The 110413-nt window shown below is 72.7% G+C and carries 117 protein-coding genes, 2 pseudogenes and 1 riboswitch (2 of these 120 only partly in view); of the genes and pseudogenes, 36 read left to right on the top strand and 83 right to left on the bottom strand.

Annotated elements, in window-relative coordinates; all coding sequences use genetic code 11:
• The 21 genes from B4N89_RS02440 to B4N89_RS02535 form a co-directional block, all read right to left on the bottom strand.
• On the bottom strand, positions 1-188 hold the 5' portion of the coding sequence (locus B4N89_RS02440) for a hypothetical protein (RefSeq protein WP_078974220.1). It extends 25 nt beyond the left edge of the window; only the first 188 of its 213 coding nucleotides appear in the window; its start codon is at positions 186-188; its stop codon lies beyond the left edge, outside the window.
• Entirely contained in the window at positions 185-1039 is an 855-nt protein-coding gene (locus B4N89_RS02445) for a hypothetical protein (protein WP_078974221.1), read from the bottom strand. Before B4N89_RS02445 ends, B4N89_RS02440 begins: the two co-directional genes overlap by 4 nt.
• A 90-nt stretch (positions 1040-1129) precedes the next feature.
• Positions 1130-1546: a hypothetical protein gene (locus tag B4N89_RS48845; protein ID WP_078974222.1), complete on the bottom strand. Its 417-nt coding sequence runs from the start codon at positions 1544-1546 to the stop codon at positions 1130-1132.
• Between the two features lie 373 nt (positions 1547-1919).
• The gene (locus B4N89_RS02455; protein ID WP_235618436.1) at positions 1920-3425 is read right to left on the bottom strand and encodes a DnaB-like helicase N-terminal domain-containing protein; all 1506 of its coding nucleotides are present in this window, start codon (positions 3423-3425) and stop codon (positions 1920-1922) included.
• Between the two features lie 14 nt (positions 3426-3439).
• Positions 3440-3679 (bottom strand): hypothetical protein, encoded by a 240-nt coding sequence (locus tag B4N89_RS51155; protein WP_235618437.1) that lies wholly within the window; start codon positions 3677-3679, stop codon positions 3440-3442.
• A 2-nt stretch (positions 3680-3681) separates the two neighbouring features.
• Complete coding sequence (locus B4N89_RS02460) at positions 3682-4119, bottom strand: hypothetical protein (RefSeq protein ID WP_078974224.1); 438 nt, start codon at positions 4117-4119, stop codon at positions 3682-3684.
• Positions 4116-4430 (bottom strand): hypothetical protein, encoded by a 315-nt coding sequence (locus tag B4N89_RS02465; RefSeq protein ID WP_078974225.1) that lies wholly within the window; start codon positions 4428-4430, stop codon positions 4116-4118. Before B4N89_RS02465 ends, B4N89_RS02460 begins: the two co-directional genes overlap by 4 nt.
• The gene (locus B4N89_RS02470) at positions 4427-4849 is read right to left on the bottom strand and encodes a hypothetical protein (RefSeq protein ID WP_078974226.1); all 423 of its coding nucleotides are present in this window, start codon (positions 4847-4849) and stop codon (positions 4427-4429) included. The genes B4N89_RS02465 and B4N89_RS02470 overlap by 4 nt, the downstream gene beginning before the upstream one ends.
• Positions 4846-5418 (bottom strand): hypothetical protein, encoded by a 573-nt coding sequence (locus B4N89_RS02475; protein ID WP_078974227.1) that lies wholly within the window; start codon positions 5416-5418, stop codon positions 4846-4848. Before B4N89_RS02475 ends, B4N89_RS02470 begins: the two co-directional genes overlap by 4 nt.
• Positions 5415-5594, bottom strand: a complete 180-nt coding sequence (locus B4N89_RS02480) for a hypothetical protein (protein ID WP_078974228.1) — start codon at positions 5592-5594, stop codon at positions 5415-5417. Before B4N89_RS02480 ends, B4N89_RS02475 begins: the two co-directional genes overlap by 4 nt.
• The gene (locus B4N89_RS02485) at positions 5591-5818 is read right to left on the bottom strand and encodes a hypothetical protein (protein ID WP_078974229.1); all 228 of its coding nucleotides are present in this window, start codon (positions 5816-5818) and stop codon (positions 5591-5593) included. Before B4N89_RS02485 ends, B4N89_RS02480 begins: the two co-directional genes overlap by 4 nt.
• Positions 5815-6045 (bottom strand): hypothetical protein, encoded by a 231-nt coding sequence (locus B4N89_RS02490; protein ID WP_078974230.1) that lies wholly within the window; start codon positions 6043-6045, stop codon positions 5815-5817. The genes B4N89_RS02485 and B4N89_RS02490 overlap by 4 nt, the downstream gene beginning before the upstream one ends.
• Positions 6042-6824, bottom strand: coding sequence for an ERF family protein (locus B4N89_RS02495; RefSeq protein ID WP_235618438.1), 783 nt, complete (start codon positions 6822-6824; stop codon positions 6042-6044). Before B4N89_RS02495 ends, B4N89_RS02490 begins: the two co-directional genes overlap by 4 nt.
• Positions 6821-7837, bottom strand: coding sequence for a YqaJ viral recombinase family protein (locus B4N89_RS02500; protein WP_078974231.1), 1017 nt, complete (start codon positions 7835-7837; stop codon positions 6821-6823). Before B4N89_RS02500 ends, B4N89_RS02495 begins: the two co-directional genes overlap by 4 nt.
• Positions 7834-8013: a hypothetical protein gene (locus B4N89_RS02505; RefSeq protein ID WP_143657806.1), complete on the bottom strand. Its 180-nt coding sequence runs from the start codon at positions 8011-8013 to the stop codon at positions 7834-7836. Before B4N89_RS02505 ends, B4N89_RS02500 begins: the two co-directional genes overlap by 4 nt.
• Positions 8013-8390, bottom strand: a complete 378-nt coding sequence (locus tag B4N89_RS02510; protein WP_078974233.1) for a hypothetical protein — start codon at positions 8388-8390, stop codon at positions 8013-8015. Before B4N89_RS02510 ends, B4N89_RS02505 begins: the two co-directional genes overlap by 1 nt.
• Complete coding sequence (locus B4N89_RS02515; RefSeq protein WP_143657807.1) at positions 8387-8623, bottom strand: hypothetical protein; 237 nt, start codon at positions 8621-8623, stop codon at positions 8387-8389. Before B4N89_RS02515 ends, B4N89_RS02510 begins: the two co-directional genes overlap by 4 nt.
• A gap of 11 nt (positions 8624-8634) precedes the next feature.
• Complete coding sequence (locus tag B4N89_RS02520) at positions 8635-9324, bottom strand: hypothetical protein (protein WP_078974235.1); 690 nt, start codon at positions 9322-9324, stop codon at positions 8635-8637.
• Positions 9321-9878, bottom strand: coding sequence for a hypothetical protein (locus tag B4N89_RS02525; protein ID WP_078974236.1), 558 nt, complete (start codon positions 9876-9878; stop codon positions 9321-9323). The genes B4N89_RS02520 and B4N89_RS02525 overlap by 4 nt, the downstream gene beginning before the upstream one ends.
• Positions 9879-9976: 98 nt before the next feature.
• Positions 9977-10168: a hypothetical protein gene (locus B4N89_RS02530; RefSeq protein ID WP_078974237.1), complete on the bottom strand. Its 192-nt coding sequence runs from the start codon at positions 10166-10168 to the stop codon at positions 9977-9979.
• Entirely contained in the window at positions 10168-10461 is a 294-nt protein-coding gene (locus B4N89_RS02535) for a helix-turn-helix domain-containing protein (RefSeq protein ID WP_078974238.1), read from the bottom strand. The genes B4N89_RS02530 and B4N89_RS02535 overlap by 1 nt, the downstream gene beginning before the upstream one ends.
• A 156-nt stretch (positions 10462-10617) precedes the next feature.
• On the opposite strand from B4N89_RS02535, the gene B4N89_RS02540 reads away from it, so the two are divergent.
• A complete protein-coding gene (locus B4N89_RS02540; RefSeq protein WP_078974239.1) occupies positions 10618-11100 on the top strand; it encodes a helix-turn-helix domain-containing protein in 483 nt (160 codons plus the stop codon).
• 393 nt (positions 11101-11493) lie between these two features.
• Here the strand turns inward: B4N89_RS02540 and B4N89_RS02545 are convergent, their stop codons facing one another.
• Genes B4N89_RS02545 through B4N89_RS02555 form a run of 3 tightly spaced genes read right to left on the bottom strand, consistent with a single transcriptional unit; the run spans position 11494 to position 13797 of the window.
• A complete protein-coding gene (locus B4N89_RS02545) occupies positions 11494-13014 on the bottom strand; it encodes a recombinase family protein (RefSeq protein WP_078974240.1) in 1521 nt (506 codons plus the stop codon).
• Positions 13015-13066: 52 nt separating this feature from the next.
• Positions 13067-13333: a hypothetical protein gene (locus B4N89_RS49555; protein WP_161500598.1), complete on the bottom strand. Its 267-nt coding sequence runs from the start codon at positions 13331-13333 to the stop codon at positions 13067-13069.
• Positions 13334-13362: 29 nt separating this feature from the next.
• Entirely contained in the window at positions 13363-13797 is a 435-nt protein-coding gene (locus B4N89_RS02555; protein ID WP_078974241.1) for a winged helix-turn-helix transcriptional regulator, read from the bottom strand.
• Between the two features lie 103 nt (positions 13798-13900).
• Between B4N89_RS02555 and B4N89_RS02560 the strand changes: the two genes are divergently transcribed.
• On the top strand, positions 13901-14752 hold the full coding sequence (locus tag B4N89_RS02560; protein WP_078974242.1) for an alpha/beta fold hydrolase: 852 nt from the start codon (positions 13901-13903) through the stop codon (positions 14750-14752).
• Between the two features lie 301 nt (positions 14753-15053).
• Here the strand turns inward: B4N89_RS02560 and B4N89_RS02565 are convergent, their stop codons facing one another.
• Positions 15054-16541, bottom strand: a complete 1488-nt coding sequence (locus B4N89_RS02565; protein ID WP_078974243.1) for a PLP-dependent aminotransferase family protein — start codon at positions 16539-16541, stop codon at positions 15054-15056.
• Positions 16542-16710: 169 nt separating this feature from the next.
• On the opposite strand from B4N89_RS02565, the gene B4N89_RS02570 reads away from it, so the two are divergent.
• On the top strand, positions 16711-17334 hold the full coding sequence (locus B4N89_RS02570; RefSeq protein ID WP_235618877.1) for a YczE/YyaS/YitT family protein: 624 nt from the start codon (positions 16711-16713) through the stop codon (positions 17332-17334).
• Between the two features lie 22 nt (positions 17335-17356).
• Here B4N89_RS02570 and B4N89_RS02575 read toward each other — a convergent pair whose 3' ends face one another.
• Together B4N89_RS02575 and B4N89_RS02580 are read right to left on the bottom strand one after the other, a co-directional pair.
• Positions 17357-18973: an amidohydrolase gene (locus B4N89_RS02575; protein ID WP_078974245.1), complete on the bottom strand. Its 1617-nt coding sequence runs from the start codon at positions 18971-18973 to the stop codon at positions 17357-17359.
• A 112-nt stretch (positions 18974-19085) separates the two neighbouring features.
• Complete coding sequence (locus B4N89_RS02580; protein WP_020549917.1) at positions 19086-19526, bottom strand: Lrp/AsnC family transcriptional regulator; 441 nt, start codon at positions 19524-19526, stop codon at positions 19086-19088.
• Positions 19527-19699: 173 nt separating this feature from the next.
• On the opposite strand from B4N89_RS02580, the gene B4N89_RS02585 reads away from it, so the two are divergent.
• The 3 genes from B4N89_RS02585 (at position 19700) to B4N89_RS02595 (ending at position 22334) form a co-directional block, all read left to right on the top strand.
• Entirely contained in the window at positions 19700-20653 is a 954-nt protein-coding gene (locus B4N89_RS02585; protein ID WP_078974246.1) for a site-specific integrase, read from the top strand.
• Positions 20654-20844: 191 nt separating this feature from the next.
• Positions 20845-21216: a hypothetical protein gene (locus B4N89_RS49560; protein WP_078974247.1), complete on the top strand. Its 372-nt coding sequence runs from the start codon at positions 20845-20847 to the stop codon at positions 21214-21216.
• 197 nt (positions 21217-21413) lie between these two features.
• A complete protein-coding gene (locus B4N89_RS02595) occupies positions 21414-22334 on the top strand; it encodes a nitroreductase/quinone reductase family protein (protein ID WP_078974248.1) in 921 nt (306 codons plus the stop codon).
• Between the two features lie 4 nt (positions 22335-22338).
• Here B4N89_RS02595 and B4N89_RS02600 read toward each other — a convergent pair whose 3' ends face one another.
• The 7 genes from B4N89_RS02600 to B4N89_RS02630 all read right to left on the bottom strand — a co-directional run bounded on the left by B4N89_RS02600 (position 22339) and on the right by B4N89_RS02630 (position 31987).
• A complete protein-coding gene (locus B4N89_RS02600; protein WP_078974249.1) occupies positions 22339-22848 on the bottom strand; it encodes a MarR family winged helix-turn-helix transcriptional regulator in 510 nt (169 codons plus the stop codon).
• Between the two features lie 125 nt (positions 22849-22973).
• Entirely contained in the window at positions 22974-24122 is a 1149-nt protein-coding gene (locus B4N89_RS02605) for an acyl-CoA dehydrogenase family protein (protein WP_078974250.1), read from the bottom strand.
• Between the two features lie 710 nt (positions 24123-24832).
• Positions 24833-25966 (bottom strand): M24 family metallopeptidase, encoded by a 1134-nt coding sequence (locus tag B4N89_RS02610; RefSeq protein ID WP_078974251.1) that lies wholly within the window; start codon positions 25964-25966, stop codon positions 24833-24835.
• 32 nt (positions 25967-25998) lie between these two features.
• The gene (locus tag B4N89_RS02615; RefSeq protein WP_078974252.1) at positions 25999-26847 is read right to left on the bottom strand and encodes a DUF3050 domain-containing protein; all 849 of its coding nucleotides are present in this window, start codon (positions 26845-26847) and stop codon (positions 25999-26001) included.
• A 202-nt stretch (positions 26848-27049) separates the two neighbouring features.
• Positions 27050-28159: a CaiB/BaiF CoA transferase family protein gene (locus tag B4N89_RS02620; protein ID WP_078974253.1), complete on the bottom strand. Its 1110-nt coding sequence runs from the start codon at positions 28157-28159 to the stop codon at positions 27050-27052.
• A 172-nt stretch (positions 28160-28331) separates the two neighbouring features.
• A complete protein-coding gene (locus tag B4N89_RS02625; RefSeq protein ID WP_078974254.1) occupies positions 28332-30074 on the bottom strand; it encodes a pyruvate dehydrogenase in 1743 nt (580 codons plus the stop codon).
• 116 nt (positions 30075-30190) lie between these two features.
• Positions 30191-31987: an AAA family ATPase gene (locus B4N89_RS02630; protein ID WP_235618878.1), complete on the bottom strand. Its 1797-nt coding sequence runs from the start codon at positions 31985-31987 to the stop codon at positions 30191-30193.
• 678 nt (positions 31988-32665) lie between these two features.
• On the opposite strand from B4N89_RS02630, the gene B4N89_RS02635 reads away from it, so the two are divergent.
• Positions 32666-33814 (top strand): PucR family transcriptional regulator, encoded by a 1149-nt coding sequence (locus B4N89_RS02635; protein ID WP_078974256.1) that lies wholly within the window; start codon positions 32666-32668, stop codon positions 33812-33814.
• Between the two features lie 508 nt (positions 33815-34322).
• Here B4N89_RS02635 and B4N89_RS02640 read toward each other — a convergent pair.
• From B4N89_RS02640 to ribD, 8 genes are all read right to left on the bottom strand, one after another.
• Entirely contained in the window at positions 34323-34790 is a 468-nt protein-coding gene (locus tag B4N89_RS02640) for a PH domain-containing protein (RefSeq protein WP_078974257.1), read from the bottom strand.
• Between the two features lie 65 nt (positions 34791-34855).
• Positions 34856-35719 carry an ATP phosphoribosyltransferase gene (gene hisG / locus B4N89_RS02645; protein ID WP_078974258.1) on the bottom strand — a complete coding sequence of 288 codons (864 nt, stop codon included), beginning with the start codon at positions 35717-35719 and terminating at the stop codon, positions 34856-34858.
• A gap of 107 nt (positions 35720-35826) precedes the next feature.
• Positions 35827-36090 carry a phosphoribosyl-ATP diphosphatase gene (locus B4N89_RS02650; RefSeq protein ID WP_414646352.1) on the bottom strand — a complete coding sequence of 88 codons (264 nt, stop codon included), beginning with the start codon at positions 36088-36090 and terminating at the stop codon, positions 35827-35829.
• Positions 36091-36145: 55 nt separating this feature from the next.
• Entirely contained in the window at positions 36146-36637 is a 492-nt protein-coding gene (gene ribH / locus B4N89_RS02655) for a 6,7-dimethyl-8-ribityllumazine synthase (RefSeq protein ID WP_078974260.1), read from the bottom strand.
• 218 nt (positions 36638-36855) lie between these two features.
• A complete protein-coding gene (locus B4N89_RS02660; protein ID WP_078979062.1) occupies positions 36856-38166 on the bottom strand; it encodes a bifunctional 3,4-dihydroxy-2-butanone-4-phosphate synthase/GTP cyclohydrolase II in 1311 nt (436 codons plus the stop codon).
• Positions 38167-38219: 53 nt separating this feature from the next.
• A complete protein-coding gene (gene pnuC / locus B4N89_RS02665; protein WP_078974261.1) occupies positions 38220-38882 on the bottom strand; it encodes a nicotinamide riboside transporter PnuC in 663 nt (220 codons plus the stop codon).
• Positions 38879-39505 (bottom strand): riboflavin synthase, encoded by a 627-nt coding sequence (locus B4N89_RS02670; protein ID WP_078974262.1) that lies wholly within the window; start codon positions 39503-39505, stop codon positions 38879-38881. The genes pnuC and B4N89_RS02670 overlap by 4 nt, the downstream gene beginning before the upstream one ends.
• 3 nt (positions 39506-39508) lie before the next feature.
• A complete protein-coding gene (ribD, locus tag B4N89_RS02675; RefSeq protein WP_078979063.1) occupies positions 39509-40585 on the bottom strand; it encodes a bifunctional diaminohydroxyphosphoribosylaminopyrimidine deaminase/5-amino-6-(5-phosphoribosylamino)uracil reductase RibD in 1077 nt (358 codons plus the stop codon).
• A gap of 165 nt (positions 40586-40750) precedes the next feature.
• A riboswitch (FMN riboswitch) is annotated at positions 40751-40895 on the bottom strand.
• A gap of 187 nt (positions 40896-41082) precedes the next feature.
• On the opposite strand from ribD, the gene rpe reads away from it, so the two are divergent.
• Entirely contained in the window at positions 41083-41757 is a 675-nt protein-coding gene (gene rpe, locus B4N89_RS02680; protein ID WP_078974263.1) for a ribulose-phosphate 3-epimerase, read from the top strand.
• A gap of 161 nt (positions 41758-41918) precedes the next feature.
• On the opposite strand, the gene B4N89_RS02685 is transcribed toward rpe, so the two are convergent.
• The 8 genes and pseudogenes from B4N89_RS02685 to B4N89_RS02715 form a co-directional block, all read right to left on the bottom strand.
• Positions 41919-42698, bottom strand: coding sequence for a class I SAM-dependent methyltransferase (locus B4N89_RS02685; RefSeq protein ID WP_078974264.1), 780 nt, complete (start codon positions 42696-42698; stop codon positions 41919-41921).
• A gap of 41 nt (positions 42699-42739) precedes the next feature.
• Positions 42740-43465, bottom strand: coding sequence for a hypothetical protein (locus B4N89_RS49565; RefSeq protein WP_161500599.1), 726 nt, complete (start codon positions 43463-43465; stop codon positions 42740-42742).
• Positions 43466-43638: 173 nt separating this feature from the next.
• Positions 43639-45033 carry an RsmB/NOP family class I SAM-dependent RNA methyltransferase gene (locus B4N89_RS02695; protein ID WP_078974265.1) on the bottom strand — a complete coding sequence of 465 codons (1395 nt, stop codon included), beginning with the start codon at positions 45031-45033 and terminating at the stop codon, positions 43639-43641.
• A 5-nt stretch (positions 45034-45038) separates the two neighbouring features.
• Positions 45039-45971, bottom strand: a complete 933-nt coding sequence (gene fmt, locus B4N89_RS02700; RefSeq protein ID WP_078974266.1) for a methionyl-tRNA formyltransferase — start codon at positions 45969-45971, stop codon at positions 45039-45041.
• A gap of 6 nt (positions 45972-45977) precedes the next feature.
• Positions 45978-46214, bottom strand: a complete 237-nt coding sequence (locus B4N89_RS53290) for a peptide deformylase (RefSeq protein WP_414646353.1) — start codon at positions 46212-46214, stop codon at positions 45978-45980.
• A 125-nt stretch (positions 46215-46339) separates the two neighbouring features.
• Positions 46340-46603 (bottom strand): annotated as a pseudogene (locus tag B4N89_RS53295) (peptide deformylase); the annotation flags it as partial.
• Positions 46604-47055: 452 nt separating this feature from the next.
• Positions 47056-49283 (bottom strand): annotated as a pseudogene (locus B4N89_RS02710) (primosomal protein N').
• Positions 49284-49389: 106 nt separating this feature from the next.
• Positions 49390-51459, bottom strand: coding sequence for a restriction endonuclease (locus B4N89_RS02715; RefSeq protein WP_078974267.1), 2070 nt, complete (start codon positions 51457-51459; stop codon positions 49390-49392).
• 257 nt (positions 51460-51716) lie between these two features.
• Between B4N89_RS02715 and B4N89_RS02720 the strand changes: the two genes are divergently transcribed.
• Complete coding sequence (locus B4N89_RS02720) at positions 51717-52127, top strand: hypothetical protein (protein WP_143657808.1); 411 nt, start codon at positions 51717-51719, stop codon at positions 52125-52127.
• A gap of 55 nt (positions 52128-52182) precedes the next feature.
• Here the strand turns inward: B4N89_RS02720 and B4N89_RS02725 are convergent, their stop codons facing one another.
• A complete protein-coding gene (locus B4N89_RS02725) occupies positions 52183-52683 on the bottom strand; it encodes an excalibur calcium-binding domain-containing protein (protein ID WP_078974269.1) in 501 nt (166 codons plus the stop codon).
• A gap of 181 nt (positions 52684-52864) precedes the next feature.
• Between B4N89_RS02725 and B4N89_RS02730 the strand changes: the two genes are divergently transcribed.
• Together B4N89_RS02730 and B4N89_RS02735 are read left to right on the top strand one after the other, a co-directional pair.
• The gene (locus B4N89_RS02730; protein ID WP_078974270.1) at positions 52865-54271 is read left to right on the top strand and encodes a WS/DGAT/MGAT family O-acyltransferase; all 1407 of its coding nucleotides are present in this window, start codon (positions 52865-52867) and stop codon (positions 54269-54271) included.
• Positions 54272-54322: 51 nt separating this feature from the next.
• Entirely contained in the window at positions 54323-55099 is a 777-nt protein-coding gene (locus B4N89_RS02735) for an alpha/beta hydrolase (RefSeq protein WP_078974271.1), read from the top strand.
• 33 nt (positions 55100-55132) lie between these two features.
• Here the strand turns inward: B4N89_RS02735 and B4N89_RS02740 are convergent, their stop codons facing one another.
• Positions 55133-55945 carry a DMT family transporter gene (locus B4N89_RS02740; protein WP_101896976.1) on the bottom strand — a complete coding sequence of 271 codons (813 nt, stop codon included), beginning with the start codon at positions 55943-55945 and terminating at the stop codon, positions 55133-55135.
• Between the two features lie 292 nt (positions 55946-56237).
• Between B4N89_RS02740 and B4N89_RS51160 the strand changes: the two genes are divergently transcribed.
• Positions 56238-56798, top strand: a complete 561-nt coding sequence (locus B4N89_RS51160; RefSeq protein ID WP_235618439.1) for a CGNR zinc finger domain-containing protein — start codon at positions 56238-56240, stop codon at positions 56796-56798.
• A 218-nt stretch (positions 56799-57016) separates the two neighbouring features.
• On the top strand, positions 57017-57745 hold the full coding sequence (locus tag B4N89_RS02750) for a ZIP family metal transporter (RefSeq protein ID WP_078979065.1): 729 nt from the start codon (positions 57017-57019) through the stop codon (positions 57743-57745).
• 49 nt (positions 57746-57794) lie between these two features.
• On the opposite strand, the gene B4N89_RS02755 is transcribed toward B4N89_RS02750, so the two are convergent.
• Entirely contained in the window at positions 57795-58199 is a 405-nt protein-coding gene (locus tag B4N89_RS02755; RefSeq protein ID WP_078974273.1) for a VOC family protein, read from the bottom strand.
• 204 nt (positions 58200-58403) lie between these two features.
• Between B4N89_RS02755 and B4N89_RS02760 the strand changes: the two genes are divergently transcribed.
• Entirely contained in the window at positions 58404-58931 is a 528-nt protein-coding gene (locus tag B4N89_RS02760; protein WP_078974274.1) for a hypothetical protein, read from the top strand.
• Between the two features lie 214 nt (positions 58932-59145).
• Positions 59146-59496, top strand: coding sequence for a YrdB family protein (locus B4N89_RS02765; RefSeq protein WP_161500600.1), 351 nt, complete (start codon positions 59146-59148; stop codon positions 59494-59496).
• A 27-nt stretch (positions 59497-59523) separates the two neighbouring features.
• On the opposite strand, the gene B4N89_RS02770 is transcribed toward B4N89_RS02765, so the two are convergent.
• A complete protein-coding gene (locus tag B4N89_RS02770; RefSeq protein ID WP_235618440.1) occupies positions 59524-60522 on the bottom strand; it encodes an aminoglycoside phosphotransferase family protein in 999 nt (332 codons plus the stop codon).
• Positions 60523-60803: 281 nt separating this feature from the next.
• On the opposite strand from B4N89_RS02770, the gene B4N89_RS02775 reads away from it, so the two are divergent.
• Positions 60804-61640, top strand: coding sequence for an undecaprenyl-diphosphate phosphatase (locus B4N89_RS02775; RefSeq protein ID WP_201260954.1), 837 nt, complete (start codon positions 60804-60806; stop codon positions 61638-61640).
• Between the two features lie 130 nt (positions 61641-61770).
• Here B4N89_RS02775 and B4N89_RS02780 read toward each other — a convergent pair whose 3' ends face one another.
• The 5 genes from B4N89_RS02780 to B4N89_RS02800 form a co-directional block, all read right to left on the bottom strand.
• The gene (locus tag B4N89_RS02780) at positions 61771-62580 is read right to left on the bottom strand and encodes a hypothetical protein (protein WP_078974277.1); all 810 of its coding nucleotides are present in this window, start codon (positions 62578-62580) and stop codon (positions 61771-61773) included.
• Between the two features lie 72 nt (positions 62581-62652).
• Positions 62653-63078, bottom strand: coding sequence for an ATP-binding protein (locus B4N89_RS02785; RefSeq protein ID WP_078974278.1), 426 nt, complete (start codon positions 63076-63078; stop codon positions 62653-62655).
• A 452-nt stretch (positions 63079-63530) separates the two neighbouring features.
• The gene (locus B4N89_RS02790; protein WP_078974279.1) at positions 63531-64172 is read right to left on the bottom strand and encodes a hypothetical protein; all 642 of its coding nucleotides are present in this window, start codon (positions 64170-64172) and stop codon (positions 63531-63533) included.
• Positions 64169-64984: a hypothetical protein gene (locus B4N89_RS49570; protein ID WP_078974280.1), complete on the bottom strand. Its 816-nt coding sequence runs from the start codon at positions 64982-64984 to the stop codon at positions 64169-64171. The genes B4N89_RS02790 and B4N89_RS49570 overlap by 4 nt, the downstream gene beginning before the upstream one ends.
• 140 nt (positions 64985-65124) lie before the next feature.
• Positions 65125-66579 (bottom strand): benzaldehyde dehydrogenase, encoded by a 1455-nt coding sequence (locus B4N89_RS02800; protein WP_078974281.1) that lies wholly within the window; start codon positions 66577-66579, stop codon positions 65125-65127.
• A 160-nt stretch (positions 66580-66739) separates the two neighbouring features.
• Between B4N89_RS02800 and B4N89_RS02805 the strand changes: the two genes are divergently transcribed.
• Complete coding sequence (locus B4N89_RS02805; RefSeq protein ID WP_078974282.1) at positions 66740-67546, top strand: GNAT family N-acetyltransferase; 807 nt, start codon at positions 66740-66742, stop codon at positions 67544-67546.
• A gap of 229 nt (positions 67547-67775) precedes the next feature.
• Here B4N89_RS02805 and B4N89_RS02810 read toward each other — a convergent pair whose 3' ends face one another.
• The gene (locus tag B4N89_RS02810; protein ID WP_078974283.1) at positions 67776-68510 is read right to left on the bottom strand and encodes an SDR family oxidoreductase; all 735 of its coding nucleotides are present in this window, start codon (positions 68508-68510) and stop codon (positions 67776-67778) included.
• A gap of 71 nt (positions 68511-68581) precedes the next feature.
• Here B4N89_RS02810 and B4N89_RS02815 point away from each other — a divergent pair, with 71 nt between their 5' ends.
• On the top strand, positions 68582-69529 hold the full coding sequence (locus tag B4N89_RS02815) for a LysR family transcriptional regulator (protein WP_078974284.1): 948 nt from the start codon (positions 68582-68584) through the stop codon (positions 69527-69529).
• A gap of 22 nt (positions 69530-69551) precedes the next feature.
• Here B4N89_RS02815 and B4N89_RS02820 read toward each other — a convergent pair whose 3' ends face one another.
• The 7 genes from B4N89_RS02820 to B4N89_RS02850 form a co-directional block, all read right to left on the bottom strand.
• Positions 69552-70700, bottom strand: a complete 1149-nt coding sequence (locus B4N89_RS02820; protein WP_078974285.1) for a zinc-binding dehydrogenase — start codon at positions 70698-70700, stop codon at positions 69552-69554.
• Positions 70697-70996 (bottom strand): antibiotic biosynthesis monooxygenase family protein, encoded by a 300-nt coding sequence (locus B4N89_RS02825; protein WP_078974286.1) that lies wholly within the window; start codon positions 70994-70996, stop codon positions 70697-70699. Before B4N89_RS02825 ends, B4N89_RS02820 begins: the two co-directional genes overlap by 4 nt.
• An 18-nt stretch (positions 70997-71014) precedes the next feature.
• The gene (locus B4N89_RS02830; protein WP_078974287.1) at positions 71015-71671 is read right to left on the bottom strand and encodes a glycerol-3-phosphate responsive antiterminator; all 657 of its coding nucleotides are present in this window, start codon (positions 71669-71671) and stop codon (positions 71015-71017) included.
• A 28-nt stretch (positions 71672-71699) separates the two neighbouring features.
• Positions 71700-73241: an FAD-binding oxidoreductase gene (locus B4N89_RS02835; protein WP_078974288.1), complete on the bottom strand. Its 1542-nt coding sequence runs from the start codon at positions 73239-73241 to the stop codon at positions 71700-71702.
• Complete coding sequence (locus B4N89_RS02840; protein ID WP_078974289.1) at positions 73238-74953, bottom strand: glycerol-3-phosphate dehydrogenase/oxidase; 1716 nt, start codon at positions 74951-74953, stop codon at positions 73238-73240. Before B4N89_RS02840 ends, B4N89_RS02835 begins: the two co-directional genes overlap by 4 nt.
• Positions 74954-75019: 66 nt before the next feature.
• Positions 75020-76543: an FGGY family carbohydrate kinase gene (locus B4N89_RS02845; RefSeq protein WP_078974290.1), complete on the bottom strand. Its 1524-nt coding sequence runs from the start codon at positions 76541-76543 to the stop codon at positions 75020-75022.
• A gap of 82 nt (positions 76544-76625) precedes the next feature.
• Positions 76626-78089: an MFS transporter gene (locus tag B4N89_RS02850; protein WP_078974291.1), complete on the bottom strand. Its 1464-nt coding sequence runs from the start codon at positions 78087-78089 to the stop codon at positions 76626-76628.
• Between the two features lie 174 nt (positions 78090-78263).
• Here B4N89_RS02850 and B4N89_RS02855 point away from each other — a divergent pair, with 174 nt between their 5' ends.
• Positions 78264-79256, top strand: a complete 993-nt coding sequence (locus tag B4N89_RS02855) for an aldo/keto reductase (RefSeq protein WP_078974292.1) — start codon at positions 78264-78266, stop codon at positions 79254-79256.
• A 94-nt stretch (positions 79257-79350) separates the two neighbouring features.
• Here B4N89_RS02855 and B4N89_RS02860 read toward each other — a convergent pair whose 3' ends face one another.
• A complete protein-coding gene (locus tag B4N89_RS02860; RefSeq protein ID WP_078974293.1) occupies positions 79351-79719 on the bottom strand; it encodes a VOC family protein in 369 nt (122 codons plus the stop codon).
• Positions 79720-79782: 63 nt separating this feature from the next.
• On the opposite strand from B4N89_RS02860, the gene B4N89_RS02865 reads away from it, so the two are divergent.
• Positions 79783-80241 carry a MarR family winged helix-turn-helix transcriptional regulator gene (locus B4N89_RS02865; protein WP_078974294.1) on the top strand — a complete coding sequence of 153 codons (459 nt, stop codon included), beginning with the start codon at positions 79783-79785 and terminating at the stop codon, positions 80239-80241.
• Positions 80242-80976: 735 nt separating this feature from the next.
• Here B4N89_RS02865 and B4N89_RS02870 read toward each other — a convergent pair.
• From B4N89_RS02870 to B4N89_RS02890, 5 genes are all read right to left on the bottom strand, one after another.
• Positions 80977-81642, bottom strand: a complete 666-nt coding sequence (locus B4N89_RS02870) for an HAD family hydrolase (RefSeq protein ID WP_078974295.1) — start codon at positions 81640-81642, stop codon at positions 80977-80979.
• Positions 81643-81790: 148 nt separating this feature from the next.
• Positions 81791-82876, bottom strand: coding sequence for a WD40/YVTN/BNR-like repeat-containing protein (locus B4N89_RS02875; RefSeq protein WP_078974296.1), 1086 nt, complete (start codon positions 82874-82876; stop codon positions 81791-81793).
• A 107-nt stretch (positions 82877-82983) separates the two neighbouring features.
• Positions 82984-83346: a DUF2203 domain-containing protein gene (locus B4N89_RS02880; protein ID WP_078974297.1), complete on the bottom strand. Its 363-nt coding sequence runs from the start codon at positions 83344-83346 to the stop codon at positions 82984-82986.
• Positions 83347-83446: 100 nt separating this feature from the next.
• On the bottom strand, positions 83447-83692 hold the full coding sequence (locus B4N89_RS02885) for a hypothetical protein (RefSeq protein WP_078974298.1): 246 nt from the start codon (positions 83690-83692) through the stop codon (positions 83447-83449).
• 3 nt (positions 83693-83695) lie between these two features.
• Entirely contained in the window at positions 83696-84898 is a 1203-nt protein-coding gene (locus B4N89_RS02890; RefSeq protein ID WP_078974299.1) for a helix-turn-helix domain-containing protein, read from the bottom strand.
• A 213-nt stretch (positions 84899-85111) separates the two neighbouring features.
• Here B4N89_RS02890 and B4N89_RS02895 point away from each other — a divergent pair, with 213 nt between their 5' ends.
• The 4 genes from B4N89_RS02895 to B4N89_RS02910 are packed head-to-tail and all read left to right on the top strand — an operon-like array spanning position 85112 to position 89250.
• Positions 85112-87766, top strand: coding sequence for a nitrate- and nitrite sensing domain-containing protein (locus B4N89_RS02895; RefSeq protein WP_078974300.1), 2655 nt, complete (start codon positions 85112-85114; stop codon positions 87764-87766).
• A complete protein-coding gene (locus tag B4N89_RS02900) occupies positions 87763-88221 on the top strand; it encodes a roadblock/LC7 domain-containing protein (RefSeq protein ID WP_078974301.1) in 459 nt (152 codons plus the stop codon). Before B4N89_RS02895 ends, B4N89_RS02900 begins: the two co-directional genes overlap by 4 nt.
• Positions 88218-88652, top strand: coding sequence for a DUF742 domain-containing protein (locus B4N89_RS02905; protein ID WP_078974302.1), 435 nt, complete (start codon positions 88218-88220; stop codon positions 88650-88652). Before B4N89_RS02900 ends, B4N89_RS02905 begins: the two co-directional genes overlap by 4 nt.
• Positions 88633-89250 carry a GTP-binding protein gene (locus B4N89_RS02910; RefSeq protein ID WP_078974303.1) on the top strand — a complete coding sequence of 206 codons (618 nt, stop codon included), beginning with the start codon at positions 88633-88635 and terminating at the stop codon, positions 89248-89250. The genes B4N89_RS02905 and B4N89_RS02910 overlap by 20 nt, the downstream gene beginning before the upstream one ends.
• A gap of 22 nt (positions 89251-89272) precedes the next feature.
• On the opposite strand, the gene B4N89_RS02915 is transcribed toward B4N89_RS02910, so the two are convergent.
• Positions 89273-91597 carry a terpene synthase family protein gene (locus tag B4N89_RS02915; protein ID WP_235618441.1) on the bottom strand — a complete coding sequence of 775 codons (2325 nt, stop codon included), beginning with the start codon at positions 91595-91597 and terminating at the stop codon, positions 89273-89275.
• A gap of 198 nt (positions 91598-91795) precedes the next feature.
• Between B4N89_RS02915 and B4N89_RS02920 the strand changes: the two genes are divergently transcribed.
• Together B4N89_RS02920 and B4N89_RS02925 are read left to right on the top strand one after the other, a co-directional pair.
• A complete protein-coding gene (locus tag B4N89_RS02920; protein WP_078974304.1) occupies positions 91796-92221 on the top strand; it encodes a RidA family protein in 426 nt (141 codons plus the stop codon).
• Between the two features lie 109 nt (positions 92222-92330).
• Complete coding sequence (locus tag B4N89_RS02925; protein WP_078974305.1) at positions 92331-92702, top strand: effector-associated constant component EACC1; 372 nt, start codon at positions 92331-92333, stop codon at positions 92700-92702.
• Between the two features lie 101 nt (positions 92703-92803).
• On the opposite strand, the gene B4N89_RS02930 is transcribed toward B4N89_RS02925, so the two are convergent.
• The 3 genes from B4N89_RS02930 to B4N89_RS02940 form a co-directional block, all read right to left on the bottom strand.
• On the bottom strand, positions 92804-94099 hold the full coding sequence (locus B4N89_RS02930; RefSeq protein WP_078974306.1) for a VWA domain-containing protein: 1296 nt from the start codon (positions 94097-94099) through the stop codon (positions 92804-92806).
• A 49-nt stretch (positions 94100-94148) separates the two neighbouring features.
• A complete protein-coding gene (locus B4N89_RS02935; protein ID WP_235618442.1) occupies positions 94149-94763 on the bottom strand; it encodes an aminotransferase class III-fold pyridoxal phosphate-dependent enzyme in 615 nt (204 codons plus the stop codon).
• A 520-nt stretch (positions 94764-95283) separates the two neighbouring features.
• Positions 95284-95706 carry a YjbQ family protein gene (locus tag B4N89_RS02940; RefSeq protein ID WP_078974308.1) on the bottom strand — a complete coding sequence of 141 codons (423 nt, stop codon included), beginning with the start codon at positions 95704-95706 and terminating at the stop codon, positions 95284-95286.
• Positions 95707-95851: 145 nt separating this feature from the next.
• Here B4N89_RS02940 and B4N89_RS02945 point away from each other — a divergent pair, with 145 nt between their 5' ends.
• The 3 genes from B4N89_RS02945 to B4N89_RS02955 all read left to right on the top strand — a co-directional run bounded on the left by B4N89_RS02945 (position 95852) and on the right by B4N89_RS02955 (position 98496).
• Complete coding sequence (locus tag B4N89_RS02945) at positions 95852-96220, top strand: winged helix-turn-helix transcriptional regulator (protein WP_078974309.1); 369 nt, start codon at positions 95852-95854, stop codon at positions 96218-96220.
• 190 nt (positions 96221-96410) lie between these two features.
• Complete coding sequence (gene aroB / locus B4N89_RS02950; RefSeq protein ID WP_078974310.1) at positions 96411-97601, top strand: 3-dehydroquinate synthase; 1191 nt, start codon at positions 96411-96413, stop codon at positions 97599-97601.
• Entirely contained in the window at positions 97594-98496 is a 903-nt protein-coding gene (locus B4N89_RS02955; protein ID WP_078974311.1) for a carbohydrate kinase family protein, read from the top strand. Before aroB ends, B4N89_RS02955 begins: the two co-directional genes overlap by 8 nt.
• Here the strand turns inward: B4N89_RS02955 and B4N89_RS02960 are convergent.
• The 4 genes from B4N89_RS02960 to B4N89_RS49580 are packed head-to-tail and all read right to left on the bottom strand — an operon-like array spanning position 98462 to position 101614.
• Positions 98462-99634, bottom strand: a complete 1173-nt coding sequence (locus B4N89_RS02960; protein WP_078974312.1) for a sugar phosphate nucleotidyltransferase — start codon at positions 99632-99634, stop codon at positions 98462-98464. The genes B4N89_RS02955 and B4N89_RS02960 overlap by 35 nt on opposite strands.
• Positions 99631-100665 (bottom strand): sugar phosphate isomerase/epimerase family protein, encoded by a 1035-nt coding sequence (locus B4N89_RS02965; RefSeq protein WP_078974313.1) that lies wholly within the window; start codon positions 100663-100665, stop codon positions 99631-99633. The genes B4N89_RS02960 and B4N89_RS02965 overlap by 4 nt, the downstream gene beginning before the upstream one ends.
• A gap of 35 nt (positions 100666-100700) precedes the next feature.
• Positions 100701-101279 (bottom strand): BadF/BadG/BcrA/BcrD ATPase family protein, encoded by a 579-nt coding sequence (locus B4N89_RS49575; protein ID WP_161500601.1) that lies wholly within the window; start codon positions 101277-101279, stop codon positions 100701-100703.
• The gene (locus B4N89_RS49580) at positions 101216-101614 is read right to left on the bottom strand and encodes a hypothetical protein (RefSeq protein WP_161500602.1); all 399 of its coding nucleotides are present in this window, start codon (positions 101612-101614) and stop codon (positions 101216-101218) included. The genes B4N89_RS49575 and B4N89_RS49580 overlap by 64 nt, the downstream gene beginning before the upstream one ends.
• Before the next feature lie 133 nt (positions 101615-101747).
• Here B4N89_RS49580 and B4N89_RS02975 point away from each other — a divergent pair, with 133 nt between their 5' ends.
• The 7 genes from B4N89_RS02975 (at position 101748) to B4N89_RS03005 (ending at position 109426) form a co-directional block, all read left to right on the top strand.
• Positions 101748-103070 (top strand): MFS transporter, encoded by a 1323-nt coding sequence (locus B4N89_RS02975; protein WP_161500603.1) that lies wholly within the window; start codon positions 101748-101750, stop codon positions 103068-103070.
• On the top strand, positions 103067-104134 hold the full coding sequence (locus B4N89_RS02980) for an SDR family oxidoreductase (RefSeq protein ID WP_078974315.1): 1068 nt from the start codon (positions 103067-103069) through the stop codon (positions 104132-104134). Before B4N89_RS02975 ends, B4N89_RS02980 begins: the two co-directional genes overlap by 4 nt.
• Entirely contained in the window at positions 104134-105570 is a 1437-nt protein-coding gene (locus tag B4N89_RS02985; protein ID WP_078974316.1) for a trehalose-6-phosphate synthase, read from the top strand. The genes B4N89_RS02980 and B4N89_RS02985 overlap by 1 nt, the downstream gene beginning before the upstream one ends.
• Positions 105563-106909: an aspartate aminotransferase family protein gene (locus B4N89_RS02990; RefSeq protein ID WP_078974317.1), complete on the top strand. Its 1347-nt coding sequence runs from the start codon at positions 105563-105565 to the stop codon at positions 106907-106909. The genes B4N89_RS02985 and B4N89_RS02990 overlap by 8 nt, the downstream gene beginning before the upstream one ends.
• Entirely contained in the window at positions 106906-107916 is a 1011-nt protein-coding gene (locus B4N89_RS02995; protein ID WP_078974318.1) for an alcohol dehydrogenase catalytic domain-containing protein, read from the top strand. Before B4N89_RS02990 ends, B4N89_RS02995 begins: the two co-directional genes overlap by 4 nt.
• Positions 107917-107926: 10 nt before the next feature.
• Positions 107927-108337, top strand: coding sequence for a PPOX class F420-dependent oxidoreductase (locus B4N89_RS03000; RefSeq protein WP_078974319.1), 411 nt, complete (start codon positions 107927-107929; stop codon positions 108335-108337).
• A 594-nt stretch (positions 108338-108931) separates the two neighbouring features.
• Positions 108932-109426, top strand: a complete 495-nt coding sequence (locus B4N89_RS03005) for a hypothetical protein (protein WP_078974320.1) — start codon at positions 108932-108934, stop codon at positions 109424-109426.
• 19 nt (positions 109427-109445) lie between these two features.
• Here B4N89_RS03005 and B4N89_RS03010 read toward each other — a convergent pair whose 3' ends face one another.
• Positions 109446-109979 carry an Lrp/AsnC family transcriptional regulator gene (locus tag B4N89_RS03010; RefSeq protein ID WP_078979069.1) on the bottom strand — a complete coding sequence of 178 codons (534 nt, stop codon included), beginning with the start codon at positions 109977-109979 and terminating at the stop codon, positions 109446-109448.
• Between the two features lie 113 nt (positions 109980-110092).
• Positions 110093-110413, bottom strand: partial view of an NAD(P)/FAD-dependent oxidoreductase gene (locus B4N89_RS03015; RefSeq protein WP_078974321.1) — the final stretch only. 1077 nt of this gene lie beyond the right edge of the window; 321 of the gene's 1398 nt are visible here — the last part of the coding sequence; its start codon lies off the right edge, out of view; its stop codon occupies positions 110093-110095.

Raw genomic sequence — 110413 nt, forward strand, 5'->3', positions numbered from 1 at the left:
GCTCCGTCGTGTCCGGTGTCGTGGGTGCACGGCCACCCGGTGGCGGTGTCGGGTTCGGCCCGGCAGATGTGGGTGCCGCGGGCCTCGGCGGCGCGGGCCGCCCGGAGGTACGCCCGGAACTGGTCGACGACGGCGCGGTCTTCGGGCGTGGTGGGCGCACAGATCGGGCGGCGGCGCGGCGCGGTCACGGCTGTTCGCCGAGGATGCGATGGGCGAACGCGAGGACCAGGGCGTCGCCGCCAGCGGCCTGCGCGTCGAGGACATCGGCGAGGGTGAGGCCGGCGGCGGGGTCCAGGGTGGCGATGTAGCGGCCGTGGCGGGTGTCGATGCATGGGCCGGCTGTGCGGTGGATCGGCCCGTGCAGGAGGTTGCCGCCGCCGACCGTGGCCAGTGTGCCGGTGGTGCCGAGACGGGCGGGGTCGTCTTCGTCGAAGAGGTCGGCGAGGTCGGCGTCGTCCTGGTGGAACTCCCATTCCCCGCCGCCTTGGGCGGCGGCGTTGGCGAGGGCGCGGAGGTGGGTGGCTGCGCGGCGGATGGTGTCGGCCGGCTGCTCGGGCTCGGCCGGGCTGCGGCCGTGTGTGGTGGGCGTGGCGGCGGCGCGGACCATGCGGGCGGCGTCGTGGTAGGCGTCGCGGATCTCGCGGCTGGACAGTTCGCCGCCGGACTCGCGGAGTTCGTCGCCCCGGGCCTGGATCGCGGCGGCAATGTGCTCCCAGGTGGTGCGGCTCTCGCGGACCGGGCTGGCGGCGTCGATCGCCTCGTCGACGGGGACCCACTGCATGGCGGTGACGGGCCGCTGCTCGACCTCGACGGCGACGACGGGGTCGGTGAGCCACAGGTCGCATTCCTGGCGCTCGGTGGCGGGCATCTGCCAGCGGATGCGGTAGTGGCGGCCGTCGGCGGGGTGGCGGAAGACGCCTTCGTGGGTGGTGTGCCAGCGGTGGCTGGTGTCGGTGACGTGCTCCTCGACCATGTGCTCGAAGGGCACGTCGAGTTCGTCGAGTTCGTCGTGGGTGAACGTGCGGGTGATCTCGGTCATGGGTCCTCTGTCCTGGGGTGTGGTGTCCGGGTGTCGGCGGGGCTGTGTGGCCGCGTGTGGGGCTGGTGTGGCGTGGGTGGTGCCGGTGGGTCAGGCCGGGCGTGCGCGGCGCCTGGGGGTGCCGAGGACGGCGCGGGTGAGGTCACGGTCGCGGCGGTCGGTGAGGTGTTCGGGTGCGACGCAGCCGGGGTGGTCGCAGTCGGCGCGGACGTTGCCGTCGGGTGGGCGGGTGCGGGTGGTGGCCCAGGCGAGGCGCATGCCGGTCCAGGCGGTGCCGGCGACTTGGTAGCGGGGGCGGCCGTCGCGGTCGCGGAAGCCGGTCCAGTCGAGGTGGCCGTTGCCGGCGTCCTGGGTGCGTTGGGCGAATGCTTCGGCGAGGGTGCGGGCGTGGGGCCGTGTGATGCGGGTGAGTTCCCATCCGGCGTTGGTGAGTCGGGTGAGGATGTCGGCGGCGTGGGTGGGGGTGGTGTCGAGGGCGGCGGCGACGGCGTCGGCGAGGTCGTCCATGGGGGTGCTCCCTGGGGGTCCGGAACCCTGCCCCCCTCCCTCTCTCTAAAGAGAGAGGGGGGCGTGGTTTTAGGTGCGTGGTTTTTTGACCTGCGGTTTTGTGTCGAGCGTGGTTTCGCGTGGTTTTCCGCGTGGTTTTCGGCGTGGTTTTGTCATTTGGGCGCTGACCTGCGGCGATGTTTCCAAAAACCACGTTGGCTCGGTGAGCGTGGTTTTCCGCGTGGTTTTCCACGAACTAGGGCGAGGCAGGCATCCCGGGCGTGTTGGCGGCTGATCGCGCGGAACAGGCCTCCGTCGGGCCCGTGGTTTCCCGCGTGGTTTTCTGACCAGCGCAAACGCGCGTCGCGTGGTTTCCGTGGTTTCCGCGTGGTTTTCACAGGTGGATCTCGCCGTTCTCGTCGACCAGCGACCGGAATCGGGCCTCGTTCCCCCGCCCCTTGCCGCCGCCGAACCGCTCCGCGAGACCCGCGTCAACGAGGCTGTCGAGCTTGCGGCGGGCCTTCTGCATCTCCGCGTCGGTCGGCTTGCCTTGGGACGCCGGGAACATCGCGACGGCGAGCTGAGCCGCCGTCAGGCCCTGATGGCCGGTCTGCCGCATGAGGATGACCGCGTCGACCTGGTGCCAGATCTCGGTCTCGCCGTGCACGTGGTCGTGCCGCAGCCGGTACGGGCCGACTTCGGCGGCGGGCTGCTTGAGGTGCTTGAGGCTGACGATGAGGTCGCCCGCGGCTCCCCACAGGCTGAGGACCGACCCGGCGCCGGCGGTGATCCAGGTGGACCCGAACAGCTCGTCCAGCGACGAGGGTTCCTTGCCCTTGGACTCGTTGCCCTGCTTGCGGTGGTGGTGGAGCGCGAACACCTCGACCCCGTCGACCAGGGTCCGCTGGATCGCCGAGTTGATGCCCGATCCGATCTCCGGGTCCGCGAGGTTGCCGGCCATGTCCTTGAGCGAGTCGAGGACGACCATGTCCGCCCCGGCCCGGCGGCAGAGCTGGACCAGGGTGTCGGGGAACCGCGCGAGGTCCGCCGGCGGCGGGCCCTTCCAGATGACCAGACGCTCGGCCAGTTGCTCGCGGTGCTCGGGTCCGACCATGCGCCGGAGGGACCGGGCGGCCTGCGGTGGGCGGTCGCTGGCCAGGTACAGCACACGCTTCGCCTCACGGACGGGCATGCCCAGCGCGTGCGGGCGGATACCGATCGCCGCGAGGACGACCTGCTGGCACAGCGTCGTCTTGCCGACGCCGGATGGGCCGGCCAGGATCAGCGCCTCCCCTTCGGCCCACAGGACTTCGTCGCCGTGGCCCCAGACGACGGGGGCCTGGTCGGGGATGTCGAGGATGAACGAGGCGCCGTCGATGAGCCGGTCGTGGATGGCGCCGGTGGTCGTGCGCGCCGTGCGATCGGCAGTGAACGCCTCGATCAGGCGCGGCGCGGTCTCCGGGTCGTGGTCCGGTGCGTAGCCGTCCTGCAGCAGCCGCATGCCGAGCATGATCTGGTCGCGGGCCCGCGAGTGCCGGGTGATGATCTCGGCGTAGTACTCGACTTGCCCCCGGACGGCGGCGGCGGCCTGGACCGTGTGGAGGTAGGGCGCTCCGCCGACCCGCTGGAGGTCACCGGAGCGGGTCAGTTCGTCGGCGAGGGCGATGCCGTCGGTCGGCTTGCCCTGGGCATGGAGGGCGCACAGGGTGCGCCAGATGGTGGTGTGGCCCGGGCGATAGAAGTCGCCGCCGCCGAGCAGGCCGGCGGCGGTGGCGTGTTCGGCGGGCTCGTACATGCAGAGTCCGAGCAGCGCGAGTTCGGCGCCGATGTCGTGCGGCGGCTCGCGCGTGTAGGCCCCGTCGTCGCCGCTCGGGGGCGGCAGGTGCCTGACGTTGTCCACGGGACTCCTACGGGTCAGATCAGGGTGAGCTGTTCGGCAGTGCGGGGCGGGCACTGGTGCGCGCGGTGGCCTGCGGCTGTCCCTGCGGCGAGGGCTTCGAGGGCCTGCCGTGGGGTGAGGGTTCCGCCGCCCGGGAGGTACGGGCCGTACTGGTGTGGGGTGGCGTCGAGGTCGCCGTCTGTGGGGCTGGTGACGATGTCGGCGCCGCACCGGGGGCAGGTGTGGACCCGGCCCCCGGTGCTGTCCTGGCGCACCGTCAGCTACGCGCCGGGGTCGCCGGCTTGCGGATGTACGCCCGGTACTCCTCTTCCGTCGGGTGGCCCGCGAACGCTTCCTCGAGGAGGACGGCCGGATCGTCGGGGCCGTCGCCCAGCTCGTCGATGGTTCCGGCCATCCACCGACGCCGGTACATCGCGGCCATGACCTTGCGGAGGGTCTCCTGTTCGGCCCGGTCGAAGGCGGCCTCGGCCTGGACGATCCGCAAAGTCACGCTGGCGGGCTTCTTGTCGTTCTCGACGTCCTCGTCACGGCGGTAGGCGCGAACCTCGGCGACGATGAGCGTGCTGGTGGTCAGGTAGGTGAACAGTCCTCGTGCCTGTGCGTCGGTGAGTCCTTCGGCGATGGCGGCGGCGCTCGCGGTGTCGAGCTTGATGGCGGGCACCATGCCCTTGGGGAGGACGTGCGGCTTGCTCATGGGGCGTGGACTCCTTCGAGGGTGGCTCGGGCGCCCGCGTAGACGTGCGGGCTGGACCGGCGCTTGCCGGACGCGATGTGTCGGAGGTCGATCACGGACAGAGGGACATGGGTGTCGGTGGGCGGCGGCGTCCACCACGGGCAGGCGCCGCAGTAGCAGCGGCGGGCCGGGCAGTACCGGCCGTCGCCGGGCTCGGCCTGGTCGGCGACGGCGGCGGGGGTGTGGTCGGGGCAGCGGTAGCCGTCGGCGTAGGGGCGGGTGTCGGCCGCGCCGCAGCGGCCGCAGGGGCGTGTGCGGCGCGGGGCGGTCACGACGGCAGCTCGATCAGCGTGATGACGAGCTGGCCGCCCCTGACCACCTCGGGTGCGAGGCGCATGTCCGGGCCGATGACCCGGGTGTGGTCGTCGTCGTCGAGGACGCCCGCGTCGACCAGGCCGTCCACACACGCCTTTGCCGACGGGTACCAGTTGCCGGGGTCGCGGCGGGCGCGGTTGGTGGCGCGCAGGTGGCAGTAGATGTGTGCGCGGTTCAGGTGCGGCAGGTCGGCGAGCATCGCCATCTCGCGGGCCGCCTCCCGCAGGGCCTTGGTGCGGAGCGCCCGCACGCGCGGATGCGGTCGCTCGTTGCTGTTCATCAGCCGCAATCCAGTCGGCATGACGATGACGTGGGCGGTGGTCCGGAGCGCGCGGTCGAGCTGAGCATGGGCCCGGGCGATGTCGTCGATCGTCACGCGTCGTACCCCCCAGCCGCGCCACACGCCGTGCTGTCGGTGCAGATCCACGCGCCGGGGGTCTCGCGGATCTGCTGGCCGGCCCGGCCGCAGATGTCGCACGTGCCGATGCACGCGAGGTCGGCGGGCGGCGTGCCGCGCTGGGCTCGGTCGAGGCGAATGGTCAGCGCGACGTGCCGCGCGGTCCACTCCGGCGGCACGGGCTGGATCGACCGCAGCCGCCTCAACACGTCCTCGCCGGCCGCGAGTTCGGCGGAGGTGAGGGACGAGACGATCGCCTCGGCCCGGCGGTCGCGGTTCGCGATGCTGTCCTGCTGGACGATCGGGTCGACCACCGGGTCGTACGTCTCGGCGCCGGTCTCGGCGACCAGAGCGGCGATTCGCTCCCACTCGGCAACGGAGCACCGGGCGCCGACGGCGCTGTAGCTGGTCGTGTCCTTGGGGTTGACGCCGTTCCGGTTCCAGGCGCGGACGCCCCGGAGCCGGTGGGTGATCTGCTCGGGTGTGAGGCCGACGGCCTGGCGGCGGACGTGCCGCTGCCACTTGGCCCGGGTACTCGGGTCGGTCACTTGGTCCTCCAGGCGATGGGGATGGCGCGCAGGGCGCGGTAGCGGTCGGCCATCTGCGCGGCGGTGGGCTGGGCCCACGTGTGCCAGCCGGCGGCGGTGGTCCACCGCTGGGCGTGGTCGCGCCGGTTGATGCCGCAGTGGCCGCAGGCGGACGGCTCGGGCAGGGGGCGGGTCATCGGACGCTCCGGGCGGTGGCGCCGGGCCGGTCGTGGGCCTGGTCGAGGTGGATGGTGGGCGGGTACGCCGGGCGGGCCGGCGGTCGCGGCGCGGCCGAGGCGAACGGCTGGGCGTCCGCCGCGCGTTCGGCCCGGCCGCGGCGCTTGGCGGACCGCATGATCACGACCATGGACACGAGGAACAGCACGTAGCCGGCGGGGATCAGCCAGGGCAGGACGATCACGTGGCCTCCCTGCGGTGTCGCCCGGTCGGCGCCGGCTGCTCGACCGAGGGATCCTCGGCGGGCGTCCACGGGACGAGCAGGTCGTCGGCGGGCGGCCCGGGCCGGCGGTGCCTCGGGCGCGGGATGCGGGTGATGACGTGGGTGTCGTCGTCGACCGGCGCGGGGACGGCGGGACCCTGCCCGGCCGGGGCGACCCGGCCGAGCAGGAGCGTGCGCAACGACTTCACTGGGCACCGCCGGTGCGGTCCGTGTACATCCGGCCGCCGATCGAGTCCAAAGTCTCCTGGTCGCCGGTTTCGTTCATGACCCGCGCGTTGAGCATGCCGAGGCTGCGCAACTCCATCCGGATCTGATCCAGCCGCTCGGGCGAGGTCTTCGGATCGAGCTGCTCGTCCCGGTAGGACTCGGCCGACCGGGCCGCCGCCTCGCCGCGCTCGATGTAGGAGCTGTCCGGGTCCGCATCGTGCGTCGGCACCAGCCCGCCTTTGGTCAGCAGCTCGCGCATCGCGACGGACTGGGCCTTGGCTGTGGCTTTGTCAGCGGCATCCAACGCCTCGCCGCAGGTCTGGAGCGGAGGCAGGCAGTCGCCCATCGGGCCCATCACGCACCAGGTGACCGTGACGGTGCACTCGTGCATGCGGGTGTTGCGGCTGCTGGTGGTGTCGCGGTATTCGGCGGCGACGTGCACCGGGAAGATGCTCACGCCGTGCTTGAGGGTGACAGGCCCGTACACGTTCACGACGGTGTCGAAGCCTCGGAAGTTGAAGCGCGTGCCGCCGCCGCTGTACAGCTCGCCCTTGCCGATGGCTCCCACGTCGCGGCGCACGCGCAGCCACGCGAGGTGAACGGGGACCATCTCCGGGTCCTGGTCCCCGACTTCGTACGTGCTCATGTCGACGTCGGCAGCCGGGCTGTCGAACTGCGGGGCCTCCTGGGGGGTTTCGGCCGGGGTGTCGCCGGCACCGGCAGCAGCCGCCGCCGCGCGTTCGGTCAGGCTCATGCTCATGCCACGTGCTCCCTGCGCACCGATTGCGGGATGTTGATCCGGTCCTGCGGTCGGTCCGTCACGCACGCCGCCCAGGCGTCGGGGAACTCGCGCAGCACGTCCATGTCGACGTGCTCCTTGGAGCTGGACTCGACGGAGTAATAGAGGTTGTCGTTTACAACCGCCGCCTGCGCGCCGCCGAGGGTGGCCAGCATCCGCGCCAGCGCGCGCTTGCGGTTCCTCTCGGCGGCGGCCTTGGCGGCGACCGCGTCGAGGTAGTCGCCCACCACGTCCTGGGCGTCGAGGTCGCGGTCCAGCCGCACCACGCCGGACCGGTCCGGGTGGAGCCGCTGGTACAGCTCGACCAGGCCGTCCGGGTCGTCGTCCTCCGACGCGGCCGGCGGGTGGCCAGCCTGGATGTGGTCGTGCCACAGCGCCGCGGCCTCACGCTGGATGTACTCGACGAGCTGCGCGTGATCCGCCCGACGGACGGTGTACAAGCGCGGGTCGTTGCCGCCGATCAGGCACATCACGTGGACGTGGTCCAGGCCGGTGACAAGGATCTGCCACAGGGTTTGCGCGAGGACGTCGTCCGGCGGCCCCTTGCGCCACAGCTTCGCGACGAACGCGTTGCGGCACTTCACTTCGAGTGCGCACAGCGAGCGTTGCTCGCGGTTGTCGGGGCATTCGCGGCACAGCCGGTCCAGGGTCGCGAGCATCCACGGTTCGGACGTGTTCGCGATCAGGCCGACGCGCTCGACGACGGTGCGCTTGCGGCGGGCCCAGTCCAGCGCGAGGGGCTGTTCGAAGATCGTGCCGAAGTGGGCGGGCTCGCTGAACTCGGTGTCGTGGGGCAGGAGTCCGCGCTTGTCGTAGTAGAGCCTCAGCGGGGATTTCTTCTTGTATCCGACGCGGAGGACGGCCGGGATGTCGCTGGACCCCAGCCCGGCCCGGCGGGCGTCGAGCCACGTTTCGCGGTCGGCGTCGGCGTCGAGGACCAGGCGCCCGGTCGGGGTGACCAGCGTGGCGGTCATGACTTTCTCCGGCGCGCGGACGGCGCGGACTCGACCAGGCCGAGCATCCGCAGCAGTTCGGCGGCGTCGGTCGCGTCGGTGGCCATGGACGCGACGACCCGGCGGGCCTGGTCGCGGTCGCTGGTGGTCACCGCCACGGCGCGCACTTTGGCGAGGCCGGCTTCGTATCCGGGCATCAGTCGCACACCTCCTCGTCGTCGAGGTCGGGATCGATCCAGCCGTCGACGCAGGTGCACGCCGTCGGCCGGAGGGAGCGGTACGGGTCGCCGGGGCGGGGGGCGATCCAGCCGTCGCGGCAGCCGGGCCGGTCGCACCGGACCAGGCGCCGCTGGGCGATCTCCCAGCGGGCGGCGATGCGGGCGACGCGCTGGGCGCGGGTCGGCCGCTCGTATCCGCGCGGGTATCGGGGCGCCGCCGGGCAGGTGGGGCCGTGGGTGGCGGCGACGCGTCCGCACCAGCGGCACCCGTCGGCGGGCGGCGGGTTGTCAGCGGTCCAGAGGATGGGGGCCGCCGCCCCTGTGGTGGGGGCGGCGGCCTTCAGCGGCGCGGTCACTCGACGGCCCGCCGAGCCTCAACGAGGACCGCGTCGTACATGTCCACGTGTCCGCACGGGTTCTTCCAGCGGTCGCAGGACAGCCATTCGCCGTCCGCGTTGAAGCGGTGGTGTTGGGCCTCGCCGCGCGGGCCGCCGCACTGCGGGCACACCGCCGCGATGGTCACGGTCCGGATCGCCGGGTACGGCGCGGACGTACCCCACCGAGAGTGGTCGATTACGCGCACGGTCATGGTCGGTGTCGTCACAGCGCACCGCCCGTCTCGACGTCGTCGAGCGGCAGACGCGGACCCGGCACCCGTTCGGCGGCGGCCTCGGCCGCGTAGTGCTCACGGATCACCCGCGACGCGGTGTCCGCCGCCGGCGCGATGACCTCACCCATCCACACACCGAGCGCGTACGGCTCGGGCCCGTACAGGTACCAGCCCGGGCGGTCGTCGGCCGGGCCGATCTCGACGTCGTCGCAGTGGTCGAGCCCCCACATGACGTCACCCACGACCAGCTCGTACCGGTCGTCTCTGATCCGTGTCCACGACGGGATCCCGCACGCGCAGTCGTCCGGCTCGGCCGCCGGCTCGTCCTCGACCGGGTCGCACGGGTCCGGCTGCCGAACCTGCAGTGCCTCGACCAGTTCACGCGCCATGCCCAGCCCGTCGTGCGCACCGCGCAGCGTCCACGCCAGCGCCGGCAGCAGACTCGACAGCGCGCTCCGGTCGATCGTCGCCATCCGCGCGGTGATCGCGTGCTCCACCTCCGCCAGCGCCTCGGCCCGCGCAGCCGCCGTGATCTCCGCGAGCACCACGGGCGTCAGCAACTGCCCGCGATCGGCAAGCGCCACCGCCGCTGCCCGGCACGAGTCGCCGGTGACGTTCGCCAGTTGCGCGCCGGCGATGACGTGGGCTGCGGCCTCGATCGCCGCACGCGTCGCCGTCATGCCGACACCGCCACACCGGCCAGCAACGCCAGCACGCGAGACGCGACCTGCTCGGCCAACGCGAACCGGTCCTCCGGCTCGACCATCTCGACGGCCTGGTCCAGCGCCTCGCTCACCAGCGTCAGCACCTGGTCGGCCCCGGTCAGCCACGGCGCCGCCGCCCGCGGCGCGTCGCCCGCCCGGTACAGCGCCTCCATCGCCTGCCGCGCCCGCCACTCCGCGCTGTACTGCACCAGGCCCGCGAGCCGCAGGTCGCACGGCGCCGGCACGTCCGCGATGTCGCTGCCGGGGAACCCGAACCTCCTGCAGGTGACGATCGACGAGGCGAGGACACCCCGCCGGCCGTGCGGGTGCCGCAGGACCGCGACCTGGCCGGTGACGCCGATCGGCATGCGCGCGACGACGGTGACCGGGCCCAGCTCCGGGGCGGCGGTCTCGACGGCGATGCGGATGGTCCGCTCGGCGGCGTCGCGGCGGTCGCGGATCGCCGCCTGGATCTCCTCGTCGGACTGGTGGTGTCGGGCGCTACGGGCCCGGGGCTTAAGCTGCTTCACGTCTGTGCCACCTCTATCTGTGATGGGTGTGGTGGTGCGGGCACTGGGGCTGGTCCGGGCGCTATCCGGGTCGGCCCCGCTCGCGTCTGGGGTAGAAATCAAGCCGCGGTGGCGGCGCGTTCGGCGCGTGCGCGGCGCTGGATCGGCCGCTGGAACAGCCGCCGGAGCATCGCCACTTCGTCGGGATGCGGGTCCGGGGACGCGGCGGCGAGCTGGTCCAAGTGGGCCATGACCTCGACGCCGAGCTGTGCGGTCAGCGCCGCCCGGGAGTAGTCGCGGGGCGCGGCCATCAGGCGGACACTTCCGCAATGACGGCGGCGCAGACGACGCACATCGGACCGGCCTTGCTGGCCTTCAGGGTGTCGACGTCGACGGACGCGATGGCCGCGATGCGCTCGAGGACCGCAGGTTGCGCGGATCGGTGACCGTTCTCGATGTCGTTCATGAGCTGACGGCTGATACCGAGCTGTGCGGCCATCTCACGCTGGTTGAGGCCGGTCGCCTCTCGCGCCAACCGGACCGCGTGGGGTGCCTGGTGAAGGGGCGCACCGCTCTTTCGCGGGACCCTGTGTGCGCTGGTCATGAGAATGACACTAGTGCGTACCTACGCGTCTTGCAAGGGATACACGCGTACCTACGCACAGAGGTACGCGCGAGATGCGTCAACGCTTCGCAGCACTGCGCGACTAGGCCAGAACTTGACTGGACGCCGCGTACCTACGCGTCCCATGCTGTCGATATGACGACGCCGCCGCCGCAACTCCCGGAGGGTGCCCTCATCGAGCGCGCCCAGGGCAGACACACCCCGCGCCTGTCCAACCGGAAGGCGGCCGAATTGGCCGGCATTTCTGAGGGACGCTGGCGCCACATCGTGAAGGGCTACCAGACGGTTCAGGCCGGCATGCATGCCAGAGTCGTCGCGCCAGCCGAGACCCTCGCGCGCATGGCACACGCCGCAGGCGCTACGCCAGCGGAGCTGCGTGCAGCCAACCGGAGCGATGCAGCCGAGGCGTACGAACGGCTGCTCGGTCTCGGGGAACATTCACCACCGATCGAGATCCATCCATTGGCAGACGATCCGGCCTGGCGGGAGTTCGAGCTACTCGTTCAAGGCACCCCGCCGACCATGCGCGCTGCGGCGTTGCGGATCGCCACCGCCGCCGTTGAGGCAGCGAAGGCCGAACTCACTCACTCGAATGGCCCAACCGACGAGCCGCAATAACGGCAAACGGAAACCGGGCCTCCCCTTTTGGAGTGATCTATGCCACCCTCGATGATTCGGCGGGGTGGCGCCGCGAATGGGGGAGGTTGCATGGCCACAATCCCGATCCCGCTAGTTCTCCCACTGGGAGTCCCCGGGAGGGCGATTCGGGATGACGTTACTGGAGACACCTACTGCGTGGCGGATCCGTGCCAGCTCGGTACGGTCGCCCGGCGTGAGCAGGCACGACGCCTGATCATCGGCACCGGCGGAGACTGCGCCGCGTGTTTGTTGAACTGCCCGTTCGGCCTGAGCGGACCACCCGCATAACGGCCGAGGCCGGCGTTCAACCCTGGGTAATCAACCCCAGGATTGAACGCCGGCCTCGAATTCTGCAACGACTCGTGAATTCATTCACGCGCCCAGACGCCACCGAATTTCCACGCGTTTCGGCAACGAACGTACGCCACCGTACCCCGGGCCGATCGGTAGAACCCTGATATCCATAACCGCCCGGTAGATCGCCCGCCGCTCCACCACATCGTCGATCTCCGCCCACCGTGCCCGTGCATCCGGACCCAGCACCCGAGCCAGCCCCGGATGCGGAACGCAGGCACTCAGCCGTGCGCGGGCCTGACCCAGCGCAGGCAGGATGCCCGCCTCGGCCGCCGCCAGGGAGACCACCGACAGAGTCCGCGCCGTGGCCATCGCTCGGGCCTGCGCCAACTCGGCCTCCAGCCTGGCAATCTCCGCGAGGATCCCTACTGACGCATCCTCCGACGTCACCTTCAGTACCTGCTCGGCTCGACCCGGAACCTCCAGCCACGCCAACAACGCCGCTGTTGCGTACGTGTCCAAGAGGTCCATATTGATCGCCACCCTGTGGCACGTCCGGCAGCCGTATTGGTGGGCGCGTCCCGGCCGCGTCGCCGGGATTCGGTACAGGTACCCCCCACAGACCCTGTCCTCAGAGTCATCGGCGCTCGCACTGACCCGCGCTCCGCACGTCGGGATACCCGTGAACTCGTACACCGCCGCCGTCCCCCGCTGGGTCCGCCTGGACGGGTCCGCCAGGACAGCCACAGCCGCCCAGAACGTAGCCTCGAATGTGGGATCGTCGGTGATCGGCGGCCACTGCGCCGGACCCACGACCTGCCCTCGATGCACCCGCCGACCGATGTAGGCCACGTTCCGCGCGATATTGCGGATGGTGGCCAGGTTCCACCGTTCGGACACACCCGGCGTCTCCAGGCGGCGGGCATCCAGATCCATCCCGATCGAGCGCACCGACTCCCGCGCGGCCACACGAGTGATGATCTCGACGACGATGTCTGCCTTCGACGCCTCGGTCCCCTGGGGCTCCGTGTCCGGTACCTGCCCCAGCAGATCGCCCGTATCCGGGTCGTATTCGCGGCGGTACCCGTACAGGATCCGACCGTGCACAGCTCCGACGGCGGCGCCTTGCCTGGCAGTTCGCGCGTTCCTGGCCTGGGTTTTATCCGCCTCGGTCTCAGAGTCCAGGATCTCGCGGGTGAGCCGCTGCCGCTGCGTGGCGATGCGCATGTCGTACATCTCGCCGTCGAGGCAGACGAGGGTCCCGGTGTTCTGGAGGGCGCGCCGCAGTACGAACCAACTCTCCGTATCGCGGCTGAGCCTGGACGGTTCCCACGCAACGATGACGCTGGCCTCGCCCGCCGCGACTCGGCCAACCATCTCGTCATAGTTGTCGCGCGCACGTTTGGCGTACGGACTCGCAGAACGATCGTCGTCACGGAACTCCGCAACGATGGCCCAGTTCTGCTCGTTGCAGATCGAACGGTTGTCCAGCATCTGCGCGTTGACCGATCGACCCTTGCGGCGCGGGTCGACGGATGCTCGGCCATAGAGGAAGGCAATCCACTGACCATCGGCGGCAGTGGTCCCTGGGTTCGTCATCAATCGAGAGTACTGTCTAACGGCAATTCAGGGACACTGTCTACTACGTCTGTCAGCACGAGACGACGCGCCGTCCGTACGGCCTGTACGTCCACGGCGGCAGCGACACCACGGGCGCGGTGCGCTCGGTGGAGGCGGCGGCGACCGGCCTGCGATGGCGCCGGATCCGCCCGCCGGTGGAGGTGGCGGGCCCGCCCACGCGGGAGTCCCTGGCGGCGTGTACGGAGATGGGCGCGGTCGTGGCGGCCGAGTTGATGTCGCAGGGATAGCGCGTCCCGGCCCGGGAGGCGCCCGGCCGATCGTGGACCGTCCCGGACACCTGTCGTGGCCCTCGACGACCGGGCGTGATCAGCGCATTCGATCCACGCGCTGATCGGGGGATGACTCGTCGGCGAGCCGGTTGCTGTGATCGATCTCCGCCATGTGCGTCTCGGCCCAGACCCGTAGGGCGCGGAGCGGTCCTTCGAGGGACAGGCCGAGCTCGGTGAGCCGGTAGTGGACGGCGGGCGGCACGACCGGTTCCACGCGGCGCGCGACCAGACCGTCGCGGACCAGGCTGCGCAGGGTCACCGACAGCATCTTCTGTGAGATGCCCGGGATGCGGCGCCGCAGTTCCGCGAACCGCAGCTCACCCGGAGCCTCCTCGGCCAGCACCTTGACCGCCATCGACGTCCACTTGGTGCCGATGCGGTCGAGCAACCGGCGGGTCGGGCAGCGCGGATCCAGCAGGTCCCCGCGCTCACCGGGTCGCCGGTCACGTCCGCCGGGGCTCGACGTGGTCACCCGGGGCTCACCACCTGAAGGGAAAGTGCGGTCTTGGGCAGACCAGCGTAGTTCCCTACCGTGACCTGGTCACCATCACTCACCACATACCCGGAGCCCCGCCATGCCCGAACTGCGACGCGTCCTCGCCAACGGTGTCGAACTGAACGTCGCCCTCTCCGGATCGGGCCCGGCCGTGCTGCTGCTGCACGGCTTCCCGCACACCTGGGAGCTGTGGACGGACGTCATGGCCGATCTGTCCGACCGTTACCGCGTCATCGCACCGGACCTGCGCGGGTTCGGCGCGAGCGGCCCGGCCGCCTCCGGGTACGACGCGGGCACCCTGGCCGAGGACGCCGCGGCGCTTCTCACCGTGCTCGGCGTGTCCTCGGCCGCGGTGGTGGGCATCGACGCGGGCACCCCGCCGGCCTTCCTCCTCGCCATGCGCCGCCCCGACCTCGTCCGGCGCCTGGTCGTCATGGAGTCCCTTCTGGGCAGGCTGCCCGGCGCCGAGGACTTCCTCGCCGGCGGGCCGCCGTGGTGGTTCGGCTTCCACTCCGCCGCGCCCGGCCTCGCCGAAACCGTCTTGGCGGGCCGCGAAGCCGCCTACGTCGACTGGTTCTTGAACGCCGGCACGCTCGGCGACGGTGTGCGCCCCGCCCTGCGGGACGCGTTCGTCCGCGCGTACACCGGCCGCGAGGCGTTGAGCCGCGCGTTCTCGTACTACCGGGCCCTGCCCGAGAGCGCGGTACAGATCGAGCAGGCGGTCGCCGCCGCCCGCCTGACGGTGCCGACGATGGCGCTGGGCGCCCGGCCCGTCGGTCCTGCGCTGGAGCGCCAACTCCGCCCGATCGCCGACGATCTCACCGGACATGTCATCGAGGACTGCGGCCACATCATCCCGCTGCACCGGCCGCACGCCCTGCTCACCCTGCTGCGTCCGTTCCTGGCCGGCGAGGACACGCAGGCAGCGTGACCGGGGCGGGGCCGACGTGCCGCCCTGACAGGCGTCCCAGCGCCAGGTGCCGGCCTCCCGGGACCACGGCTGTGCGGTGCGCTCCAGCGCCGGCACGCCGACTCCGTAGCCGACGCGGGCGAGGTCGCCGGAGAGCTGGTCGACCGTCGGATTCTTGATGGTGCGCGCGCCGTACGTCGGTCGTGGTCGAGGTGCCTGTCGATATCCGGCCGCCGGGGTCGGCGATGACCGGTGCCGTCGGCGCCTCCCGCATGACCCCTCCCGAGGCGCGGAACCGGGTGTTCCGCCGGTGTGGGCCTGCTCAGGCCATGATGGCCGCGCCCGAGAAGCCCGCGTAGGTGGCGGGGCGGGTGCGTTCGGTTTCGGCCACCGCGGCGGACAGGCGGCGGATGGCTTCGGTCAGCGTGGCCGGATCGTGGGCGTAGGGCAGGCGGACGTGGTGTTCGAAGGCACCGTCGGTGCCGAAGTGGGTTCCCGCCGCTACCCGTACACCGTGTCGGGCGGCGGTTTCGGCCAGGGTCAGGCTGGAGGTGCCGTCGGTGCGCACCCACAACGACAGGCCGCCCAGGGGCATCGAGAACGTCCAGTCGGGCAGGTGCTCGGTCAGCGCGTCGGCCAGCGCCGCCCGGGCGGCGCGCAGCGCGGGCAGTCGCGTCTCCAGGATGGCGTCCTCGTGGTCGGTGATCAGGTGGTGGGTGACCAGCTGGTCCAGCACCGGGGCACCCACGTCGAAGGACGCACGGGTGGCCGCGATGCGCCGGACCAGGTCCGGGGTGGCCCGGATCCAGCCGATCCGCAGGCCGCCCCAGAAGGTCTTCGACGTGGACCCGATGGTGACCACGTTGTTGGTCCGGTCGAACGCGGCCATCGGCAGCGGCCGGTCCACCGGGTCCAGGTCCAGGGCGAGGTCGTGGCAGGTCTCGTCGACGATCAGCGTGGTGCCGGTGTTGCGGGCCAGGTCCGCCAGCGTGCGCCGGATCCCGGGGTCGGCGAGGTGGCCGGTGGGGTTCTGGTAGTCCGGGATCAGGTAGGCCAGTCGCGGCGCCGCGGTGCGCAGCGTGTCGCGCCAGGTCTCCACGTCCCAGCCGGTGTCCGTCATCGGCACCGGGACCGGGCGGTTCCCGGCCTGCCGGATCGCGTCCAACACATTGGCGTAGGTGGGTGATTCGACCGCGACCCGGTCGCCGGGGCCGGCCAGCGTACGCAGCACCAGGGTCACCGCGGCGAGGGCGCCGGGGGTGACCAGGATCTGTTCGGATGTGGTGGGCACGCCGCGGCGGGTGTAGCGCTGGGCGAGCGTTTCGCGCAGCACCGGCAGGCCGCCGGGCAGGTAGCCGTGGCCGGTGGTGTAGGTGGGCAGCGAGTCGGTGGCGTCGGCGACCGCCTGGTGCAGCGCGCGGCCGGGACCGGGCAGCGCCGCCACGCCGAGGTCGATCACGCCGGTGGTCGTGCTGGGGCTGAGCCCGCGGGTGGGGATCTCGGTGTGCGTCCCGGGCAGGGTGGTCCAGCTGCCGGAGCCGCGACGGCTGGTCAGGTAGCCGTCGGTGCGCAGCAGCTCGTACGCGGCGGCGACGGTGGTCCGGCTGATCCCGAGCCGGTCGGCGAGGCCGCGTTCCGCGGGCAGGCGCGCGGTCAGCGGGATCCGACCGTCCAGGAGCAGGGCGCGGATGCGGTCGGCGAGCGTGCGGTACGCCGGGCCGGTGCGCGCGGCGGACTGGGTTGCGGTGGTCCAAGGGTGCAGGAGGTCGGCGAGGCGGGTGCTGCTGACGGTCAGGTGAGGCGCACTCATCAGTCCACTCCTGTCGAATTGGCTATGGATACGGAATCCGGTGTCCGCGATTCTTTCACCGTTGGCTCTTTTTTGGCAGTCAGGCGCGAAACAGGGGTGCACGGTGGCTTGGTCGTGGGTCCGACGTTTGGTCCAGTTGTACGCGGGGCTCACGCTGTACGGGTTCAGCATGGCGTTGATGATTCGGGCCGAGTTGGGCCTGGATCCGTGGGACGTGTTCCATCAGGGCCTCGCCGAGCGCACCGGGTGGAGCTTCGGCGTGGTGACGATCGTGGTGGGCGCCGCGGTCCTGCTGCTGTGGTTGCCGATGCGGCAGCGTCCGGGGCTCGGCACGGTGAGCAACGTGGTGGTGATCGGCCTCGCGGTGGACGCCTCGCTGCGGTGGTTGCCCGCCCCCGACGCGTGGGCTTGGCGCGCGGCCTTCCTGGTCTCGGGTGTGGTGCTGAACGCGGTGGCCGGCGGCGCGTACATCGGTGCCCGGCTCGGGCCGGGGCCGCGCGACGGCCTGATGACGGGGATGGTGCGGCGGACCGGGCGTTCGGTGCGGTTGATCCGGACGAGCATCGAGGTCGCGGTCCTGGCGGTGGGCTTCGTGCTCGGCGGCTCGGTCGGGTTGGGCACGGTCTTGTACGCGCTCACGATCGGCCCGTTGGTGCAGGTCTTCCTGCCGCTGCTGACCGTGCCGGAGCGCGCGACGGGTCGCACGGTCGCGGCGGGCGGATCCGATTCGGGCGAACCGGCCGAGCGGGCGCCGGGGTCGTCGGGGACCCCGGCGCCGACGCCGGCCGGCTGACCTCGGTGGCGCCGGTGCTCGCTCACGCCGGGTCGAGCGCTCCCTCGGCCGCGTACACCGTGGTGCCTCGTACGGCGGTGCGCAGGCAGCGCGGCAGCGGCAGCCCGGGATCCAGGTCGGGCAGGCCCGGGGTGCCCGAGCGCGGGTCGGTGGACCAGCCGGAGAGTCGGGTGTCGGGGGCTTGGACGACCAGTTCGGTGGTGTCCCACACCGCGTAGGTGGCGGGCGCGCCGGGCACGAGCACGCCCGCGTCGTCGCGACCGGCGGCCCGGTGGCCGCCGCGGGTGTGGGCGGCGAACGCGGCGCGCACGCTGATCCGTTGCCCGGGCGTGCGGTGGAAGGCGGCGGCGCGGATCGTGCCCCACGGGTCGAGCGGGGTCACCGGCGCGTCGGAGCCGAACGCGAGCGGGACGCCGGCGGCGCTGAGCGCGGCCAGCGGGTTCATCAGCGCGGCGCGTTCGGCGCCGAGGCGGCGCACGTACATGCCGTCCGGGCCGCCCCACGCGGCGTCGAAGGCGGGCTGTACGGACGCGGTCAGGCCGAGTTCGGCAAAGGCCTGCACCGCGTCGGCGTCGAGGAGTTCGGCGTGTTCGACCCGGTGTCGCAGGGCCCGGAACGCGGCCGCGTGCGGTCCGGCGATCAGATCGCGCGCGGCGGCCAGGATCGCGCCGATCGCGGCGTCGCCGATGGCGTGGAAGCCGGCCTGGATCCCGGCCCGGGTGCACGCGGCGAGGTGCGTGGCCACCTGCTCGGCGTCCAGATGGGTCAACCCGGTGCCGGGGTCGTCGGCATAGGGCGCGTGCAGGCACGCGGTGTGCGAGCCGAGCGAGCCGTCGATGAACAGGTCGCCGCCGAGGCCGTGCGCGCCCAGATCGGCCCGCAGCGCGCGGGCGTGCTCGGCGTCGTGCGCGAGCGCGCCCCAATAGCCCAAAACGTCCGGACCGGCCTCCTCGGCGGCGAGCACGGCCAGCGCGCGAAAGTCGGCCTCGCCGGCGATCTCCGGCCCACCGCACTCGTGCAGCGTCCCGATGCCCAGCGCGGCGGCCCGCTCCCGCGTGACGCGCTGCGCGGCGAGCCGGTCGGCCGGAGTCAGCGCGGCGTAGGCGGCGGCCCGCGCGACGTGGTGCGCGGCACCGGCGAGCGGCGTGTCGCCGTGCTCGCCCGGGACCAGCGCGAGCAGCGCGGGCGAGCAGGCGGCGGAGTGCACGTCGGTTCGGGACAGGTACACGGTCGCGCCGCCGGTGGCGCGGTCCAACTCGGCGGGAGTGGGCGGGCGTCCCTCGGGCCAGCCGGTGTCGTCCCAGCCGTGCCCGAGCACGACGCGGCCCGGCCCGGACAGTCCGCGCGCCTTCGTGTGCTCCTCCAGCGCGGTCAGCGCGTGGGCCAACGACGGCGCGCCGGTCAGGTCGAGCCCGGTCGCGGCGAGGCCGGTCGCGGTGGCGTGCACGTGCGCGTCGACGAACGCCGGGGTGACCAGCGCGCCGCCGAGGTCGAGCACCGCGTCGACGGCGTCGACGTGCGCCGCGGCCGCCCCCTCGGCGCCGATCCAGGCGATGGTGTCGTTCTCGACGACCATGGCGGTCGCGAAGGGATCGGCCGGACTGTGCACGGCGCCGTTGCGCAGGAGGAGCGTGGTCATGCCTCCAGTGTGGCCCGCGCCGGGGCAACGCCGAGCCGGAGGTCACCCCTTCGAGCGGCGCGGGCTCGCCACGAACCGCGCCCGGGCACGCCCCGACGCCCGCCGGGTCGGCTCAGAAGCGGGGTGCGCGGGCCTCGTACGGGGTGGACAGGACCACCGTGGTGCGGGTCGACACACCTGCCTGGAGGCGGATTCGGGCCAAGAGCGTCTCCAGGTCGCCCGGGGTCGGGACGCGGACCTTGAGGATGTAGCTCTCGTCGCCGGCCACGCTGTGGCATGCCTCCAGCTCCTCGAGGTCCGCCAGCCGTTCGGGGGCGTCGTCGGGGGCGCTGGGGTCGATGGGTTTGACCGAGATGAACGCGGTCAGCGGCAGGCCGATGGCCTCGGTGTCGACCACGGCGGCGTAGCCGCGGATGATGCCGCGTTGTTCGAGTCGGCGTACGCGCTGATGGGCGGCCGAGGTGGACAGGCCGGTGGCCTTGCCCAGGTCGGTGTAGCTCATCCGCCCGTCCTGCAGCAGCAGTTTGACGATCTGTCGGTCCAGGTCCTCCACACGAGGAACCTATGGCATCGGAGGTGAAAGCGCGGCCCCGGTGCGGTTCGGGCGCGGTCACGGGCGCGCTCCGGTGTCGGCGCGCCGCCGAGTGCGCCCCTCGCGCCGCGACTCCCCCGTCCGGCGGCGGTCGACGCGGCCGGTTCGTCGGTGGCGCCGGCTACAGTGCGAACATGGCCACCGAGGAGCGCGCGCCCGCGCTCGATCAGCTCGACCGGGCCCTGCTGCGCGTGACCGCACGGGCCGACACCTCGGCCGCGCGCGCCCGGCAACTGCGCTGGGTGGTGGGCGAGTTGCGCCGCGCACTGGTCCAGGAGGGCTTCCCGGCCGAGGCCCGTGCCTCGCTCGCGGCGCTGCTGTCCGCCGAGCCGACGCGGCGCTATCTGGAACTGGCCCGGTGCGGCCGGCTGCGCACCCGCGCGGTCGCGGGCGCCGGCATCTCGACCACGGCGAGCATGCGCGTGCGGATGGACTGCCTGGAGATCCTGGCCCGCGCCGGATCGGTACCGGTGGAGCTGCCGGAGCGGCCGGCCATGCCCGAGCTCAAGACGCCGGTGGGCGCCCGGCAGCGCTCGCTCCTGTTGAACTGGCTCGGCGAGCACGCCGACCGGGCGGGCGCGGACGCGGGCCGGATCCGACTGTTCGCCCTGATCGGTGTGGTCCTGGACACCGGTGCGCGGGCGGGCGAGCTGTGCGCGATGCGGCTGGAGGACCTGGGGCCGGACGAGCGCACCGTCACGATCGTGCGTCACCCGCAGGCCCGCACCGTCAATCCGGCCGTCACCGAGATACTGCCGCTGTCCGGCCCGACCCGCGCGGCGCTGCGCCGCTGGTTGGACGTACGCGCCGACCTGGTGTGGCCGCTGCGCGGCGAGGTGGCCGCCGTGTGGGTGTCGGTGCGGGGCAACCACTCGGGCATCCCCGACGAGGACGGCAACTCCCGGCCCCGCCCGGCCGGAATGCCGCTGATGCCGCGCGGCCTGGCCCGGGCGTACACCCGTACGGTGGTCCGCCTGAACGTGGACATGGTCGGCCGCCCCGGCTGGGAACCCCTCCCCTACCGCCTGGAACAACTGCGCCGCGCGATCGACGCCGCGCCGATAGCGGCCGACGCGGCGGCCACGTAGCGGCACGGGCGGGCAACACGGCGCGTGCGGTGCGGAGATCGGGTCGGGGCGACCGGTCGTGTCCGGCCGGCGGGGCAACGATTGCCCCGGTGCGGAAATCGACCCGGATCAGTACTGCAACGTTCCGGTCGGGCGGACTATCGTCGGCGGAGCGCGCCGTCGCCTCGGCGCCGTGGCGACAGGGGGAGCCCATGAGCATCGCCGTCGACCCATGCCCCGGAACGGTGCAGCGGGATCTCGTCGAGGACTTCGACGACACGAACCACCCAGATCGATCCTCGGACACCCCCGCCGCCCCGAGCGTGCGGCGCGCGTGCCCGGAGTGCGGCGTCGTACTGGTCCTGGACCCGGTCGCCGACGGCGCGACGCTGCCGGACCACGTGGTGTGCCCGAGCGTGCGGGACCCGTTCGGCATCCGCCCCTGCCCGGGCTCCGGCACGACCGTCACCGCCCCGGCCGACCGCGTCGCCGCCGGACCGCCGCCGGCACTCCCGCAGCCCTCGATCCGGACGCTGCCTCCGGGTCTGGACTGGCGCGCGCAACCCTTCTCGCACACGGCCTGACCCACCCGGGCACGCGGCCGGCCCGGACGCGGGCACACTCTCACCACCTCCGCCGGGCGTAGGCACCGTCGCCCGGCGGCCGTGGCATGCCCGTGCCCACGCGGCGTTGACAGCGCTTCCGAGGCGTCACTAGCCTTCAAATAGATTTGCTTTCAAAGCAAAGCTACCTACGAAGCCGCCGCACCCCGGAGACACGCATGTCCGAAACTGCCACCCACACCGACCCGAACGCGCCGATCATCGCCGAGTTCCGTGCCCACAACGGCCGCGTCGGCGGCATGTTCGAGGGCGTCACCCTCGTCCTGATCACCACCGCCGGCCGACACACCGGCAAGCCGTGGACCACTCCCGTCGTCGCCGCGCGGGACGGCGACCGATGGCTGGTCTTCGCCTCCAACGCGGGGCGCCCCCACAACCCGCACTGGTACCTGAACCTGGTCGCCACCCCCCAGGTGACCATGGAGATCGGCACCGACGAAGGCCGCGTGAAACCGTTCGCCGCCCGGGCCGTCCCGCTCACCGGGGACGAGCGCGATACCCAGTGGGACCTTCAGTGCGCACGGAATCCGGCCTTCCGCGACTACGCGGCGGCAACCACCCGAACCATCCCGGTGATCGCCCTCCATCCCCTCGACCTGACCGGGGACCCGGCCCGCGCACGGCTGATCGCGGAGCAGTTGATCCGCCACCACGAGGATCTGCGGGCCGAGATCGACCAGGTCCGGACCCGGTTCGAACACGCCCTTGCCGGCGAACCGGATCCGGGCGCCCTCGACACGGCCGACGCCGACGACCTTGCCGGCCGACTGCGCCGACACTGCCTGACCTTGTGCCGACACCTCCAGCTGCACCACATCCGCGAGGACGGCGCCTTCTCCGCCTTCGAGCGCGAATACCCCGAGCTGGTCCCGGCGATCAGGCGCCTGCGCGCGGAACACGCGGTCGTGGAGAAGGCGTTGGCCGCCTTCGCGGCGCTTCTCGAACGAGCCGCCGGACCGGACCGGGGGCCGGACGCCGAACCGGCCCACCTGCGCGCGGAGTTCGAGGCGGTGTCGGCCGGCCTGGAGGAGCACTTCGCCTACGAGGAGGCCCACCTGCTCCCGGCACTCCGGGGCTGACCGCTCACTCCTCCTCGCGCGCGGCTCCGTTCTCATAGGCCCCGATCGTCCGCACGAACATCGCCCGATCGGCCGGCGACAGCGGGTCGAAGGCCCGGCGCCAGGCGTCGGCGCCGTTCGCGAGCCAGTTCTCGATCGCGGTCCGAGTCTCCGGGTCGTCGGTGATCGCCACGATCGACCGCCGGCGGTCGGCCGGATCCGTACGTCGTTCCACCACCCCCTGGCGGCCCAGGTCGCTGACCATCAGGCTCACCGTGGTCGGCGCCACCTCGAGGCGCGCGGCCAGCCGATTGACCGGCATCGGGCCGTCGAAGAGCAGGTACGCCAGCAGCGACAGGTGTCGCGGCGCCAGGTTCATCGACCGCAACCGCTCGGGGATCCGGGTGCGCTTGAGCCGGGCGGCCACGCGCGGCATCAGCAGCAACATCGCCCGAATCGCCTCATCGGTGCTGAGCCCGGCGTCGGGCCTCGTCGCGGATCCCGGCCCGGACCCCGCGGCGTGCTCCGTCGTCATCTCCGCGGCCTCCTCGCCTCGACCCGTTCGGCTTCGGATGCGAAGCGCGACCCCCGGATCCCGCCACCGTACCGCGATCGCCGGCTACACCCTCGCGTTCGCCGCGGGGCCCGAGTCGCCGTCGCTCACCCCTTCCGCAGCAGGTCCCGGGCGATGACCATGCGCTGGATCTGATTCGTGCCCTCGACGATCTGCAGGCACTTGGCCTCGCGCATGTACCGCTCGGCCGGGAAGTCGGTGGTGTAGCCGTAGCCGCCGAGGATCTGCACCGCGTCGACCGTCACCCGCATCGCCGTGTCCGTACAGAAGAGCTTGGCCATCGCCGCCTGTCGGCCGAACGGCAGCCCCGCGTCGCGCAATCGGGCGGCGGCCAGGTACAGCGCGCGGCCCGCCTCGATCGCGGTGGCCATGTCGGCGAGCATGAACCGGATGCCCTGCTTGTCGGCGATCGGCCCGCCGAACTGGGTGCGGTCCTGCGCGTAGTCGGCCGCCACGTCCAGCGCGGCCTGGGCAACACCCGTGGCGCACGCGGCGATGCCGAGCCGGCCGCAGTCGAGGGCGGCGAGCGCGATGGAGAACCCCTGGCCCTCCGCGCCGATCCGCCGCTCGGCCGGAATCCGGGCGCCGTCCAGGTGGATCTGCGCGGTGGGCGAGGAGCGCATGCCCATCTTGTGCTCCGGCGCGGCGGCGGCCAGGCCCGGGGTGTGCGCGTCGACCAGGAACGCGCTGATCCCGTGCGCGCCTTCGGGCGAGGTACGGGCCAGGACGGTGTAGAAGTCGGCGACCCCGCCGTGGGTGATCCACGCCTTGGTCCCGGTGAGCGTGTACCCGTCGGCGTCGGCCGCCGCCTTGGTGCTCAGCGCCGCCGCGTCGGAGCCGGAGTGCGGCTCGGACAGGCAGTAGGCGCCGAGCAGTTCGCCGCCCAGCATCGCGGGCAGGTGCGCGGCCCGCTGCTCGGGCGTACCGAACGTGGCGAGCGGGTGGCAGGCCAGCGTGTGCACCGACACGCCGAGGCCGACCGCCAGCCAGGCTGCGGCCAGTTCCTCCAGCACCTGGAGGTAGACCTCGTAGGGTTGCGCGCCCCCGCCGTACTCCTCCGGATAGGGCAGCGACAGCAGTCCGGCGGCGCCGAGGGTGGCGAACACCTCGCGGGGGAAACGTCCGTCGGCCTCGTCGGGGGCGGCGCGTGGCGCGATCTCCCGGGCGGTGAGGTCCCGGGTGAGGTCGAGCAGGGCACGGGACTCGTCGGTGGGCAGCGTGCGCGGGACAGCCATGGGGACGTCCTTCCGTGCGGTCCGGGGGTGGCCGGACCCGGCGGGTGGCCGGCGGCGGACCGGGTGGGGTTCGCCCCCGGCCGTTGCGCACGATCGTACGGTGACGCCGCGTACCCGCCCACCATCGACGCGGCCCACACCCACGAGCACGCCGCGCGCCTCGACCACGCCCGAGCCCAACCGGCCTCCGGCCCGGTGTCCTCAAACGCCGGACGGGCTCAATCGCTCCCGGCACACGCGGGTTGCCCACCATGCCGGCCTCCGGCCGGTGTCCTCAAACGCCGGACGGGCTGAAGTTGCCCGGGCCATACACACCGGTTGCCCACCACCCTCGGCCCCGCCCCCCAGCCCGTCCGGCGTTTGAGGACACCGGGCCGGAGGCCGCTCCGGGCGACAGGGGCCGCGCGACACGAACGCGCGTGCCTCCACGACACCCGGCCTCCGGCCGGTGTCCTCAAACGCCGGACGGGCTCAAGTTGTCCAGGCAATACACACCGGTTGCCCACCGCCCTCGGCCTCCGACCCCCAGCCCGTCCGGCCGGGAAGGGTCCGCTTCGGCGTCCGTCCCCGGACGCCGGGCCGCCGTGCCCGAGCGGCCGGAGTCCGGGGACGGTGGGCCGAGTGGACCGGCCCGCCTCGGAATGGTCTGCAGGGCTTCGAAAGCCCGTCGGCGGGCCCGGCGAGTCCCGAAACCACCGGCCCGGCGCAGCCTAGAGCACCGTCAGCCCGTGCGGCCGCACGTTCATCGGGTCGCCGCCGTCCTCCCCGCAGATCACGATGTCCTCGATCCGCGCCCCGTGCGTGTCGGGGATGTAGATCCCGGGCTCGATCGAGAAGGCCATGCCCGGCTCCAGGGGCAGCTTGTTGCCCTGGACGATGTACGGGTGCTCGTGGCTCTCCAGCCCGATGCCGTGGCCCGTGCGGTGGATGAAGTAGTCGCCGTAGCCGGCCTCGGTGATGATGTCGCGGCCCACCGCGTCCAGTTCCTCACAGGTCAACCCGGGGCGTACGGCCGCGAGTTGGGCGGCCTGGGCGCGCTCCAGGACGTCGTAGTAGGCGCGGAACTCGGCCGGCGGCTCGCCGACGGCGTACGTCCGGGTCTCGTCCGAGCAGTAGCCGTCCTCGGTGGTGCCGCCGATGTCGACCACGACCACGTCGCCGGTCTCGATCACCCGGTCGGACAACTCGTGGTGCGGGCTCGCGGCGTTGGGGCCGGAGCCGACGATCACGAAGTCCACCCGGATGTGCCCCTCGGCGATGATCGCGTCGGCGATGTCCGCGCCCACCTCGCGCTCGGTACGACCGGCCCGCAGCCACTCGCCCACGCGCGCGTGCACCCGGTCGATCGCCGCGCCGGCCCGGCGCAGCGCCTCGACCTCGGCGGCCGACTTGCGCATCCGCAACTCGCGCAACACATCGCCCGCCAGGCTCTGTTCGGCGGTGGGCAGCGCGGTGCGGAAGGCGAGTACCTTCTCCGCCCACATGTGGTTGTCCAGGCCGACCCGGGCGACCTGCGCGGGCAGCCGCTGCGCGATCAGCGCGTACGGGTCGTCCGTCTCGGCCCAGCCGAGCACGTCGATCCCCAGCGCGCCCGCCGGTGACGCGAGGGCGGCGGGTCGTTCCAGGCCGGGGACGACGAGGAAGGGCTCGGCGGCGACGGGCACCACCAGGCACGTGAGGCGTTCCAGCGGAAGCGCCTCGTAGCCGGTGAGGTAGCGCAGGTCGGCGCCGGGCGAGACGAGCAGGGCGTCGAGTCCCGCGTCGGCGGCGGCCTTTTGAGCGCGGCCGAGGCGGTCGGTGGGTAAAGGTTCGGGTCGTGGGTCACGCGCCCAAACATATGACATATCACCTGGCCTTCGGCAGCCCCGACGCGGGTTCAGTGCGCGTCGGCGCGTCCCGTCGCGACCGCGTCGCGCACCGCGTCCCACAGGTCGGCGCGGGCGCGCAGCGACACCGTGACCGTACCCGCGCTCTCGCGCCAGGCACGGGCCGGGTCGGGGCCGGCGGCGCACAGTTGGGCGAGCAGGCGCAGTGCCATCGGGCCGTGTTCGTCCCCGTCCACCTCGATGTGCCGGGCGAGGTATTCGCGGAACACCGTGAGCCGGCCGTCGTGCAGGTCGTCGAGCGTGGTGAGGTGGTCGAACATGCGCGGGATCAACTCTTCGCGGCCGAGCGCGAAGGACGCGGCGACGCAGTGCAGCGGGGCGTGGGCGACGACCTGCCAGGTGCGGCACACGAACGCGGCGGCGCCGGCGGGCGCCCCGCACGCGCCGACCGCCTCGGGGACGGGGACGCCGTCGGCGATCAGGCCGAGGAAGCGGCGGGCCGGGCGGGTGTCGGCGCCGGCGCCGTCCATCGCGGTGAGGTAGAGCTCGAAGTGGCTGAGCGGGCCGAGCGAGGTGGTGTCGCTCTCCTCGCCGAGCACGATCTCGTTGACCATCCGCCGGATCTCCGCGTCGCCGCGCGGCACCCACGGCACCTCGACGCAGGTGAGCCGCCGCTGCAGGCTCTTCAGCAGGGACATGAAGTCCCAGACGGCGAAGACGTGATGCTCCATGAACACCCGGATCGCGGCGAGGTCGGTGAGGTCGCGGTAGACCGTGTGCCGGAGCACCCGTTGCCGTACGGGGGCGGTCTCGCCGAGCAGCCGCGCGATGTGGTCGGCCGGGAGGGTGTTCGCGCGGGCGCGCGGGCGGGTGGTGTCGGTGAGCGCGGTGGTGTCCATGACGACCGATCGTAGAGATTTCACTACTCGGTGAAACATTTGTGCCGGAATGCCGGACACGCTCGGGATACGCGTGCCACGATGTGCGGTTGCGCGGACATGCGTTGCCGGGCGGGCGCGGTGCGATGCCGGGGCCCGGCGCCGAGGCCGATGCCGGCGCCGGGTACGTCCGTGCGGGTGACGGCCGAACCGCCCGCCGAGGTCAGCCCTGCGGGGCGAGCGTGGCGGCCTGCTCGGGGGTCAGCCCCCAGCCCTCCAGAAGTGCCGCGTCGACGCGGCCGGTGGCGTCCCCGGCCACCGAGGGGGTCGCGGAGAGCCGGGGCGCGGCGGCGGGCTGGAGCGTGCCGTCGGGGCGGACGAAGGTGCATCGGGCCCGGTTGTGCGGGTGTTCGACCGCCTCGTCCCAGGTCAGCACCGGTGTCACACAGGCGTCGACCGGCTCGAAGACGGCAGCCCACTCGTCGCGGGTGCGGCCGGCGATCACCTCGGCGAAGCGCTTGCGCAGGAGCGGCCAGCCGGCGCGGTCCATCTGTTCGGGCAGGTCCTCGTCGGCGAGGCCGAGGCCGGCCAGGAACAGCGCGTAGAACTGCGATTCGATCGCGCCGACGGCGAGGTAGCGGTCGTCGGAGGTGGTGTACACGTCGTAGAACGGCGCGCCGGTGTCGAGCAGGTTGGCGCCGGGCTCGCCGGCCCAGCCGCCCATGCCGCGCATGCCGTGGATGAAGGTGCTCAGCGTCGCCGAGCCGTCGGTCATCGCGGCGTCGACGACCTGACCGCGCCCGGTGGTTCGGGCCGAGAGCAGCGCGGCGAGGATGCCGAACGCGCAGAACATCGCGCCGCCGCCGTAGTCGCCGACCAGGTTCAGCGGCGGCACCGGTCGCTCTCCGGCGCGGGCGAAGGAGTGCAGCACGCCGGAGATCGAGATGTAGTTGATGTCGTGTCCGGCCCGCGGTGCGAGCGGGCCGTCCTGGCCCCAGCCGGTCATCCGGGCGTAGACGAGGCGGGGGTTGGCCTCGAGGCAGATGTCCGGCCCGAGGCCGAGCCGTTCGGCCACGCCGGGCCGGAAGCCCTCGACGAGCACGTCGGCACCGGCGATCAGCCGCAGTACGGCGTCGCGCGCGGCGGGGTCCTTGAGATCGGCTTCGATCGTGCCGAGCCGGCCGCGCCCGACCGCCATGGAGGGCATCGAGGCGCCGCCGGGCCGGTCGACCCGGACGACCCCGGCGCCGGCGTCCGCCAACATCATTCCGACGAACGGGCCGGGGCCGATCCCGGCCAACTCGACCACCTTGACGCCATCCAACGCACCCATGCCGACTCCCAGCCCAAGCCCCCACCAAGAATTACGCGGCACAGTCAAGCAGACGGCTCATGATCTGTCCCGGGGTCGGCCACACCGAATATCGAACCCGGACCGTCCGGCGGCGGCCCGCCCTCCTCCGAGCCGCCGCTCCGGGGTTCTTCGGCGTGGGTCGGGCGCGGGCTCAGGGCCTCGGGATGTTGCGGAGGTTGGTCCGGGCCATTTGGATCATCTGCCCCACGCCGCCGCTCAGGACCGTGCGGCCGGCGCTCAGGGCGAAGCCCTGGATCTGGTCGGCGGTGATCTTCGGGGGGATGGACAGCGCCTTCGGGTCGGTGACGATGTCGACCAGGGCCGGGCCCTTGTGGGCGAAGGCATCGCGGAGTGCGCCGCGGACCTTGTTCGGCTTCTCCACCCGCACACCGAACGCACCGGCCGCGCGGGCGATCGCGGCGAAGTCCGGGTTGTTGTTGGTGGTGCCGAACGGGGTGAGGCCGGCGACCATCATCTCCAACTCGACCATCCCCAGCGACGAGTTGTTGAACAGCACGATCTTCACCGGCAGTTCGGACTGCACCAGGGTGAGCAGGTCGCCCATCAGCATGGAGAATCCGCCGTCGCCGGACATCGACACGATCTGCCGGTCCGGGTACGGGAACTGCGCGCCGATCGCCTGCGGCAGTGCGTTGGCCATCGAGCCGTGCGAGAAGGAACCGATCACCCGGCGCCGCCCGTTCGGGGTCAGGTAGCGGGCCGCCCACACGTTGCACATGCCGGTGTCGACGGTGAAGATGGCGTCGTCGTCGGCCTCCTCGTCCAGGATCGAGGCGACGTACTCCGGGTGGATGGGCACATGCTTCTCCACCTTGCGGGTGTACGCCTTGACCACCCCTTCGAGGGCGTCGGCGTGCTTGCTCAACATGCGATCCAGGAACCGGCGATCGGTCTTGGCCCGCACCATCGGGGTCAGCGCGCGCAGCGTCTCGCGCACGTCGCCCCATACCGCCAGGTCCAGCTTCGTCCGCCGGCCCAGGTGCGCGGGCCTTACGTCCACCTGCACGGTGGCCACGTCCTGCGGCAGGAAGGCGTTGTAAGGGAAGTCGGTGCCGAGCAGGATGAGCAGGTCCGCCTCGTGCATCGCCTCGTACGCCGCTCCGTAGCCGAGCAGCCCCGACATGCCCACGTCGAACGGATTGTCGTACTGGATGTGCTCCTTGCCGCGCAGCGCGTGGCCCACCGGAGCCTTGATCCGCTCGGCGAAGGCCATCACCTCCGCGTGCGCGCCCGCCGTGCCCGCGCCGCAGAACAGGGTGACCCGCCGGGCCTCGTCGACCATCCGGGTCAACGCGGCCAGATCCGCTTCACCGGGGCGCACCGACGGCAGCGAGGTGGGCAGCGTCACCTGATAGCCCCGCTCCGGCGCCGGCCGCGCGGCCACATCACCCGGGAGGGTGACGACGGATACCCCGCCCAGGCCCACCGCGTGCTGGATCGCCGACTGGAGCACCCGGGGCATCTGCTCGGGCGTGCCGATCATCTCGCTGTAGTGGCTGCACTCGACGAACAGCCGGTCCGGGTGCGTCTCCTGGAAGAAGGCCGTGCCGATCTCGCCGCCCGGGATGTGCGACGCGAGCGCCAGCACCGGCGCGTGTGAGCGGTGCGCGTCGAACAGGCCGTTGATCAGGTGCAGATTGCCCGGACCGCAACTGCCCGCGCACGCGGTCAGCCGACCGGTCAACTGCGCCTCCGCGCCCGCCGCGAACGCCGCCACCTCCTCGTGCCGTACATGCACCCAGTCGATCGCGGCGTTGCGGCGCACCGCGTCCACGATCGGGTTGAGGCTGTCGCCCACCACGCCGTACAGCCGGCGCACCCCGGCCTGGGCGAGGATGTCCACGAACTGCTCGGCGACGCTCTGCTTGGCCACGGGGAGACCCTTCCGTCCGGCTACGACCGGGCCCGACCGGATCGGCCCGGGTCGGACCGCATCCGCCCGCCTCGGTGCGAGTGGTGACCGGATACGCCTACCCGTGCCGCGCGCGGCTATCCCCGGCCGTCGGCGAGATCCCCGTATGCCTGGAACAGGTCGGACAGCCGCAGCGTGGTCAATTCGGCCAGATCCGGGCCCTCCGGCAACTCGACCAGGCGCACGTCCCGATACATGCAGCACTTCTCGTACAGGGTCCGAACGAATCGGGCGTTGCCGAGTTCGTCGATCCAGCCCTGCTCGCGGACGTGCCCGGTGATGCTGCGCAACTCGGCCGCCGCGTCCTCGTCCCACACGTCGCCGCCGCCGGCCGCCATCACCTCGGCGATCCGGGCCAGGTCCTCCGCGCCGTAGGAGGGGAACTCGACCCGGGTGGTGAAGCGCGACGTCAGGCCGGGGTTCGAGGTGAGCAGCCGGTCCATGCCCTCGGGGTAGCCGGCCAGGATGATCACCAGTCGGTCCCGGTCGTCCTCGGCTCGCTTGAGCAACACCTGGAGCGCCTCGTCGCCGTACGCGTCGCCCTTGGAGTAACCCACATTGGTGAGGCCGTACGCCTCGTCCACGAACAACACGCCGCCGAGCGCGGAGTCGATCAGCTCGCTGGTCTTGACCGCGGTCTGGCCCAGATACTCGCCGACCAGGTCGGAGCGCTGCGCCTCGACCAGACGATCGCTCTCCAGGAGGCCGAGCGCCGCGAAGACCCGGCCGAGGAGGCGGGCCACGGTGGTCTTGCCGGTGCCGGAGGGCCCGGAGAAGACGAAGTGCCGCTTGGGCGCCTGCGCCGGCAGGCCCTGTGCCTCGCGCAGCCGGGCCATCCGCATCTGCGCGGACAGCGCTCGGACCTGGCGTTTGACCGGTTCCAGGCCGACCATCGACTCCAATTCGGCCAGCACGAGGGCGAGTTCCTCGGGGGCCGCGGCGGGGCGCATCGGCGCCGCCCGGTCGGCCGCCCGCGCGTCGACGTCGGCCTGCGGGTCGGCCTCGCCGTCCGGGACCGGCTCCGGCTCGCGTTCGGTCTCCACCGCCGGTGGCGGCCCGGCGGGCGGGGGCGCGGTCGCGGGTATCGGCGGGAGCACGTCGGGCAGCGGGCCGCGACCGACCACGGGGCCGGCCAGGCGCGCGGTCATCCCGCCGTATTCGTCCAGCGGCTCGCCGGCCGCCAGCGAGGACAACCTCGCGGCGGTGTCCATGAACGACGGGTCGGCCTGGTGCACCGCGCGGTACAGGGGCAGCGCGGCCGGGGTGCGGCCGGTCTCCTCGTACGCGCGGGCGAGCCAGTAGCGCAACTCCTTGCGCTGCGGGTGCTCCGAACGGCAGCGCACCAGGGCGGTGGCGAGCACCTGTTCGGCCTTGGCGTACAACCCCAGGCGGACCCGGGCCATGCCGGCGAACAGGCCCGCCTCCACGCCGAGCAGCGCGTCGTCGTCCAATCCCGCGGTGTGCCGGAGCAACTGCTGCCAGTCCTTGCCCAGATAGGCCCGACAGGCGAGCAGGAAGCGGGTGGCGGCGTCCTGTTCGGCGGGCGGGCACAGGGCGAGCGCGGCGTCCAATTCGGGCAGGTGCCGGCCGTCCAACCAGTGCGAGGCGTGCGCGAGCGCGAGGTCGCGCGGGGTCTCCAGCACGAGTTGGACCCACCAGCCCAGCCAGTACCAGGAGTTGAGCGGCCGGCCGTACTTCGCGCGCTGCTCCCCGAAGCGCTCGCGATGGGTGTGCATGGCGACCACCGCCGTGGCCACCTCGACCTTGAGCGCGTGCAGCCCCAACCAGGCGTCGGCCATCCCCGGATCGGCCTCGACCGCGGCCCGGAACTGCACCTCCGCCTGGCCGTATTCGCCGGCGACGTAGGCGTCCATGCCGCGCAACCAGGCCAGTTCGGCCGGACTGCCGGTGCGTGCGCCACGTTCGGTCTGTCCCACGGTGGACCCCCCTTCCCCCGGCCGGTCCTCTCCGCGTGCCCGTGTCCCCGAGGGGACTTCGAGAGGATGTCGGCCCGCTGCCGATGAATCCCGGTGCGCCCATTCCGCTCGATCGGCGACGCCCCTTAAAGCCTCTCCCGTTCCGCTGTCCGTCACGCACGCATCGGTCACGGATGGTGTCCGTTTCGCCACGCGTTCGCCCCCCGGGGCATCGTACCGAGCGGGGGCGGTCAAGCCGAGGGGCGAATGAGACTCGAGGTGGTGAGCCGCGGCCGGCGGATACGAGCCGGTGGCGCGTCGGGGCGGTGAAGTCCCCCGGGGCGGACGCGAGTCGGCCCGGCGCACACGAGGAAGCCCCCGGTCGCGGGGGAACGATCGGGGGCTTCGTCTCGGCACGGGACCCGGAGCCGTCCCGGTGTCGCCGCTATACCGCAAGCTATGGCGATTCGGACACAACGGTCAAGCACGCCACGCGGATGGATCCCGGGACGGAACGAACTGTGCCGGGACGGCCCTTGGCAGGGGGAACGTGCGCCGGGCGCACTCCGGGGGTGCACTGCCCGCACGCTCTCGGTGGTGCTGACGCGCTCGTGTTCGTAACGCTACGGTCGGTGTATGGGCAACCTCGGGGACGCGGGCGGAACGGCAACCGGGGGCGAACCGCAGTTTCGTCCCGGGGACAAGAGCGGCGGCGCCGGCCGCGCGACGGTGGCCGGAGCGGCGCCGCGTCGGCTGCCGCCACGGCGCCGCAAGGTCGTCGGCGGCGGTGCCAGCGCCCCCGAGCCCGACCCTTTCCCGCGCGCCCGGGTCGCGGGCGCCTCGACCGCGTGGGAGGCGGGCAACGACCCGCGCTCGCACCCCACGGTCCCGGCACCCGCCGCGCCCCCGGACGCGGGCGGCCCCGGGCAGACGGTACGGCCGGGCGGGCGGCCGCTCGTGGACACCGCGATCGGCTTGGCGGGGCGGCTGGCACAGGCCGCCGCCGACGCCAAGTACCGCAGCGACTTGATGCGCGACCTGCTCACCGGGCGCGGTACGGACCTGACGGGCTGGGCGGCGCTGCCGACCGGACCGCTCCTGGTGGTGGTGGCCGAGGCCGACCCGCCGGCGGCCGGCCGCGACCCGCGGGCGATCCGGGCCGGACAGGAGGCACTGGCCCGCGCCTGGTCCGGCGCGGTCGGCGCACGGGCACCGGAGGCGGCGGTCGCCGCGTACCCGCGCGAGGTGGTCACCCTGCTCGGCGCACCGGCCGACGGCCAGGCCGCGCGACTGGTGACCGAACTCGCGGCCGTGGTGCACGCGGATTGCGGCGCGGCGGTCCGGTCGTTCACGACGGGGGTGAGCCGACCGGCGGAGTCACTCGACGCGCTGCCGGTCGCGTACGAGCAGGCCCGGCGCGCGGTCGCCGCCGGGCGGCGCATCCACGGCCCCGGCGCGGTGGCCGACTTCGACCAGCTCGGCGTCTTCCGGCTGCTCAGCCTGATCCCCGATCCGGGTGAACTCGACCGTTTCGCCCGCGAGGCCCTGCGCACCCTGGCCCATCCCCGCGACCCGGAGGCAGCCGACCTGCGCAACACTCTGCAGGCACTGCTCGACACGAACCTGAACGTGGCCGAAACGGCACGGCGGCTGTACGTGCACTACAACACGCTGCGGTATCGGATCACCAAACTGGAGCGCCTGCTCGGCCCGTTCACCCAGGACCCACACCTGCGCCTGAACCTGATGATCGCTCTACAGATCGTCCGCATACAGGGTCGCTGACGCCCCAGAGGGGCGGAGCGGGCTCGTGGAGGGCGCATCGGCGGCATCGGCCCGGAACGGGGACGACCGGCCGCCCGGCCCGGCCGCCCTCGAACGCCGGACGGGCCGGGCGGGTTCGGGCTCGGCCGGGCACGATGCGGTTCACCCCATCAGCGGACGGCATCTGCGCCGGCCGAGTCGGCTGGGGCCTCCGAAGCGGGTGGGGCGTTTCCGGCAGGCGTTGCGCTTGCGGCCGCGGGCGAGTGGTGGACCGCCGCCGGCGTTCGCGCCGCCGAGACTCCGGGCTTCGGCGAGACGGGCGCGTTGCTCGGCGAAACCGACCGGCAACGCGCCCGTCTCGTCGCGAGCTTCGAGTCTCGAAGCCCCGAACGCCGGCGGCGGACGCCCTTCGGGCCGAACCGGTTCCGCAGCGGGCCCGCACCCGGCCGAGACGCAACCCTCGCCGGAAGCGCCCGGCCCACCCCGGAAGGTGCCCGGGAGGAACCGGCCCGAGCGCCCTCCCCCGGTGCTAGCGGGCTTCCGGGGCTGCGCCGTAGTGGTCGGCCAAGGTGCGGAGTTCGCGGGCGGCGGTGATGGCGGCGGATTTGCCGTTGGAGGTTTGGATGCCCATCACCGGCAGCGTGTCGCCGTTGGACATGTCGATGTAGACCCACGGGTCGCCCTGGCGCAGGTACACCCGGACGATCTGGGCCCATTCCAGGTGTGTGGTCCGGAGCAGGTTGACCACCGTCACGCCGTCCGCGGCGGCGACCACCTTCGGGCGGCCCAGCATCACCATCGCGCCGAGTCCCAGGACGCCGGTGGCCGCGACGCCCATTCGTGAGCCGCATCCCCAGCCGCCCTTCTCCGGCAACATCACCGCCAGCACGCACAGCCCGACCAGGATGATCGCGCCGAGCACACCGGTGATCAGCCGACTGCGCCTGGCGTACCAGGTACGTGGGAGCGGGGGGTCGACGGGGGTGGGCTCGCTCATCGGGAAACGGTTCTCCGGAGGGTGGCGGTGGTCGGCCCGCCGGGCGGCGGGCCGACCGGACGGGGTCAGAGGCGGCAGGCGTGGATCCCGGTGACCAGGATCGCCCGGGCGCCGATCTCCCAGAGGTCGTCCATGATCTGCTGGGCGTTCTTGCGCGGCACCATCGCCCGCACCGCGACCCAGCCCTCGTTGTGCAGCGGGCTGACCGTCGGCGACTCCAGGCCCGGGGTCAGCGTGACCGCCGCCTCGACCCGCTCGACCCGGATGTCGTAATCCATCATCACGTAGCTGCGCGCGACCAGGACGCCCTGGAGCCGGCGTACCAACTGCTCCAGCGCGGGCGAGGTTTCCGCGCCGGCGCGCCGGATCAACACCGCCTCGGAGCGCAGGATCGGCTCGCCGAACACCTCCAGGCCCGCCTGGGCCAGCGTGGTGCCGGTCTCCACCACGTCGGCGATCACGTCGGCGACGCCCAGCTGGATCGCGGTCTCCACCGCGCCGTCCAGCTTGACCAGCGCCGCGGCCTCGATGCCGTGCTCGGCGAAGTCGCGCTGGACGATGCCGATGTAGGAGGAGGCCACCCGCAGTCCGGCCAGCCCCTTCTTGCCCTGCTCGGCCAACTCGCGCGCGATCGGCGCGGGTGCGGCGTAGCGGAACGTGGCCGGGGCCAGGCCCAGTTGCAGGATCTCCTCGGCCTCGGCGCCGGAGTCCATCAGCAGGTCGCGCCCGGTGATCCCGGCGTCCAGCCGGCCCGAGCCGACGTAGATCGCGATGTCGCGCGGGCGCAGGAAGAAGAACTCGACGTTGTTGTCGGGGTCGGTGAGGACCAGTTCCTTGGAGTGCTTGCGCTGGCGGTAGCCGGCCTCATGCAGCATCGCCGACGCAGGCTCGGAGAGGGAACCCTTGTTGGGGACGGCGATGCGCAGCATGGAATGACCCTTCGGAATGGTGCTGAACCGAGTGGAGCGGAACCGGGTGGAGCTGAGGGGTACGGCCACGTCCCCGGCCCGGGCGGCGGGCCGGGGGACGGCGGCTGTCACAGGTGAGCGTATACGTCCTCGAGCGAGATGCCGCGGGCGACCATCATCACCTGGAGGTGGTAGAGGAGCTGGGAGATCTCCTCGGCGGTGCGGTCGGCGCCCTCGTGCTCGGCGGCCATCCACACCTCGGCGGCCTCCTCCACGACCTTCTTGCCGATCGTGTGTACGCCGGCGGTGACGAGCTCGACCGTGCGCGAGCCCTCCCGGCCCGATTCCGCCTTGGCCCGCAGCTCGTCGAAAAGCTGTTCAAACGTCTTCATGGTGCCCATCGCGTGGTTGTGGGTGGCGTGCCGAACGGCCCGGCGAACCTGCCGGTCAGGCCGAACGCCACGGTTCGGAGAGCGTACGCAACGCCATCGCGGTCGCGACGGCCGCCTCCACCGCTTCGCGGCCCTTGTCCTCACGCGAGTGCGGCAGGCCGGCCCGGTCCAGGGCCTGCTCCTCGGTGTCGCAGGTGAGCACGCCGAAGCCGATCGGCACGCCGGTGTCGAGCGCGACCCGGGTGAGGCCGTCGGTGGCGGCGGAGCATACGTACTCGAAGTGCGGGGTGCCGCCGCGGATGACCACGCCGAGCGCGACCACCGCGTCGTAGCCGCGGCCGGCCAGCGCCTTGGCGAGCACGGGCAGTTCGAACGCGCCGGGGGCGCGGATCAGCGTGGGTTCGGTGATGCCCAGCTCGCTCAGGGCCTTGACGGCCCCGTCCACGAGGCCGTCCATCACGACGGTGTGCCACTGCGCGGCGACCACGCCCACGCGCAGGTCACGGCAGCCCTCGACGGTCAGTTTCGGGGCTCCTGCGCCACTCATGTCTGTCGTTGTCCTTCGGCTGGAAACGGCTCGATACCCGGTTGGTGAACGACTGCGAGCCTGGTTGCGAGGTGAGGATGGAGCTGTGGAGCGGTTCGGAAGTGAGGGTGGAGCGGTTCGAACGAGACAGAACCTATCGGCGCGGCGGGGACGGCACCGCGCCCGTGTCACCGGTACGGGTGACGTGGGCGGTTCGGGAAGGCCGAGGGGTCACGCGCTCACGCGCTGGTGACCGCGCGCCCCTTCGCGTCGACGGCCTCCGCGACCTCGGCGACCGACGGCAGGTCCGCGGTCGGGTCGCTCGGGTCCAGCCAGGGCAGGTCGTGGCCCATCCGGTCGCGCTTGGTCTGGAGGTAGCGCAGGTTGTCGGCGGTGGCGTGCACCGGCAGGGCGACCCGGCCGGTGATCTCCAGGCCGTAGCCCTCCAGCCCCGCCCGCTTGGCGGGGTTGTTGGTGAGCAGCCGCATCGACCGCACGCCCAGGTCGACCAGGATCTGCGCGCCGGTGCCGTAGTCGCGGGCGTCGGCCGGCAGGCCCAGCTCCAGGTTGGCGTCCACCGTGTCGTGGCCGGCGTCCTGGAGTTGGTACGCCTGGAGCTTGTGGATCAGCCCGATCCCGCGCCCCTCGTGCCCGCGCATGTACAGCACCACGCCCCGACCCTCGGCGGTGACCCGGTCCAGGGCGGCGTCCAACTGCGGGCCGCAGTCGCAGCGCAGCGAGCCGAACACGTCGCCGGTCAGGCACTCGGAGTGCACCCGCACCAGGACGTCCTCGCCGTCGCCGATGTCGCCGGCGACCAGCGCGATGTGCTCCACGTCGTCGACGGTGCTGCGGTAGCCGATCGCCCGGAACGTGCCGTGCTCCGTGGGCAGTCGGGTCTCGGCGGCGCGCTCGATCGTGCGCTCGGTGCGGCGGCGGTAGGCGATCAGGTCGGCGATGCTGACGATCTTGAGGCCGTGTTCGCGGGCGAACGGGATCAGCTGCGGCAGCCGGGCCATCGTGCCGTCGTCGTTGACCACTTCGCAGATCACCCCGACCGGCGCGAGACCGGCCAGCTCGGCCAGGTCCACGGCGGCCTCGGTGTGCCCGGGGCGCACCAGCACGCCGCCCTCGACCGCGCGCAGCGGGAAGATGTGGCCGGGTCGGGTCAGCTGGGTGTGCACCGTGTCCGGGTCGGACAGCAGCCGCACGGTGTGCGTGCGGTCGGCGGCCGAGATGCCGGTGTCCACGCCGTCCTTGGCGTCGACCGAGACCGAGTAGGCGGTGCCCTTGCGGTCCTCGTTGACGGCGGTCATCGGGGGCAGCTTGAGGCGGTCCAGGTCGGCGCCGCGCATCGGCACGCAGACCACGCCCGACGAGTAGCGGATCATGAAGGCCATCAACGCCTGCGTGGCCAACTCGCCGGCGAAGATCAGGTCGCCCTCGTTCTCCCGGTCCTCGTCGTCCACGACGACGATCGCCTCGCCGGCGGCCATCGCCTTGATCGCGTCGTCGATGGTGTCGAGGGCCGACTCGGTGGGCGCGCCCATCTGCGCCGGCACCTCGATGGTTTCGCTGCTGGTCTCGGTTTCGCTGCCGGTCTTCACGCCGTTGCCCCTTCCAGGTGCCGTTCTGCCCCGCGGGCAGCCCCCTTGTCCCGGTACCGCCGGGAGCGGTTCCACCAGTCGACGAGTCCGGCGACGCACATCACGAGGAAGACGCCGTAGACCAGTCCGCTGAACACCAGACCGTGCTGCCAGGCGAGGGGTACGCCGACCAGGTCGACCGCGATCCACACCAGCCAGAACTCGAACAGCCCTCGGGCCTGCGCGAGCATCGCCACGACCGAGCCGACGAAGATGTACGCGTCCGGCCAGGGCGCCCACGAGATGCCCGTGTGTTCGAGCAGTTGCGCGAAGCCGACCGTGCCGACCGCCATCAGCGCGACCAGCGCGATCCGCTCGTGGGTGGTGCCGAAGCGGATCTCCACCTCGCCGGTGTCGCGCCGCCCGCGCGCCCAGCGCCACCAGCCGTATCCGGCGGCGACGATGATCACCACGTTGCGCATCGCGCTGCCGCCCAGGTGCACGGAGGTGTTGGCGGCGATCAGCAGCGCCGCGCCCACGATCTGTACCGGCCACGCCCACAGGTTGCGGCGCAGCGCGAGCCAGACGGTGGCCAGGGACGCGATCTGGCCGAGCAGGTCGGACCACGGCACCGGCTTGTTCGCGACGGTGAACGCGGCGTCGTTGAGCCAGCCGGTCACGATGCCCTCACCCCTGTGCCCGGCCCGTGCGTGCCCAGCCGCTCCACGTACTTGGCGATGATGTCGACCTCGAGGTTGACCGGGTCGCCGACGGCTTTGACGCCGAGGGTGGTGAGCGCGAGTGTGGTGGGGATCAGGCTGACGGTGAAGCTCGCGTCGTGCGCCTCGACGACGGTGAGGCTGATGCCGTCGACGGTGATCGAGCCCTTGTCCACCACGTAGCGGGCCAGGTGCGCGGGCAGGGCGATCTCGACGATCTCCCACTCCTCGCCGGGGGTGCGGGCCAGGATCTCGCCGGTGCCGTCGACGTGCCCCTGGACCAGGTGTCCGCCGAGCCGGCCGCCGAGCACCATCGGGCGCTCCAGGTTGACCCGCGAGCCGGTGGTCAGCGCGCCGAGGCTGGACTTGTCCAGCGTCTCCCGCATCACGTCGGCGGTGAAGGTGGCCGCCTCGGGGTCGACCTTGTCGTCCACGACGGTCAGACACACACCGTTGACGGCGATCGAGTCGCCGTGGCGGGCACCGGTGGTGACGACGGGGCCGCGGATGGTGATCCGGGCCGAGTCGGTCAGCCGCTCGATGGCCACGATCTCGCCGAGTTCCTCAACGATTCCGGTGAACATGCGTCAGGACTCCTTCGTACGGCCGGCGGAGTGCGGCCGTGGGCGGGCGGTGATGCGGATGTCGGTGCCGAGGCGCGTGACGTCGTCGACGTCCAGTCGCAACATCTCGGCGATGGTGCCGATTCCGGCCGGGCCCAGCGCGGGAGGTCCGGCGCCGAGCAGGGCGGGGGCGAGATAGCCCACGACGGTGTCGATCAGGCCGGCGGCGGCGAACGCGCCGGCGAGGGTGGGACCGCCTTCGAGCAGCACGGCACGCACGTCGCGCGCGTACAGCTCGTTCAGCAGCGCGGGCAGGTCCAGGCCGGTGTCCGCGAGCGGTATGCGCAGTACGGCGGCCTCGGGCAGGTGTGCGGCGACCGCGTCGGGGCCGACCGCGATCAGGGTCGGCGCCGCGTCGTCGAGCACTCGGGCGTCGGCGCGGGTGCGGGCGTGGGTGTCCACGATCACCCGCAGCGGTTGCCGGGCGCCGGGTACGTCGCGCGCGGCCAGGTGCGGGTCGTCGGCGAGCTGTGTGCCGGAGCCGGCCAGTACCGCGTCGACGCTCGCCCGCAGCAGGTGGGTATCGGCGCGGGATTCGACCGAGCTGATCCACCGGGCGCTGCCGTCGGCGGCGGCACTGCGGCCGTCCAGGGTGGCCGCGTACTTCCAGGTCACGTGCGGGCGGCCCAGGCGGACGGCGGTCAGCCAGGCGCGGTTGCCCGCCTCGGCCTCGGCGGCGAGCAGGCCGCCCTCGGCGTCGATGCCCGCCGCGCGCAGCACCGCGCCGCCGCCGGCCGCGACCGGGTTGGGGTCGGCGACGGCGTAGCGCACCCGGCGGATGCCGGCGTCGATCAGGGCCTGCGTGCAGGGGCCGGTGCGGCCGACGTGCGAGCAGGGTTCGAGGGTCACCAGGGCGGTGCCGCCGCGAGCCGCCGAACCGGCCGCGCGCAGCGCCTCGACCTCGGCGTGCGGGGCGCCGGCGCGGGTGTGGAAACCCTCGCCGACCACGGTGCCGTCGGGGCCGAGCACGACGCAGCCGACCAGCGGATTGGGACTGGTGTGACCGAGCGCACGGCTCGCCAGCGAGATGGCCCGGCGCATCGCCGAGGTCTCGTCGACCGGCGGGGTCGTGTTGCCCTCCACCTCGTGCCTCCTCGCGTTCGACGCGGGGCAACCGGGGTGTTTTCGGGCACAACGGCACGACGAGTCGACGCGCGGGGATGTCGGCGCACCTTCGGGTACGCGGGCATGCCGCAGTCGCTCGCCGCGCGCCACCTCCCATCCGGACTTTGACCGTCGGTACCGGAATTCCACCGGTTCAGCCGGCCGTCGCTCCACGTGATGCGGGGCGTCGACCGGGTCGCGGACTGTAACCGCCGGTTCGGATTTTCACCGACCCCGGAGCGCGCGTACGTGACTTTCGTACACCTCGAAGTGTGCCACGACGGCCGACAACGTTGACCGTGGGCAACCTGTGCCGTCCGTCACGGTGCGTTCGTATATCCGAACGCGACCGCGGCGAGGATGATCTGACGATTCGTCAGCTCGCTGGTCGAGGCGGTGCCCGCGAGGGGTCGGGTCGATGAGATTCTGTGCGCATGACCGTGCAGATCAATCCGAGCATCCTGTCCGCCGACTTCGCCCGCCTCGCCGACGAGGTCGCGCAGGTGCGCAATGCCGACTGGCTCCACGTGGATGTCATGGACAACCACTTCGTACCGAATCTCACCCTCGGCCTGCCCGTGGTGGAGAGCCTGATGAAGGCCACCGACACGCCCATCGACATGCACCTGATGATCGAGGACCCGGACCGCTGGGCGCCCGCCTACGCGGAGGCCGGCGCGGGCAGCGTCACGTTCCACGTGGAGGCCGCGACCGCCCCGATCAAGCTCGCCCGCGACCTGCGGGCCAAGGGCGCGCGGGCCTCGATGGCGCTGCGGCCGGCCACGCCGATCGAGCCGTACGAGGACCTGCTGCCCGAGTTGGACATGCTCCTGGTGATGACGGTCGAGCCGGGATTCGGCGGGCAGAGCTTCCTGGACGTGATGTTGCCGAAGATCCGCCGGACCCGGCAGCTGATCGCCAAGCACGGTCTGCAGATGTGGCTGCAGGTGGACGGCGGGGTCTCCGCCAAGACGATCGAGATGTGCGCGGAGGCCGGCGCGGACGTGTTCGTGGCGGGCTCGGCGGTCTTCGACGGGACGGACCCGGGCGCGGCGGTGGACCGGCTTCGGGGGCTGGCGGCCGGCGCCGCAGCGCGCTGCGCCCATTAGGGCGGGGTTTGTTTTCCCACCCGCCCACCCGTTGCGCTGCGTGAGCGGGCTGCGATTTTCGTGCACTCGGGCGGGGCCGACAGGTCCCGTGGAGCTTCGTCACAACGAGTGAAGGGCTGAGCCGTTGGGGTCTCTCGTCGTCCTCGCCGGGGCGGGAGACCTCAGCGGCCGGCGGACCAGATCGTCCAGTGGTCGATTTCGGTGATGGGCGTTCGGGACGGGAGCTTGGACTCGATGCAGGCCGCCAACTCGTCGAGTTCGGCGTCGGTCAGGTCGTGCAGGATCGAGCGGCCCGTGCGGGCGCGCAGGTCGGTGCCGACCTCTCGGGCGTCGGTGTAGGTGCGGCGGGTCTCGGCGAGCGCGGTGGTGCGCACGGCGGTGAAGCCGGCTTCGCGCAGTGCCGCCTCGACCGTGGCGCCGGTGGGGCGCCGGGCGGTCTCGATCGTGAGCAGCGCGGGGAACCGCTCGAAGAAGAAGCCGCGCAGGTGGCCGGCCGTGCCGGGGCGGGCGACGTCGGCCGGGGTGCGGTCCTGGACGATCAGCGTGCCGCCGGGCGCGAGCAGCCGCCGGGCCTCGCGGAAACATCCGGCGAGGTCGTCGAGGTGGTGGATCAGCGCCCGCTCGAACACGATGTCGGCGCCGCCGTCGGGCAACCCGGTGGCGTACGCGTCATCTTCCCGGAACGACAACCCTTCGCGAGACGACGACCCGGCCCGCTCTCGGGCGCCGGAGAGGATCGCGGCCGAGAAGTCCACCCCGACCGCGCTCGCCGCCCCCAGATCCAGCCACGCGGTGGTGTACACCCCGCCGCCGCATCCGACGTCCACCACCCGCGCCCCGACGGGGTCCACGAGGTCGCCGACCAGCCGCGCCCAGTCCGCGCCGGCGGTGCGGTGGGTGTACGTGAGGCGGTTGGCGGGGCTGTGGAAGTCGATCGGCATGGGGGTCTCCCGTGGGCATCGCGGCGCGGATTATCTCGATATCAAGGTACTTCCCGGCGAGCGGACGCCTCAAAGCCCCGCCGGCGCCGCCGGATCAGGTACACGCCGGTACACAGGGTGACCCCGGTCATCGCGGCGATGTGTTCGCGCCCGGCCAGATTCGGCTTGACCACCACCTCGGCGATCATCAGCGCCCACACCCCCACGAACAGGATCGGCGCCCGCCGCACCATCGCGATGCACACCACCAGGCCCACCACCGCGGCCGAGGGACCGGTGTCCATGACGTCGCCCTGGTGCGCGTCGATGCCGAGCGGGTGGTCCGGGCCGAGGGCGACCATTGCGCGCGCGGCCAGCGTGCCGGACAGCGTGGCCACGTACGCGATCAGCAGTGTCCGGCGGGCGCCCAGGTCGAGTTCGGCCAGTCCGAACAGGATCAGCACCTGGATCAGCGCGCCCCACACCGGCAGGTCCGGCGCGGGCACGAACAGCGACACGGGGGTACGCAGCAGCGCGAGCGGCAGCGGGATGCCCGCGCTCACCCCGCCCAGCACCCGCACCACGTCGCCACCCCACGAGGTGCGCCAGGCCAGCCAGAAGCCGAGGCTCAGGAGCACCGCACACAGGGTGAGCGGGATCGCCCGGAGCCCGTGCGCGCGCAGTTCGCGCACCGGCACCGCGGTGAGCCTGGTCCATTCGCCGCGCACCGCCGCCCCCGTGCGGACGAGCGGGCCTGGGCGCGGGGTGCTGGGGGCGAGCGTCGACATGGGTACGGCGGCTCCTGCGATGGCGGGATGTCGCGACCGCCCGCGGTACGTGTGGAACCCGAGGGACGGCCGGTGCGGCCGAGCCCGAAGTGACGACCACCCTCGCCGTTATGCCCCATTTGAGCCGGATTCAGCCGCGCATCACCCCATCGGCCGGGCAACCACCGACCCGGTCAGCCCCTCCGGCGCAGCAGGGCCAGATACATCGCGTCCGTGCCGTGCAGGTGCGGCCACAGCTGTACGTCCGGCCCGCTGCCCAGGTGCGGTACGCCCGGGAACAGGGAGCGGGCGTCGATCAACTCGGCCTCGTCCGCGCGCAGGATGTCGTCGACCACCACGCGGGTCTCGGCCGGGTGCGGCGAGCAGGTGACGTAGGCGATCACCCCGCCGGGGCGCGCGGCGGCGACCGCCGTGCGCAGCAAGGCGCGCTGGAGTTCGCCGAGTTCGGGGATGTCCTCGGGCTTGCGGCGCCAGCGCGACTCGGGGCGGCGGCGCAGGGCGCCCAGGCCGCTGCACGGGACGTCGGCGATCACCCGGTCGAAGCTGCCGGGCCGCCAGGCCGGCCTGGTGCCGTCGGCGGTGATCACCTGATGGTGGGTCAGGTGGCCGATCGCGTTGCGGACCAGGCGCGCGCGGTGGTGGCGGCGTTCGACCGCGAGCAGCGACACGTCGCGGCCGGTGGCGATCGCGGCGAGCAGGCCGGCCTTGCCGCCGGGACCGGCGCACAGGTCCAGCCAGCGGCTTTCGGCGCCCTCGACCTCGGCGTTCGCGAGCGCGGCGGCGACGAGTTGGCTGCCCTCGTCCTGGACCGCGGCGCGGCCGTCGCGGATCGCCTTGATCGCGGCGGGGTCGCCCTCCGGCAGCGTGGCGGCGTACGGCGACCAGCGCCCGGGGGTGGCCCCGGCCTCGTACAGCTCGGCGAGTTCCACCCGGCCCGGGCGGGCGACCAGGGAGATCACCGGGGCGAGGTTGTCGGCGGCCAGCAGCGCCTCCATCGCGGCGCGGTCGTGCGGGTTGCCGCGCGCGCCCAGCGCGTCCCACAGCGCCTGCACGATCCAGCGCGGGTGCGAGTGCAGGACCGCGAGGTGGCCCTCGGGGTCGTCCTCGTAGGGCGGCGCGATCTGCCGCAGCCACGTGTCCAGGTCCTGCTTGGACACCCGGCGCAGGATCGCGTTGACGAACTTGGCCCGGCCGTCGCCGAGGACCGCGCGGGCCAGTTCCACGGTGGCCGAGACGGCCGCGTGTACGGGGGTGCGCATGCTCAGCAGCTGGTGCACGCCGAGCGCGAGCACGTCCAGGACCGGCGGGTCGATCTCCTGGATCGGCCGGTCGGTACAGGCCGCCACGATCCGGTCGTAGGTGCCCTGACGGCGCAGCGTGCCGTGCACCAGCTCGGTCGCGAACGCGGCGTCGCGGGGAATGATCCGGCGCTCGCGCAGCAGCGCGGGCAGCACCAGGTTGGCGTAGGCGTCGCGTTCGCCGACCGCGTGCAGGACGTCGTAGGCGGCCAGGCGCGCGGCGTCGGGACGCGGGCGGCGGTAGGGGCGTGCGGCGGGGGCGTTGGTCACGGTGCTCAGTTCGTGCCGAGGGTTTCACCGGGCTCGGGGTGTGCGCCCCGGGCCCAGTCGGTGGCGGCCATCATGCGTTTGCCCTGGGGCTGGACCAGGGTGAGTTCGACCGCGTGACTGCCGGTGCCCACGCGGACCGCCTTCTTCTCCACCGCGATCTCGCCGGGGGCCAGCGCGTTGTCCCCGGCGCGCAGCCGGACCGGGGCGAGCTTGAGCCGCTCGCCGCGGAAGGTGGTCCAGGCGCCGGGGGCGGGGGTACAGCCGCGTACCACGCGGTCCACGCGCAGCGCGGGTGCGGTGAAGTCGACGCGGGCGTCCTCGACGCCGAGCTTGGGCGCGAGGGACACCCCCTCCGGGGACTGCGGGCGCGGGGCGAGACTGCCGTCGGCGATCCCGTCCATGGTCGCCACCAGCAGGCGCGCGCCGGAGCGGGAGAGCCGGTCGAGCAGGTCGCCGCTGGTGTCGGTGGGCCGGATCTCGTCGGTGACCATGCCGTAGACCGGGCCGGAGTCCAGGCCCTGCTCGATCTCGAAGGTGCACGCGCCGGTGATGTCGTCGCCCGCGAGCACGGCGTGCTGCACCGGTGCGGCGCCGCGCCATGCGGGCAGCAGCGAGAAGTGCAGGTTGACCCAGCCGCGTGCGGGGATCTCCAACGCGACCTTGGGCAGCAGCGCGCCGTAGGCGACCACGGGACAGCAGTCGGGGGCGATCTCGGTGAGCCGGGCCAGGAACTCCGGGTCGCGCGGCTTGGCCGGGCGCAGGATCTCGATCCCGGCCTCGGCGGCCCGCTCGGCCACCGGACTGGCGACCAGCCTGCGACCGCGACCGGCGGGGGCGTCGGGGCGGGTGACCACCGCGACCACTTCGTGCCGGGACTCCAGGAGGGCTTCGAGTGCGGGGACGGCGACCTCGGGGGTGCCGGCGAAGACTAGGCGCATGGGGTTTTAGAGGGCCTTCCCGAAGGTGGAGTGGGGGGAGAACTTCACCTGCGGCGGGGCCTGTCCCGCCCATTCCGCCTCGCGCAGCGCACGCAGCGCGGACTTGCGCTGTTCGCGGTCGAGTCGGTCGATGAACAGGATGCCGTCGAGGTGGTCGGTCTCGTGCTGGATGCAGCGCGAGAGCAGTCGGGTGCCCTCGATGACCACGGGGTCGCCGTGCATGTTGAAGCCCTTGGCGACCACGCCGTACGCACGCTTGGTGTCGTAGCGCAGACCCGGCAGGGACAGACAGCCCTCGGGCCGTCCTGTTCGTCCTCGGACAGGTCCAGGTCGGGGTTGATCAGGTGGCCCACCTCGCCGTCCACCTGGTAGGTGAACACCCGCAGGGCGACGCCGATCTGCGGCGCGGCCAGGCCGCTGCCGGGCGCGTCGCGCATGGTGTCGGTGAGGTCGGCGACCAGTCGACGCAGTTCCTTGTCGAACACGGTGACCGGGTCGGCCTTGCTCCGCAGGACGGGGTCGCCGAACAGGCGGATCGGCTGGACTGCCACGGGTGTGCTCCCCCATCGGTGGTCGGTCGGTGGTACGGCTGCCGGCCGCCGGCGACCGCCGCGCGTGGTGGCGCGGCACACGAGGTGTGCCGCTCGGCGGTGTCGGTCGCTCGGAACCGGAGAGCGGCAAGTCTACTGAGCGGGCGCGGCCCGGCTCCCGCATGCCGGCACGGGTCGCGGGCGGGGCGGTCCGCGGTACGGCCGGCGACCGTCCGCGCCGGCCTCCGGTCGCGGGCGCGGGCGGATCCGGCGTACCTCCGGCAACCCCGCCGGAGGTGGCGGACACTCTCCGGAGGTGACGACCGAACGCGAGAGGGGCGAACAACGCCGGAGTCGTCGCGGGGCCGGCGGGGCGCGACCGGCGAGCAACCCGCGCGGGCGCGGCGTCACACGCGTCGGCGGGTCACACCCGGGCCGGCTCGTGACATCCCGGTCGGCCTGTGACATCCGGCGGGACGCCCGGCGCCGGGGCACCGACCCTGGGGCCGAGGCGCCGCGCCGTTCGGGTGAGCCGGGCGCCGCGCCCGACCCCGTCAGCCGATGTCCGGCGGATCGACTCTGATCAGCACCGGATCGGCGGTGCCCCGGGCCAGTCGCAACGTCTGCGCCGCCTTCAGCGCGTGTGCCAACTCCGCGCCGCGGCCCGGTTCGATTCGGAGCAGGACCCGTTCGTGGCGCGGCGGTTCGGCCGCCGGCCGGACCGTCGCGGGGGGCGGCGGCGTGGTGCCGAACAGGGCGCGGGTGAGTTCGGCGCGAGTGTCGGCGGCTCTGGGGTCGGGTCCGGCCGGCGCCGGCGGCGGGGTGCGGGCGACGGTCGGCGCGACCGGGACCGGGCCCAGTACGTCCACCCCGTCCGGCAATCGCAACACCGCCAGGAAGTCGGCGATCCCGGCGGGCGGCCCGGTGACCGACGCCATCCGCGACACCGGCGGCAGGTTCAGGTCGGCCCGCTCGCCGAGTTCGGTCAGCGCGTAGCCCTGCGGGTCCCACCGCACCAGCGCCTGCACCGGACGCAGCGTGGACTCGGCGACCACGACCAGTGTGCCGCCCTCCCCCGCCGGGCGGACCAGGCTCGCCGCGTCCAGCCAGCGGCGCAGCGCCTCCTCGCCGGCGCGCAGGTCGGGCCGGGTGAGCAGGGCCCAGCCGTCCAGGAGCAGCGCCGCCGCGTAGCCGCTCGGCGCGACCGGCTCGGCTCCGGGCGTGGCGATGATCAGGGCGGGCAGGTCCGGCACGGTGGTCAGGATCGCGTCCCGCCCGGAGGTACGCACCGGCACCGTCGGGAACGCGCGGCCCAACTCCTCCGCGGTCCGTCGCGCGCCGATCACGCCCGCCCGGATCCGGTCCCCGCCGCATACCCGGCAATGCCAGTTCGGCGCCGGACGGGTGCACCAACCGCAGGTCAACACCCCGTCCCCGGAGGGCAGTTCGAGCGGCCCGGAACAGTGCGCGCAGCGCGCCGGCTCCCGGCAGCGCCGACACGAGGTGCGCACCAGGTAGCCGCGTCGGGGCACCTGGACCAGGACCGGGCCGCTGCGCAACGCGGTGCGCGCCACGTCCCATGCCAGGCTCGGCAACCGCGCGGCGCGCGCCCCCTCGTCCCGGGCCAGGTCGAAATCGCTGCCCACGGTGCGTACGAGCGGTGCGGCGGCGCGGACCGCGGCCCGGTCGGCGTCCAGCGGCCGGGCCCAGCCGGTGCGGACCAGTTGCGCGGCCTCGACCGTGGTGGAGTGCCCGCCGACGGTGAACGCGGCGTGCTCGCGGGCGGCGCGCATGGCCAGCACCTCGCGCACGTGCGGGTGCGGCGCGTTCTTGTCGGCGTGCGAGTCGTCGCCGTCGTTCCAGACCAGGGCCAGGCCCAGTTCCACCACCGGCGCGAACATCGCCGCGCGGGTACCCACGACGGCGCGGACCGCACCCCGGTTGACCGCGAGCCAGCGCCGGTAGCGCTCCTCCGGCCCCAGTCCGGCGGTCAGCGCGACGTGCCGGCCCGGACCGAGCAGCGCGGTCAACGCCGCGTCGACCCGATCCACCGCCTTGGCGTCGGGGACGACCGCGAGCGCTCCCCGGCCGCCGGCCAGGGCGGCGGCCATCGCACGGGCGATCTCGTCCGGCCAGTACGGCCCGGGCAGCGCGGTCCACACCGTGCGCGGCGACTCCCCCGCGGCGAGCGCGGCCAGATGCGCGGCGCCCGCCGGGTAGCGCGACCACGGTCCGGGCGCGGGCGGCCCGGGTCGCGCCAACGGCTCCCCGAGGACTCCGCCTCGGCGCGCGCGTGCCGGGCCGGCAGCGCGAGCTGCACGATGTCGGCGAGGCTGCCGGCGTACCGGTCCGCCACCGCCCGGGCCAGTTCGACCATCGGCGGCGCGAGCACGACCTCGGGCGAGACCACGCTCGCCAACGGGGCCAGCGGTCCGGCGTACGTACTGCGCTCGACCCGCTCGACGATCACCCCGTCGATCAACCCGCCACCGCGCCGCCGCCCGTCCACGACCTTGGCCCCGAACCGCACCCGCACCCGCACCCCGGGCTGAGCCTGCTCGGCCAGCTTGGCCGGCACCGAGTAGTCGAACAGTCGATCGAGGTGCACGAGCCCCTTGTCCACGACGACCCTGGCCACCGGCAGCCGCTCGGCCTGCGCCGGCGTCTTCGGCTTGCGCCCCCGGGCGGCCCGCACGGCCCGCCGCGCCTCCTCGACCCCAAGCGCCAACTGCCCGTCCTCGCCGCCGCCTCCACCGGGATCGTTCGTCGCCACATCGCTCATCCTGACAGACGGGTACGACGGATCCACGCAGGTAGGACGAGCCCCGACAGCCTGGTAGAGCCCCCGCGTCGCACAGAGGCGCCCCCGTCCGCATACCGGGGTGGACTCACTCCACCTCCACGCCGTGCGACTCGGCGACGCCCAGCAGGCCGTTGCGGAAGCCGTTCGTGGTGGGCGAGAAGGTCCAGCCGGTGTCGGCGCGGACGAAGGCGCCGAGGACCATGGCGGTTTCGCCGGGGCGGCGGGTCGGGACCGGGTTGGTGCCGAGGTCGCGGCCGTCGGCCTGGTCGAGGCGGGTGAGTTTGGTGCCGCGCAGAGTGCTCAGGTCGCGGCCGGGGGCGTGTTCCTCGTCGACGGCGGCGGCCAGGACCAGCCGGTCGGCCTCGCGGGGCAGCAGGGCCAGGTCGATCAGGAAGGCCACCCCGTCGCCGATCCGCACCGCCCCTTCCGGACTGGCCGGGTTGTTGAAGAAGACGAAGTGCTCGTCGCCGAGCACCCGCCCGCGTCGGCACACGAACGCGCACGGGTCCAGCGGCGGCGCGGTTCCCGGGTCCCAGGCCACCTGGACCAGCAGCCGGCTGCCGGACGCGGCGGCCGTGCCGGTGCCCGGGCCCAGCCGACCGCGCAGGCCGTGTCGGGCGAGCAGGCCGACCAGTTCCGGCCCGGTGACCAGGCCCAGCGGCTTGTTGCGGATGAACTCGTGGCTGCCGGGCCCGAACCCGGACGTGGTCACCAGCAGGCCCTTGTTCGCGCCGTGGTGCTGGACGGTCCCGGCCAGGTCGCGCACGGCGGTCGGCGGGACGGTGTGCCGGTAGCGCTTGACCTGCACCACGATCGTGCCGCCGCGGATCGGGTCCGGGTCCACCGCGACCACGTCGACGCCCTGGTCGCCGCTGCGCGCGGTGGTCGCGACCTCCATGCCCATGCGCTGGAACAGCTGGGCGATCAGGTTCTCGAACTCGATGGGGTCCATCACGAACAGGTCCGGATCGTCGTCGCCGGCGCCGGGCCGCGCGGGCAGCGTGGGGGTCGGCGCCGAGGCGACGCTGTCCGCGAGCCGGGTCGTCCGAACGGGAGTGGGCCGGTCCGGACGCGTCGACAGGACGCCCTCCATCGCCTCCAGGCACGCGACCGCGTCCACCCGGTCCAGGCTGATGTGCCGGAAGTCCTGCGCCCGGGCGGTCACCGTGACCAGATACGTGCGCCCGGGCCGGCCCGTCGCCGGGTCGATCGCCTGGACGAAGCCGTTCAGCACCACCGAGTCGAGGATGCCCTCGTGGTCGGCGAAGAACAGTTCGGCGAGTATCCGCAGCGCGCTCTGGGCGAGCAGGTCGCGGTGGATCGTGCGCCGGTCGGTCGCCGTGCGGGCGACCTCCTTCTCCTGGTCGTCGGTCTTCACGTAGCGCATCCGGGCCACCACCGGCACCACGTCGACGGTCGGGAGTTCGTGGTCGACCACGAGTTGGCGCCGCGCGGCGTCGAAGGCCACCGTCGACTGGTCGGAGAATCCCTCCGGCCAGTCCGGCGAGGCGAGCAGGACCCCCTCGAAGTAGTCCTCGACCGCCTCCGGGTCGCGCGCCGCGAGCCGCCGCACCAGGTCGTCGACCTGCTCGTTGCGCTGCGCGGCGAGCGCCCGCTGACCGTTGGCCCACTCCTCGAACTGCCGGTGGTATTCGTGGTATCGCTGCTGCCGCTCGTATTCGGCGGCCTGCGCGGCCCGCAGGTCGTGCTCGTAGCGGGCCTGTGCCTGCGCCCGGTCCTGCTCGTAGCGCGAGTGCGCGCCGGGCGCGAACGAGCCCAGGCCGGACGGTGCGGCGACCTGATAGCGCGCCGGATCGGGCATCGGAATCGGTCGGGCCAACTCCCCCGGCTGGAACGGCGGGATCTCGACGGCGGCGCGCAACCGGTCGATGTGGAACCCCGGCGCGCTCAGCCGGGCCCGGAGCACGCCCTGGAGTTCGGCGACCCGCTCCTCGATCTCGGCGGTCCGTCGGGCCACTTCGGCCTCGCGGGCCTGCTGGTAGGCGCGCTGCGCCTCGCGGTCCGCGCGTGCGGCGGCCTTCTGCGCCTCACGGCGATTGCGCTCGTCCGCCCGCTGCTGTTGCTGCCGCGCGCGCAACTCGGCCTCGCGCTGCCGCTGTTGCTGCCGCTGTAGTTCGGCCCATGTCCCCAGCACGCCGGTGCTCCGCCGACTCGCCACGCTATCGCCCTTCCGCCCTGCACCCGTCCGCCCCCACGCCGGATGCCATCCTGCCGTGTCCGGACGGTCGGCGCGAAGGCGGTGGGCGGGTCGATCCGCAGGTGGTCGGGCGATGGGGCGGGCGGGCGGCGGAACGGGGGCCGGACCGGCAGCCCGCTCGCGCCCGGGTCACGCCGAGCCGTCACCGGCCCCCGCGGGAACTGCCGCCCCTCGAACCGCTGGACGAACCGCCCTTGGACCCGCTGCCGGACGAACTGCCGCCCTTGGACCCGCTGGTCGAGCCGCCCTTCGAGCCGCCGGACGAGATGCCCGACGTGCCGCCGGTGACCGAACCGCCCGAGTTTCCCGTCGTGGCCGATCCGGAGGTCGTGAAGCGGGTGGGATCGGGTGTGTCCGTCGGTCCGGAGCGGGAGGCGGTCGGCAGCGCGACGCCGGGGCTCGAGGCGGTCGCGCTCGGGACGGAAACGGTCGTGCGCTTCGGCGGTTTCGGCCGCTTCGACGACTTGCTCCCACCGCCGCATCCCGCCAGGACCAGTACACCCGCCGTGGTCGCCGCGGCGGCGACCGTCCCGATCCGGAAGATTCGTTTCTTCGTACGTCGCATGCTGTACACGCCCCCGTGGTCGACTGTCATAGGACTGTAGCCGGCCCGACCGGCCGCCGCCGGCACTCCCCCTCCCGAACGGCGGCCGATTCGCCTCATTCGCAGGCCGTACCGTCCCCGTCCCGGTCCAGGTGCGCGCCGTAGCCGGGTTCGCCGCGGTGGATCGGCGCGGCGCCGGCGGCCCGAACCGCGGTGCAGTTCTTGTAGTAGACCGGCCCGTCGCCACCGGTACTGCTGCCGCCGGTACTGCCGGAGGTGCCGGAGCCGCCGGACGAACCCGTCCCCGCCGAACCGCCGCTCGACCCGGTGCTCTTGCTCCCCCCGGTGCCGACCGAGTCGCCCGCCGGCGGGACGGCTGCCTTCGACGGCTTCGGCGTGGGGTTCCTCGAAGCCGCCGACGGCGACGGCGACAACGAGGACGCAGGTGCGGAAGGTGTCGGCGAACCCGACGCCGCGGCGGTGGCCGTGGCCGCCCCGCCCCCGCTCTGGGAGGGCTTCGGCGAGCCGGACTTGCCGCCCCCGCCCCCGTCGCACCCCGCCAGCGCCAGGGCCAGCACCGCGGCCAACGCCGGCGCGATCACCCCCGCACGCCGCATGGATCCGAATCTCGGCACGGCTGTGCCCGATGTGCCCATCTGCGAGTTCCCCCCTCGATATGTGCCGCCCGGACTCTAGCCGCCATCCCCGTCGCTGTCCGCCCGACCTCGGAGCCGGTACCGCTTTTCACGTTTCGCCGGGTATCTGGACCGGACCTCGGAACCGACCTACGGTGCCTGGATGGACCGATTGAGCGCGATGGATGCCGGGTTCTACTTCGTCGAGGACGAGAACGTGCCGATGCACGTGGGATCCGTGCTGATCTTCGACGGGCCCGCACCGTCGTACGGCGACGTGATCCGGCTGTTCGTCTCGAAGTTGCCGGAGGTGCCGCGCTATCGGCAGCGGGTCCGCACGCTGCCGCTGCATCTGGGCCGCCCGGTGTGGGTGGACGACGAACACTTCCAGATCCTCTACCACGTGCGGCACACCGCGGTCCCCGCGCCGGGCGGCGCCGACCAGGTGCGCAACCTCGCCGGCCGGCTGTTCGCGCAGCGGCTGGACCTGACCAAGCCGCTGTGGGAGGTCTGGCTGGTGGAGGGCCTGGCCGACGACCGCTGGGCGATCATCTCCAAGGTGCACCACTGCCTGATCGACGGCATCGCCGGCACCGACCTGCTGCAGATCCTGCTCGACTGGCGCAAGGACCCGGAACCGCCCGAGGCCGACGAGTCGACGGACCCGTGGCTCCCGGAGCCCGCGCCGAGCACCGTCGATCTGATCGCGGACGGCCTTCGGGACGCCGTCGCCGCGCCGATCAAGCACCTGGCGGCGGTGCCGGCGCTGGCTCGGGAGATGCGCAGCGGCTCGGAGTTGACCGACATCGTCCGGGCGCTGGCCCGCAGCCTGCCCGGCACCGCGAATCGGCTCCTGGAGACCTCGGCCGGCTCGCTCAACGGCTCGATCGGGCCGCATCGGCGCTGGGTGTGGGCCGATGCGGAGATCGCCGAGATCAAACGGATCCGGAAGGAGTTCGGCGGCACCGTCAACGACGTGATCCTGACCGCGATCACCCGGGGCTTCCGCGATCTGCTGGCCGGGCGGGGCGAGTTGACGTCGGATCAGGTGGTCCGCTCGCTGGTCCCGGTGTCGGTGCGCGCGCCGCGCGAGCGCAGGACGCTCAACAACCGGCTCAGCGCGATCCTGGTGAACCTGCCGGTCGGCGAGGACGATCCGGCGGCCCGGCTCCGCTCGATCCGCGAGCAGATGGACGACCTCAAACGCAGCCGGCAGGCGGCCGGCGCCGATGTCCTCACCAATCTGGGCAACTTCGCCGCGCCGACCCTGCTGGCACTCGGCTCGCGCGCCGCGCTGCGCTTCCCCCAGCGCCTTTTGCAGACGCTCACCACCAACGTCCCGGGCCCGCGCGTCCCGCTGTACATGCTGGGCCGCCCGCTGCGCGAGCTCTACCCGTACGTCCCGATCGCCGCCACGATGCGCATCGGCGTCGGCGTCTTCTCCTACCTGGACCACGTCACCTTCGGCATCACCGCCGACTTCGACGCGGTCCCCGACGCCCAAACCCTCGCGGACGGAATCCGAGCGGGCATCGACGAGCTGCTGGAAGCCGCGACCGCTTCCGCCTGAACACGCCGGGGGCGGCGGCCGGTCCGGGGACAGGGGCGGGAGAATGCCGGGATGAGCGCTTCGCGGGACATTCTTGATCGGCCGGCTGCCGGGCCGGATCGTACGTTGCGGTACGGATCCGAGGCGGAGCAGGTCGTCGATCTCTGGCAGGCGCCGGGCAAGTCGCGGGGACTCGTCGTGGTGTTGCACGGGGGGTATTGGCGGGCCCGGTACGACCGGGGGTACACGTACTCGATGTGCGTCGCCTTGGCGGCCGAGGGGTACACGGCGGCGACCGTCGAGTATCGCCGGGCCGGGCAGCCGGGGGGCGGCCGGCCCGGGACCTTCGAGGATGTCGCCGCCGCCGTCGATCTGTTGGCGGCGCAGGTTCGCGAACCGACGGTGCTGCTCGGCCACTCCGCCGGCGGACACCTGGCGGTGTGGGCCGCGCTCCGTGATCGGGTGCCGGCGGGCGGCCCGGGTCGGCTGTCCGCGCCGCCGGCCCTGGCGGGGGCGATCGCGCTGGGCGGTGTACTGGACCTGGACGCGGCGCTGGACCTGAACCTGGACGACGGGGCGGCGGCCGAGTTCCTGCCCGACCACTCCGAGCGAGTGCTCGCCGAGACCGACCCGGTCCGGCTGGCGGCCGGCGGGGCCGGCGGGCGCCGGCTGATCCTGCTGCACGGCGACGCCGACGAGCAGGTCCCGATCGCGCTGAGTCGGACCTTCGCGGCCGTCTCGGGGGCGGACCTGCGCGAACTCCCGGACATCGGTCACTTCGAGCCGGTCGACCCGCTCTCGCCGGCCTGGCCGGAGGTCACCCGGGCGGTCGCCGACGTGCTGGGCTGATCGACGGCGGGCCCTTCGGCCGCCCGCCTCTGCTCAGTCCCGATTCGCCAGCAGCACCCCGACGCCGCCGATCGCGATCCCGGCCAGCGTGGTCACCCGCAACGACTGGTCGAGCAGGAGCCAGGCCAGGAGCGCGGTCGCGGCCGGCGTCAGGAAGAACAGCGTGCCGACCCGACTCGCCGAGGACCGCCGCAACATCAGGTTGAGCAGCGTGAACACCCCGATCGAGTTGACCAGCACCATCCACGCGAGCGTGCCGAGGAACGGCCCCCACGCGCCGATGTGCGGCGTCTCGAACAGCAGCGACCCCAGGCCGATGAACGGCGCGCTGACCAGGAACTGCACGGCCGTGCCGGTGCGCAGATCGACGTCCTGCACATAGCGCTTCTGGTACACCGTGCCCACGCTGAGCCCGAGCAGCCCGACCACGGCCAGCGCCAGCGCCGGGATCGACGTGCCGGCGGGGCCGGAGACGGCGAGCACGACCCCGATCGTGCCCAGGCCGAAGCCCAGCCACTGCCGAACGCTCACCCGCTCGCCGAGGACGCGCCCGGCCAACAGCGCGATCAGCACCGGATTGAGCCCCTGGACGAGGGCCGCCACGGCGGCGGACATGCCGAGCGACAGCGCCGTGTACAGCGCGCCGAACTGGACCGCCTGGAACAGCAGTCCGGCCACCATCACATGGACGAGCCGTCGACCGCGCGGCCACGGCGCCCGCACGGCCAGGGCGAACGCACCGAGCAGCGCTCCGGCGAGCACGAACCGGAAGAACATCAGCAACAACGGCGGCGCCGCGTCCACCCCGATCGCGGCGACGATGAACCCGCTGCTCCACAGCAGCACGAAAAGCGGCGCAACCGCCCTCCCGACCGCGTCCCTTCGCCGTTCCCGCCCGGGTTCTCGCCCGGGTTCTCGTCCGGTTTCCCGCTCGGTCCGACCCGGCGGGCGACCGACGGCCGTCGGTGCCGACCGGTCGCCCGGAGCGGCGTCCTGCCTGCCTGCCCGGGTGCTGTCCTGGGTGGTGTTCGCGGCGGTCACTGGACCCACTCCCGATCGACGTTGGAATAACTGCCCAATCCGGTTACTCACCCTGACCCGTCCGACACTAACCTGTCAAACCGGTTACCATGAGGACGTGGCATACACCTTCAGCGGCGGTGACGTCGCACTCGACCTGATCGGCACCGTCCAGGCGCGCCGCACCGAGGCGCGCGATCTCCTCGACACGCCGGCCTCGCTCGCGTCCTGGACGGTCGCGGCCGGCCTCGTGGACACGCTCCCGGCGGTGGACGAACAGGGGCTCGCGGACACGATCGAGCTGCGCGAGACGATGTACCGGCTGGCCCTGGCCCGCGAGACACCGCCGGGGTACGCCGACCCCGACCGCGAGGCGCTCAACCGCCTGGCGGCCGGCGAGCCGGTGCGGGTCGCGCTCACCTCGGACGGCCTGGTGGAGCGCACCGGCGACCTCGCGGCGGTGCTGGCCGAGATCGCCCGCTCGGCGGTCACGTTGTTCGGCGGCCCGGACGCGGACCGGATCAGGGAGTGCGAGGCGCCGCTCTGCACCCGCCTCTACGTGGACACCTCACGCCGCGGCAGCCGCCGCTGGTGCGACATGCGTCGCTGCGGAAACCGGGCCAAGGCCGCCGCCTTCCGCGCCCGCCACCGCGACGAGCCGGAGCCCGCCGACGCCTGAGCGATCGGTGCGCGCCGTTGCGTCCGCAGGCGATCGTGGGTTCGTGGATCCGCGCGCCGATCCCCCGGCGCCGATCCGCACTCGTACGGCGCAGCCCCGAGCGCGGGCGCCCGTCCGCTCGACGACGATGGTTCGATGACGTCGTCCCGGGTGCGGCCGCGCAGGCAAGGGCAGGCGCGGGCGTGACCGCCGTACTGGTCGCCGCCGGCGCCTTCCTGATGACCCTGCTCGGCGGCTGGGTGGCGCAGCGCATCGGCGATCGCCGCCATCTCGTCCTCGGTCTCGCCGCCGGACTCATGCTCGGCGTGGTCGCGTTCGACCTGCTGCCCGAGGCGTTGTCGGCGGCGGGTGGGCGGGTCGGCGGGGTGCCGCAGGCGTTGTTGATGTTCGTCCTGGGCTTCCTCGTACTGCACGTGGTCGAGCGTTCGGTGGCGATCCACCGGGGCCACGAGGGCGAGTACGCCCCGCACGCCCACCAGCACGGCCCGACCATGGGCACCGACGGCCGGGTCAAGGGCATCGGACTGACCGCCGGCATCGCGCTGGTCGGGCACAGCGTGATGGACGGCTTCGCGATCGGCGCGGCGTTCCAGGCCGGCACCACCGTGGGCACGACGGTGGCGATCGCGGTGGTGGCGCACGACTTCGCCGACGGCTTCAACACGTACACCGTCACCCGCTTGTACGGCAACGACCGCCGCCGGGCCCTGACCCTGCTGGGCGCGGACGCCCTCGCGCCGGTGGCCGGCGCGGCCGTCACGCTGGCGTTCACCATCCCGGAGCACGCGCTCGGTCTGTACCTGGGTTTCTTCGCCGGCTTCCTGCTCTACCTCGCCACCGCCGACATCCTCCCCGAGGCGCACAGCCCACACCCGTCGGGCTCGACGCTGCTGTGCACGGTGGCGGGTGTGGGGTTTCTGTGGCTGGTCATCTCGTTGGCGCAGTAGGCGGTACGGGGTGCGCGGGTGCGGGTCGGCTCGCCGCTCGCCCCCGCCCTCAGCGAATCGAGCCCATCCGTTCGATCAGGTCCCAGCGGTTTCCGTACAGGTCGCGGAAGACGGCCACTATCCCGTACTTCTCCCGGCGCGGCGGTTCCTCGAAGACCACGCCCGCCGCCACCATGCGGGCGTGCTCGCGCGCGAAGTCGTCGGTGTACAGGAACAGTCCGACCCGGCCGCCCGTCTGGTCCCCCACCCGGGAGCGCTGCTCGTCGTCCACCGCCCTGGCCAGTAGTACGGCCGCCTCGTTCGGCCCCGTGCCGGGCGGGGCGACCACGACCCAGCGTTTCCCGTCTTCCATCGGGGTGTCCTCGCGCAGGTCGAACCCGAGCGCGCCGGTATAGAACGTGATCGCCTCGTCGTAGTCCCGCACCACCACCGCGACCAGTCCGAGCCGATTCATCGGCCCACCCCGACCGGTACCCGTGTGGCAACGCACTCGATGGTCATGCGGCCCAAGCTACCTTCCGGCTCTGCCATCCGGCCGGGACGGGTCGTCGACACACCGGCGGGTTGGTCCCGGCGGGCGCGGCGCGGCGCGCTTCCCCGGATTCCGCTGTGGGCGGACCTCCTTGCCTTCCCTTCGCATCGGCGTAACTTGAATTACATGATTACAACGAAGCAGGAAGCAGTGCGCGGCTGGTTCACCGGACGCCTGCCCGAAAGCCTGTTCACCGCGCTGGTCGAGGTGACCGTCGACCGCGAGGAGATCACCGTCATCGGCCGCATCCCGGAGCCGGAACTCGCCGAGGAGGTCTCGACCGACGAGCGGGAGGCCGCGCTCGACGGCAGGATCGCCGAGTTCCGCGAGCGCACCCGCGAGGACCGCATGGCGGTGGCCCGCGAGGCCGAACGCCGCTTCGGCCGCAAGGTCTCGTGGGGCGTCGAGTGCGGCGGCACCCGCGCCCTGTACACCACCGTCTCCGTACCCGTGATGACCCGGCTCCGTCAGCCCGAACGCCAGGTCCTGGACACCCTTGTCGCGGGGGGCGTCGCGCGCAGTCGCAGTGACGCGCTGGCCTGGTGTGTGCGCTTGGTGCAGCGCAACACCGACTCGTGGCTCGCCGACCTCCGCGACTCGTTGGAGCACGTCGAGCGGGTCCGCTCCCAGGGGCCCGGCACCCCCGGCGAGTAGGGCCGGGTCATGCGCGTGTCATGCCCATCGCCGGAGGGGCGGCGGGCGTGGCACGCTGCGGCCGACCCCTCTCGGCCCGAGTGACACCCCGACGCTGCGATGCGAACAAGATCGGCGCTCGCAAACGAGAGCAGTGCTCTTGACTTGGAGCACCGGACGCAGAATGATGCTCTCAAGTGAGAGCAGCGCTCTCGCGCGTCACGGGGAGGCTCGCATGAACGTGCTCTATTGGACCGCGATGTTGTTCCTGTTCCTCGCCGAGTTGGCCGCCGTCGCGGCCACCGCCTACTGGGGGTTCACGCTCGCCGCCGGTTGGCCGGTGCGAATCCTGGTCGGATCGGCCGCACCGACCGGAATGATCTTCCTCTGGGGTCGGTTCGCCGCCGCGAACAACGCCGATGCGCTGACCGGGCTTCCGCGCGTGTTGTTCGAGACCGCCTGGTGGGGCGCCGGCATCGTCGCGTTCGTCGCGGCGGGCCTGCTCCCCGGCGCGATCGGCGTCGCCGTGGCCCGCGTCACCGGCCTCGGCGCCCAGCGCGGCAAGGCCCACGCGGCACGCCGCTGAGACGCGCCGCAGACCCGGTCCGGCGGCTCAGGCCAGGCGCCGGCGGAGCCAGTGCAGCGCGCCGTGGGCCTGGGCGCGTTGGAACGGGCGCAGGGTCGGGAGGCCGTGCGGGGCCGGCCGCAGGGAGTTCGCGGCGAAGAATCCGGCGGCGGCGGCCAGTACGGCGGTGATCCGGTCCGGTTCCACTCCCCGGCGGCCCAGATGGGCCTCGATCGGGTCGACGGCGGCGTCGCCGTTGTGCATGATCACGCTCGGCGCCATCAGGACCACGTCGATCCAGGACGCTCCGCGCACCGCCCACGGCCAGTCGACGAACACGACCCGGTCCGGGGTCAGCAGGATGTTGTCCGCGCGCAGGTCGCCGTGCACGAGCGCGGTGCCCTCGGCGGCGGTCGGCCAGTGCGCCTCGTGCGCGGCGATCCGGTCGACGTTGGCGCACGTCCACGCGCCGAACGGCTCGGGGTCGAAGCCGCGTCGCCACGCCCCGAAGGTGACGCCCAGCGCCTCGGCGACGGTGGGCACCTCGATCGGGGACGGATCCAGGACGGCGCCCAGGTCGGCACAGGCGGCCAGGACCCGGGTCAGGTCCTGCGGGCGCCAGGGCTGCGCCGGCGTGTGGCCGTCGATGTCCTCGAAGGCCAGTGCCACCCAGCCGTCGAGGTCGACCTCGGCGAGCAGGCGCGGCACGGGGGCGGTGGACGGGAGGGCGGCGGCGACCCTGGCCTCGGCCCGGTGCAGGGCGGGCGCGTCGGGGTTCGCGTCGGCGCCGACGGCCTTGACGAACGCCCTTCGGCCGTCCGCGAGTTCGACTCGGGCGGCGATGCCGGGCGAGAATCCGCCGACCTGGGTGACGGCCCGCACCACCCGGGCGCCGAGCCGCGCCTCGACCGCCGCGCGCAGCCCCTGCGGCGCGGCCTCCCACGGCACGCGCACCCCGGAGGCCACGGGCACGGCCTCGGGCATCCCGGGCGCCTCCGCCTCGGGCGACGTCGTACCAACCTGCTGTGCGCTGCTGTCGCCGGTCATCGGACCAGGATTTCCGTCCGCCCGCGCCCGGGCAAATCGTTATCCGTACCCGTACCCGTACCCGTACCCGTACCCGTACCGGCACCGCGACCGCAATCGACGGCTCGGGTCCGCGCGCGGCCCGATCCGTGTCGTTCCGCGCCCGGATCCGCGCCGGCGGCTCCGCCGTTACCGTTCCGTCCAACTTCGGACATGTGATGTCCACCCGACCCACCGTGGGCCGCCGCTACCGTGACGGCCATGATCCGCATCCCTGTTTCCCGCCCCGGAGTCGTCCGGTGATCGGTTGGTTCGAAGCCGTCGTACTCGGCTTGGTCCAGGGGCTCACCGAGTTCCTGCCGATCTCCTCCAGCGCGCATCTGCGCATCGTGTCGGCGTTCGCCGGCTGGGAGGACCCGGGTTCGGCGTTCACCGCCGTGACCCAGATCGGGACGGAAAGCGCCGTCCTGATCTACTTTCGCAAGGACATCGGCAACATCGTCGGCACGTGGGTGAAGTCCCTGTACACGCCGTCGCTGCGCGGTGAACTCGACGCGCGCATGGGCTGGTACATCATCGTCGGCACGTTGCCCATCGGGGTACTCGGCCTGATCTTCCAGGACACGATCGAGACCACGTTCCGCGATCTGCGGCTGATCGGCACCACGCTGATCGTGTTCGGTCTGATCCTGTTGGTCGCGGACCGGATGGCGCTGAACAACCGGGGCATGGAAAAGCTCAACGGCAAGGAGTCGCTCATCTACGGCTTCGCCCAGTCGCTGGCGCTGATCCCCGGCGTCTCCCGCTCGGGCGGTACGGTCACCGCGGGCCTGCTGATGGGGTATCGCCGCGAGGTCGCGGCGCGCTACTCGTTCCTGCTGGCCATCCCGGCGGTACTGGCCTCCGGCGGCCTGGAGTTGTTCAAGATCGGCGAGGGGCCGGCGCCGGCGTGGGGGCCGACGATCGTGGCCACGCTCGTGGCGTTCGTGGTCGGCTACGCGGCGATCGCCTGGTTCCTGAAGTTCATCAGCACGCACAGCTTCACCGTGTTCGTCGCGTACCGCGTCGTCCTGGGCCTGGTCGTGCTCGGCCTGGTGATCTTCGGCGCCCTCGAGCCGACGGCGGGTGCCACGAAGTAGATCCGCGCCGCCCCGAAGAGCCGTTCGGCTCCGCCGCGTCCGCCCGTACGCCGGCATCGAACATCGTGTTCGCACGCCGCCGTCGTACACCGCGCGCACGGCGGAGCCGGACGGCTTCCCGTCGCTCGGGTCACCGGTCCCCGAGCATCGCGAACACGAAGGCCAGCCGCCGGTCGACCCACGGCGCCAGGATCCGGACCGGCTGCCCGTGCCCGTCCGTCGTCATCACCAGGTCGCCGGCCGCCTTCCAGGCGAGTACGCGCGGGCGTACCGCACCGATCGAACCATCGGGGCCGCCGAGCACGGTGTCGAAGGTCAGGCTCAGCGCGGTGTCCGCCGTGTGGGCGGCCAGGCGGCGTGGATCGGTCGTCGCGAAGAGGTTGCGGCCGACGATCTCGGGCCGGCCGGGCTGGTCGATCCGCCAGGTGTGCTTGAGCGGTCGCCGGGTGGGCGGAATCCGCCGGATGGTGCCGACGGGTTCGCCGTCGGCGGCGCGGACCCGGTCGTGTCGTACGTCGTCGATCGTCTCGGCCGGGTCCACCGTGCAGAGCAGGTCGCCGTCGGGGAGGTACAACGAGCGGCGGTCGTTGCCGGCGAGCGCACACGGGGTGAAGAAGTCCCCCGGGCCACCGCCGCGCAGGATCCGCACGCCGACCCCGGAACCGGCCGGGCCGGACGTACGCCTTTTCGACGCGTCGCTCGACAACGGGCCGTAGCGGAACGCGGTGACGCGCTGCCAGGCGGGCGCGTCGGGGTCGAACCCGGCCGTCGGGTCCGGCTCCGAGGCGGGATCCGCGTCGAAGTCGCGCCCCGGATCGCCCGTCGCGACGGGATCCTCCGAGCCCGGTACCGACGCCGTATCCACCCCGGCCGTCGGCTCCGCCTCACCCCGTCCCCTGCGCCGCCCGAACACCATCCGACCCCGGTCCTCCTCCGTCACGACACGTCGACCCGCGCGCCGGTCGCACCGTCGTACGACCGGACCGCACGCGCTCGACCGTATCGGGCGGGCTCAGACCTCTCCGAGGTCGTCCCCCGCGTCGTCGCCGAAGTCGTCCTCGAAGTCCGCGCCGTAGTCCTCGCCGAAGTCCTCCTCGAACCCGGCGCACACCGCCTTGCGTCCGCCGCTGCGCAACTCGACCCGGAAGCGCCGGGTCAACGCGGCGACCACGAGCAGACCGCGGCCGGCCTCGGCGTCTTCCAACACCTCCACGGGGGACGGCAGCGAACACGGCAGGTGATCCAACACCTCGACCCACAACATCCGGCCGTGCAGCGACGCGGACACCTCGTAGTCGCCGTAGTCGCCGGCGTGCTCGACGGCGTTCGAGGCCAGTTCGGAGGTGACCCGGACCGGATCGTCGGACTCGAAACCGACCCGCTCGCAAAAGCGCCGCACGTGGGCCCGCGCGGCGGAGACGGTCTGCGGTTTCGACACCAGCCGTACGGTCGAACGTGTCCTGGACACTGTGGTGGCCACGTCTCCCCCTCCAGTCGGTCGGGCTGCTGAGAGCACCGTGATCGAATACTTCCTGGAAACGGGCCCGAACTGCGATTTTCGGTCACCGATCGACCGCGATCTGGTAGAAAGCGCGGCAAGATCGGTGGACCACTTGGAAGTTACCGAATCCGAAGCCCTTCCGGGCGGATCGTTTGGCAAAGAAAACCGCGCGTCGGACCGGACATCCCATGCCCGGGGCGCCAACCGGCCGTCGCATCCCGGGAGTTCGTCGAAATCCCAGGTCAGCCTACCGAGCCGAGGGCAGTGGGTGCGGCCGAACGCGGGACGATCACGCGTCGACGGAGCCTTTGATCAGCGATGACGAACGCCCCGATCCCCACCGGGGATCGGGGCGTTCGTCATCGGCGGCGAAGGTTCGAGGGGCCGGCTCAGAAGCGGATCGAGCGCTCGATCGACTCGATGTCCCGCAAGCGTTCGGTCGCGCCGCTCGGCGCCGAGGACAACATGTAGATCGGCACCGCGCCGGTGTCGATCACGGTGACCCGGAGCCGGAACGGCGCCACGTTGCGGTCCTCGGGGGTGCTCTCGATGTCCATCAGCCACGCGTTGCGCCCGTCGAGGCGGGCCGCCTCGCTGGAGCGCACCACGTCCTGGGCCTTGGCGGGGTAGATCAGCTCGAGTTGGGCCCGGCCGATGGTCTCCGCCATCTCCGGCATCGATCGCGGTTTGGCGGTCACGTACGCCTTGGTGTCGACCACGCCGACCATGAACGTGCCGACCGGGTTGTTCGGGTCGGGCGTGGGCTTGGCCGTGGGGTCGGTCGTCTTCGGGTCGACGGTGGTGGCGACCGAGGAGTACAGGCCGACGATCGGATCCGGCGGCTTGGCGTACCAGCCCTGGGGCAGCACGTACGACACGTGCGCCTTCTCGTCGCGGATCTCGCCGGGCCGGGCCGAGCGCGTGGCCGCGGGCGGCGCCGACTCGCCGTCGGTGCCGGTGTCGTCGCCCGGTCCGCACGCGCCGACCGCGATCAGCGCGGCCAGCGTCGCTCCGAGGGCCGCGCGCCTCATCCCAGGTCCTCCGCGTCGCCCCCGTCGACCTCCACGTCGCCCGCCTCGACCGCGGCCCGGTAGGCCGCCTCGACCTCGCTCGTGGCCGCGCCCTCCCGGTCGAGCAGGTGCGCGTACAGCAGGCGCGAGCCGGCCAGGTCGGCGTCGAGCGCGCGCCGGATGTGCTCCCGGGCGTCCTCGGTCCGGCCCGCGTCCAGTTCGGCGTCGCCGAGGTCGACCAGCGCGTCCTCCTGGCCCGCCTCGACCGCGCGGGTCAGCCAGGCGATGCCGTCGTCGACGGCGTCGCCGTTGAGCAGCAGTCGGCCGAGGTTGGCCATCGCGAACGCGTCGCCGGCCTCCGCCGCCGGGCGCAGCAGCGCCTCGGCCTCGGCGGCCCGGTCGAAGTCCTGGAGGAAGGCCGCGAAGTCGTTCGGCGCGTCGGGGTCGCCGGTCTCGATCGCCGAAACGTACCAGCGCTCGGCCGCGGCCGGCTCGTCGAGCGCGTCGGCGAGCAGGTTGGCGATCGGCAGCGCCCAGCGCGTCTCGCCCAGCCGGTGGCGGTCGATCAGCAGGTCGACCGCGGCCTCCGCCCGACCGGTGACCTCCAACAACTCGCTCAGCGCGTCCACGGCCTCCGTGTCGCCCTCCGCCAGCGCTTGGCGCAGCACCGCCTCGGCGGTCTCGTCGCCGCCCGCGAACATCAGTTCGCCGGCCTTGCGCCGGGCGTCGGGCGCACCGGCGTCGGCGGCCGCCAGGTAGAGCTCGACGGCGACGTCCATGCGTCCCTCGCGCACTGCTCGGTCGGCCTGGGCGAGGTGGTTCGTGCCGGACATGGTCCTGCTTTCGGATCGCGGGGCGTAGGCCCACGAGCCTGCCACATCACCGGGCTTTCGACGTGGTCGGCACGGACGGTGCCGGGCTCCGCCGGGCGCCCGGCGAGTGCGTGCCGCCGCTCGGAGTCGAGCCCCGCCGCTCAGAACGGATGCGGCGCGATCTCTCCCCGCATGGTCACCCACTGCGTCTCGGTGAACGCCTCGATGTTGGCCTCCGGACCGCCGAACCGGGCGCCCGTGCCCGACGCCGCCTGGCCACCGAAGGGGGCGTTGGCCTCGTCGTTGACCGTCTGGTCGTTGATGTGCACCAGGCCGGTGGGGATCGCGTCGGCGACGCGCATCGCCTGCCCGACGTCGCCGAGGATGCCGAGCGAGAGCCCGTACTCGCTGTTCCGGGCCAGCGCGATGGCCTCTTCCACGGTGTCGAACGGGACGACCGGCGCCACCGGTCCGAACACCTCGTCGGTGTACGCGGGCATCGTCGGCCGCACGTCCGCGAGCACGGTGGGCCGGTAGAACAGCCCCTCGTACGTGCCGCCGGCGGCCGGCCGCGCGCCCGCGGCCACGCTGTCCCGGACCAGGCCGTCGATCCGGCGCAGTTGCCGCTCGTCGATGATCGGGCCGAGTGCCACGTCCTCGGTCGCGGGGTCGCCGACCGGCAGGTGGTCGGCCTTCGCGGCCAGGGCCGCCACGTAGTCCGGGTACAGGCTCTCGTGGACGAGGTGGCGGCCGGTGGCCATGCAGATCTGGCCCTGGTGCAGGAAGGAGCCCCAGGCGCCGGCCGCCGCTGCGCGGTCCACGTCGGCGCCGGGGAGCACGATCAGCGCGTTGTTGCCGCCCAGTTCCAGGTGTGCGCGCTTGAGCAGGCGTCCACAGGCTTCGCCGATCCGGCGGCCGGCGGCGGTGGATCCGGTGAACGAGACGATCCGTACCTCGGGGGCGGACACCAGGGCCGCGCCCGTCTCGGCCCCGCCGGGCACCAGGTGCAGCACACCGGCGGGCAGGCCGGCCTCCTCCAGGATCCGGGCGAGCACCACACCGCCGCAGATCGCCGTGCGCGGGTCCGGCTTGAGCAGGACGGCATTGCCGAGCGCGAGCGCGGGCGCGACGGAGCGGATCGACAGGATCAGCGGGTAGTTGAACGGCGCGATCACACCGACCACGCCCGCCGGACGGCGGCGGGCCAGGCTCCAGCGCGGCTGGGCCGACGGGAGCACCAGGCCCTGCGGATGCGCCGCGAGCGCCGACGCCTCGAAGCACTCGGCCGCGGCGAAGCCCACCTCGACGGACGCCTTGGCCGGGACCGATCCGGACTCGCGGACCAGCAGGCCCCGGATCTCCTCGGCGTGCCGCTCGAACAGCAGCCCCGCGCGGCGCAATACGGCGGCGCGCTCGTCGTACGGCCGGGCCGCCCAGTCGCCCTGCGCCGCGGCGGCGGCGGAAGCCGCGCGGGCGACGTCGGCGGGATCGGCCGCGCCGACCACACCCAGCACGTTCCCGGTCGCCGGCTCGACCGCCTCGTACGTCCCTCCGGACCCGGAGGTCCAGCGCCCGTCGAAGATCTTTCCGGTCCATGTGCCGTCGGCAAGCAACATGCGGCGTCCTCCTAGGCGATCGGCCGCGCGGGTCGCGGCGGACCTGCTCGAAACCTCGACGTGCCCGATACGCCGGGATGTTGCTACGGATGCCCCGCTCCCGAGCCGATTCCTTCCGCTCACCGGAAGGGTGGACGTGCCGATGTGATGGGGTGTCCCCATGACCGACGCGACCTCGCCCGTGATCTCCCTCGGCTTCCGCACCGACCTGATGCTGCTCACCCTCCAGGGCAGCCGGGTCGAGGAGCGGGACGGCTACCGGGTCGTCCGTACGCCCGCCAACCCCACTTTCCACTGGGGCAACTTCCTCCTTCTGCCCGCTGCCCCGGCCCCCGGCACCGCGGCCCGCTGGGTGGACACCTTCCGCCGCGAATTCCCCGACGCGGACCACGTGGCCCTCGGCGTCGACGGCACGGACGGCGCCACCGGCGACCCGGCCGACCTCGCCGCCGCCGATCTGCACGTCGAGCGCGGCACGGTCCTGACCGCCGCGTCCCTGCGCCCGCCGGCACGCCCCAACACGACCGCGACCTACCGCGTCGCCGACACCGACGACGACTGGGCCCAGGCGCTCGCGCTCAACGAGGCCGGCAACACCGACTTCGAGCCCACCGCCTACCGCGAGTTCGCCGCCCGCCGGTTGGCCGGCTTCCGCGCCCTGCAGGAACGCGGCCACGGCGCCTGGTTCGGCGCCTTCGAGGACGGCCGACTCCGCGCCGGCCTGGGCCTGTTCACCGACGGTCGGGGCCTGGCCCGCTACCAGACCGTCGGCACCCACCCGGACCACCGCAACCGCGGCCTGGCCTCCGGCCTGGTCCACGCCGCCGCCGTCCACGCCGCGACGAACTGGTCCGCGACCACCTTGGTCATCGTCGCCGACCCCGACTATGTGGCCATCGACATCTACCGCCGCCTGGGCTTCACCGGCACGGAAACCCAGATCCAACTGCAGATCGTCCCCGCCTGACCCACCCGCGCCCGAAGGATCAAACCTCGCCGGCCCGATCGGGAGGTCCACCCATCCGGTCCATCAGGGCGTACATGACGTCCACGCCGAGCCGCGGATTCGTGGCCGCCTGCCGGAGTCCTCCGGCCGAGGTGGCCTCGAAAGCCGGCCGGGCTGATGTGGCTTCGAGTGCAGGCCGGACCGGTGGGTGGTCTCGGCGGCGGGGCGGGTGTGCCGGGGCGGTGTGGGTTCACCAGGGGATCGGGCCGTCCTCGGTCAGGAAGGCGACCGTTGGGCCGTCCTCGCCCACGGTTGCCATGTCGACCGCGACGGCTGCGCCGTCTTGTGCCGTGCGTGTTCCGGTGTGGCGGTTGAGGTCGGTTGCGCAGTAGCCGGGACTCACGGCGTTGACGAGGATCCCTTCGGCGCGCAGTTCGTTGGCGTAGAGCACGGTGATTGCGTTCAGCGCGCTTTTCGAGGTGCAGTAGGGGAGAAGGATCGACGAGTAGGCGGACCACGGGCTGCCCGGGTCGGCGAGGTGGGTGAGGGAGCCGAGTTCGCTGGACATGTTGACGATGCGTGCCGCGGCCGAGCGGCGGAGTAGCGGGAGCATGGCGTGGGTCACCGCGATGACGCCGAACACGTTGGTCTCGTAGACCTGCCGGACGGTGGCGGCGGGGGTTTCACTCGGCTTCAGCGGTCCGGTGGCGATCGCGGCGTTGTTGACGAGGATGTCGAGGCGGCCGAACGTGGCGTCGATGTGCTCGGCGGCGGCCCGGACCGAGGTCTCGTCGGTGACGTCCAGTGGTACGAACCGTACGTCGGCGCCGTCGGCACGAAGCTCCTCGGCCGCCGCCTCGCCGCGCTCGGCGTCGCGCGCGCCGATCAGCACGGTGATGCCGAGGGCCGCGAGCCTGCGCGCCGTTTCCTTGCCGATGCCCTTGTTCGCGCCGGTGATCAGGGCGGTCTTCCGCGAAGTCGTCATGGCTCACAGCCTCCCCTCGACCACGGGCGGCGGGGAAAGACCGGAAGGCTCTGGATCTATAGTCCACGGATATGAGTGAGCTGGAGGTGCGGGAGCTGAGGTACTTCATCGCGGTCGCCGAGGAGCTGAACTTCAGCCGGGCCGCGGAACGCCTGGGTATGGCGCAGCCCCCGCTGTCGAAGGCGATCGCCCTGATGGAGTCCCGGCTCGGGGTGCGCCTGCTGGAGCGCACCACCCGGCAGGTGAGGTTGACCTCCGCCGGTCGGGTGCTGCTCGACCAGGCCCGGATCGCGGTCGACGCGGTGCACGCGGCGGCCCGGCGGGCACGCCGCGCCGGTCAGCCGACACCCCGGCTCGTCGTGGCGGTCAAGCCGGGAGGCGATGCGGGACTGCTGCGGGAGATCCTCGCCGCCTACCGGGGGGCGGGCGCGCAGCTGCCACCGCCCGAAGTCGTCGTCGCCGGCAGCGGAGAGCCGATCGCCATGTTGCGGGACGGCCGCGCCGACGTGGCGCTGCTGCGCAGCCCGTTCGACGGTCGAGGGCTGGATTCCCAGACGCTCGTGGTCGAGCCGCGACTGGCCGTCCTCCCCGCCGCGCACCGCCTGGCCGGACGCCGGCGACTGCGGCCGGCCGACCTCGAGGGCGAGCCGATCCCACGCTGGAAAGGGGCCGCCCCCGCCACCCTCGCCTACTACACGGGCTGCGACGGAGCGGAGGCAGGCGACGGCCACCCGGGCTCGGCGCCGGCCGACCCTCCCGAGGGGCCGCTCGTGGCGAGCGTCGAGCAACTCTTGGAGGTGGTCGCGCTGGGCCAGGCGGTGGCGTTCCTGGCGCTGTCCACCACCAAGCGGTACCAGCGCCCGGACATCGCATATCGGCCGGTCACCGGCCTCAGCCCCAGCGCGGTCGTGGTCGCCTGGCCGGAGACCTCACGATCACCGGCCGTCGCCGCGTTCGTCCGAGCCGCCCACGACGTCGCCGCCGACCACCCCGACCACATGAGCGCACTGGCCTACTGACCGGGGCGCGCATCCCCGGGGTCTACCGCCCGGCCGCGACCCCGGCCCCCGTGCGGATCACCTGGCGGATCGCCTCGCCGTTTGCCAGCGCCTCCATCGCCTCGTTCAGGTCGTCCAGTTCCACCGTGCCGGTGTGCAGCAGTTCGACCGGCATCTGCCCGGCCCGCCACAGGGCCAGGTAGCGGGGGATGTCGCGGCGGGGGACCGCGTCGCCCATGTACGAGCCGATCAGGGACTTGCCCTCCCCGGCGAAGGCCAGGGCCGGCACCGCGTCCAGCCGCCGTCCCGGCGCGGGCAGGCCGACCGAGACCACCCGCCCGCCTCGGCCCACCGCGGCCAGGCAGTCCGCGATCACGGCCGCGCTGCCGACCGCCTCGACCACCACGTCCAAGCCGTCGCCGACCAGGTCACGGATCGCGTCGAGGGCCCGGTCCGGGTGGTACGCGTGCGACGCGCCGAGCCGCAGCGCCAGGTCGCGCTTCGCCGGGACCGGGTCGACCGCGACGATCGGGTACGCCCCGGCCGCCCGCGCGCCGAGCACGGCGGACAGGCCGACCCCGCCCAGGCCGAACACCGCGACCGACTGGCCCGGACGTACCGCCGCCGTGTTGATCACCGCACCCGCCCCGGTCAGCACCGCGCAGCCGAACATCGACGCCACCTCGAACGGCACGTCGCGCGGGATCGGCACCACCGACTCCTGTGCCACCACGGCGAATTCGGCGAACGCGGACACCCCGAGCTGGTGGTGCACCACCGCGCCGCCCCCGTCTCGGAGCAGCGACGGCCCGTGCAGCAGCCCGCCCGAGCCGTTGGCCGCGGCGGCGGCCGAGCACAGCGCCGGCCGGCCCTCGTCGCACCGCACGCAGTGGCCGCAGCTGGGCACGAACACGAGCGCGACGTGCTCCCCCGGCGCGACCCGGTCCACCCCGGGTCCGACCGCCTCGACCACGCCGACGGCCTCGTGTCCGAGCGCCATCGGCAGCGGCCGGACCCGGTCGCCGTTGACCACGGACAGGTCGGAGTGGCACAGGCTCGCGGCGGCGATCCGGACCAGCACCTCACCCGCCCGCGGGTCGCCCAGTTCGACGTCCTCGATCGCGACCGGCCGGCTCGTCCCGTACGGCCGGGCCTGCGAGGTCCCGCGCAGCACGGCGGCCCGCATCCTCACGGCGCCACCTCGCGCGGGGTCAGCCGCACCACGTCCCGGCTCACCAGCAGCGGCACCACCTTGCCGAGCACGATCTCCCGGAAGTGCGCGGAGGCGCAGTGCGCGGTGAAGTCGGCTTCGGCGTCGTACTCCTCGACGAGCACGATCGTCCGAGCCTCCTCGGTGCCCTGGTGCACCCGGTAGCTCCGGCAGCCGGGCTCGGCCAGCGAGTGACGGGTCATCTCGTCGAGCAGGGTCAATACCTCGTTCTGCGCGTCGGGGTGGGTGAGATAGCGGGCGACGACTACGTAACTCAAGGGGAGTTCTCCTACGTACTACGGAGCGGAAGAAGCAGGGGGCGGGGGCGGCGCGGTCGCGCCGAGCCGGTCGCGCCGCAGGTCCCACAACCGGGGGTCGGACGTGGCCACGGCGACCGCGCCGAGCGCGAGTGCCGCGGCCGCGTCCTCGGCGGTCTCCACGAAGCCGGCCGCGACGAACGGCGACATCGCGCGTTTGGCCTCGGGGGTCATCCGGGCCACGATCGGCGACGGCATGATCTCGACCAGGTCGGGGCCGCCGCGCGCGATCGCGTCGGTGCTGCGGCGCATGTTGGAGCGGTCGGTGACGAACACCTTCTGCATGGTCAGCAGCCCCAGCGGGCGGCCCTTCTCCATCAGCGAGAGTCGGGTGCTGACCATGCCGTGCGCGCCCATCGCCCTGAGGAATTCCAGCGCGCCCTTGTCCTGGGCCAGACCGGGGCAGCTGTCCACGTTGACGAACACCGTCTTGTTCGCCCGGCCGAGCAGCTGCACGATGTTCGGCAGCTGCCCGACCGGGATGGACGCGAGGATGCACACCTGTGCGGACGCGCCGAGGAAGTTCTGCAGGCGCTGGGGTCCGATGATCGACGCGATCACGGGTACCTCGGCGAAGGCGGACGAGAGCACGGAGGACATCCGGGGCGCGCTCGCGGGGCGTCGACTGGCGTTCATGACCTACCTGGACTGGGTCTCGGCCGCCTCACGCGTCGAAGCGGTTGGGCAGGCCCAGTTTGCCAGGATTGAGTATTCCGGCCGGGTCGAGGGTCGCCTTGACCTTGGCGAACGTGTCGAACCCGGCACCGAGCGCGGCGGGCAGGTACGGGCCGCGCAGCAGTCCGCAGCCGTGGTGGTGGCTGAGCGCGGCGCCGTGCCGGATCAGCACCTCGTTGGCCGCGTCCCACACCGCGCGGTACCAGTCGCGGCGCCGGGGCCGGTCCACGTCGCCGCGCAGCGAGAAGTAGACGCACGCGCCGTCGGTGTACGCGTGCGACTGGTGGGCGGAGGCCGCGAGTGTGCCGGGCACCGCCTGGATCGCCGCCACCACCTCGTCGTACACCTCGCCGAGCGCGGTCCACGATCCGGCCATCTCCAGCGTGTCGGCGACGAAGCCGGGCCCCGGGGTGAAGCCGTCGGAGGACTTGCCGACCAGCATGCGGTCCCTCAGCCAGCGTTCGAACACCGCGTCGCTGTCCAGTTCGGGACCGTAGCTCAGGCAGACCTCCTCGCTGACCTTCAGCATCGCGTCGACCAGGATCGGGTCGCCCTCGTCGGCGATCAGCAGGAGGTTGGTCTCGGGGTGGTCGAAGTGCACCCCGCTCTCCAGCTTGTCGTACAGGCGCAACACCGCAGGGGTGGCGCCGCGCTGCATGATCTTGCGGCACGCGTCCAGGCCCTCGGCGAAGGTGTCGAAGCCGAACGCGAGCGCCTTGGCGTAGGTGGGCAGCGGGTGCACCCGGATGCGCGCGGAGACGATCACGCCGAGCGTGCCCTCCGAACCGATGAAGATCTGCCGCAGGTCGGGGCCGGTGGCCGCGCGCGGGTAGTCGCCGTAGGTGGCGCGGGTGCCGTCGGCGTGCACCACGTCGATGCCGACGACCATGTCCTCGATCTTGCCGTAGCGCGTGGAGAGTTGGCCCGCGCCGCGGCAGGCGATCCAGCCGCCGACGGTGGAGACGGCGAAGGCGGACGGCCAGTGGCCGGTGGTCACGCCGTGGGTTTCCTGCAGTTCCTTTTCGAACAGGTCGCCGAACATGCCGGCCTCGACGTCGACGACGAGCGATTCGGCGTCGAAGGAGACGATGCGGTTCAGGCCGCACAGGTCGAGCACAACGCCGCCGTGCACGGGCAGCGCCGCGCCGGTGACGTTGCTGCGGCCGGCGGAGGCGGTGACCGGGATGCCGGCGGCGTGGCAGATCCGCAGTACGGCGGCCACCTGGTCGGCGTCGACGACCTCGACGATCACCGCGTCGGGGGTGGCGGGGCGGCCGTCGGTCTCACCGATCATGGTGCCGGCCCACCAGTCGCGGGTACGGGCGACCACGTCGTCGCGGTCGGTGTACACGGCCTCGGCCACGCCGCGCAGGTCCTCGATCACCTGTGCGGGCACCTCGACCACGCGGCCCTGGAGCGAGGCGTCGCCGGTGCCGATCGGGGTGTTCTTGGCCCACTTGGCCGGGGTGGGCGCGCCCACGATGTAGTCGCCGCGGTTGAACGGGTTGGTGATGGTCTGCCTGCTGATCACTGCGCGGCTCCTTGGGGTGCGATCACTGCGGATGTGGGTTCTTCGGGCTCGCCGAGCAGGACCGCCTTCTCGTGCCGCACGGCGGCGAGGTAGTCGGCGACCTGGCGGTCGATCTGCGCGGCGGTCAGGCCCAGTTCGGCGCCGAGGAGGCGGCCGACCTCGGGGGCCGCGGCGGCCGAGGCGTCGCGGGCGAACAGGCGCGAGCGGGTGCGTCGGGAGAGCACGTCGTCCACCGAGCGGGCCATCTCGGACCGGGCCGCGTAGACGACCTCGGCCCTGATGTACGGCATGCCCGCGACCACCGGCTCGGCGAGCGCGGGGTCCTCGGCGAGCAGGTCGGAGACGAAGCGGGCCTCGGTGCCGTAGCGCTCGCCCAGGTGTGCGGCCAGGCCGCCGGACGCGGCGACCGCTTCGGCGTCGTAGCCGGCGCCGCCGATCAGCGGCAGGTTGGTGGTGCGGCTGCGGCCCTTGCGGCCCAGGACCTGCATCACCTTGTCGATCACCAGTTCGCCCATGTGCCGGCTGGTGGTGAGCTTGCCGCCGGTGACGGTGACCATGCCGCCGCGGCCGACCGAGATGTGGTGGTCGCGGCTCATGTCGAGGGTGGCGCCCTCCTTGCCGCCGACCAGCGGACGCAGGCCGCCGATGCTGCCGATCACGTCGTCCGGGGTGAGCCGGCCCTCGAACGCGGTGTTGGCGCCTTCGAGCAGGAACTCCATCTCCGGGCGGGTGCAGTGCACGTCGTCGATCGAGCCGCGGTAGTCCTCGTCCGTGGTACCGAGCACGACCGCGTCGCCCCAGCGGGTGCAGGTGGCGCGGCGGGCCCGACCCGGGATGGGCACGGTGACCGTGCAGTCGATCCGGACCTTGTGCCACGGCACCACGATGTGCACGCCCTTGGCGGGTCGTACCTGCCGTCGGTGGTCGTCGTCGGCCAGCCCGTCGACGGTGTCGCTCCACACGCCGGTGGCGTTGACCACGGCGGAGGCGCGCACGTCGAAGCGCTCGCCGTCGACCTCGATCCGGGCCCCGGCGGCGCGGCCGCGCTCGGTCAGGATCCGGTCCACCGCGGCGCCGTTGAGCACGGTGGCGCCCAGCGCGGCCGCGGTGCGCACGATGGTCAGCACCAGGCGGGCGTCGTCGGCGCGGCCGTCGAAGTACATCAGCCCGCCCCGCAGGTGGTCCGCGCGCAGCGTCGGCGCGTGGGCCAGCACCTCGTCGACGGTCAGCCGCTGGTGCAGCTTGCCGATCCGCCAGCCGCCGACCAGGTCGTAGGTCCACAGCAGGCCCTCGAAGCCCTTGGCGAGCCGGGCGTCGAAGACGCCCTCCTTCTCCAGGATCGGGAACAGGAACGGCAGCCGGTGCACCAGGTGCGGCGCGTTCTTGCGGAAGCGGTGTCTTTCCAGGAGCGAGTGGCGGACCAGGTTGACGTTGCCCTGCTCGATGTAGCGCAGGCCGCCGTGCACCATCTTCGACGACTTGGAGGAGGTCCCGGAGGCGAAGTCGTCCTTCTCCACCAGGGCCACGTCCAGGCCGCGCGAGGCCGCGTCGAGCGCGGCGTAGGCGCCGGTGACGCCGCCGCCGACGACGAGCACGTCGAAGCGGTGGTCCGCGAGTCGGTGCTTGGCCCGGCCGCGGTCGAGAAGCAGCGGGGTGCCTCTCGTGGCCGCAGCCGACGCCCGTCGTGGCTTGCGGGCGGGCATCGAAATCACAATCAACTCCTGGGGTCTGTCCGGCGGTTCACGGTTCGCGCCGCCGGGTCGTACGGGCGGTTCGGCTCAGGCGGGGTAGCCGGCGAGCACGCTTCGCCAGGCGGCGCGCTGTGCGGCGCGCCGGTCGGGGGTGGTGGTCGGTTCGAAGATCCGGCCTCGCGGTTGCGCCTCGACCACCTCGTCGAGCGAGGACCACAGGCCCTCGCGTACGCCCGCCAGGTAGGCGGTGCCGCGCAGGCTGGCGGTGGCCGAGTCGGCGGCGCGCTCGATCGGCAGGCCGACCAGGTCGGCCTGGATCTGCATGAGGGTGTCGCTGCCGGCCACCCCGCCGCCCACCCGAAGGCGGGCGAACGGGGCCTGCATGGTGGCGGCGACGCCGTCGATCAGGTCGCACACGGAGTGCGCGATCCCGTCCAGCACGGCCCGGGCCACATCGGCCCGGGTGGTGGCCAGGGTCAGCCCGCCGAGCGCGGCCCGCGCCTCGGGCCGCCACTCGGGGGTGCGGATCCCGGCGAGCGCGGGCACGAACCACTCGCGCGGACCCGCGCCGGTGACGCTCGCGGCGAGTTCGCCGATCTCGGCCGGCGAGGCGAACAGGCCCAGGTCGTCGCACAGCCAGCGCAGCGCGGAGCCGGTGGTCGAGCAGTACGCCTCCAGGCTGAAGTGTGTGGTGTCGCCCTGGCGCCACCCGGGCTGGGCGAGCACGCCGGCGATGCCCGGCACCGGCATCGCCGGGGTGCGGCCGGTGGCCGCGTCCACGAAGGTGCCGGTGCCGTACATGCACATCCCCTGGCCGGCGGCCAGTCCGCCCAGCGCGAGCAGCGCCGCGTGCTGGTCGCCCATCACCGCCGCCAACGGCAGCTCCACGCCGAGCAGTTCGGGGTCGGTGCGGCCGTAACCGAGGTCGTCGTCGGCGAACAGGTCCGGGAGCAGTTCGAGCGGGTAGCCCAAGTGCTCGATCCACTCGCGGTCCCACGCGTGTTCGCGCAGCAGGTAGGCGCCGATCGAGCCGGCGTTGCTCGCCGAGACCGCGTGCGCGGCACCGCCGGTGAAGCGCCAGGCCAGCCAGGTGTCCACGGTGCCGAACACGAGCGTGCCCGCCTTGTACGCCTCGGCCACCTCGGGCCGCTCGGCGATCTGCCGCGCGGCCCAGTGGAACGGCGCCCTGCTGCCCACCGGGCGGCCCAGCCGGGCGAGCAGCCGCTCGTCCCACTCGGCCTCGTAGCCGAGCAGGTCCCGGGCGTAGCGGCGGTCCTGCCACACGCACGCCGGCACCAGCGGCAGGCCGGTGCGCCGGTCCCACAACATCGCGGTGGCCCGCTGGGTGGACAGCGCGAGCGCGACGATCTCCACGCCGTCGGCGCGGGCCCCGGCCAGGGCCTCGCGGCACACGTCGAGGGTGGCCGACCAGATCTCCATCGGGTCCTGCTCGACCGAGTCCTCGTCGGGGTGGTCCACGGCGATCGTGCGATACGCCAGGTGGGTGACCGCCCCGGAGTCCTGCACGACTCCGGCGCGGGTCCCGGTGGTGCCCTCGTCCACGGACAGGATGCCCAGGCGCCGGCCGGGGTGGTGCAACGTCTTCGTCATCACAGCCCTTTCGGTGCGATATCTCCGCTTGATCCGCTTGATCCGCTTGATCCGAGTGCGAGTCTCGCGTGACGGACCCGCCTCAGCGGGTGACCAACGCGGGGTTCGCGGGCCCGGCCGACGGCGCGGCGATGGTCGGCACGTTCGGGTCCTCGTCGGGCGAGACGGCCCGGGTCGGGTCCCAGCGGATCGCCAGGCACGTGAGCAGGCCCAGCAGCGGGACGACGGCCAGGACCATGAAGGTCTTGTCCAGCCCGATGCCGTCCTTGATCTGCGGGAACAGGTACAGCCCGGCCACGCTGCCGAAACTGCCGATCATCCCGGTCACGCCGGTGCCCAGGGTGCGCACCTCGCTGCGGTAGGACAGCGCGGCGATCGACTTGCCGTTGGCGCCGGGGCCGGCGGAGTGACAGAAGATGAACAGCGCCGGGAGGATGAAGGCGATCCAGGTGGGCACCCGGTCGAAGGTCAGCCCCATGCCGAGCAGCATCACGAACACGCCGCCGAAGCCGATCGCCGAACTGATCCGCAGGCCGAGCCGGCGGGCGAAGTACGCGGAGAGCAGGCCGCCGACGATGCCGAAGGCGTTGAACACCATCGAGCCGATGGTGGCCTTCTCGAAGCTGTTGCCGAAGATGGCCAGGCTGATCACCGGCAGATACCAGCCGACCGCGAAGTACTGCATGGACTGGCCGAGCGAGATCGCCGAGGACAGCAGGGTGCGCGGCAGGTACGAGCCGCGGAACAGGATCCCGGCCTGCTTCATCCCCACGTTCGGCGGCGCCTCCTCCGCGTCCGCCTTGTCGGGCACGGCGCCGGCGACGGTCGGGGCGGCGGCGACCGCCTCGATGCCGTAGATGCGGCGCAGGTTGCGGACCGCGTCCTCCAGTCGGCCCTTCGTGGCCAGCCAGGTGGGGCTCTCCACCAAAAACGCCCACTGGAGCAGGAACAGGGCCAGCGCGATCACCCCGGCCGAGCCGACCGACCAGCGCCAGATGTCGGCGCCCACGTCGAACTTGAAGCAGATCAGGGTGAGCAGCAGATTGCCGGTGGTGGCGATGTACCAGATGCCCTGCCACAGGTTGAGCCGGCCGCGCAGCGACTTGGGCGTGTACTCGGCGAGCAGCGCCATCGCCACCGCGAAGTCGACGCCGTAGGCCACGCCGACCAGGACCCGGCCGATCCACACCACGAGGAAGTCGTCGGCGGTGGCCGCGATCACCGCGCCGGCCAGCGCGAACAGCTTGGCCAGGAGCAGTGGGGGCACCCGGCCGATCCGGGTGGCCAGCCAGCCGCCGATCGGGTTGAACAGGATGGCCAGCGCGGGTGCGGTGGCGGTGAGGATGGAGACCTGGGTGCTGCTCAGGTCCATCTGCTTGGTCATCGGGGCGAGCCCGGCGCCCAGTGCGGCGTTGGAGTACGCGTCGAGGAAGAGTCCCCCGAACACGAGGAACCAGATGACCCCGGACCGGCCGGAGATCGTCCCCTGCCGGTCGATGAGCGCGACGACGTCCTTGACGCCTCTGACGCTCGGCTGCTGTGCCATGTTCCCGTCCTCGGAAAAAAGGACCGGTCGGTGACACGCGAGCGCTAACGCGTAGGAGGGCACAGCGAAGCCACCGACAGGTGGTCTTCGTCTGTTCCTGCCAAAGAATGCTCTGGACCCTAGGAGGGACATCCGGGGGTGTCAAGGGTGGCGGTCGAGGGCGAAGATGGGGGAATGATCCACTCTGCCGCCGAGAACCGTTACCAATCCATGCGCTATCGCCGTGCCGGACGCAGCGGGGTCGAGTTGCCCGCGGTCTCGCTCGGGTTGTGGCACAACTTCGGGGACACCCAGCCCATGGAGGTCCAGCGGGCGGTGTTGCGCCGCGCCTTCGACCTCGGGGTGACGCACTTCGACCTGGCGAACAACTACGGGCCGCCGTACGGGTCGGCCGAGGCCAATTTCGGGGTGCACTTCCGGGCCGATTTCCGGCCCTACCGCGACGAGCTGTTCATCGCCTCCAAGGCCGGCTGGGACATGTGGCCGGGGCCGTACGGCAACGGCGGTTCGCGCAAATACCTGCTGGCCAGCCTGGACCAGTCGCTGGGTCGGATGGGGCTGGACTACGTCGACGTCTTCTACTCGCACCGCTACGACCCGGACACCCCGTTGGAAGAGACGATGGGCGCGCTGGACACGGCGGTTCGGTCCGGGCGCGCGCTGTACGCCGGCATTTCCAACTACGGTCCGGACGAGCACCGCCGGGCCGTGCGGATTCTGCGCGACCTCGGCACTCCGGTACTGCTCAACCAGTCGGCGTACTCGATCCTGAACCGCGAGCCGGAGCGCGGTGTCCTGGACGCGGTCGGCGAGACCGGAACCGCGTTGATCGCGTATTCCCCGTTGGCCCAGGGCCTGTTGACGGACCGCTACCTGAACGGCGTGCCGGCCGACTCGCGCATGGCGGTGGGCCACTTCCTCACCGAGGACGCCCTCACCGAGGAGCGCCTGACCCTGCTGCGCGCGCTGAACAAGCTCGCCGGCGACCGCGGCCAGACCCTGGCCCAACTCGCCCTCACCTGGATCCTGCGCGACCCGAGGGTGGTGTCGGTCATCGTCGGGGCGAGCAGCGTGCGGCAGTTGGAGCAAAACCTGTCCGCGGTCGGCCAACCCGACCTCACCGAGCCGGAGATCGCCGAAATCGACCGCCTCTGCGCACAGCTCTGACCGGCCGCATACGCGGGGGCGGCCACGCCCGCCGCACACTCCGCCGCCCCGACTCGCCGGCTGCCCGCCGTCGGGTCGGGGCGGCGGCCGCTTGTCAGGTGCGGTCGTGGAGGGTGACGTGGTAGCCGTCGGGGTCGGCGAAGGTGAAGGTCCGGCCGAAGGGGCCGTCGATCGGCGCGGCGACAACGGTGTGACCGTCGGCGACGAGGGCGTCGTGGATGGCCTGGACGTCGGTGGCGTGGAGCCAGATCGCGGCACCGATGCCGGGCCGGGCGGCGGACGCGAGATCGGTGCCGGGAACGATGTCGCGCAGCGCGAACGCGATCGGCTTCGTCTCGAAGACGACGGCGTGCGGGGGGCCGGCCGGCGAGCGCACGAGGCCGAGGTAGCGCTCGTAGAACGCCTGCGAAACGTCGAGGTCACGCACCTGGAGCGAGATGAAGTCGGGGCCGGTGGCGGGCATGGCGATACTCCTTCGTTGCATGTCAGGTTTCTGACACACACCAAGGTATGTCAGAATCCTGACATGAGTCAAAGCGATGCCGGCGTCGACCTGGACACATCCCTGGGCTACCTGCTGAAAGAGGCTTCGAGCGCCCTGCGCGCAGCCATGGAGGAGGTGCTGCGGCCCCTGGGGATGAGCGTGACGCACTACTCCTGCCTCGAACTGCTGGCCCAGCGCCCGGGCCTGTCCAACTCCGAACTCGCGCGCGGCGCGTTCGTGACCCGGCAGACGATGAACGTCCTGCTCCAGGCCCTGGAACGAGACGGCTACGTGACCAGACCGGCGGAGGCGCCCGTCGGAAAGGCCCTCCCGGCGAGACTCACCCGCAGAGGCCGCCAAAGCCTGGAAAGGGCGACCACGGCGGTGCGCTCCGTCGAACTCAAAATGCTGACCGGCATGACCGAACAGGAACAATCAGCCGCATTCCGCAGCCTGCGGAGCATGATCAACGCCCTGAACAACCCCACGGAAGCCCCATAGCCCACCGGGCGCAGCCAACGATGCCCTGACTCGACGGCAACTCCCCACCAAATCGCGGCACTTCGCGCCCCGGAAGGCTCCAGCCACTCACCATGGCATCCAACAACACCTGCCAAGCACCGACCGGCACGCGGCCCCCTCCGCCAGCACCCGAAGGTGGAAAGAACTCGCCGAACGACGCCGCCGCCACACCGAGGAACCCATCAGCCCAGCCAAATCAGCCCCGCTGGGAGCCGAACAGCCCGCCCGGCGCAAGAGCCCAAATCAGCCCCGCCGGCGTTTGAGGCGAACCAGCCCGGCCGGCGCTTGAGGCCGCCTCGGCCGCAGGCCGGGCCACCCAGCCCGCCCGGCGCAAGAGCCCAAATCAGCCCCGCCGGCGCTTGAGGCAAACCAGCCCGGCCGGCGCTTGAGGCCGCCTCGGCCGCAGGCCGGGCCACTCAGCCCGCCCGGCGCAAGAGGCCAGATCAGCCTCGCCGGCGTTTGAGGCGAACCAGCCCGCCCGGCGCAAGAGCCCAAATCAGCCCCGCCGGCGCTTGAGGCGAAACAGCCCGGCCGGCGCTTGAGGCCGCCTCGGCCGCAGGCCGGGCCACTCAGCCCGCCCGGCGCAAGACCCCAAATCAGCCCCGCCGGCGCTTGAGGCGAAACAGCCCGGCCGGCGCTTGAGGCCGCCTCGGCCGCAGGCCGGGCCACTCAGCCCGGCCGGCGCATGAGGCCAAGCGGCCCACCCGACACCCGTCACGCCCTCGCAAGCAGCGCCGGCCGCAGGTCATCCAGCCCGACCACCGCAAGCGAGGCGACCACACGCCGCCCCGGAGCAGCCACGATCGACGCAGTCGTCCGCACCGCGACCACCCCGCACCCGGCCGCCTCCGCCGACGCCACGCCGACCACCGTGTCCTCGACCGCGACGCACGCGCTCGGCTCGACCCCGAGCGCGGTCGCCGCGGCCAGATAAGGGGCGGGGTCGGGCTTGGTCCGCGCGACGTCCTCCGCCGCGACGGTGACCGCGAAACGCGCCGACCCCAACGCGTCCCGCACCAGGTCCACCACGTGCCGCGGCGACGCGGACACGATGGCCAACGGCACCTCCGCCTCGGCCAGCGCGTCCAGCAGGGCCACGACGCCCGGCAGCGGCTCGATCCGACCCCGCACCCGGTCGGTGAACGCCGCGTCCAGCGCGTCGGACAATTCGTGCACGCACGGCCCCTCCGGCACCACCGCGTGCAGGTAGGTCGCGGTGTGCTCGATGGCATGGCCCACCACGTCGGCCGTGTCGGTCGGTCCCAGCGCGTAGCCGACCCGGCCGGCCACGTCCTCCACCGCCTCCCACCACAACTGCTCGGTGTCGACGAGCGTGCCGTCCATGTCGAACAGCACGGCGGCGGGCAGGACGCTGGACACACTGACTCGTTTCGACGCGATTCGCTGCGTGGAGCGCGGACGTCCCGACCCTCTCAGCCCGACGTGAGCACAGTGCCAAGGCCGGGTTGCGGGCGCGTGAACGTGTGCGAACCCGGCCGTCGCACAGCGCGGCGGCAACGCGACGGCACTACACCACCGCGGCGCGCAACGACAGTACGTCGGGCAGGTGTTGGGCGATGCGCTCCCAGTGGTCGCCGCTGTGGTGCCCCCGATAGATCTCGCCGCTGCGCGAGCCGAAATACAGGCTGGTGACCTCGGCGTCGTCGGCGCACATCGCATCCCGCAGGACCGCCGTCCAGAAGCCGTCGGGCAGGCCGTCGGACAACGCGGTCCAGGACTCGCCGGCATCGTCGCTGCGATAGACCCGACAGCGGCCGTCGATCGGAAAGCGCATCGCGTCGGCGGTGAGCGGGACCACGTATACGGTGTCCGGTCGGCGCGGGTGCACCACGATCGTGAAGCCGAAGTCGGCCGGCAGCCCCTCGGCGATCGACTGCCATGTCGCGCCCGCGTCGTCGCTGCGGTAGACCCCGTGGTGGTTCTGCAGGAACAGCCGGTCGGGCCGCTCCGGATGCCGGGCCACCTTGTGGACGCACTGGCCGTATTCCGGATACTCGTCCGGCTGGAAGCTGACGTGGATCCCGGTGTTGGACGGATTCCAACTGGCCCCGCCGTCCTCGGTGACGTAGACCCCGCCGGTGGACATCGCCACCACGATCCGGCGCGGGTCGGTGGGGTGCGGCAGCACGGTGTGGATCGCCTGGCCCCCGAAGCCGGCCCCCCAGTGCGGACGGTGCGGGTGGTCCCACAACGCGCGGACCAGTTCGAAGGAGCGCCCGCCGTCGGCGGAGCGGAACAGCGCCGACGGCTCCACGCCGGCGTAGACCACGTCGGGCTCGGCACCGGCCCCCGGCACCAGTTGCCACACCCGTTCGACCGACGCGCCGGCGTCGGCCGGGAAGCCGACCCGCCCCAGGTCCGGCTCGCGCCAGGTGGCGCCGAGGTCGTCGCTGGTGACCACGACCGGGCCGAAGTGCTCGTTCACCACGCCCGCCATCACCCGGGGCGCCGGCCCGCGCGTGTCGATCGCGACCGAGTAGACGCCGGTCATCGGATGGTGCGGCCCGGTGAACTCCCAGGGCTCGGCGCCGTGAGAGCGACCGATCCACAGACCCTTGCGGGTGCCGACGGCGAGCAGGACGGACTTCGTCACGATGACCTCCAGGCAGCGATTCCCAGGTGGGAAACGCTACGCGCCACCGGTGACATTCGCCCGATTCGACGCTCTTGTCGGTCTGATTCCCCCGGGCAGGCGCCGCCCTACGGCAGCGGGCGCCGGCCCGCGAAGCCCAGGTCGGTGCGGTGGTACCAGCCCAGTTCCCGGTCCCCCTCCAACCAGCACAACAACACCGGTACGCCGTCCAGGTCGGCGGGGAAGTCGACGAGCAGCGGTGCGAAGCCCTTGAGTTCCGCGCCGGTCTGCTGGATTCGGGTCATCAGGTCGTCGAGCCGCGCCTGCATGCCCTTGAGCTCCGGCAGGCCGCCCAGTTCGGTACGGGTCCCACCCGGCTCCAGCGCCGCGGCCAACTCCGCCGCGTCCGCGCGCACCACGATCAGTTCGTCCAGTACCGGCATCAGCCGGGCCAACTCCGCGCGTGCCTCGTCCACCGTGAACAGACCCATGGCGCACAGCCTCCCATGTCCGCCGGGGACCGGCGTCGGCGCCGGGCCGCCGGGCGGCGCGTCCGGGGAGTCGGCCCGGGGCCCCGGCGTCGGACGGAGGCTAGACGCCCGGCCAGGAGCCGTGGTTGGTGTGCACGCCGAGGACGCCCCCGGAGGCTTCGGCGCGCGTCGTGTTGTCCCGCTCGATGCGCAGACCGTCGTGCGTCGCGGTCCGGGTGCGCGCGCGATCGCGCAGGCCGAGGAAGACGATCAGTACACCGACGACGAGCAGCAGGTCGGTGACGATGAAGACGGTGATCACGGCGACTCCCGGGGAGTGGATCGGCGGCCGGGCGACCCGGGCCACCCCTTACATGATCCATGCCCGTTCCGACCGGGTCGACCCCTTTCCCGCGCAGCGGGCCGCCAGCGCGCGCAATCGGGCCTCGTCGCCGTCCACCGAGGAGTCCAGGCGCAGGATCTCCTGGACGAAGGTGCGATTGATCGGTCGGCAGCGGATCTCCTGGGCCGCCGCGACCTCGGCGTCGAGCAGCGCGGTGACCGCCTCGCCGCGCCGGCCCAGCGCGGCCAGTGCCCGGGCGAGGTCGATCAGGTGCCGGGCCTGCCTGCCGCGCGGCAGCACGGCGAGCGCGGTCGGGTCCAGTCGGCCGTCGACGGCGCGCCCGTACTCGCCGAGCAGCACATGCGCCGTGACCCGGTACAGCGGCACCTGGATCGCGCCGGGATCGATCCGCTCCGCCGCGTCGAGGAGGTCGCGTGTGCCCGAACGATCGCCGAGCCGCGCGGTGGCCAACGCGGCGCCCAGGCGCAGGGTACGCAGCGCCGCCCGGCCGGCCGCGCCGCACGGGCCCAGCGCGGCGGCCAGGTCCGCCTCCACCTCCAGGGCGAACTCGGCGGCGGCCCCGGCCCCTTCGTGCCCGACCATGGCCGCGGTCAGCCGGTCGGCGGCGCGCGCGAGCACCACCGCGTCGCCGCTGCGCCCGGCCGCGGTGACCGCCCGGTCGGCGGCGCGCCACGCCAGGTCGGCGTCGCCGAACACGTGCGCCGCGGCGGCCGCCAGGGTCAGCGCGCCGGCGCGCACCACCATCGGCGCGAGCGGGTCCGCCGCCCCCTCTCCGACCGACGCGGCTCCGATCCCCACCAGCATCGGCGGCACCACACGGTCCAGGCACAGGTAGTCGGCCGCGGCGTACGCGGTCCAGCCGTACGCCAACTCTCGCCGCAGCACCCCGAGGTCGGGCGGCTCGACGGGAGCGCCGGCGGTCGGCGCGAGGTCCGCCCGGCGCAGCGCGACCCGGACCGCCGCGAGCGGATCGTGGTCGACGCCCTCCCGGTTCGGCTCGGGAGGCAGCAGGCGGTCGATCCCGATGTGCAGGACGACCGCCGCCCGGGCGAGTACCGACAGCCGTGGGTCGGCCTGCCGGTGGCCGGCCTCCACGTCCTCGACCCAGCGCACCGATCGGCCCATCAGCCGGGCGAATTCGGCCTGGGTCAGGCCCCTGCGCGTGCGCCAGTACGCGATCTGCCGGCCGATCCCACCCACCGTGTGCATGCCGTACCCACTCCTTGGGGTAGCACCGAATGCGCGTTCGGTAACCTATGTGCGGAATCCACTCCGCCGCTCGTCGTTTCTGCGCTGTATGTGACGCACGGGTAGGAAGTTCCCCACGCACACTGCGTGGATTGTGTCGGGTGCCTCACCGGTACCTTCGGCCGGGTCGCGGCAACCGCAATTTCGGGCCCGGTTGCCCTTGCGGGAGAGTCGATGAGAAAACTGATGCGCGCCCCTCGGGCCGACCGGACCGGGGCGGCTCGCTCGCGGCCGCGTCGGACCTTCACCATTCGGACCCTGCTGGTCCTGCTGACCGTGGTGCCCCTGGTGTCGATGGTCGCCCTGTGGGCGATCGCGACCTACCGGCTCGCGGATCACGCGAGCGGTTTGGACAACGAGGTCTCCGTGGCCGAACGGGCGGGCACGCCCAGCTACAACACGATGATCTCGCTCCAGGCCGAACGGCGGCTGACGGCCGCCTGGATGGCCAAGCCCGCCCCCGCGGCGGCCGACGCGCTGCGCGCGCAGCGGGTCAAGACCGACGAGGCCGTGAAGCAGTTCGTCGCCTTCGCCAAGAGCGGCGCGCGCGAGACCCCGGGCAACGCGGTGCGCCGCGCCCGCGAGGTCGCCGCGGAACTGGCGCAACTCCCCGACGCGCGCCGCCAGGTGGACTCCATCGGCGCGATCGGCCGGGACCGCTGGCTGAAGTTCTATACGAGTCAGATCGCCGATCAGATCTCGGTGGTCCAAGCGCTGGCCGAGACCTCCGACACCGACGTCACCTACGCCGGGCAGTTCCTGGTCATCCAGTTCCGCGCCGGGGAGGCGCTGGCGCAGGAGGACACGCTGGTGTCGTTCTCGCTGCCCTCCGGGCGGCTGAGCCAGCCGGACTACGCCGCGTTCGTGCAGAACGTGGGGGTGCGCCGGCACTCGATCGACGACGAGATCGAGCCCTTCCTGCCGCCCGCGTCACGGGCCGGCTATCTGGCGCTCACCCAGACCCCGGCCTGGCACGACCTGGTCTCGATGGAGAACGCGATCATCGCGACGGTCGACGCGCCGCGCGAGGCGCGCGCCGCCGGCAGCGGTATCCCGATCCCGGCCGAACTGGCCAGCTGGCGCAGCGTTCTCGACCGACTCGCCGAGCCGGCCTCGGCCTTCGACTTCGCCCGCGTGGACCAGGTGTTCGCGGCCGGCGACGAGGCCACCTCGGACACCTGGAACCAGGTGTACCTGCTCAGCGCGATCGGCCTCGCCTTCGTGGTGATCGGCGGCGTGTTGTGCTGGCGGATCACCCGGGCGGTGCGGCGGCGGTTGTTCCTGCTGCGCGACGCGACGGTGGAACTGGGCACGCACCGGCTGCCGATGGTCATCGAACGGCTGCAACGCGGCGAGCGGGTCGACCTCGCGGTCGAGGCGCCGGAGGTGGACGCGGGTCGGGACGAGATCGGCCAGGTCGCCTCCGCGTTCAACGCCGCGCAGCGCGCGGCGCTGGACGGCGCGGTACAACTGGCCCGACAGCGCGAGGGCTTCGCGAAGGTCTTCGTCAACACGGCGTTGCGCACCCAATCGCTGGTGAACCGTCAGATCGGCGAGTTGGACACGATGGAGCGCCGGCACCAGGACCCGGAGCTGCTGCGCGAGTTGTTCACCATCGACCATCTGGCCACCCGACTGCGGCGATACGAGGAGAACCTCGTGGTGCTCACCGGCAACCGACCGGGCCGACGCTGGAGTCGACCGGTCCGCATCGTGGACGTGGTGCGCGGCGCGGTCGGCGAGGTGGAGGACTACCACCGGGTCGAGGTGTACTCGGATCCGGACGTGCAGCTGTCCGGGCCGGCCGTGGGCGGGGTGATCCACCTGCTGGCCGAACTCGTGGAGAACGCCACGATGTTCTCGCCGCCGGACACGCCGGTGCATGTGCGCGCGGCGGCGGTGGCCAAGGGGGTGGCGATCGAGATCGAGGACCGCGGCCTGGGCATGTCCGAGGCCGAATACGAGTCGGCCAACCGGCAGTTGGCGGTGCCGACCACGTTCGACGTGATCGCGCTCGCCGAGGACGTGCGGATGGGCCTGTTCGTGGTCGCCCAGCTGGCCGACCGGCTGGGCGTCGGCGTGACGTTGCGGCCGTCGCCGTACGGCGGCACGCTGGCCATCGTGTTCCTGCCCGACGAGCTGATCACCCGCGAGGGCGGCGCCCCCGACGAACCGGACCGCGCGGCGGCGCCGTTCGAGCCGGCGACGGCGATCGTCGCGGCGGCACAACCGGCTTCGGAGCCGAACTCGGCCACGACGCACGAGGCGGACGAAGGCCCCGGTTTCGTACCGGAGTCGCCGGGTCGACCGCACCCCGAACCGGTGGTGCGCTCGCTGGACCGGATACCGATGCCGGCCGAACGCGCCGAGCCCGCACCCGCCGAACCCGACGTGTCGGTACGCCCGACCGCGCCGGCGGGCACCGACCCCGGTCCCGTCCCCGCCCCGGAGCCGGCCTCGACCCCGGCTCCGAGGCACGCGCGCCCGGCGCCCACGACCGCACCCGCCGTCGAGGAGACCACCCCCGACGGCCGCCGCGCGCTGCCCCGCCGGGTACGCCAGCGCAATCTGCCGATGCCACTGCGTACCGAGACCGCCACCACGAGCGAGGGAGGGGTGCGAACCGAGGCGAAGCCCTCCTCACCGCGGGAAGCTGCGGCTACCTTGTCCTCGTTCCGATTCGCGAGCCAACGCGCGCGCGAGGCATCCGAACCGACCGCGGCCGACGACGAGTCCGCGATCGCGACCGAACCCGGAACCGGGACCGAGCCCGCTCCGGGCCCGCGCCCCGCCGCCGGAAGCACCACGCACCCTGGGGAACCGTCATGACGAACACGCACGATCTCGCCGGCGGCATGGCCACCACCGCGACCGACAGCCGCCTGGACTGGCTGTTGACCGACCTGGTCAAGCGCGTCCACCAGACGCGGCACGCGATCGTGCTGTCCGAGGACGGCCTGCTGATGAGCCGGTCCGAGACCATCCCGCGCGACGACGCCGAGCAGTTGGCCGCCGCGGCGGCCGGCCTGCAGAGCCTGGCCCGCAGCATCGGCCGCGGTTTCGCGGGTGGGTCGGTGCGCCAAACGCTGGTCGAGATGGACGACGCCTTCCTCTTCCTCACCGCCGCGGGCACCGGCGCGCATCTGGCCGTGCTCGCCGAACAGAGCGCCGACGTGGGCGTGGTCGCGTTCGAGATGAACATGCTGGTGAAGAAGGTCGGCGAATACCTCGGCACCCGGCCACGCGGTGACGAGGGCGGCACTCGAACCGGCGGTCGAGCGTGAGATCCGGATGGGATCAGTCCTGGGACGAGGACGCGAGCCCGGTGGTGCGCCCGTACACGCTCACCCGGGGGCGGACCAAGGCGGTGCGCGACGCGGACCTGACCCTGATCACCCTGGTGACCACGGTCGACCCGGACGAGCCCGCGGTCCGGGCCCCCGGGCCCGACGAGTCGTCCCCGGGGCCGCGGCGCAAGCCCCGTGACGGGCGCGGCCGCCAACCCGAGCATCAGCGGATCCTGGAGTTGTGCCGGGAACCGCAGGCCGTCGCCGAGGTGGCGGCCCTGATCGATCTGCCGGTGAGCATCACCAAGGTGCTCGTCGACGACCTGCTCCGCGACGGCCTGGTGACCGTGCGCGCCCCGCTGGCCCTGGCCCGCACCCCCGATACCGCCCTGTTGAAAAAGGTACGTGATGGTCTCCTTCGGCTCTGACCGACTGCCCGAGCGTGCGGCGGCGGTCAAGATCCTGATCGCGGGCGGATTCGGGGTCGGCAAGACCACGCTGGTCGGCACGGTCAGCGAGGTTCCGCCACTGCACACCGAGGAGATGATGACCGAGGTCGGTGTCGGCGTGGACGACACCGTCGGCATCGAGGCCAAGTCGCGCACCACGGTCGCGCTCGACTTCGGCCGCATCACCCTGTCCGAGGAACTGGTCCTGTACCTGTTCGGCGCGCCCGGACAGGAACGGTTCTGGTCGTTGTGGCACGACCTGGCGATCGGCGCGCTGGGCGCGATCGTGCTGGTGGACACCCGCCGTCTGGAAGCCGGTTTCGGCAGCATCGACTTCTTCGAGCGGCGCGGCATCCCCTTCGTGGTCGCGATCAACCGCTTCGACGAGGCGGTGGAGTACACCGTCGACGAGGTCCGCGACGCGCTCGACCTCGATCCCGAGGTGCCGATCGTCCCGTGCGACGTGCGTACGCGCGGGTCGGGGCGCGACGTACTGCTCGCGCTCGTCGACCACCTCCTCGGCGTTCCGGTGTCGGCCGGCGCCGGCCGGGCCCCGGCCGGCGCGGCCGGCGTGTGAGATCCGATCGATCGCGTCGGGGTCAGTGCACCGTGACCCCGGCGCGGACGGTCGGGCGGGCGGCCGAAGTGCCCAACCCCTTGGGCCCGTAGCGCACCCGGGGTACTCCGGCCGGCTCGACCGGCGCCCGGGCCGCGCCCGACCGCACGCCCTGCCCGAACGCGCCGACGCCCGGGCGCGGTGCGGTCGGCGCGAACCCCGTCCCGACCTGCCACGGAAACGGCACCAGCGGCCTGGGGTCGGCGTAGCGCTTGCACTCTTGATGCCACTTCAGGATCGCCGCGTTCCAGTCGCCGAGCGCCACCGCGTAGCCGTCCAGCGCTTCCCTGGCCGCCGAACTCAACTCCAGGTCCCGGTACATGGCGGGCAGTTCGGTCGAGACCACCCGCTCGAACTCGCGCATTCGGGAGGTCATCAGGTCGTTCACGACGTCGAGCGCGTGCTCGAAGTCGCAGCCGAAGAAGTTCTGTACGACCAGGAGCAGGTTGTGCAGCTCCCCCTCGACCTCGATCTCCTTGCGGTAGGAGAACACGTCGTTGATCATCCAGCCGACGTCGGCCGCCGAGTTCTCCATCGCCCGCACCGCCCGTGAGCGGTAGGCCTGTTCCGGTACCACGTCGCCGTGGGTCAGCCGGGACAGGCTCTTGGTCAGGTCGGAGCCGAACGTGTGGCGCCGCATCTCGATGTAGTCGACCGGATCCGGGATGCGGTGCTGCGCGCTGTTGGCCAACTCCCACAACCAACTGTCCAGCATGTCGTGGACGGCACGCCGGAACCTGCGCCGCGACGCGGTCGGCATCGGGCCCGCGGTGCGCGCCCACAGGTCGACCAGGCCGCGCTCGATCGCGTCCGTCGCTGCGGGCGCCGCCTCGCCGTCGACCGGCATCAGGGTCTTCAGTCGCTCGGTGTAGACCTTGGCACCGGCCTGGTCGAGCGAGCGCCCGAAGACGACCGGGTAGTAGTCGTCGCCATAGGTGCCCCAGGCCAACCACTGGGCGCCGAGGTCGAGTTGCTCCGGCGAAGCGACCGGCGCGATGCCCGCCGCGCACAACGCCAAATCGAAGTCGCGCAGCGCCCGCTCGTCCCAGATGCCCTCGTCGAGGATGCCCGTGCGCCGGCTCCACTCGACGAGGTTGTCCCGGGCGCCGTCCAGGTGCGGGTTCAGGCGCGGCTCGAACGGGAGGTGGAAGTCCGGGATCTCGTACGGTGCGACCGGTTGGAAGGGCACGTGCGTGTAGCGGCGCAGGCCGCTGTTCAGTCCGGCGACCAGGCCGGGCAGCATGCGTGCCGCCGAGGTGCCGATGCCCTGCGGGCCGGCCAGGACCCCGGGGACCGTGGGGGTGCCGCCCACCTCGGTGGCGCCGTTCATGTACCGACTGGAGCGCATGTGCCACTCGTGGCCGCCGGACTGCCAGTCCTGGAGGCCCTTGACGTAGGCCATCACATCGATGCGGGACTGCGGATCCAGGCCGTACTCGGCGAACAGCGGCGGGAGTTCGGTGAAGGTGGTGTGCTCGAACTGGTGCAGGCGCGAGGTGAGGAGTTCGTTGACCGAATCGGCCGCCTCCTGGGTGGCGCAGCCGAGGAACTTCTCGAAGACCAGGACGGCGTTGGCGTTCTCGCCCTCGTTCTCCACCTCGCGCTGGTAGGAGAACAGGTCGTTGCGCAGGTGCACGGCGTCGGCGAAGGTGTCCTTGAGCACCCGCATCGGCCGGCTCGCGGCGATCACCGCGGGCACCTCGGCGTTCGCGGCGTATTCCACCAGGTTGGCCGACCACGGCGCGCCGCCCACCTTGCGGCGCATCTCGATGTATTCGACCGGATTGGCCACCCGTCCCTCGTTGATGTTGGCCAGTTCCCACAACGACTCCTCGAGCAGCGCCTGCGTGCTCGCGGCGAACCGCTCGCGCCAGGCCGGCGACATGCTCGGCACGGTCCGCGCCCACAGGTCGGCCAGACCCTCCTCGACCTGGTTGGTCGGCTCGGGGATCGGCGTGCCCGGGTCGACCGGCATGAACGCGCGCAGCCGTTCCAGGTATGCCTTGGCGCCGGCCGTGTCGTGGGTGCGCTTGAACACGTCCAGGAAGTGGTCGTCGAAGAAGAACACCCAGACGTACCAGTCGGTGACCAGGTCGAGTTGCGGGCCGCCGCAGTCGGGATGGGTGTACGCGCACAGCAGCGCGTAGTCGTGCGAGTCGAAGTCGTGCTCGTCCCAGATGTTCGAGCCCTCGATCATCCGCATCCCGCGCGCCCACGCCTTGGAGTGCACGCGCGCGCCCTCGAGGTGCGGATTCAGTCGTGCCGGGTACGGCACGTAGAACTCCGGGAGTTCGAAGGGTTGTGACATCGATGCGCCCCTTTCGCCAGGGCACACCGTAGGGTCGCGCCGGGTCGAACGGGCCTTCGTCGCGCCGGTTCTCGCTCGATCAGGTGAAACCGGACGGGCACAGGATTGACGATCTTGAGCGGCAGGCATAGGGCGCGCACGCCGGGCCCGGTGGGGGCGCGTGGTGGGCCCGTGGCGCGTCGGGTGAGGATGGGGCGCATGACGACATCGCAGCGGCTCACCCGTATCCCCGCACCCGAAGGCGTCGCTCCGGGTCGGGGCTACACCAACGTGGTCATCGGCACCGGCCGAGTGGTCGCGATCTCCGGACAGATCGCCCTGGACGAGCACGGCGACCTGGTCGGAGCGGGCGACCCGGGCGCGCAGGCCCGGCAGGTGTTCGAGAACCTGCGCCGCTGCCTGGCGGCGGTGGGCGCGACCTTCGACGACGTGATCAAACTGACCTACTTCCTCACCGACATCGCCGACCTGCCGGCCGTCCGGGCGGCCCGGGAGCAGTACATCGACCCGGAGCGACTGCCGGCGAGTTCGGCGATGCAGGTCGCGGCCCTGGTCCGGCCGGATCTGCTCCTGGAGATCGAGGCGTGCGCGGTGCTCCCCGAGCCCGAACCGGCCGCCGAATAGGGTTCGGCGCCGGCCAGCGTCCGGGTGCGAAGCGATGCCGGCATCATGGCCGGGCAGGTCGGCCCGCCGTGCGCGCGGGCTCCCGACGGTTCCCGAAGGGTGGCGGCAAGTGCTCGTGCAGGTGCGCGTGGTCGGCGACGAAGGCACCGAAGTGGCGGCGTTGCAGCGGTGGTTGGCTCTGGACCCCGATCTCCGCGGCGGCGCCGCGATCAGCTACGCCGAGGACGACACGACCGACACCATGGGCGCCACCCTCGACGTGGTCGACGTCGTGCTGAGCAACGGTATCGGCCTGTCCGGCCTGCTGGTGGCGATCGCCGGCTGGCGTCGCTCGCGCGCACCCATCACGGGCGCGGGCGGCCCCGACATCGTGGTGCGCCGAGGCGATGTGGAGGTCGTACTGTCGGAGGCGACGGAGGACGACATCGCCCGCGCCGTAAGGGCCCTGGAGGGTCCGGACGACTCCGGAAGCCCCGCGTGACGGTGCGCTCCGACGCCTGATGGCCGATCAAAAAACGCCCGACGGCCGACCGTTCGGCCGACCGTCGGGCGCGCTCGGGGATACGCCCGGATGAGGCGCGGCTAGACCAGCGCGTCCACCGGGTCCGCGGCCAGGACACCGGCCGTGATCGCCTCGTTCAGCCATTCCGGGAATTCCAGGAGGAGTTGGTCGTACAGCTCCGCGTCACCGAGCGTCCGCGGATCCTGCCCGGCGTGGAAGAAGCCGGCGTTGTCCACCACGCGCTGCTCCGGCACGGTGAGTTCGTCCAGCTTGCGCAGGAAGTCGAAGCCCTTGGACTCGGGGTCGCCGAAACCGAGGAACTGCCAGAAGATCGGCAACCCGGCCGTGTCGCACAGCGCCTTCGCGGCGGCCGGCCGGCTCGTCGGCGCGCCGTCGGTCTGGAAGATCACCAGGGCGGGGTCGGTGCTCCCGGACGCGCGGTAGTGCTCGACCACCCGGGCGATCGCACAGTGGTAGTTGGTCCGGCCCATGTGCCCGTAGGAGCCGTGCAGTTCCTCGATCCGGCCCGCCTGGTTGCCGGGGTCGAGGTCGGCGACGCCGTCGATGTCGGTGGAGAAGAACACCAGCGGGACGACGGCCTCGCCCAGTTGCCCGGACAGCGCCAACGTCTGATCGGCCAGGTGCTGGACGGTGCCGTCCTTGTAGTACGAGCGCATCGAGCCGGAGCGGTCCAGGACGAGGTAGACCACGACGCTGCGGCCGGTGAGACCGCACTTGGCCACGGCCGCCGCGGCGGCCTCGGCGCGTCCCGAGGTCGTGGGCACCGGCTCCTCGGCGCGGGCGGACGGGACGGGGGCGACCGCGGTGGGCGTCGCGGCCGGGGTCGGCTCGGTCTCGGCGGCGGGCGCCTCGGGCTCCGCCGGCGCGGACTCGACCTCGGCGGTCGGCGTGCCGACCACCTCGGCCTCGATCGGCTCCGCCTCGTCGCGGGTCGTGATCGACTGCGCCGGTACGGGAATCGACACCGGGGCCGGCTCGGCGGCGACCGACTGCGCCCGGGACTCGGGGATGACCACCGTCTCGGCGACGACGGGCTCGGGCTCGGGTACCCGCACCGGCTCGGGTTCGGGTACGTGGACCTGCACCGGCTCGGGCTCGGATACCCGCACGGGCTCGGGCTCCGGTTCCGGTTTCGTCAAGGCCGGCGGTTCCGGGACGAACTCCGGCTCCGGCGTGGTCGGCGCGTCCGACGTGTGGTTCGCCTCCGCTGCCGTGCTCGCCTCGACCACCGTGGCCGGCTCCGGTGCGGGGCGTACCGCCGACTCCTCGACCGCGTCCGTCGCCCGGGGTGTCTCCGCCGTCTCGCGGGACGCCCGCGAACGAAAGACGTTGCGCAGCAGACTCCTCAAACCCATCGGCGAATCCTTACCTGTGTGAGGGACGCCGCCCCGATCATCAGGACGGTTACGTAAGGCTAGTCATGGCGCCGGCCGCCCGGCGGCCGACCCGCGCGTACGACACCCGACCGCCCCCCGAACAGCCGAAGGGTTGCCTCTCACACACCGGCGAGCAGCACGAACGCCGCGTCCACGGCGGCGCAGGCGGCGGCCACGTCCTCGTCGGTGAGCGCCGCCGAGACGAACCGGCACGCCGAACCGGCCGCGTCGACGTGAGGCCGCGCGCCGAGCGGATCGCCCCCTGAATGGCCTCCGACCCCGAGTCGGCGAACCGGACGAGGTCGGCGCACGGGATCATCGCCCGCATGGTTTCCGCCAGTTCGATCTCCGGAATGGTGCCCGCACCGAACATGGTGCCGCCGGCCGACACCTCGGCCACCGCCGAGGCGATCCGCGGATCGGCGTGCCCCATCACCGCGCAGCCGTACGAATTCAGGTAGTCGACATACTCGTTCCCGTCCACGTCCCAAATGTGCGCGGCCTTTCCGTGCGCGATATACAGCGGATAGGGATAGGACCCGGTGGTGATGATCCGACCGGACGAGGTCGTTCCGCCCGCCAGGGATCGACGGGCGCGGTGGAAAAGCGCCCGGCTGGTTTCGGTCGACTCGGCCGAGAGCACGAAATTCGCCACCTTTGCCCGCGACGCCCGTCGGCGGCGCCGCGTGGGTTCTCTCCGCCGCCGGCCGTCCCGGCCGCCCGGGATCCCGCGCTCGCCCGGATCGAGCGCGCGCGGCCCCGGATCCGCTCGACGGCCGCTTCGAGCCGGGACATCGGCCGGTCCGGCGAAGAATCCGGCGCCTCCGGATATCCCGGCTCCGCGAATGTGTCGATCCGTTGTCGGGCACATGGAATTTCCTCGCGTCGGTCGTGTCTCGATGTCGGTCGGGCGGGCGGTCGCGAAAAGCGGAGCATCGTCTCGCATTTCCTGGGAAAAACCACGTGACCGAACGGAAAACGGAGCCCGATCGAACCGATACGAGAAATATCCTGGAGCGGGCCGATTCATGCACGGGCCCGGCGGATCGGCCGGATCGCTCCCCCGGCCGACCGCCCCGACCGCGCACCCCGACCGCGCACCCCGGGGCGGTTTCCCGCCACGCGGCGAGGAAACCGACTGCCGGCCGCCGGGCCCGGCGGGTTCAGCCGAGGAAGGTCAACCGCACCGTGCGGTCCGGATTGTCCCGGTTGGTATCGACCATCGTGACCGACTGCCAGGTGCCCAGCGCGAGTTCGCCCGCGATCACCGGCAGGGTCGCGTGGGGCGGGACCAGCGCGGGCAGCACGTGATCGCGTCCGTGGCCGGGGCTGCCGTGTCGGTGTCGCCACCGGTCGTCGGCCGGCAGCAGATCCGCGAGCAGTGCGAGCAGGTCCTCGTCACTGCCCGCGCCGGTCTCCAGGATCGCCACCCCGGCGGTCGCGTGCGGCACGAAAACGTTCAGCAATCCGTCCCGCCCCGCCGCCGCCTCGCGCAGGAATCGCGCACACGTCCCGGTCAGGTCGTACACCCGCTCGTGCCGCCCGGTACTGACCTCGAACACCCGCGACACATTCGTCTCCGCCATCCCCCCATGCTCGCCCGAACGTCGCCCGACGCGGCGCAGCCACACGCTCTCCCGGCGGATTCCTTTGCCTTCGGCCGAATACGTACGGACAATGTGCGGCAGTACCTACCTGTCGGTAAGGCAGTGTCCGAGGAGGGGGAGGCGCATGGCCCGGCGCTACCAGTGCGGTCTCGATGCCGCCATGGACGTCATCGGTGGCAAGTGGAAGGCGCTGATCCTGTGGGCGCTGCACACCGAGGATCGGCGGTTCGGGGAGTTGCGGCGCGCGGTGCCCGGGATCAGCGAGAAGATGCTGATCCAGCAGTTGCGCGAGATGGAGAGTCGGGGCATCGTGCACCGCGAGGTGTATCGGGAGGTCCCGCCGAAGGTGGTCTACTCGCTGACCCCGCTGGGCGAGTCGCTGAACGAGGCGCTGTTGCCGCTGGGCGTGTGGGGCCGGGACCACGAGGAGCAGATCGCCGCCACCGCGCCCTCGACGACCGCGACCCCGGACCCCGCGCGGCCCGCCGCCTAGAGGTCGTTTCCGGGCGAAGTTTCCGGAATCGGCGAATGCCCGGGAATAGCGTCGAACGGTCTGCTATACCCGCGCGGGCGCACTCTGGGTGAGTCGTTGTTGACTTTTCGTAGCACCCGCCGTAATTATTTCGGCAGCGAATATCCGGATTGTCTGCGACGTCTTCGTTGAGCTGCCGGGGTGTGAATATATGACCGAATACGTCCGAGTGTCCGAACAGCTGGCGCTGCCTCGCGGCCGGGTCGAACCGATCATGGCCACCGCTCGGCGGCTCGACACATATCCGGTCCATGTCTGCCTCGACGAGAACACCGCGCTCGCGCACCTGTGCGCCGAGATCGACGGTCGCCGGGTCGCGCTGGTCACCGACGACACCGTGCTCGCGCTGCACGCACGCCGCCTGGCCGAACGCCTGACCGCCGCGGGACTCGACGTGGTCGCCACCTCCTTCCCGGCCGGCGAGGCCAGCAAGAGCCTGCGCACCGCGAGCGCACTGCTCGACTGGCTGGCCGAAACCTCGCTGGTACGCCGGGACATCCTGCTCGCGGTCGGCGGCGGCGTGGTGATGGACACCGTCGGCTGGGTGGCCAGCGCGTACATGCGCGGACTGCCGTACATCAACGTGCCCACCACGCTGCTCGCGCACGTGGACGCGGCCCTGGGCGGCAAGGTGGCCATCGACCACCCGTCCGCGAAGAACCTGATCGGCGCCTTCTACCAACCCCGCGCGGTGGTCTCCAACGTCGGCTATCTGAGCACCCAGGACGATCGTGGACTGCGCGCCGGACTGGCCGAGGCGATCAAGACCGGGATCATCGCCTCGCCCGAGTTGTTCGAGCTGATCGAGCACCGGCACGCGGCCGTACTGGCCGCCGACCCCGGGCCCACCGCCGCCCTGGTACACGCCTCCAGCGTGCTCAAGTGCCGCCTGATCGCCCGCGATCCGTACGAGCGGGACCTGCGCCGGCCGCTGAACTTCGGGCACACCATCGGACACGCCGTGGAGACCGCGACCGGCTACGGCCCGGTCCTGCACGGCGAGGCGGTCGCCTTCGGGATGGCCTGCGCGGCGCGCATCGCCGCACGCCGCGGGTTGCTCGACCCGACCCTGCTCGCCCGGGTGACCGGACTCCTGGACCGGGTGCGGCTGCCCACCACGCTCGCCGCGCTGCCCGCCCCGCTCGATCCGGCGACCACCGTCGAAGCCCTGGGGCAGATCCGCAAGATCCGGGACGGCCGACTGCGCTTCGTGCTGCCCACCGCACTCGGCGAGACGGTGATCACCGACGACGTCACCGACGAGGAGATCCACGCCGCGCTCGTGGTCTCCGCCGAATCCGAGGCCACCTTGGCGCGCACCCACGGAGGAACCGATGGCTGAACCCGCCGGGCTGGATGTGTTCGTGGTCGGCGGGGTGGGTGTGGACATCATCGTACGGGTACCCGAACTCCCCTTGCCGATAAGCGACTTCAAGGTGCCGCCGATCCGCAGTTATGTCGCGCACACCGGCAACGGGGTGGCCTTGGGCTGTCGGGCGTTGGGGCTGCGCACACATCTCGCCGCCGTGCTCGGGGACGACCCGGAGGCGGACTTCGTGCTCGCGCACTACGCGCGGCACGGCCTGTCCTTCGCGCATGCCACCGACCGGGCCGGCACTCCGCGCAGTGTGAACCTGGTCGGCCCGGACGGCGAACGACTCTCGCTGCACGACAGTCGGTTGCCGAAAGACCTGGTGGTCGACCCCGATCTGTATCGCCCCGCGCTGGCCCGGACCCGGCACGCGCACGTGTCGATCGGCGGCTGGTCGCGGGCCGCGCTGGCGGAGGCGGTCGAGGCGGGTGTGTCCACCTCGACCGACCTGCACGGCTGGGACGGGAAGGACCCCGGCCGGGCCGACTTCGCCTACGGGGCCGAACTGGTGTTCACCTCCACCAACCGGCTCGGCGACCGGGTCGAGGAGGCCGCGCGGGACCTGCTCGCCCGGGGCCGGGCCAAGATCGTGGTCGCGATGGCGGGTGGTCGGGGCAGCTATCTGGTGGTGCCGGATCGGCCGCTGTGGCACGTACCGGCGCTGGCCATGCGAGCCGACGAGGTGGTGGACACCAACGGGGCCGGGGACAGCTACGTCTCCGGCTTCCTGTACGCCTACCTCGCCGGCCGCGACTGGGCCGGCTGCGCGGCGGCGGGCACCCACGCGGGGGCGCACGCGGTCCGCACGGCCGGTACGCACACGTCGTTCATCACGGCGGAAGAGCTGGATCGTGCGGTGTCCTGACCGGCTCGGAGGGCGGCTCGGGACGGGCGGGCGCCGTGCCGGCTCCGGGTGGCGTCGTGCCCCCGGGCGGGGTCGGCGTCAGGATCCCGCTCGGGGTGACGATGGCATCGCGGACCGTACTGCCGGCGGCGACCGTGGCGCCCGGCAACACCACCGAACGCAGTACGGTCGCGCCCGGTTCGAGGGAACAGCCCGGGTGGAGCACACTGCCCTCGACCCGCGTCCCCGGTGGTGTGCCGATGCCGAGCAGACTGCCGTCGGCGTACCGGGGAAACCCCTCCCCCAGGCCCGCGAGGGTGCGCGGCAGCAGTTCGGCGGGGATCGGATGCGGCCGGTCGAGCAGCCGCAACTGCTCGTCCCGGTAACGCTCGACGGTGCCGATGTCGGCCCAGTGGTCGGCCACCCGATACGCCGTCACCCGGTCGCCCCGGGCGATCATCGCGGGCAGTACGTCGCGGCTGATGTCGTGTTGCCAGCCTGCCTCGCCGCGTCCGGCCAGCGTCGCCAACACCTCGCGCAGCGCGGCGATCCGGAACACGCAGAACGCGGTGAACACCAGGTCGGAGGTCGGCCGCGCGGGCTTTTCGACCAGGGCCCGGACCCGGCCGTCGGGATCGGCCTCGACCATGCCGAACAGGTGCACCCAGCGGCGCTCGATGCGCTGTACGCCGATCGTGCAGTCGGCGTCGGCGGCACGATGCGCGGCGAGCATCGGCGCGTAGTCGAACACGTAGACGTGGTCCGCGTGTTGGATCAGCAGATCGCGCGCACCCGGCGCGAACAGGTATTCCGCGTTGGCCAACAGCGCGTCGGCGGTGCCGCGTTCGGCGGGCCGGGCGGGCAGGATCGCGCCGGGGCCGGATCGGGCCAGGGTGTCGTGCGGGCCGAAGTGCAGCCGGGTCCCCGGGGATTCGTCCCAGTGCGCGATCAGGTGCCGAACCAGGTCGGACTCGCGGTGCTGGGAGAGCAGGACCAGCTCGGGCAGGCCGGAGCGGACCGCGTTGGCCACGCTGAAGTCGACCAGGCGGCAGCTCGCGGCGTACGGGACGAGCGGTTTGCAGACGGTCGCGGTGAGCGGGCCCATGCGCTCGCCCAGGCCGCCCGCGAGCAGGCCGCCGCGTACTCCGTCGAGCGTCACCAGGTCCGCCCCGGGGCGACGCCGGCGGGGATCAGCGCGCGCAGCAGCGTCAGCGAATTGGCGAGGCCCTGCTCCGTCGGCAGTAGGGCGTCCTCGTGTTCCACGTAGATCACTCCCCGGTAGTCGTCGTCGAGCAGCGCGGCCACGATGGCCGGCCAGGGCAGGGCACCGGCGCCGAGGGCGCGGAACCGGATCGCCGGGCCCGGACCGTAGCGCGACCAGCCCGCGCCGCGCGGCGGTTCGGTGTCGGACCAGCGCTGGAGGTCCTTGGCGTGCACGGCGGCCAGTCGCCGGCCCCAGCCGCGAACGCAGGCCACCGGGTCGTATCCGATGGCGGCGAGGTTGGCGGGGTCCACGCACAGGTGCACCCCGCTCGCGCCGGAGAGCAGCGCCCGGGTGCTGGCCGGGTCGTACGCGACCTGCTTGGGATGCGGCTCGATCACCACGCGTACGCCCAGCGTGTCCGCCAACTCCAGCACCGGGCGCGCGGCGTGCACCCACGCGTCCACGTTGTCCTGCCAACTCACCTCGCTGCCCGACCAGGACAACCAGCGGGCCAGATCGGGCACGCCCAGCATCAGCCGCACCAGCGGCGCGCCCACCCCGGCGGCGAACCGCACCGTCCCGAGCGCGGCGCGCACCCCGAACGCCCGCTTGGCCTCGGCGCTGCCGGCCAACACCGCGTCGGTATGCGGCCCGTGCGGGCCCAGCACGAGTTGGGTGTCCCGGCTGTTGCTCACACACCCGATCGCGACGCCGGCGGCGGCACACCGCTCCCGCACGTCGCGCTGATGGCGCGGATCCTCGAGGCGGGCCGCGTCCACCAGCGCGAAGCCACGATCGACCGGCAGGTCGACCACGCCCACGCCGACGTCCCGGGCCACCGCCAACGCCCCCGCCAGTCCGAACGGCGCCAGCGCGGCAAGGCAGATCCCGAGCCGAATGGGCCCGGCACCGGGGGCGGCTCGGGCCGGGGGCGGGGCGGGTGGGGCGGGGTTCTGGTCCTCGGCTCCGGTGGGGCTTCGGGTCATCGGCGGTCCCCCTCGTTCGGTTGCGGCTCGCTTCCTCACAGGTGGCGGATGTGTGCCCAACCCTTGGGCGGTGAACCCTCGTTCGCCCGCAGGGCGGCGTACACCGCGTCCACCGGATCGGCGATCACGGTCGGCGACGCGGCCGCGCCGAGTTCGGTGACGACGCGCCGGCTCAGCTCGGCCGCGTACGGCGGACACCCCCGGAACACACCGCCGTTGAGCACGACATGCCAGGTGCCGCTCAGGCCCGCCGCGTCCCGGGCCGCGCGGACCCCGTCGATCAGATCGTCGAGGCCGGCCCGCACCACCTCGCCCGCCACCGCGTCGCCCGCCTGCCACGCCGCGCACACCTCGGGCGCCAACGCGGCCACCGCGCTCTTGGGAAACGGCTCCGCGGCCAGCCGGCGGGCCAGTTCGCGCGGCCCCCGGGCGGCGAACAGCGTGGTCGGCCGCCCGCGCCCGTCCGCACCGCGTACGGCGGCCCGCAATCCGGCCGCGCCGAGCGCGTACGCGCTGCCCTCGTCGCTGCCCAGGTACTCGCAGCCCCCGATCACCACCGGCGGCCCCGCGTCCGGCCCGGAACCCGCCACGCAGGCCGACCCGGTCCCGGCCACCACGACCACCCCCGCCCGGCCGTCGGCGGCGCGAGCAGCAGCGGCGGTACGTCCCCGGAGACCACCAGCCGCCCCGCCAGGCCGTGTTCGCGCGCCAGCACCGCCAATCGATCGATCTCCGCCGGCACGGTGTCCATGGTGATCGCGGCGCTCGCGAACCAGCCCAGCGCGGGCGCCCCGGCCAGGTCCGCGGCGATCTCGGCCAGCAACCGCGCCAACGTCGCCTCGGCCGCCGCGCCCGCCGACGCGGGATTCACCGACCCCCGGGTGTACCGCGTGTCGCCCACCCTGGCCGTGGTCCGCGTGCCGCCGGCGTCGATCGCCCAGTACTCCACCGTCGAAAGCCTCCGCAGTCCGTCGAAATCGCCCGCCGCCGGTCACGCTATCGGTGCCGAGGGCCGGCTCGGGGTAGTGGTGGGAAGATACGGTGGGCGACACTCTCGGTCACCTGGAATGGACGGAGTGTGCATGCGAAACGGCGGCGGTGTGCTCGGTCTGCTTGCCCCGGCGACGAGTTGGGGGCTGTTCTGGGGTGGTTGGGCCGCGCTGCTGCCCACCCTTCAGGACGAACTCGGGTTGGACGACGGGAAACTCGGTCTGGCGCTGTTCGCGGTCCCGGTCGCGGCGGTCCCCGCGATGTTGCTGACCGGGCCGCTCGCGCGGCGGCTCGGCCCGCGTACGTTGCCCCTGGTCACCCTCGGGTTCGCGCTCGGCACGCTCGCCGTCGCGGTGGCCGGGTCGCGCTGGACGTTCGCCGCCGCGCTGTTGCTGATCGGCGCGACCAGCGGGGCGATCGAGGTGGCGCTCAACGCCACCACCGCCGCGCGCGAGGCGCTGACCGGTGAGCGGCTGTTCCATCGGGTCCAGGCGGCCACCCCGCTCGCGATGGTCCTGGCCGCCCCGGCGGTCGGTCTCGCGCTGCACGCGGGGGTGTCGGCGCGGGCGATCCTGGTGACCATCGCCGTACTGGTCGCGCTGAGCGCGGCGGCGGCGATCGACCGCCGGCGCTGGCAGGAGGAGGCCGCCGAACCCGGATCGGCGCGCGCCGAGCGGGCGAACGGCCGTCTCCTGATCGCCCTTTCGGTGGTCGGCGCGGTCGGCGGCACGGTGCTGCTGATGGAGAACACCGTCGAGCAGTGGGGTGCGATCCACCTCACCGACAACCTCCACACCGGTCCGTTCCTCGCCTCGTGCGGCCCGGCGGTCTACATGGCGGGCCTGTCCGCCGGCCGACTGCTCGCCCAGTGGCGCGGCGAACGGGTCGGCGACGCCCCGCTGATCCTCGGCGGCGGCGCGCTCGGCGGCCTGGGCCTGGCGCTCGCGGCGGCGGCCTGGTCCACCCCGACCACGCTCGCCGGCTTCGCGCTCGCGGGCGTCGGGTTGGCGCCGGTGTTGCCCACGCTGCTCGCCGCGACCGGTCGCGCGGTCGCCCCGAGCCTTCGCCCGCAGGCGATCTCGCTCGTCACCACCGTGTCCTACGCCGGATTCCTCGGCGCCCCGCCGCTGGTCGGCACCCTGGCCGGCCGGCTGGGTCTGGGCACGGTCCTCGGCGTCGTGGCGCTGTGCGGGGTGGTGGTGATGGTGGGCGCGCGGTCGTTGCGGCTGCTGCCCGCGGAGGCCGGCCCGGGCACGTGCGACCCGGACGGCGCTTCCGACGATCCGGGCGGTTCCGGTGGCTCCGGTGGCTCCGGTGGCTCCGGTGGCTCCGGCGAAGGTGACCGCGCCGAGGGTGTTCGTTCCGACCCACCGCACCACCCACGACCGTCGCGTCGGAAGGGAGTCGCCCGATGACCCGGGTCCTGCTGTTCGGATCGGGGTACATAGCCGGCCACGTCGGCACCCGGTTGACCCGCCTCGGTCACGGCGTCGTGCTCGGTTCGCGCCGGCGCCCCCGCACCCCGGAGACCCGGGGGCTGCGCTGGCTTCCGGTGGACGTGGCCGATCCGCGCGAGGTGCGCACGGTGGTCGACGCGGTCCGTCCCGACGCCGTGGTGGCCGCGCACGGGCCCTCGGACATCACCCGGTGCGAGGCCGATCCGGCGGGCGCGGCCGCCGTGCACGTCGCCGGTGCCCGCCACGTGGTGGCGGCGCTGGCCGGGCGGCCCGCGCGGATGGTGTTGATCTCCACGGACAACGTCTTCCCGGGCCACGCGGACAGTTGCGCCGAGTCCGCGCCGACCTCGCCCGCCAACGCCTACGGGCGGGCCAAGCTCGCCGCCGAGGCCGCCTACCTGTCCGGCGGTGACGCGCTCGTGTTGCGGGTCAGCCTGGTGTACGGCTGGGACCGGGCCGGGCTGCGGCCGAACTTCTTCACCACGTGCGCCGAACGGCTCGGCGCGGGCGCGCCCGTGGCGGTGCCGGACGGGCACTGGAACACCCCGGTGCTGGTCGACGACGTCGCGGCCTGGACCGCCGCCCTGCTCGACTCGCCGCACACGGGCGTGGTGCATCTGGGCGGGCCGCGGCGGTTGTCCCGGGTGCAGTGGGCCCGGCACATCGCGGCGGTGCACGGCGTGGACCCGGCGCTGGTGACCGCCGTGCCACAGCGGGACACCGGGTACGCGTGCCGCCCGCGCAACGCGTGCCTGCACAGCGAACGTGCCGCGCACCTGCCCGAATTGCGCGGCCTGGATCCGGTGGACGTGTTCGCGGCCGACGCCGCGCTGATCGCCACCGCGGTCGGGCCGACGGGCTCGATCGGGTCCTGCGGCCTGCCCGGTTCGACCGCCGACCCGAACACCCTCGCGCCGCCGCGCGCCACCCTCGACACCTCGGCCGACCTCGATGCCTCGGCCGCTCTCGACGCTTCAGCCGCTCTCGACGCTTCAGCCGTTCTCGGAAGGGACCAGCCCTGATGGACCGTCATCTGTTCCTAGCCAGCAAGCGTGCCGCAGTCAGCTTCGCCCCCGATCCGGTGACCGGCGCGCTGCGTCCCTGGCTCGCGCCCGGCGGCACCGGAAACGTGGTCGCCGAACAGGCGGGTGTGCTCGACGTGACCTGGATCGCCAGCGCGGACACCGACGACGATCATCGAGCGGCCCGGGAGAACCCGAACGGTCTGAGTCTGCGCCTGCGTTCGGGCCGCGACATCCGGGTCCGGCTGCTGCGGCACGACCGGGAGACCTTCGACGTCGTGCAGAACTTCATGACCGCGCAGCTGATGTGGGCCGCGAACAACTACGGCTGGGACCGGTGGACCACGCCGACCTTCGGCGCCGAGACCTACACCGCCCTGGAGCGATTCACCGAGTTCACCGAGGACTTCGCCGGTGCCCTGCTCGCCGACTCGGCCGACGTCGCCGATCCGGTGTACCTGGTGCACGACTACCAACTCGTCGGCGTACCGGCTCGATTGCGTGCGGTGCGGGCGACCGCGCCGATCCTGCTGTTCGTGCACATCCCCTGGCCCTCGCCCGACTACTGGCGGATCCTGCCCCGGGCACTGCGGGTGGGCCTGCTCGAAGGCATGTTGCCGGCGACCACGATCGGCTTCTTCGCCGAGCGGTGGTGCCGCAACTTCCTGGACTGCGTGGCGGATCTGATACCCGACGCCGACGTGGACCGCAACGCGGGGGTGATCCGGTGGCGCGGCCGGCGCACGGGGGTGCGCACCATGCCGCTCGGCTACAGCCCGCGCGCGCTCGACGCGGACCATCCCCGCCTGCCGGCGGGGATCGCCGAGTGGGCGGGCGACGCGCCCCTGGTGGTGCACAGCGGCCGGACCGACCCGATGAAGAACGCCGAACGCGCCGTCCGGGCCTTCGTGTCCGCCCATCGCCGGGATCCCCGGGTGCGGTCCTCCCGCATGCTGGTCCGGATGAATCCGAACCGGCTCTACGTCGAGGCGAACGCCGACTACGTCCGGCGGGTGGAGTACACGATCGCCGAGGCGAACGCCGAACTGGGCCCCGACACCGTGCGGTTGCACTGCGACAACGAGGTCGAGCACACCATCGGCTGCTTCCGCCGAGCCGACGTGCTGATCTTCAACTCGACGGTGGACGGCCAGAATCTGAGCACCTTCGAGGCTCCACTGGTCAACGAGCGCGACGCGGACGTGATTCTGTCCGAGATGTGCGGCGCGGCGGAGATCCTGGCCCCGGTCTGCCGCACGATCAACCCGTTCGACCTGGTGGAGCAGGCCGACGCGCTGATCGCCGCGCTGACCGCGTCCTCCGCCGAACGGGCGGCGGCGGCCGAGCGGCGGCGCAAGGTGGCCGAGCCGTGGACGCTGGAGGCGTGGGTCCGCACCCAACTGGAGCGGCTCGACGCGGATCACCGCGATGACTGAGTCGGCCGAGGAGCGCGCCGCCGCGACCGTCGGGGTCGCGCAATACCGGCTGGGCGACGCGCAGTTGGTACGCGGCGAGGGGATCCGCTCGTGGGACGCGAGCGGCCGGGAATACCTGGACTGCGTGTCCGGGACGTTCAATCTGATCCTCGGCCACCACCATCCCGAGGTGATGGCCGCCGTCCGGGCCCAGACCGAGGAACTGGTCTTCGCCTCTTCGTCGTTCCGCACCGAGTCGACCGACCGCCTGATGCGCGACCTGGTCGCTCTGGCCCCGCCGGGCCTGACCCGGGTGAACCTGCGCAGCAGCGGCGGCTCGACCGCCAACGAGGGTGCGATCCGGATCGCCCAGCACCACACCGGCCGGCGCGACGTGATCGTGCCGTTCCGGGGCCACGTCGGCCAGACCATCGCCGCCGCCGCGTACAACGGCAGCAGTCGTATGCGGGCGCCGTTCCACATGCCGCCGCTCGGCGCGGTACACGTGCCCGACGCCTACTGCTTCCGCTGCTTCTACCGGCAGACCCCGGACAGTTGCGGCATGTTGTGCGTGAGCCGGATCGAGGATTTCATCACGTACGCCAGTTCGGGCAGCGTGGCGTGTGTCCTGATCGAGCCGATCAGCGGAATGGGCGGCAACATCGTGCCGCCGCCGGGTTATTTCCCGGCCCTGCGGGCCCTGTGCGACGAGCACGGAATCGTGTTGATCTTCGACGAGATCCAGACCGCGTTCGGCCGCACGGGACAGATGTTCGCGGCCGATCTGTTCGGCGTGGTGCCGCACATGATGACCGTCTCGAAGGGGCTGACCGGCAGCGGACTGCCGCTCGCGGCGATCCTGACCGAGGAGCGCATGGCCGACTGGGACCGCTCGCTGCACGGCTTCACCTACGGCGGCCACAACCTGGCCGCCGCGGCGGCGGTCAAGACGCTGGAGATCGTCCGGCGGCCGGGCTTCCTGGAGAACGTACGCCGGACCGGCGCGATCCTGACCGAGCGGCTGGGGGCTCTGCGGCGGGAGCACCCGATGCTCGGCGACGTGCGTGGGCCCGGGCTGATGCTCGGCCTCGAACTGGTGCGCCCGGACGGGGGCAAGGCTCCGGAGCTCGCGCACGCGTTCCAGCGCGCGCTGCACGCACGGGGTGTACTGACCCGGGTCTCCGAGCACGGGCTCGGCAATGTCATCGAACTGCGTCCGCCGCTGATCCTGACCCCGGCGGAGGCGCATCTGATCGCCGACCGGTTCGGCGAGGCGCTGGCGGTGGTGGCCGCCGAAGCGGTCGGGCGCACCACACACGCGCCCCGAGTCGGCACCGCTCGCCCGGATCGGGCGGGATGAGGGTCGAGTTGGGCCCGCACGGCCCGCACCTGCGGCTCGGCCGACCGCACCCGCCGAAGGGCGAACACCGGGTGCGGATCCGGGTGGAGTTGGCCGGCCTGTGCCGCTCCGACCTGAAGGAGGTGGCCCGCGAGCGGCACGGTCCCAGTCAGTTCGGCCACGAACTGGTCGGCGTGGTCGCCGAGTCCACTTTGCCCGAGGCGCTGCCGGTCGGTGCCCGGGTGGCCCTCGATCCCAATGTGCCGCTCGCGCGCACCAGCGGCTTCGCGACCGAGATGTACGCGGCCGGCCCGGCCGACCGGCTGACCGCCGCGCTGCCCCGGATTCCGGCCGAACTCTCCGACCGGCAGGCGGTCTTCGCCGAACCGCTGGCCTGCGCCGAACACTGCGTCGCGGCCCTGGTCGGGCACACCGGCGTCCCGCTGCTCGGTCGGCGCGTGGTGGTGTTCGGCGCGGGCGCGGCCGGTCTGTGGATCGCCCGCCTCGCCGAACTCGCGGGGGCCGAGGTCACGTTGGCCAATCGCAGCACCGACCGCACCGAGTTCCTGCGGGCGCGCGGCTTCGAGGTACGACCGACCGTGGGCCTGCCGGCATCGGCCTTCGCGGTCGCCGTGATCGCGACCAGCTTCGTGCGCCCGGAGATTCTGGCCGAGGCTCTGCGCACGCTCGTCCCAGACGGGCTGGCCCTGCTCTACGGCGGCACCGCCCCGGGGGACCGGCTCCCGGACCTGGCCTGCGATCTGGACCGGGTCCGGCGTCGCGAGCAGGCGGTGCGCACCACCTGGGCCGGTCGGCCGGTCACCGTGGCCGGCAGCTACGGCACCGGTCGCGCCGACTTCGCCGCCGCGCTGGCGGTGTTGCCGAAGCTGCCCGTGGAGCGCCTGGTGACCGCGGAGATCACGCTCGCCGAACTCCCGGCCGTACTGCGCGCACAGGTGAGCGGTCGGCCGCTGGGCAAGACACTGATCCGACCGCGAGCCGCGACCGCCTCGATGAACGCCACGTAGGATCCCGGACATGACGATCCTCTTGGGGAATTCCGCCCGCAAGCTGCTCGACGCCGCACACCCGGCCGTACTGGCCACCGTGAACCGGGACGGCAGCCCGCAGACCTCGGTGGTGTGGGTGGGTCGCGACGGCAACGACATCCTGATCTCCACCCAGGCCGGCCGGCTCAAGGACCGCAACCTGCGCCGCGACCCGCGCGCGAGCCTGACCATCTACGATCCCGCCGACTTAGACGTCTACGTCGAGATACGCGGCACCACCACGATCACCGAGGACATCGGCCGCCGACTCGCGGTCGAACTGGCCGAAAAGTACGAGGGCCCCGGCGCCGGCACCGAATACCTCAACCTCCCACCGGAGTCGATCCGCGTAATCATACGCCTGACCCCAACCCGAATCACCGGCACCGCAACCAACTGAACCCCACCCCCGACACAGCACAACTCCAGCCCAACCAACCCTCAAAGCCCCCTCAACCGGAGGCCGGGTCCCCCAGCCCGGCCGGCACTTGAGGCCACCTCGGCCGAAGTCCGGTCAACCCAGCCCCGCCGGCGCATGAGACCAAACAGCCCGGCCGGCGTTTGAGGCCACCTCGGCCGGAGGCCGGTCAACCCAGCCCCGCCGGCGTTTGAGGCCAAGTAGCCCGGCCGGCGTTTGAGGCCAAGCAGCCTGGCCGGCGCTTGAGGCCACCTCGGCCGAAGGCCGGGTCAACCCAGCCCCGCCGGCGCATGAGACCAAACAGCCCGGCCGGCGCATGAGGCCAAACAGCCCGGCCGGCGTTTGAGGCCAAGCAGCCTGGCCGGCGTTTGAGGCCACCTCGGCCGGAGGCCGGGTCAACCCAGCCCCGCCGGCGCTTGAGGCCAAACAGCCCGGCCGGCGTTTGAGGCCACCTCGGCCGGAGGCCAGGTCCCCCACAGCCCGGCCGGCGCATGAGGCCCAGCGAGACCGGCCCACCCGGCAAACTCCCGGTAATCCACGCGCGCGGCGCCCGCCACCTCCGTACGCTGCAAGACCATGCGCAAGATCGTCGTCGTCGGCGTCAGCCGAACCGGCAGGCCCGAGTTGGCCGAAGCCCTGGGCACCCGACTCGACCTCCCCGTCACCCACCTGGACACCCTGTACCACCGGGAGGATCGAACCACCGCCCCGCCCGACGAGTTCGCCGACGCGCAACGCGCGCTGATCGCCCGGCCCCGCTGGATCGTGGTCGGCAACTACGCCTCCACACTGCCGATCCGGCTGAGGGCGGCGGACACCGTGGTCTTCCTCGATATCCATCCGCCGGCCGCGATCACCGCGATCCTGGCCCGCCGCCGGCATCCCGAACCAAGCGATCACGACCGGCTCGACCCCGGCGTCCTGCGCTCCGTCCTGGCCTACCGGCACTCGGTCCGCCCCCGGGTGCGCCGACTGCTCGCCGCCCACTCCGCGCCGGACGTCCCCGTACACACCTTCACCACCCGTCGCGCCGCCGACCGCTGGCTCGCCGGCCTGCCGGCGAGCGGCTGAACCGGCAACGGGCGCGCGGTCAGCGGCTGTCGCGCTGGTCCAGGCCCGACCCCGGCGCTATCTCCGGCGCGTCGAGCAGCGAGGACTCGACGCCGCCGACGCCCCAGCCGTACGCGAGCTTGTGCACCTCCAGCACGAAGAAGGAGTCGGTGGAGAGCACCCCGTCGATCAACAGCAGGCGCCGGTTGAGCAGGTCGGTGAAGTGGTCGGTGTCCCGGCAGATCACCTCGACCATCACGTCGTACTGCCCGGCGACCATCACCACGTACGACGTCTCGGGCAACTCGCGCAGTTCCCGGCACACTTCCCGGGCGCTGCCGGGCCGTACCCGCATGCCGATCATCGCGAGCCGGTCGAACCCGATGGTGAGCGGGTTGGCGATGCCTACGATCTGGAGCGTCCCGCTCTCCTCCAGGCGCTGCACCCGATAGCGCACCGAGGACGCCGGGATGCCCAGGTCCTCGGCGATCTGCTTGTACGCGCGCCGGCCGTCGGCCTGGAGGATGGCGATGATGCGCCGGTCGATGTCGTCCAGCGGGCCTGCAGGGGTCATGCGGCTGCTCCGGGTCTGCTGCGGCGCCGGGTTCGGCGCGTGTACCTGTTCCTGATCTCCGGCGGCCATCTTCCCCTGTTCCCGCCGGTCCCCGGATCCGGCGCCCGCGTGGTTCACGAGTCGAAGCCCAGTCCGAGCCGGTCCAGTGAGCGCAGCCACAGGTTGCGTCGGCCGTGCGCGTCCTCGCGGGCCATCGACCAGCGGGTGGCCTGGATGCCGATCCAGCGCGCGGGCTCGGGCGGGAACGGAATCGGCTTGCGCTTGATCATGGCGAGTTCGGTACGTTCCGACCGGGTGCCGGCGAGCAGGTCCAACATCACCTCGGCGCCGAACCGGGTGGCCCCGACGCCGAGTCCGGTGAAGCCGAGCGCGTAGCCGACCCGGCCGGCCGCGGCCGTGCCGGCGAACATGCAGAACCGGGTGGTCGAGTCGAT

It is taken from the genome of Embleya scabrispora (genome assembly GCF_002024165.1).
In the GTDB taxonomy this organism is placed as follows: Bacteria; Actinomycetota; Actinomycetes; order Streptomycetales; family Streptomycetaceae; genus Embleya; species Embleya scabrispora_A.

Excerpts from the sequence above, each read along its gene's own strand:
- B4N89_RS02855 (WP_078974292.1), top strand. The coding sequence starts at position 78,264 with ATGATCCACTCTGCCGCCGAGAACCGTTACCAATCCATGCGCTATCGC.
- B4N89_RS49570 (WP_078974280.1), bottom strand. The coding sequence starts at position 64,984 with ATGTCCGGCACGAACCACCTCGCCCAGGCCGACCGAGCAGTGCGCGAG.
- B4N89_RS02730 (WP_078974270.1), top strand. The coding sequence starts at position 52,865 with ATGGACCGATTGAGCGCGATGGATGCCGGGTTCTACTTCGTCGAGGAC.
- B4N89_RS02560 (WP_078974242.1), top strand. The coding sequence starts at position 13,901 with ATGCCCGAACTGCGACGCGTCCTCGCCAACGGTGTCGAACTGAACGTC.
- B4N89_RS02565 (WP_078974243.1), bottom strand. The coding sequence starts at position 16,541 with ATGAGTGCGCCTCACCTGACCGTCAGCAGCACCCGCCTCGCCGACCTC.
- B4N89_RS02610 (WP_078974251.1), bottom strand. The coding sequence starts at position 25,966 with ATGTCATATGTTTGGGCGCGTGACCCACGACCCGAACCTTTACCCACC.
- B4N89_RS03005 (WP_078974320.1), top strand. The coding sequence starts at position 108,932 with ATGCGCAAGATCGTCGTCGTCGGCGTCAGCCGAACCGGCAGGCCCGAG.
- B4N89_RS02445 (WP_078974221.1), bottom strand. The coding sequence starts at position 1,039 with ATGACCGAGATCACCCGCACGTTCACCCACGACGAACTCGACGAACTC.
- B4N89_RS02865 (WP_078974294.1), top strand. The coding sequence starts at position 79,783 with ATGAGTCAAAGCGATGCCGGCGTCGACCTGGACACATCCCTGGGCTAC.
- B4N89_RS02650 (WP_414646352.1), bottom strand. The coding sequence starts at position 36,090 with ATGAAGACGTTTGAACAGCTTTTCGACGAGCTGCGGGCCAAGGCGGAA.
- B4N89_RS02940 (WP_078974308.1), bottom strand. The coding sequence starts at position 95,706 with ATGGCGGAGACGAATGTGTCGCGGGTGTTCGAGGTCAGTACCGGGCGG.
- B4N89_RS02595 (WP_078974248.1), top strand. The coding sequence starts at position 21,414 with ATGTCCGAAACTGCCACCCACACCGACCCGAACGCGCCGATCATCGCC.
- B4N89_RS02805 (WP_078974282.1), top strand. The coding sequence starts at position 66,740 with ATGACCGACGCGACCTCGCCCGTGATCTCCCTCGGCTTCCGCACCGAC.
- aroB (WP_078974310.1), top strand. The coding sequence starts at position 96,411 with ATGACCGAATACGTCCGAGTGTCCGAACAGCTGGCGCTGCCTCGCGGC.
- B4N89_RS02890 (WP_078974299.1), bottom strand. The coding sequence starts at position 84,898 with ATGCACACGGTGGGTGGGATCGGCCGGCAGATCGCGTACTGGCGCACG.
- B4N89_RS02830 (WP_078974287.1), bottom strand. The coding sequence starts at position 71,671 with ATGAACGCCAGTCGACGCCCCGCGAGCGCGCCCCGGATGTCCTCCGTG.
- B4N89_RS03000 (WP_078974319.1), top strand. The coding sequence starts at position 107,927 with ATGACGATCCTCTTGGGGAATTCCGCCCGCAAGCTGCTCGACGCCGCA.
- B4N89_RS02955 (WP_078974311.1), top strand. The coding sequence starts at position 97,594 with ATGGCTGAACCCGCCGGGCTGGATGTGTTCGTGGTCGGCGGGGTGGGT.
- B4N89_RS02945 (WP_078974309.1), top strand. The coding sequence starts at position 95,852 with ATGGCCCGGCGCTACCAGTGCGGTCTCGATGCCGCCATGGACGTCATC.
- B4N89_RS02505 (WP_143657806.1), bottom strand. The coding sequence starts at position 8,013 with ATGCCCGGATACGAAGCCGGCCTCGCCAAAGTGCGCGCCGTGGCGGTG.
- B4N89_RS02540 (WP_078974239.1), top strand. The coding sequence starts at position 10,618 with ATGACGACGCCGCCGCCGCAACTCCCGGAGGGTGCCCTCATCGAGCGC.
- B4N89_RS02670 (WP_078974262.1), bottom strand. The coding sequence starts at position 39,505 with ATGTTCACCGGAATCGTTGAGGAACTCGGCGAGATCGTGGCCATCGAG.
- B4N89_RS02570 (WP_235618877.1), top strand. The coding sequence starts at position 16,711 with ATGGCGTTGATGATTCGGGCCGAGTTGGGCCTGGATCCGTGGGACGTG.
- B4N89_RS02660 (WP_078979062.1), bottom strand. The coding sequence starts at position 38,166 with ATGGGCGCGCCCACCGAGTCGGCCCTCGACACCATCGACGACGCGATC.
- B4N89_RS02995 (WP_078974318.1), top strand. The coding sequence starts at position 106,906 with ATGAGGGTCGAGTTGGGCCCGCACGGCCCGCACCTGCGGCTCGGCCGA.
- B4N89_RS02910 (WP_078974303.1), top strand. The coding sequence starts at position 88,633 with ATGGTCTCCTTCGGCTCTGACCGACTGCCCGAGCGTGCGGCGGCGGTC.
- B4N89_RS02515 (WP_143657807.1), bottom strand. The coding sequence starts at position 8,623 with ATGACCGTGCGCGTAATCGACCACTCTCGGTGGGGTACGTCCGCGCCG.
- B4N89_RS49560 (WP_078974247.1), top strand. The coding sequence starts at position 20,845 with ATGAGCATCGCCGTCGACCCATGCCCCGGAACGGTGCAGCGGGATCTC.
- fmt (WP_078974266.1), bottom strand. The coding sequence starts at position 45,971 with ATGCGCCTAGTCTTCGCCGGCACCCCCGAGGTCGCCGTCCCCGCACTC.
- B4N89_RS02990 (WP_078974317.1), top strand. The coding sequence starts at position 105,563 with ATGACTGAGTCGGCCGAGGAGCGCGCCGCCGCGACCGTCGGGGTCGCG.
- B4N89_RS02725 (WP_078974269.1), bottom strand. The coding sequence starts at position 52,683 with ATGCGGCGTGCGGGGGTGATCGCGCCGGCGTTGGCCGCGGTGCTGGCC.
- B4N89_RS02640 (WP_078974257.1), bottom strand. The coding sequence starts at position 34,790 with ATGAGCGAGCCCACCCCCGTCGACCCCCCGCTCCCACGTACCTGGTAC.
- B4N89_RS02975 (WP_161500603.1), top strand. The coding sequence starts at position 101,748 with ATGCGAAACGGCGGCGGTGTGCTCGGTCTGCTTGCCCCGGCGACGAGT.
- B4N89_RS02530 (WP_078974237.1), bottom strand. The coding sequence starts at position 10,168 with ATGGCCGCGCCCCGCGACTACTCCCGGGCGGCGCTGACCGCACAGCTC.
- B4N89_RS48845 (WP_078974222.1), bottom strand. The coding sequence starts at position 1,546 with ATGGACGACCTCGCCGACGCCGTCGCCGCCGCCCTCGACACCACCCCC.
- B4N89_RS02815 (WP_078974284.1), top strand. The coding sequence starts at position 68,582 with ATGAGTGAGCTGGAGGTGCGGGAGCTGAGGTACTTCATCGCGGTCGCC.
- B4N89_RS02900 (WP_078974301.1), top strand. The coding sequence starts at position 87,763 with ATGACGAACACGCACGATCTCGCCGGCGGCATGGCCACCACCGCGACC.
- B4N89_RS02790 (WP_078974279.1), bottom strand. The coding sequence starts at position 64,172 with ATGAGGCGCGCGGCCCTCGGAGCGACGCTGGCCGCGCTGATCGCGGTC.
- B4N89_RS02760 (WP_078974274.1), top strand. The coding sequence starts at position 58,404 with ATGATTACAACGAAGCAGGAAGCAGTGCGCGGCTGGTTCACCGGACGC.
- B4N89_RS02920 (WP_078974304.1), top strand. The coding sequence starts at position 91,796 with ATGACGACATCGCAGCGGCTCACCCGTATCCCCGCACCCGAAGGCGTC.
- B4N89_RS02930 (WP_078974306.1), bottom strand. The coding sequence starts at position 94,099 with ATGGGTTTGAGGAGTCTGCTGCGCAACGTCTTTCGTTCGCGGGCGTCC.
- B4N89_RS02635 (WP_078974256.1), top strand. The coding sequence starts at position 32,666 with ATGGGCAACCTCGGGGACGCGGGCGGAACGGCAACCGGGGGCGAACCG.
- B4N89_RS02500 (WP_078974231.1), bottom strand. The coding sequence starts at position 7,837 with ATGACCGCCACGCTGGTCACCCCGACCGGGCGCCTGGTCCTCGACGCC.
- B4N89_RS02850 (WP_078974291.1), bottom strand. The coding sequence starts at position 78,089 with ATGGCACAGCAGCCGAGCGTCAGAGGCGTCAAGGACGTCGTCGCGCTC.
- hisG (WP_078974258.1), bottom strand. The coding sequence starts at position 35,719 with ATGCTGCGCATCGCCGTCCCCAACAAGGGTTCCCTCTCCGAGCCTGCG.
- B4N89_RS02575 (WP_078974245.1), bottom strand. The coding sequence starts at position 18,973 with ATGACCACGCTCCTCCTGCGCAACGGCGCCGTGCACAGTCCGGCCGAT.
- B4N89_RS02460 (WP_078974224.1), bottom strand. The coding sequence starts at position 4,119 with ATGAGCAAGCCGCACGTCCTCCCCAAGGGCATGGTGCCCGCCATCAAG.
- B4N89_RS02735 (WP_078974271.1), top strand. The coding sequence starts at position 54,323 with ATGAGCGCTTCGCGGGACATTCTTGATCGGCCGGCTGCCGGGCCGGAT.
- B4N89_RS02980 (WP_078974315.1), top strand. The coding sequence starts at position 103,067 with ATGACCCGGGTCCTGCTGTTCGGATCGGGGTACATAGCCGGCCACGTC.
- B4N89_RS02545 (WP_078974240.1), bottom strand. The coding sequence starts at position 13,014 with ATGACGAACCCAGGGACCACTGCCGCCGATGGTCAGTGGATTGCCTTC.
- B4N89_RS02605 (WP_078974250.1), bottom strand. The coding sequence starts at position 24,122 with ATGGCTGTCCCGCGCACGCTGCCCACCGACGAGTCCCGTGCCCTGCTC.
- B4N89_RS02895 (WP_078974300.1), top strand. The coding sequence starts at position 85,112 with ATGAGAAAACTGATGCGCGCCCCTCGGGCCGACCGGACCGGGGCGGCT.
- B4N89_RS02535 (WP_078974238.1), bottom strand. The coding sequence starts at position 10,461 with ATGACCAGCGCACACAGGGTCCCGCGAAAGAGCGGTGCGCCCCTTCAC.
- B4N89_RS02880 (WP_078974297.1), bottom strand. The coding sequence starts at position 83,346 with ATGGGTCTGTTCACGGTGGACGAGGCACGCGCGGAGTTGGCCCGGCTG.
- B4N89_RS02630 (WP_235618878.1), bottom strand. The coding sequence starts at position 31,987 with ATGGACGCCTACGTCGCCGGCGAATACGGCCAGGCGGAGGTGCAGTTC.
- B4N89_RS02765 (WP_161500600.1), top strand. The coding sequence starts at position 59,146 with ATGAACGTGCTCTATTGGACCGCGATGTTGTTCCTGTTCCTCGCCGAG.
- rpe (WP_078974263.1), top strand. The coding sequence starts at position 41,083 with ATGACCGTGCAGATCAATCCGAGCATCCTGTCCGCCGACTTCGCCCGC.
- B4N89_RS02685 (WP_078974264.1), bottom strand. The coding sequence starts at position 42,698 with ATGCCGATCGACTTCCACAGCCCCGCCAACCGCCTCACGTACACCCAC.
- ribH (WP_078974260.1), bottom strand. The coding sequence starts at position 36,637 with ATGAGTGGCGCAGGAGCCCCGAAACTGACCGTCGAGGGCTGCCGTGAC.
- B4N89_RS02615 (WP_078974252.1), bottom strand. The coding sequence starts at position 26,847 with ATGGACACCACCGCGCTCACCGACACCACCCGCCCGCGCGCCCGCGCG.
- B4N89_RS02620 (WP_078974253.1), bottom strand. The coding sequence starts at position 28,159 with ATGGGTGCGTTGGATGGCGTCAAGGTGGTCGAGTTGGCCGGGATCGGC.
- B4N89_RS02915 (WP_235618441.1), bottom strand. The coding sequence starts at position 91,597 with ATGTCACAACCCTTCGAACTCCCGGAGTTCTACGTGCCGTACCCGGCA.
- B4N89_RS02845 (WP_078974290.1), bottom strand. The coding sequence starts at position 76,543 with ATGACGAAGACGTTGCACCACCCCGGCCGGCGCCTGGGCATCCTGTCC.
- B4N89_RS02600 (WP_078974249.1), bottom strand. The coding sequence starts at position 22,848 with ATGACGACGGAGCACGCCGCGGGGTCCGGGCCGGGATCCGCGACGAGG.
- B4N89_RS03010 (WP_078979069.1), bottom strand. The coding sequence starts at position 109,979 with ATGACCCCTGCAGGCCCGCTGGACGACATCGACCGGCGCATCATCGCC.
- B4N89_RS49565 (WP_161500599.1), bottom strand. The coding sequence starts at position 43,465 with ATGTCGACGCTCGCCCCCAGCACCCCGCGCCCAGGCCCGCTCGTCCGC.
- B4N89_RS02520 (WP_078974235.1), bottom strand. The coding sequence starts at position 9,324 with ATGACGGCGACGCGTGCGGCGATCGAGGCCGCAGCCCACGTCATCGCC.
- ribD (WP_078979063.1), bottom strand. The coding sequence starts at position 40,585 with ATGCGCCGGGCCATCTCGCTGGCGAGCCGTGCGCTCGGTCACACCAGT.
- B4N89_RS02860 (WP_078974293.1), bottom strand. The coding sequence starts at position 79,719 with ATGCCCGCCACCGGCCCCGACTTCATCTCGCTCCAGGTGCGTGACCTC.
- B4N89_RS02495 (WP_235618438.1), bottom strand. The coding sequence starts at position 6,824 with ATGAGCATGAGCCTGACCGAACGCGCGGCGGCGGCTGCTGCCGGTGCC.
- B4N89_RS02800 (WP_078974281.1), bottom strand. The coding sequence starts at position 66,579 with ATGTTGCTTGCCGACGGCACATGGACCGGAAAGATCTTCGACGGGCGC.
- B4N89_RS02770 (WP_235618440.1), bottom strand. The coding sequence starts at position 60,522 with ATGACCGGCGACAGCAGCGCACAGCAGGTTGGTACGACGTCGCCCGAG.
- B4N89_RS02810 (WP_078974283.1), bottom strand. The coding sequence starts at position 68,510 with ATGACGACTTCGCGGAAGACCGCCCTGATCACCGGCGCGAACAAGGGC.
- B4N89_RS02965 (WP_078974313.1), bottom strand. The coding sequence starts at position 100,665 with ATGACCCGAAGCCCCACCGGAGCCGAGGACCAGAACCCCGCCCCACCC.
- B4N89_RS02480 (WP_078974228.1), bottom strand. The coding sequence starts at position 5,594 with ATGACCCGCCCCCTGCCCGAGCCGTCCGCCTGCGGCCACTGCGGCATC.
- B4N89_RS02750 (WP_078979065.1), top strand. The coding sequence starts at position 57,017 with ATGACCCTGCTCGGCGGCTGGGTGGCGCAGCGCATCGGCGATCGCCGC.
- B4N89_RS02585 (WP_078974246.1), top strand. The coding sequence starts at position 19,700 with ATGGCCACCGAGGAGCGCGCGCCCGCGCTCGATCAGCTCGACCGGGCC.
- B4N89_RS02755 (WP_078974273.1), bottom strand. The coding sequence starts at position 58,199 with ATGAATCGGCTCGGACTGGTCGCGGTGGTGGTGCGGGACTACGACGAG.
- B4N89_RS02985 (WP_078974316.1), top strand. The coding sequence starts at position 104,134 with ATGGACCGTCATCTGTTCCTAGCCAGCAAGCGTGCCGCAGTCAGCTTC.